103 protein-coding genes (2 of these 103 running past the window's edge) are annotated in these 115,343 nt (G+C 65.0%); 52 read left to right on the top strand and 51 right to left on the bottom strand.

The features are described 5' to 3' along the window. From ACX12D_RS23300 to ACX12D_RS23285, 4 genes are all read left to right on the top strand, one after another. On the top strand, window positions 1–33 hold the 3' portion of the coding sequence (locus ACX12D_RS23300; RefSeq protein WP_459375837.1) for a sugar phosphate isomerase/epimerase family protein. Its footprint begins 1,023 nt before the window's first position; only the last 33 of its 1,056 coding nucleotides appear in the window; its start codon lies beyond the left edge, outside the window; it ends in the stop codon at window positions 31–33. A 68-nt stretch (window positions 34–101) separates the two neighbouring features. Continuing rightward, a complete protein-coding gene (locus ACX12D_RS23295; RefSeq protein WP_441635952.1) occupies window positions 102–983 on the top strand; it encodes an alpha/beta fold hydrolase in 882 nt (293 codons plus the stop codon). Beyond that, on the top strand, window positions 967–1,920 hold the full coding sequence (locus ACX12D_RS23290) for an alpha/beta hydrolase (protein ID WP_459375835.1): 954 nt from the start codon (window positions 967–969) through the stop codon (window positions 1,918–1,920). The genes ACX12D_RS23295 and ACX12D_RS23290 overlap by 17 nt, the downstream gene beginning before the upstream one ends. A gap of 311 nt (window positions 1,921–2,231) precedes the next feature. Then, entirely contained in the window at window positions 2,232–3,533 is a 1,302-nt protein-coding gene (locus ACX12D_RS23285) for an MFS transporter (protein WP_459376498.1), read from the top strand. Window positions 3,534–3,605: 72 nt separating this feature from the next. On the opposite strand, the gene ACX12D_RS23280 is transcribed toward ACX12D_RS23285, so the two are convergent. From ACX12D_RS23280 to ACX12D_RS23260, 5 genes are all read right to left on the bottom strand, one after another. Continuing rightward, a complete protein-coding gene (locus ACX12D_RS23280; protein WP_459375834.1) occupies window positions 3,606–5,186 on the bottom strand; it encodes an isocitrate lyase in 1,581 nt (526 codons plus the stop codon). A 264-nt stretch (window positions 5,187–5,450) separates the two neighbouring features. Then, a complete protein-coding gene (locus tag ACX12D_RS23275; protein ID WP_459375833.1) occupies window positions 5,451–5,597 on the bottom strand; it encodes a TlpA disulfide reductase family protein in 147 nt (48 codons plus the stop codon). Window positions 5,598–5,660: 63 nt separating this feature from the next. Then, window positions 5,661–6,563, bottom strand: coding sequence for a GntR family transcriptional regulator (locus tag ACX12D_RS23270; protein WP_459375832.1), 903 nt, complete (start codon window positions 6,561–6,563; stop codon window positions 5,661–5,663). A 214-nt stretch (window positions 6,564–6,777) separates the two neighbouring features. After that, window positions 6,778–7,074, bottom strand: a complete 297-nt coding sequence (locus ACX12D_RS23265) for a hypothetical protein (RefSeq protein WP_459375831.1) — start codon at window positions 7,072–7,074, stop codon at window positions 6,778–6,780. A gap of 315 nt (window positions 7,075–7,389) precedes the next feature. Next, a complete protein-coding gene (locus tag ACX12D_RS23260; protein WP_035859902.1) occupies window positions 7,390–7,632 on the bottom strand; it encodes a hypothetical protein in 243 nt (80 codons plus the stop codon). Between the two features lie 296 nt (window positions 7,633–7,928). Between ACX12D_RS23260 and ACX12D_RS23255 the strand changes: the two genes are divergently transcribed. Then, window positions 7,929–8,594, top strand: a complete 666-nt coding sequence (locus tag ACX12D_RS23255) for a LysE family translocator (protein ID WP_459375830.1) — start codon at window positions 7,929–7,931, stop codon at window positions 8,592–8,594. 68 nt (window positions 8,595–8,662) lie between these two features. Further along, window positions 8,663–9,466, top strand: a complete 804-nt coding sequence (locus tag ACX12D_RS23250; RefSeq protein WP_459375829.1) for a BPL-N domain-containing protein — start codon at window positions 8,663–8,665, stop codon at window positions 9,464–9,466. A gap of 131 nt (window positions 9,467–9,597) precedes the next feature. Here ACX12D_RS23250 and ACX12D_RS23245 read toward each other — a convergent pair whose 3' ends face one another. The 6 genes from ACX12D_RS23245 to ACX12D_RS23220 all read right to left on the bottom strand — a co-directional run bounded on the left by ACX12D_RS23245 (window position 9,598) and on the right by ACX12D_RS23220 (window position 15,129). Beyond that, window positions 9,598–10,872 carry a type II toxin-antitoxin system HipA family toxin gene (locus ACX12D_RS23245; protein ID WP_459375828.1) on the bottom strand — a complete coding sequence of 425 codons (1,275 nt, stop codon included), beginning with the start codon at window positions 10,870–10,872 and terminating at the stop codon, window positions 9,598–9,600. Next, a complete protein-coding gene (locus ACX12D_RS23240; protein WP_459375827.1) occupies window positions 10,872–11,333 on the bottom strand; it encodes a helix-turn-helix domain-containing protein in 462 nt (153 codons plus the stop codon). The genes ACX12D_RS23245 and ACX12D_RS23240 overlap by 1 nt, the downstream gene beginning before the upstream one ends. A 175-nt stretch (window positions 11,334–11,508) precedes the next feature. Next, window positions 11,509–12,423 (bottom strand): glutaminase, encoded by a 915-nt coding sequence (locus ACX12D_RS23235; protein WP_459375825.1) that lies wholly within the window; start codon window positions 12,421–12,423, stop codon window positions 11,509–11,511. Between the two features lie 84 nt (window positions 12,424–12,507). Further along, window positions 12,508–13,665 (bottom strand): MFS transporter, encoded by a 1,158-nt coding sequence (locus ACX12D_RS23230; protein WP_459375824.1) that lies wholly within the window; start codon window positions 13,663–13,665, stop codon window positions 12,508–12,510. Window positions 13,666–13,946: 281 nt separating this feature from the next. Next, window positions 13,947–14,639, bottom strand: a complete 693-nt coding sequence (locus ACX12D_RS23225; RefSeq protein ID WP_441635970.1) for an LrgB family protein — start codon at window positions 14,637–14,639, stop codon at window positions 13,947–13,949. Next, window positions 14,632–15,129, bottom strand: coding sequence for a CidA/LrgA family protein (locus ACX12D_RS23220; RefSeq protein ID WP_459375823.1), 498 nt, complete (start codon window positions 15,127–15,129; stop codon window positions 14,632–14,634). The genes ACX12D_RS23225 and ACX12D_RS23220 overlap by 8 nt, the downstream gene beginning before the upstream one ends. 156 nt (window positions 15,130–15,285) lie before the next feature. On the opposite strand from ACX12D_RS23220, the gene ACX12D_RS23215 reads away from it, so the two are divergent. Beyond that, on the top strand, window positions 15,286–16,182 hold the full coding sequence (locus tag ACX12D_RS23215; RefSeq protein WP_459375822.1) for a LysR substrate-binding domain-containing protein: 897 nt from the start codon (window positions 15,286–15,288) through the stop codon (window positions 16,180–16,182). A gap of 63 nt (window positions 16,183–16,245) precedes the next feature. Then, window positions 16,246–16,758, top strand: coding sequence for a GrpB family protein (locus tag ACX12D_RS23210; protein ID WP_459375821.1), 513 nt, complete (start codon window positions 16,246–16,248; stop codon window positions 16,756–16,758). A gap of 597 nt (window positions 16,759–17,355) precedes the next feature. On the opposite strand, the gene ACX12D_RS23205 is transcribed toward ACX12D_RS23210, so the two are convergent. From ACX12D_RS23205 to ACX12D_RS23110, 20 genes are all read right to left on the bottom strand, one after another. Next, the gene (locus tag ACX12D_RS23205; RefSeq protein ID WP_459375820.1) at window positions 17,356–18,030 is read right to left on the bottom strand and encodes a P-loop NTPase family protein; all 675 of its coding nucleotides are present in this window, start codon (window positions 18,028–18,030) and stop codon (window positions 17,356–17,358) included. 210 nt (window positions 18,031–18,240) lie between these two features. Continuing rightward, a complete protein-coding gene (locus ACX12D_RS23200) occupies window positions 18,241–18,669 on the bottom strand; it encodes an NUDIX hydrolase (RefSeq protein ID WP_459375819.1) in 429 nt (142 codons plus the stop codon). A 39-nt stretch (window positions 18,670–18,708) separates the two neighbouring features. After that, a complete protein-coding gene (locus ACX12D_RS23195) occupies window positions 18,709–19,494 on the bottom strand; it encodes an AAA family ATPase (protein WP_459375818.1) in 786 nt (261 codons plus the stop codon). Window positions 19,495–19,514: 20 nt separating this feature from the next. Continuing rightward, window positions 19,515–20,069, bottom strand: a complete 555-nt coding sequence (locus ACX12D_RS23190; RefSeq protein ID WP_459375817.1) for a shikimate kinase — start codon at window positions 20,067–20,069, stop codon at window positions 19,515–19,517. 862 nt (window positions 20,070–20,931) lie between these two features. Beyond that, window positions 20,932–21,177: a hypothetical protein gene (locus ACX12D_RS23185; protein ID WP_459375816.1), complete on the bottom strand. Its 246-nt coding sequence runs from the start codon at window positions 21,175–21,177 to the stop codon at window positions 20,932–20,934. Between the two features lie 54 nt (window positions 21,178–21,231). Further along, window positions 21,232–22,605, bottom strand: coding sequence for a HEAT repeat domain-containing protein (locus ACX12D_RS23180; protein WP_459375815.1), 1,374 nt, complete (start codon window positions 22,603–22,605; stop codon window positions 21,232–21,234). Then, on the bottom strand, window positions 22,595–23,080 hold the full coding sequence (locus ACX12D_RS23175) for a hypothetical protein (RefSeq protein WP_459375814.1): 486 nt from the start codon (window positions 23,078–23,080) through the stop codon (window positions 22,595–22,597). Before ACX12D_RS23175 ends, ACX12D_RS23180 begins: the two co-directional genes overlap by 11 nt. 108 nt (window positions 23,081–23,188) lie before the next feature. Next, window positions 23,189–24,961 carry a ShlB/FhaC/HecB family hemolysin secretion/activation protein gene (locus ACX12D_RS23170; RefSeq protein WP_459375813.1) on the bottom strand — a complete coding sequence of 591 codons (1,773 nt, stop codon included), beginning with the start codon at window positions 24,959–24,961 and terminating at the stop codon, window positions 23,189–23,191. Between the two features lie 71 nt (window positions 24,962–25,032). Next, window positions 25,033–25,545: a hypothetical protein gene (locus ACX12D_RS23165; RefSeq protein ID WP_441635982.1), complete on the bottom strand. Its 513-nt coding sequence runs from the start codon at window positions 25,543–25,545 to the stop codon at window positions 25,033–25,035. 147 nt (window positions 25,546–25,692) lie between these two features. Next, entirely contained in the window at window positions 25,693–26,262 is a 570-nt protein-coding gene (locus tag ACX12D_RS23160; protein ID WP_459375812.1) for a hypothetical protein, read from the bottom strand. A 152-nt stretch (window positions 26,263–26,414) separates the two neighbouring features. Beyond that, entirely contained in the window at window positions 26,415–26,798 is a 384-nt protein-coding gene (locus ACX12D_RS23155) for a hypothetical protein (protein WP_459375811.1), read from the bottom strand. Between the two features lie 119 nt (window positions 26,799–26,917). After that, complete coding sequence (locus ACX12D_RS23150) at window positions 26,918–27,373, bottom strand: hypothetical protein (RefSeq protein WP_459375810.1); 456 nt, start codon at window positions 27,371–27,373, stop codon at window positions 26,918–26,920. A gap of 200 nt (window positions 27,374–27,573) precedes the next feature. After that, window positions 27,574–27,987, bottom strand: coding sequence for a hypothetical protein (locus tag ACX12D_RS23145; RefSeq protein ID WP_459375809.1), 414 nt, complete (start codon window positions 27,985–27,987; stop codon window positions 27,574–27,576). A gap of 55 nt (window positions 27,988–28,042) precedes the next feature. Beyond that, on the bottom strand, window positions 28,043–28,219 hold the full coding sequence (locus ACX12D_RS23140) for a hypothetical protein (RefSeq protein ID WP_459375808.1): 177 nt from the start codon (window positions 28,217–28,219) through the stop codon (window positions 28,043–28,045). Next, a complete protein-coding gene (locus ACX12D_RS23135) occupies window positions 28,216–28,527 on the bottom strand; it encodes a hypothetical protein (RefSeq protein WP_459375807.1) in 312 nt (103 codons plus the stop codon). Before ACX12D_RS23135 ends, ACX12D_RS23140 begins: the two co-directional genes overlap by 4 nt. A gap of 298 nt (window positions 28,528–28,825) precedes the next feature. Next, entirely contained in the window at window positions 28,826–29,287 is a 462-nt protein-coding gene (locus tag ACX12D_RS23130; protein WP_459375806.1) for a hypothetical protein, read from the bottom strand. 283 nt (window positions 29,288–29,570) lie between these two features. Beyond that, window positions 29,571–29,933: a hypothetical protein gene (locus ACX12D_RS23125; protein ID WP_459375804.1), complete on the bottom strand. Its 363-nt coding sequence runs from the start codon at window positions 29,931–29,933 to the stop codon at window positions 29,571–29,573. Window positions 29,934–29,938: 5 nt separating this feature from the next. After that, window positions 29,939–41,014 (bottom strand): hemagglutinin repeat-containing protein, encoded by an 11,076-nt coding sequence (locus ACX12D_RS23120; protein ID WP_459375803.1) that lies wholly within the window; start codon window positions 41,012–41,014, stop codon window positions 29,939–29,941. Between the two features lie 505 nt (window positions 41,015–41,519). Beyond that, entirely contained in the window at window positions 41,520–42,782 is a 1,263-nt protein-coding gene (locus ACX12D_RS23115) for a M20/M25/M40 family metallo-hydrolase (protein ID WP_459375802.1), read from the bottom strand. Window positions 42,783–42,894: 112 nt separating this feature from the next. Beyond that, a complete protein-coding gene (locus ACX12D_RS23110) occupies window positions 42,895–44,154 on the bottom strand; it encodes a M20/M25/M40 family metallo-hydrolase (RefSeq protein WP_459375801.1) in 1,260 nt (419 codons plus the stop codon). Between the two features lie 122 nt (window positions 44,155–44,276). Between ACX12D_RS23110 and ACX12D_RS23105 the strand changes: the two genes are divergently transcribed. Beyond that, window positions 44,277–45,389 (top strand): GlxA family transcriptional regulator, encoded by a 1,113-nt coding sequence (locus tag ACX12D_RS23105; protein ID WP_459375800.1) that lies wholly within the window; start codon window positions 44,277–44,279, stop codon window positions 45,387–45,389. Between the two features lie 69 nt (window positions 45,390–45,458). On the opposite strand, the gene ACX12D_RS23100 is transcribed toward ACX12D_RS23105, so the two are convergent. Continuing rightward, complete coding sequence (locus ACX12D_RS23100; protein WP_459376497.1) at window positions 45,459–46,190, bottom strand: BON domain-containing protein; 732 nt, start codon at window positions 46,188–46,190, stop codon at window positions 45,459–45,461. 197 nt (window positions 46,191–46,387) lie between these two features. Next, complete coding sequence (locus ACX12D_RS23095; RefSeq protein ID WP_441636005.1) at window positions 46,388–46,813, bottom strand: OsmC family protein; 426 nt, start codon at window positions 46,811–46,813, stop codon at window positions 46,388–46,390. 443 nt (window positions 46,814–47,256) lie between these two features. On the opposite strand from ACX12D_RS23095, the gene ACX12D_RS23090 reads away from it, so the two are divergent. From ACX12D_RS23090 to ACX12D_RS23065, 6 genes are all read left to right on the top strand, one after another. Continuing rightward, window positions 47,257–48,342, top strand: a complete 1,086-nt coding sequence (locus ACX12D_RS23090; protein WP_459375799.1) for a calcium:cation antiporter — start codon at window positions 47,257–47,259, stop codon at window positions 48,340–48,342. 134 nt (window positions 48,343–48,476) lie between these two features. After that, window positions 48,477–49,772: an FAD-dependent monooxygenase gene (locus ACX12D_RS23085; protein WP_459375798.1), complete on the top strand. Its 1,296-nt coding sequence runs from the start codon at window positions 48,477–48,479 to the stop codon at window positions 49,770–49,772. A 69-nt stretch (window positions 49,773–49,841) separates the two neighbouring features. Further along, the gene (locus ACX12D_RS23080) at window positions 49,842–50,765 is read left to right on the top strand and encodes a LysR family transcriptional regulator (protein WP_459375797.1); all 924 of its coding nucleotides are present in this window, start codon (window positions 49,842–49,844) and stop codon (window positions 50,763–50,765) included. Window positions 50,766–50,950: 185 nt separating this feature from the next. Further along, window positions 50,951–51,316: an oxalurate catabolism protein HpxZ gene (gene hpxZ, locus ACX12D_RS23075; RefSeq protein WP_459375796.1), complete on the top strand. Its 366-nt coding sequence runs from the start codon at window positions 50,951–50,953 to the stop codon at window positions 51,314–51,316. A 158-nt stretch (window positions 51,317–51,474) separates the two neighbouring features. Next, window positions 51,475–52,548, top strand: coding sequence for a porin (locus tag ACX12D_RS23070; protein WP_459375795.1), 1,074 nt, complete (start codon window positions 51,475–51,477; stop codon window positions 52,546–52,548). A gap of 327 nt (window positions 52,549–52,875) precedes the next feature. Further along, window positions 52,876–53,454, top strand: coding sequence for a uracil-DNA glycosylase family protein (locus ACX12D_RS23065; RefSeq protein WP_459376496.1), 579 nt, complete (start codon window positions 52,876–52,878; stop codon window positions 53,452–53,454). Window positions 53,455–53,466: 12 nt separating this feature from the next. Here ACX12D_RS23065 and ACX12D_RS23060 read toward each other — a convergent pair whose 3' ends face one another. Beyond that, the gene (locus ACX12D_RS23060) at window positions 53,467–53,610 is read right to left on the bottom strand and encodes a hypothetical protein (RefSeq protein ID WP_459375794.1); all 144 of its coding nucleotides are present in this window, start codon (window positions 53,608–53,610) and stop codon (window positions 53,467–53,469) included. Window positions 53,611–53,790: 180 nt separating this feature from the next. On the opposite strand from ACX12D_RS23060, the gene ACX12D_RS23055 reads away from it, so the two are divergent. Together ACX12D_RS23055 and ACX12D_RS23050 are read left to right on the top strand one after the other, a co-directional pair. Beyond that, window positions 53,791–54,348, top strand: a complete 558-nt coding sequence (locus ACX12D_RS23055; RefSeq protein WP_459375793.1) for a nucleotidyltransferase domain-containing protein — start codon at window positions 53,791–53,793, stop codon at window positions 54,346–54,348. Between the two features lie 158 nt (window positions 54,349–54,506). Then, a complete protein-coding gene (locus tag ACX12D_RS23050; RefSeq protein WP_459375792.1) occupies window positions 54,507–54,785 on the top strand; it encodes a hypothetical protein in 279 nt (92 codons plus the stop codon). Between the two features lie 202 nt (window positions 54,786–54,987). On the opposite strand, the gene phaP is transcribed toward ACX12D_RS23050, so the two are convergent. From phaP to ACX12D_RS23035, 3 genes are all read right to left on the bottom strand, one after another. Further along, a complete protein-coding gene (gene phaP / locus ACX12D_RS23045; RefSeq protein ID WP_459375791.1) occupies window positions 54,988–55,491 on the bottom strand; it encodes a TIGR01841 family phasin in 504 nt (167 codons plus the stop codon). 194 nt (window positions 55,492–55,685) lie between these two features. Further along, window positions 55,686–64,229: a GH36-type glycosyl hydrolase domain-containing protein gene (locus tag ACX12D_RS23040; RefSeq protein WP_459375790.1), complete on the bottom strand. Its 8,544-nt coding sequence runs from the start codon at window positions 64,227–64,229 to the stop codon at window positions 55,686–55,688. A gap of 271 nt (window positions 64,230–64,500) precedes the next feature. Then, window positions 64,501–64,656, bottom strand: a complete 156-nt coding sequence (locus ACX12D_RS23035; RefSeq protein WP_459375789.1) for a DUF3309 family protein — start codon at window positions 64,654–64,656, stop codon at window positions 64,501–64,503. An 876-nt stretch (window positions 64,657–65,532) separates the two neighbouring features. Here ACX12D_RS23035 and ACX12D_RS23030 point away from each other — a divergent pair. The 12 genes from ACX12D_RS23030 to ACX12D_RS22975 all read left to right on the top strand — a co-directional run bounded on the left by ACX12D_RS23030 (window position 65,533) and on the right by ACX12D_RS22975 (window position 79,350). Beyond that, window positions 65,533–66,327: a class II aldolase/adducin family protein gene (locus ACX12D_RS23030; protein ID WP_459375788.1), complete on the top strand. Its 795-nt coding sequence runs from the start codon at window positions 65,533–65,535 to the stop codon at window positions 66,325–66,327. A gap of 77 nt (window positions 66,328–66,404) precedes the next feature. Beyond that, window positions 66,405–67,970, top strand: a complete 1,566-nt coding sequence (locus ACX12D_RS23025; RefSeq protein ID WP_459375787.1) for an ABC transporter substrate-binding protein — start codon at window positions 66,405–66,407, stop codon at window positions 67,968–67,970. A gap of 31 nt (window positions 67,971–68,001) precedes the next feature. Further along, on the top strand, window positions 68,002–68,976 hold the full coding sequence (locus tag ACX12D_RS23020) for an ABC transporter permease (RefSeq protein WP_043354633.1): 975 nt from the start codon (window positions 68,002–68,004) through the stop codon (window positions 68,974–68,976). Further along, window positions 68,973–69,815, top strand: a complete 843-nt coding sequence (locus tag ACX12D_RS23015; RefSeq protein ID WP_459375786.1) for an ABC transporter permease — start codon at window positions 68,973–68,975, stop codon at window positions 69,813–69,815. The genes ACX12D_RS23020 and ACX12D_RS23015 overlap by 4 nt, the downstream gene beginning before the upstream one ends. Continuing rightward, window positions 69,812–71,500: a dipeptide ABC transporter ATP-binding protein gene (locus tag ACX12D_RS23010; protein WP_459375785.1), complete on the top strand. Its 1,689-nt coding sequence runs from the start codon at window positions 69,812–69,814 to the stop codon at window positions 71,498–71,500. The genes ACX12D_RS23015 and ACX12D_RS23010 overlap by 4 nt, the downstream gene beginning before the upstream one ends. Beyond that, complete coding sequence (locus ACX12D_RS23005) at window positions 71,497–72,501, top strand: 2-hydroxyacid dehydrogenase (RefSeq protein WP_459375784.1); 1,005 nt, start codon at window positions 71,497–71,499, stop codon at window positions 72,499–72,501. Before ACX12D_RS23010 ends, ACX12D_RS23005 begins: the two co-directional genes overlap by 4 nt. 348 nt (window positions 72,502–72,849) lie before the next feature. Further along, on the top strand, window positions 72,850–74,259 hold the full coding sequence (locus tag ACX12D_RS23000; protein ID WP_459375783.1) for an aspartate aminotransferase family protein: 1,410 nt from the start codon (window positions 72,850–72,852) through the stop codon (window positions 74,257–74,259). Continuing rightward, window positions 74,259–75,209: a DMT family transporter gene (locus tag ACX12D_RS22995; protein WP_459375782.1), complete on the top strand. Its 951-nt coding sequence runs from the start codon at window positions 74,259–74,261 to the stop codon at window positions 75,207–75,209. The genes ACX12D_RS23000 and ACX12D_RS22995 overlap by 1 nt, the downstream gene beginning before the upstream one ends. A gap of 4 nt (window positions 75,210–75,213) precedes the next feature. Continuing rightward, on the top strand, window positions 75,214–75,939 hold the full coding sequence (locus tag ACX12D_RS22990) for a GntR family transcriptional regulator (RefSeq protein WP_459375781.1): 726 nt from the start codon (window positions 75,214–75,216) through the stop codon (window positions 75,937–75,939). After that, window positions 75,936–76,964 (top strand): histone deacetylase family protein, encoded by a 1,029-nt coding sequence (locus ACX12D_RS22985; RefSeq protein ID WP_459375780.1) that lies wholly within the window; start codon window positions 75,936–75,938, stop codon window positions 76,962–76,964. The genes ACX12D_RS22990 and ACX12D_RS22985 overlap by 4 nt, the downstream gene beginning before the upstream one ends. Next, window positions 76,961–78,022 carry a phosphotransferase gene (locus ACX12D_RS22980; RefSeq protein WP_459375779.1) on the top strand — a complete coding sequence of 354 codons (1,062 nt, stop codon included), beginning with the start codon at window positions 76,961–76,963 and terminating at the stop codon, window positions 78,020–78,022. The genes ACX12D_RS22985 and ACX12D_RS22980 overlap by 4 nt, the downstream gene beginning before the upstream one ends. Window positions 78,023–78,042: 20 nt before the next feature. Continuing rightward, complete coding sequence (locus ACX12D_RS22975; RefSeq protein ID WP_459375778.1) at window positions 78,043–79,350, top strand: aspartate aminotransferase family protein; 1,308 nt, start codon at window positions 78,043–78,045, stop codon at window positions 79,348–79,350. A 31-nt stretch (window positions 79,351–79,381) separates the two neighbouring features. Here the strand turns inward: ACX12D_RS22975 and wrbA are convergent, their stop codons facing one another. Continuing rightward, window positions 79,382–80,002: an NAD(P)H:quinone oxidoreductase gene (wrbA, locus tag ACX12D_RS22970; protein ID WP_459375777.1), complete on the bottom strand. Its 621-nt coding sequence runs from the start codon at window positions 80,000–80,002 to the stop codon at window positions 79,382–79,384. A gap of 233 nt (window positions 80,003–80,235) precedes the next feature. On the opposite strand from wrbA, the gene ACX12D_RS22965 reads away from it, so the two are divergent. Further along, complete coding sequence (locus ACX12D_RS22965; RefSeq protein ID WP_459375776.1) at window positions 80,236–80,496, top strand: UBP-type zinc finger domain-containing protein; 261 nt, start codon at window positions 80,236–80,238, stop codon at window positions 80,494–80,496. A 65-nt stretch (window positions 80,497–80,561) separates the two neighbouring features. Further along, entirely contained in the window at window positions 80,562–81,098 is a 537-nt protein-coding gene (locus tag ACX12D_RS22960) for a DsbA family protein (RefSeq protein ID WP_459375775.1), read from the top strand. A gap of 12 nt (window positions 81,099–81,110) precedes the next feature. On the opposite strand, the gene ACX12D_RS22955 is transcribed toward ACX12D_RS22960, so the two are convergent. From ACX12D_RS22955 to ACX12D_RS22930, 6 genes are all read right to left on the bottom strand, one after another. Next, a complete protein-coding gene (locus ACX12D_RS22955; protein ID WP_459375774.1) occupies window positions 81,111–81,815 on the bottom strand; it encodes a GntR family transcriptional regulator in 705 nt (234 codons plus the stop codon). 51 nt (window positions 81,816–81,866) lie between these two features. Next, window positions 81,867–82,865 carry a 2Fe-2S iron-sulfur cluster-binding protein gene (locus ACX12D_RS22950; protein ID WP_459375772.1) on the bottom strand — a complete coding sequence of 333 codons (999 nt, stop codon included), beginning with the start codon at window positions 82,863–82,865 and terminating at the stop codon, window positions 81,867–81,869. Window positions 82,866–83,151: 286 nt separating this feature from the next. After that, on the bottom strand, window positions 83,152–83,631 hold the full coding sequence (locus ACX12D_RS22945) for a GlcG/HbpS family heme-binding protein (RefSeq protein ID WP_459375771.1): 480 nt from the start codon (window positions 83,629–83,631) through the stop codon (window positions 83,152–83,154). An 86-nt stretch (window positions 83,632–83,717) separates the two neighbouring features. Next, complete coding sequence (locus tag ACX12D_RS22940; protein WP_459375770.1) at window positions 83,718–85,178, bottom strand: aldehyde dehydrogenase family protein; 1,461 nt, start codon at window positions 85,176–85,178, stop codon at window positions 83,718–83,720. Window positions 85,179–85,262: 84 nt separating this feature from the next. Further along, a complete protein-coding gene (locus ACX12D_RS22935) occupies window positions 85,263–85,994 on the bottom strand; it encodes a TenA family transcriptional regulator (RefSeq protein ID WP_183032674.1) in 732 nt (243 codons plus the stop codon). Window positions 85,995–86,190: 196 nt separating this feature from the next. Then, window positions 86,191–87,732: a hypothetical protein gene (locus ACX12D_RS22930; protein ID WP_459375769.1), complete on the bottom strand. Its 1,542-nt coding sequence runs from the start codon at window positions 87,730–87,732 to the stop codon at window positions 86,191–86,193. A gap of 330 nt (window positions 87,733–88,062) precedes the next feature. Here ACX12D_RS22930 and ACX12D_RS22925 point away from each other — a divergent pair, with 330 nt between their 5' ends. The 8 genes from ACX12D_RS22925 (at window position 88,063) to ACX12D_RS22890 (ending at window position 94,290) form a co-directional block, all read left to right on the top strand. Further along, window positions 88,063–88,815, top strand: coding sequence for a sulfite exporter TauE/SafE family protein (locus ACX12D_RS22925; RefSeq protein WP_459375768.1), 753 nt, complete (start codon window positions 88,063–88,065; stop codon window positions 88,813–88,815). Window positions 88,816–88,884: 69 nt separating this feature from the next. Continuing rightward, window positions 88,885–89,817 (top strand): ornithine cyclodeaminase family protein, encoded by a 933-nt coding sequence (locus tag ACX12D_RS22920; protein WP_459375767.1) that lies wholly within the window; start codon window positions 88,885–88,887, stop codon window positions 89,815–89,817. 189 nt (window positions 89,818–90,006) lie between these two features. Continuing rightward, entirely contained in the window at window positions 90,007–90,738 is a 732-nt protein-coding gene (locus ACX12D_RS22915) for a TenA family transcriptional regulator (RefSeq protein WP_183032674.1), read from the top strand. Between the two features lie 83 nt (window positions 90,739–90,821). Further along, the gene (locus ACX12D_RS22910; RefSeq protein WP_459375766.1) at window positions 90,822–91,190 is read left to right on the top strand and encodes a 2Fe-2S iron-sulfur cluster-binding protein; all 369 of its coding nucleotides are present in this window, start codon (window positions 90,822–90,824) and stop codon (window positions 91,188–91,190) included. A 29-nt stretch (window positions 91,191–91,219) separates the two neighbouring features. Continuing rightward, window positions 91,220–91,573 carry a ferredoxin gene (locus ACX12D_RS22905; RefSeq protein ID WP_459375765.1) on the top strand — a complete coding sequence of 118 codons (354 nt, stop codon included), beginning with the start codon at window positions 91,220–91,222 and terminating at the stop codon, window positions 91,571–91,573. A 60-nt stretch (window positions 91,574–91,633) separates the two neighbouring features. Continuing rightward, window positions 91,634–91,969, top strand: coding sequence for a 2Fe-2S iron-sulfur cluster-binding protein (locus ACX12D_RS22900; RefSeq protein ID WP_459375764.1), 336 nt, complete (start codon window positions 91,634–91,636; stop codon window positions 91,967–91,969). 156 nt (window positions 91,970–92,125) lie between these two features. Beyond that, window positions 92,126–93,619: a gamma-glutamyltransferase family protein gene (locus tag ACX12D_RS22895; protein WP_459375763.1), complete on the top strand. Its 1,494-nt coding sequence runs from the start codon at window positions 92,126–92,128 to the stop codon at window positions 93,617–93,619. A 50-nt stretch (window positions 93,620–93,669) separates the two neighbouring features. Further along, on the top strand, window positions 93,670–94,290 hold the full coding sequence (locus ACX12D_RS22890; RefSeq protein WP_459375762.1) for a glutathione S-transferase family protein: 621 nt from the start codon (window positions 93,670–93,672) through the stop codon (window positions 94,288–94,290). Window positions 94,291–94,383: 93 nt separating this feature from the next. On the opposite strand, the gene ACX12D_RS22885 is transcribed toward ACX12D_RS22890, so the two are convergent. Beyond that, complete coding sequence (locus tag ACX12D_RS22885; protein WP_459375761.1) at window positions 94,384–95,316, bottom strand: LysR substrate-binding domain-containing protein; 933 nt, start codon at window positions 95,314–95,316, stop codon at window positions 94,384–94,386. A 229-nt stretch (window positions 95,317–95,545) separates the two neighbouring features. Between ACX12D_RS22885 and ACX12D_RS22880 the strand changes: the two genes are divergently transcribed. Further along, on the top strand, window positions 95,546–96,706 hold the full coding sequence (locus tag ACX12D_RS22880; RefSeq protein ID WP_459375760.1) for an MFS transporter: 1,161 nt from the start codon (window positions 95,546–95,548) through the stop codon (window positions 96,704–96,706). Between the two features lie 41 nt (window positions 96,707–96,747). Here ACX12D_RS22880 and ACX12D_RS22875 read toward each other — a convergent pair whose 3' ends face one another. Further along, window positions 96,748–97,434 carry a GntR family transcriptional regulator gene (locus tag ACX12D_RS22875; RefSeq protein ID WP_441638375.1) on the bottom strand — a complete coding sequence of 229 codons (687 nt, stop codon included), beginning with the start codon at window positions 97,432–97,434 and terminating at the stop codon, window positions 96,748–96,750. An 81-nt stretch (window positions 97,435–97,515) separates the two neighbouring features. Further along, window positions 97,516–97,806 (bottom strand): hypothetical protein, encoded by a 291-nt coding sequence (locus tag ACX12D_RS22870; protein WP_459375759.1) that lies wholly within the window; start codon window positions 97,804–97,806, stop codon window positions 97,516–97,518. Between ACX12D_RS22870 and pdxA the strand changes: the two genes are divergently transcribed. The 5 genes from pdxA to ACX12D_RS22845 all read left to right on the top strand — a co-directional run bounded on the left by pdxA (window position 97,799) and on the right by ACX12D_RS22845 (window position 104,238). Further along, window positions 97,799–100,204, top strand: a complete 2,406-nt coding sequence (pdxA, locus tag ACX12D_RS22865) for a 4-hydroxythreonine-4-phosphate dehydrogenase PdxA (protein WP_459375758.1) — start codon at window positions 97,799–97,801, stop codon at window positions 100,202–100,204. The two genes, ACX12D_RS22870 and pdxA, sit on opposite strands and share 8 nt — an antisense overlap. A gap of 27 nt (window positions 100,205–100,231) precedes the next feature. Next, a complete protein-coding gene (locus tag ACX12D_RS22860; protein WP_459375757.1) occupies window positions 100,232–101,212 on the top strand; it encodes a Bug family tripartite tricarboxylate transporter substrate binding protein in 981 nt (326 codons plus the stop codon). Between the two features lie 75 nt (window positions 101,213–101,287). After that, complete coding sequence (locus tag ACX12D_RS22855) at window positions 101,288–102,055, top strand: HpcH/HpaI aldolase family protein (protein WP_174428449.1); 768 nt, start codon at window positions 101,288–101,290, stop codon at window positions 102,053–102,055. Between the two features lie 78 nt (window positions 102,056–102,133). Next, on the top strand, window positions 102,134–103,165 hold the full coding sequence (locus ACX12D_RS22850) for an aldo/keto reductase (RefSeq protein WP_459375756.1): 1,032 nt from the start codon (window positions 102,134–102,136) through the stop codon (window positions 103,163–103,165). 83 nt (window positions 103,166–103,248) lie between these two features. Continuing rightward, complete coding sequence (locus tag ACX12D_RS22845) at window positions 103,249–104,238, top strand: Bug family tripartite tricarboxylate transporter substrate binding protein (protein ID WP_459375755.1); 990 nt, start codon at window positions 103,249–103,251, stop codon at window positions 104,236–104,238. A 63-nt stretch (window positions 104,239–104,301) separates the two neighbouring features. Here ACX12D_RS22845 and ACX12D_RS22840 read toward each other — a convergent pair whose 3' ends face one another. Beyond that, entirely contained in the window at window positions 104,302–105,471 is a 1,170-nt protein-coding gene (locus ACX12D_RS22840) for an OpgC domain-containing protein (protein ID WP_459375754.1), read from the bottom strand. 453 nt (window positions 105,472–105,924) lie between these two features. Continuing rightward, the gene (locus ACX12D_RS22835) at window positions 105,925–106,848 is read right to left on the bottom strand and encodes a LysR substrate-binding domain-containing protein (RefSeq protein WP_459375753.1); all 924 of its coding nucleotides are present in this window, start codon (window positions 106,846–106,848) and stop codon (window positions 105,925–105,927) included. 107 nt (window positions 106,849–106,955) lie between these two features. On the opposite strand from ACX12D_RS22835, the gene ACX12D_RS22830 reads away from it, so the two are divergent. The 7 genes from ACX12D_RS22830 to ACX12D_RS22800 all read left to right on the top strand — a co-directional run bounded on the left by ACX12D_RS22830 (window position 106,956) and on the right by ACX12D_RS22800 (window position 113,765). After that, entirely contained in the window at window positions 106,956–107,204 is a 249-nt protein-coding gene (locus ACX12D_RS22830; RefSeq protein WP_459375752.1) for a DUF2917 domain-containing protein, read from the top strand. An 82-nt stretch (window positions 107,205–107,286) separates the two neighbouring features. Then, on the top strand, window positions 107,287–108,105 hold the full coding sequence (locus ACX12D_RS22825) for a crotonase/enoyl-CoA hydratase family protein (protein WP_441638395.1): 819 nt from the start codon (window positions 107,287–107,289) through the stop codon (window positions 108,103–108,105). Window positions 108,106–108,282: 177 nt separating this feature from the next. Continuing rightward, window positions 108,283–109,581, top strand: a complete 1,299-nt coding sequence (tcuC, locus tag ACX12D_RS22820; protein ID WP_459375751.1) for a tricarballylate/proton symporter TcuC — start codon at window positions 108,283–108,285, stop codon at window positions 109,579–109,581. A gap of 163 nt (window positions 109,582–109,744) precedes the next feature. Next, complete coding sequence (locus ACX12D_RS22815; RefSeq protein WP_459375750.1) at window positions 109,745–110,236, top strand: hypothetical protein; 492 nt, start codon at window positions 109,745–109,747, stop codon at window positions 110,234–110,236. 282 nt (window positions 110,237–110,518) lie between these two features. Next, the gene (locus ACX12D_RS22810; protein ID WP_459375749.1) at window positions 110,519–112,072 is read left to right on the top strand and encodes a class I adenylate-forming enzyme family protein; all 1,554 of its coding nucleotides are present in this window, start codon (window positions 110,519–110,521) and stop codon (window positions 112,070–112,072) included. A 114-nt stretch (window positions 112,073–112,186) separates the two neighbouring features. Continuing rightward, complete coding sequence (locus tag ACX12D_RS22805; protein ID WP_150988223.1) at window positions 112,187–113,353, top strand: thiolase domain-containing protein; 1,167 nt, start codon at window positions 112,187–112,189, stop codon at window positions 113,351–113,353. Window positions 113,354–113,357: 4 nt separating this feature from the next. Continuing rightward, window positions 113,358–113,765: a Zn-ribbon domain-containing OB-fold protein gene (locus ACX12D_RS22800; protein ID WP_150988226.1), complete on the top strand. Its 408-nt coding sequence runs from the start codon at window positions 113,358–113,360 to the stop codon at window positions 113,763–113,765. Between the two features lie 466 nt (window positions 113,766–114,231). On the opposite strand, the gene ACX12D_RS22795 is transcribed toward ACX12D_RS22800, so the two are convergent. Together ACX12D_RS22795 and ACX12D_RS22790 are read right to left on the bottom strand one after the other, a co-directional pair. Continuing rightward, complete coding sequence (locus ACX12D_RS22795; protein WP_459375748.1) at window positions 114,232–115,260, bottom strand: D-2-hydroxyacid dehydrogenase; 1,029 nt, start codon at window positions 115,258–115,260, stop codon at window positions 114,232–114,234. 2 nt (window positions 115,261–115,262) lie between these two features. Continuing rightward, on the bottom strand, window positions 115,263–115,343 hold the final stretch of the coding sequence (locus tag ACX12D_RS22790; RefSeq protein WP_459375747.1) for a Bug family tripartite tricarboxylate transporter substrate binding protein. It continues 918 nt past the right edge of the window; only the last 81 of its 999 coding nucleotides appear in the window; the start codon falls outside the window, past its right edge; it ends in the stop codon at window positions 115,263–115,265.

Raw genomic sequence — 115,343 nt, 5'->3', positions numbered from 1 at the left:
GCGCAGATCGCCAGCATGCTCGGCATCGCCTGAGACCAACAGCGCATCCGACGCATACAACGCATACAACGAACCTAATGCATCATCCATCGAAGACATCCATGCAAGACAACGCCCAACACACGCACACCTATGTACGCATCGACGGCCACCGTGTGCACTGCGTCACCGCAGGCAGCGGCCAGCCGGTGCTGCTGATTCCCGGTTGGCCGCAGACGTGGTTCGCCTGGCGCCATGTGATGGCGGCGCTCGCGCAACGCGGCTTCCTCGCCGTCGCGGTCGACCCGCCGGGCACGGGGCATTCCGACCGGCCGCCCACGGGCTACGACACCGGCGCCACTGCCCACACATTGCACCGCGTGATGGCCGCGCTAGGCCATGACCGCTATCAGGTGGTCGGCCACGATGTGGGCATGTGGGTGGCCTACGCGCTGGCCAGCGACCATCCCGACGCAGTCACGCGGCTGGCGCTTACCGAGGCCGTGATTCCCGGACTCGCGCCTGCGCCGAGCATCTTCGCGCCGCCTGCTGAAAACAAGTTCCTGTGGCACTTCATGTTCAACCAGGTAGCCGATCTGCCCGAGACGCTGATCGCCGGGCGCGAGGCCGCCTACCTGAATTTCATGTTCGACCAGTGGTCCCATCGCCGCGACCGCGTGGCCGTGGACACCTACATCGCGGCCTATTCGGCGCCGGGCGGCCTGCGCGGCGGTTTCGCCTACTACCGCGCGATTCCGGAAACGGTGCGCCAGAACCGCGAACGCGCAAAGCGCAAGCTGGCGATGCCGGTGCTGGCCATCGGCGCGGAGCACGCGACCAACGACGCGCCGCTGGTGACGCTGCGCGACAACGCCATCGACCTGCGCGGCGCGGTGGTGCCGGACTGCGGCCACTTCATCATGGAGGAGGCACCAGAGGCATTCATGGCTGAGCTGCTGCCGTTCCTGGAAGCGCAGCAGGGAGGGCATGCGCATGCCCGTTGATGCGGATATCGCTCGCTTCCTGGCTGCGTTACCAGCAAGCGGCGGTGAGACGTCGCTAGCGGACATGCGCCACGCCACCGAACGCGACTTGCCAGCGCTGCACGGCCCCTTGCAGGAAGTGGCCGCGATCAAGATGTTCAGCATCAGAGCCGATGACGGCCACGAGATCGGGATTCGTGCTTACTGGCCGGCGGCGTCGGGGCAAGCTGACACGCCGCTGCCCGCCATCGTGTTCGCGCACGGCGGAGGCTGGTTTCTTTGCTCGCTGGCGCTTTACGACAACCCCTGCCGTGCCCTGGCCAACGCCACCGGCTGCGTGGTGCTGTCGGTGGACTACAGGCTCGCGCCCGAGCACAAGTTTCCCGTGCCGCTGGAGGACGTGTATCGCGCGGTAGTGTGGGCATTCGACGAGGCCGCGGAACTCGGCATCGATCCAAAGCGGATCGCGGTGGGCGGCGACAGCGCCGGCGGCAACCTCGCAGCCGCTGCAGCCCTGTTGGCACGCGACCGCCATGGCCCTGCCATCGCGCATCAGCTGTTGCTCTATCCCGCTTTGGACAGTGCGATGGACTCGGACTCCTACACCGAGTTTGCCGAGGGTTACTACCTGACGCGGGATGTGATGGCGTTCTGCTGGTCGGCCTACCTGCGCGGACCGGCGGACAAAGACTCGCCAGCTGCGTCGCCGCTGCGCGCAGAGCGGCTCGATGGCCTGCCGCCCGCCACCATCCTGGTCTGCGAGTACGACCCACTGCGCGACGAAGGCGAGGCTTATGCCCGCCGCCTTGCCGACGCGGGCGTTATCGTGCACCAAAGTCGCTTGCCGGGCATGGTGCATGCCTGCATCCACTTGCTCGGCGTGGCGCCCGCTGCGCAATGCCTGTTCGATCGCGCCGGCGCGATGATGAAGGCGGCGCTACCGGCGCTACCGGCGTAACCGTCGGATACCACGCAAGCGCGCAACGCGCAGAACGCCTCCGGGGAGCCTGGCGGACGGTGCCAGGCCATCGCACCGCCCGCTAGCAGCGCGCCAACTCGCTCGCGGGCGGCATTCTCCGCGCGAATGCGGTAGGCCTCCAGGCAGCGAGTCCCATTTTTTTACCTACACTGTTTCTGCACTGGCGCTGTATTCTGTTAACGATGCTTGGTGGCGCAGCCCGCACATGCACGGGAGCACCTGTGATTGGTTTTCCGAGGCCGTGTACGTGGTCCCCCATGTCCAAGAACTTCAAACGCGCCGCGACAAACGTGCTGGCCGCTTCTGGTCGCAAGGGTGCCGAGGACAGCGACCGAACCCTGCTGTATTTCGGCTGGCTCACCCTGTTCATCTATCTGGCAACGCCAGCCGGTTTCCTGGTTGATATACAGACGTCGTACATACTCAAGAACCAGTTGCATGCAACGGCGACGCAGATCTCGACATTCCGGCTGGTTACAGGCATACCCGTGTACATTGCGTTCGCTTTTGGCCTCGCGCGCGACCAATGGAACCCGCTGGGCTTGCGCGATCGCGGCTTCTTCCTGATTTTCGCTCCAGTGACCGCGGTGGCATTCATCTGGATAGCGTTTTCAGGTTTCTCATACGCGGGACTGGTCATCGGGATGCTGCTGGCAATGCTGTCGTCCCGATTTGTCGCCGCGGCCTATCAGGGGTTGATTGCTCTGGTGGGCCAGGAGAAGCGCATGTCCGGGCGCCTGAGCGCGCTGTGCAACTTGGTCAGCTCCGTCCCGGTCGTTGCGGGAGCATTCGCTTCCGGGTACATCTCCGATCATCTTGCCGCGAAAGATACCTTCATCCTGATGGCAACGCTCACGTTATTGATTGCGGTGCTTGGGCTCTGGAAGCCCGTTTCCGTCTTCGCGCATATCTACGAGCAGCCACAAGCCAGGGGCACGGATCTCGTTGGGAATGTCAGACGGCTGGCGAAGCATAAGGCCGTCTATCCAGCGGTCCTCATCTGCTTTCTGTGGAACTTTGCGCCAGGATCGGCGACTCCGCTGCAGTTCTATCTGACCAATGCCCTGCATGCATCGGATTCCGTTTACTCGTACTACAACGGGATCTTTGCCGCCGCGTTCATCCCGACATTTTTACTGTATGGCTTTCTGTGCAAGAGAGTCTCGCTGAACAAGCTGCTGTGGTGGGGAACGATCGTCGCAGTGCCGCAGATGACTCCGCTGGCGTTCATTCACTCAGCCAATCTCGCGCTTGTATTGGCGGCGCCGATCGGACTGATGGGCGGCGTAGCCACGGCAGCATACCTCGATCTCGCGATGCGATCCTGTCCGCCAGGCTTGCAAGGCACCTTGATGATGCTGGTGGATGGCGTTCTCGCCCTCTCGGCGCGTGCCGGCGATCTGTTGGGTTCGTGGATCTATAACAGCAGCCCAGCGTACGGATTCACCTATTGCGTGATCGCGACGACCGTGGTGTACGCGCTGATCCTGCCCTTGATCCCGCTGACGCCGAAAGCATTGATTGCCACCAAGGATGGCGAACCCAACCCCGAGGTCGAGGCCAAGGTGCTGAGCGAGATCCGGGAAACGTGAGCTATGTCGCCGGATAAAAAAAACGCCAACCCGTTTTTGGGTTGGCGCTATGTTTGCGGCGTACTACTGGTATCAGAACTGGTTCATGGTGTTGTCTTTACCTGCCGCTTTCAGGGCTGCTTCGCCGCTGAAATACTCCTTGTGGTCATCGCCGATGTCCGAGCCGGACATGTTCTGGTGCTTGACGCAGGCGATACCCTGACGGATTTCCTTGCGCTGCACGCCAGCCACATAACCCAGCATGCCCTGGTCACCGAAGTATTCCTTGGCCAGGTTGTCGGTCGACAGTGCGGCGGTGTGGTAGGTCGGCAGCGTGATCAGATGGTGGAAGATACCTGCTTCGCGCGACGAGTCGGCCTGGAAGGTCCGGATCTTTTCGTCGGCGAGCTTCGCCAGTTCGGTCTGATCGTATTCCACGCTCATCAGCTGGGTGCGCTCGTATGCCGACACATCCTTGCCCTCGGCCTTCATCGCGTCATACACCTGCTGGCGGAAATTCAGCGTCCAGTTGAACGACGGGCTGTTGTTGTACACCAGCTTGGCGTTCGGGATGACCTTGCGGATCTCGCTGACCATGCCGCCGATCTGGGCGATATGCGGCTTTTCGGTTTCGATCCACAGCAGGTCAGCGCCGTTTTGCAGTGCGGTGACGCAATCCAGTACGCAGCGCGCTTCGCCCGAGCCGGCGCGGAACTGGAACAGGTTGCTGGGCAGGCGCTTGGGACGCAGCAGCTTGCCGTCGCGCTTGATGATGACGTCACCATTGCCCAGTGCGTCGGCCGAGATTTCGTCGCAATCCAGGAAGGAATTGTATTGGTCGCCCAGGTCGCCCGGCGTGTTGGTCACGGCGATCTGCTTGGTCAGGCCAGCGCCCAGCGAGTCGGTACGGGCCACGATGATGCCGTCGTCCACGCCCAGTTCCAGGAAGGCGTAGCGGATGGCGCGGATCTTGGCCAGGAAGTCCTCGTGCGGCACGGTGACCTTGCCATCCTGGTGGCCGCACTGCTTCTCGTCGGACACCTGGTTTTCGATCTGGATGCAGCATGCACCGGCTTCGATGAACTGCTTGGCCAGCAGGTACGTTGCTTCGGCGTTGCCGAAACCTGCGTCGATGTCCGCGATGATGGGCACAACGTGGGTGACGTGGTTGTCGATCTTTTCCTGGATGGCGGCCTTGGCAGGTCCTTGGGCAGCATCCAGTTCGCGGAACAGGCCGCCCAATTCACGGGCGTCGGCCTGGCGCAGGAAGGTGTACAGCTCGCGGATCAGCGCGCTGACGGAGGTCTTTTCGTGCATCGACTGGTCCGGCAGCGGGCCGAACTCGGAGCGCAGCGCGGCCACCATCCAGCCGGACAGGTAAAGGTAGCGGCGTTCGGTGCTGTTGAAGTGCTTCTTGATCGAGATCATCTTCTGCTGACCGATGAAGCCGTGCCAGCAACCCAGCGACTGGGTGTACTTGGACGGATCGGCATCGTAGGCGGCCATGTCGGCGCGCATGATCTTGGCGGTGTACTTGGCGATGTCCAGACCCGTCTTGAACTTGTTCTGGGCACGCATGCGGGCCGCATACTCGGGGTTGATGGCATTCCATGCGCTGCCGTGGTTCTCTTTCAAACCGGCAACTGCCTTGATGTCGTCTTGATACTGGGTCATGTGAATTTCCTAAGCGCGTTTGAAGTTTGAAGAAAGGGTTGCGTGTGCCACTACGGATGTCGAAGCAAGCAGCGTGGAATCATTGTATGGCGCTTCTGGCCCGTCACGGCGAAGTCTTATATAAGACATAAGAGTTGGTTTATCCTTATTATTCAATGAGATAGGCATTGAATTTCGCGATGTGGAACGCGTTTTCGAGGAACGAAAACAAAACACCGGGGAAACTCGGCGTGAATTTCGCAATGTGAAAAGCGCTTTCAGTGGTTAGAAGTAACGGTCGCTGAGCTGGTCAAGGCTGACGGCAACGACGTCCACGCCTTGCGCGTGATGCTCTTGATAGAATGCATCAAGCGCCGACATTGCTTTGCGGCATGGCGCGCGCCAGGTCGCCCAGAAGCTGATGATCGTCACTCGGCCAGCCGCAGCGCTCGGCGTGACATGGCGCCTTGGCCAGCCGTGCCACAACAAGGTGTGTTAACTCGACCTCAGCGTGAACGCCAGAAGCAGCACATTCACGATGAGCAAGCCGTACAGGATCGCCATGCCTGCGGAGATGGCCCGACGCCGTTCCTGTTTAGGCGAGGCGCGCCGATCTCGCTTGCGCTTCCAAAGCCAGGCCGCTCCAATGCCGAAGGCGGCGAAGCCCGTCAGCAAGCCCGTCCGCAGGCCTGACGACAAGCTTGGCGACGCCCCGGCACCGGAGGCTGGCTCGGGCGGGACTTGCCCGGTTCCGATCGGGTTCGGCGGGGCCTGAACGTCGGCGGCCGCCGGCGCTGTCGGCTCGCTCGGTTGCGCGCTCTCTGGCGCGGCAGCCAGCGGAGTCGGCGTCGCCATGTCTTGCGCGGGAGGTGCCGGCTCCTGCTCTGGCAGGACAGGCGCCGCAACGGTCGTATTCGGCATGACGGTCGTGCTCGGCACAACGGTCGTATTCGGCATGACGGCCGTGTTCGGCGCAATGGTCTTGCTCGGCGCCACGGCGGGCCGTGCCGGCTTCATGCGGGCAGCGTCCCGCCACCGCCACCATTCATGAAACAGGCTATCAAGACAGCGCACGGAGCCGCAGGCATCGCGCTTGCTCCGCCAGGCGCGGACGTCCGCATCGTTGGTGACACCGCTGTGCAGCAGCCTCTGCTGTTCGGCATAGATGCGCTCGTAGCGCGTCGAAAGCTCCGCGTTATCGCAGACCAGGTGCTTGTTGCGCGGGCGGCCATTGGTCGCCAGCGCACATCGCATCCCGTTGCCTTGTGGATCTTCGCAGCGGACCGATCCCGTGCCGGGCGCTGACTTACAGTCGATGTCGGATGCCTGCGCCCCACGGAAGACAGACAGGCCCAAGACAACGAGCACGGCCAGGTGTCCTATGACCCTGTTCATCATGGCTCCCCATCGAAGCGGCCACGTCGGCCTTGAGATTCAACATAGTCGATGGCCGCATGGGGCTGCAAGCGCGCGATTGGCAACGCGATTTGCAGCGCGTGTTGTAGTGCACTTTGTTCTGCGCCGCCAAGCCGGGATACGCGCGAAGTACCGTATCGATGTCACGCGCCGCGCAGCTGTCATCGCCCCCCGTGGCTAAACGGGCTGCCAGTCATCATCCATCGCCGCCCTCCTCCTCGTCCTCATCGTCCAGCGCGGCCAACTCGCTCAGCACCAGCGTTTCGTGCGCGAGCACGGCCGCCAGCGAAAGCAGATGGCTCTGCGTTTCTTCGGTGATGTTGCAGAAGGAGCCCCCGGCAGCGTTCTCGACAGCCACCGAAAGCAGCGCGTTGAGTTGCGCGGTTTTCTCGGCAGCGAGGCTTAGCGGGCTTTCGGAAGGGGCATGGGCCGTGAGGAAGGTGTCACGCCCGGCGCGTTGGGCGGTGATGTTGTAGTGCGGGTACCTAGGCATCGGGCGCCCTCCGTTGGGAGGCGCGCAGGCGCTGGTTGAGGATAGCGGGCTTGGGAGGTGCGATTTGGCCGGGACGAGCAAGCGAAGACTGGGGCATGGGTGTGCCTCCTTTTTTCACGCGGATTGATGGCGGATTGGTCACCTTTTTCCGCAGGCTGCTAAACCCGGTCGCTGTGGTTGCAACGACCTGCGCAGTATATCGGCACAAAGTACGCTCCAAACCACCCGCTACAAAAAGTCACACTGCTACGCCATCAGCCGGCAAAAAGCGCCAAGTCGATGCCTTCCAACCCTTTCCGTGCTTCAGCCGCGCCCCTAGGCCAGCCGTTTCGCCAGTTCGGCGCCGTGGGCAAAGCCCGCCTTCTCCGCCGCGTCCGCCGTGGGGAACAGGTCCGTCACCTTCGACGATTCCAGCAACGTCCCGGCGGCCCGGATGTTCGTGCCCGGGCGGCAAACCCGCACCGTGTACTCCCAGACCGTGGGCGTTCTCGGCCGCACCTGCACTTGTACTTCATGGGTCTCGAAAACCCGCTTCTTCCACGCGTATTCTTTGATCATGGCTGTCTCTGCCTTTTATTGGAGAACCGCAACCTAACCGGGCGAACGCTAGTCGTTCAAGCGCGCATCGTGAGCGCCATAGCGGTTGCGGGCTACCGTTGCGTTCTAATCATCATCGTATCAAAACACGCAATGTCTGCTCATCTCGTGCAATCCCGGCTTGCTTTTTGTCAATTGCGCAGCACATGGCGCGTCGATGCTGGGCATGCCGGGCATGGCAGGCACTGGACAATCTGCCAGCGGGCAATCATCCTATGTCTCCCGCCCGCTCGCGCGTGGGCCAGCCAGATTGCACCATGACGCTCCCTACCCTGCTGCTCTTCATCTTTGCCTCGGCCGTGACCATTGCCACCCCCGGCCCGACAGTGCTGCTGGCCCTGAACAACGGCTCCAGGCATGGCGTACGCAAGGCGTGCTGGGGCATGGCCGGTGCGCTCGCGGCCGACGTCATCCTGGTCGTCACCGTGGCCGCAGGGCTTGGCGCCGTGATCGCCGCGTCCGAGGTTGCCTTCGAGGCGATCAAGTGGTTTGGCGCCGCCTACCTGGCGTATGTGGGGTGGAAGATGCTGCGCTCAGGCAAGGCGGCGCAGACGGTACCGGAGACGACACCGGATACGCCTTCGGATTCCGCTGCCGCCCGGACGCCGGCGGCGGCGCGGGGCCGTGCCCTGTTCTCACGCAGTTTCCTGGTGGCGCTGACCAATCCCAAGGCGCTGCTGTTTATCTCGGCCTTCCTGCCCCAGTTCATCGATACGAGCGCGGCGCTGCTGCCACAGTACGCCATCCTGACGCTGGCCCAATGCCTGTTGAACCTGGCCGTCATGCTGGTGTACGCGGCGCTGGGCGCGCGCATCGTGCACGCCTTTCGTGGCGACGGCATGCGCTGGCTGAACCGGCTGTCGGGCGGCACGCTGATTGCGCTGGCAGGCGGGCTGGCGTTTTACCGCCGCGCGCAAGCCTGAGGCACGCAGCACCGCTGCTGCACTATCGCGCCCAACCGCGCCAACCAGGCTAACCGGGCCAAACCATCATGCCGAAGCCCCAGATCCTGACCTATATCGACGCCGGCACCTCCGACGGAACCTCACGCCTGATGCGGATGATCGGGCAGCAGTTGCTTCCCGGCGCGTACGAGATCCGCGCGGTGATGGCCGACGACATCCGGCAAGACGCGACGCTCTTCGATGATGCCGTGATGTTTGTCATGCCGGGCGGTGCGGACCTGCCTTATTGCGCAGCCCTGAACGGCGCGCCCAACGCGCGCATCCGGCGCTTTGTCGAAGAAGGCGGCGCCTATCTGGGCATCTGCGCAGGCGCGTACTACGCCTGCAGGGAACTCGCGTTCCATGCCGGCACCCAAGGCGCTATCTGCGGCCCGCGCGAACTGAGCTTCGTGGATGCTGTCGCGGTTGGCTGCTTGCCCGAACTCACCCGGGGCGTCGCTTATGATGCAACGCCGCGGAGCACGGCGGCAGCGGAAATACGCACGACCCATAGCCTGACCCATGCCCCGATCACGCTGTATGCGCACTACCACGGCGGCTGCCGCTTCGACTTCGACGATGCAGCAAACCACGCGGCGCAGATCCTGGCCGTGTACACGGGCATAGAAGGCACCCCGCCCGCCATCGTGAGCGCCCCCGTGGGCAAGGGCTGCGCCATCCTCACAGGTATCCACCTGGAAATCTCGGACCGCGAGTGCAAGGACGCCCTGCGCGGACACAGCGACATGACGGCGCACCTGCACGTCTGCCGCAAGCTGGCGCAAACGGGAGAAGCCCGGCTGGCGGTGTTCCGCCATTTGCTGGCGCATGCCGGGTTGATGCTGGGCTGATGCTGGGCTGATGCCGGATTAACTGGCTGATCGCGAAACCCACATCGCACCTGGAGAATCTCAGGCCAGTAACAAACATAAACGGCTTTCCGGCTCCGGGCCTCTTCGATCCGAGCGGTATGGCACCCTGCCTACCGCAGCGCCAGGCGAAAGGCAGAAGCCATATTGTCCTGTTCCCGCTGCGACAATTGTAATCCGTTCGCAGCAAGCCGCCACTGACCGACAACCCGCTTGAAGTCTTCGATGATGTCATCGGCATCGGACATGGAAACTCGGAAGTACCCAGCCACCTCTCGTGCAAGCTCCAGATCCAGCGCGTTGTCGGCGTGAGTAATGTTCAGCGTCAAGCCATCCGCGATGGGAACAGGGTTCATGTCATAGGCTTCGGATAGCCGCCACCCCTTTCCTGGCATCAGGATGAATCCATGATTGCGCAGATGGTCATCGGTATTGGAGACAAGGATGTTGAAGACGATGCGTGACCAAAGCTCGCGCAGATCCTTGCTGGGCTGCGCGCCATGCCGGACGATCACTTCGGCCAATTCCAAATAGCTCGCGCCGGCGGCCGCATCGTCGCCATCGACCCGACCGGTCATGGTCATGGCGGAAGCGAAATGAAGTCTCCGGCCAGCACTGGTGCGATCGAAGCGCTTGACCATGAAGCTGTGGTGGTCGCTTGCGAAGCGCTGCGCCATCCCTTTCGCTACCCGCAACTCGCAGGCAGTAGCCAGGGCGTTCACGACCATCTCCCATGCGCCGACATCATGCTCATCACGGGTGCTCGGGAATTTTGCGATCCAGAGGCGGCCATCGCTGTCAGCCACGCTGGCCTTTGGGCGCGCACCGCCAAGAGAGCCTCCCGGGGCAATGAGCATCCGTAGCCATGCGCGACCATCCGCCGACGTGTTGTCCGGATCCGCCTCGATAGCACGGCTTGCACGCTCCAGATCGCGAAGCTCGGTGAATGGCGGGGCCGCGATACCATCGCGATTATCGAGAAAGCTACCTTCGTCGTTCAGCCGGTATCGAATCGCACCGACTCGATACCGGTCGTGCACACCGAGCAGGTAATCGGACTCAAAGAGCCTTGTGCCCTTGGGGAAGATGCCGTCGCGAACATCGCGTTCGAGCCGCCGCCTCATCAACACGCGCCCCCACCTATCAGGACACGAGTCGGCAAATACCCCGAACTTATCGTGACGATCTCCTGGAAACTGTGGGCCAGCATAGAGCCCGATGCGGGGATCAATCTGAAGGTACCCCAACGCGGGATCAGCCAAGGCCGCCGGATCGTACTCGAACTCGAACAGCTCTGTTGCCCTTGCCTTCCGGGCATGCAACCAGCCAAGGCGCTTGGCGGATGCCAGGCCATCCCAGTCAGCGTAGACCCCTATCATCTTGCTCATCACTCGTGCTCCTCAATCGCCGACTTCTTTCTCCTTGGGGAGATCAAGGCAGCCAAGGACTCACTATTGACGGGAAGAGGGGTCGCCGTCTCAACTGGCAACCTGTCCTCTGGACGGGCGACTGATTCGTCGAGCGGCAAGCGCGGCGCAGCAGCGCGCCGGCTGGACGTACGTCCCAGCAAACGGGAATCTTGCAGGCCTCTGCCGATCTCGTCCGTATCGGCGATCTTGGCCAGGTCGTTCTCGACGCCCAACACCTGCATCACCGAAAGATAAGCGCCGATCGTTACGCCCGAGCCACCGGCCTCGAGCGATCGCAAGGTCATCTGGGACATCCCGGCACGCTCTGCCACCTGCTTGGCCGTGAGCTTTCTTCGCAGGCGAGCGAGCTTGAGACGTTCGCCGAATTCGACAAGCAAACGCTGGGTTGAGGGAAGGAGTGGCGCGGTTTTTTTCGCCATGATGGCAATATTTCTACATATCCTGGACGATTATGCAAAAATAATAGCACTTCTCAGGAAGGATGCAATAAGGCAAATACTTTGACCATCTTGCTCCCATAGTGCAGGAATAATTGCACTTATAGCGTATGGATCACATTTCGCCTACCCGATTGAGGTCCGTACCTGTCCCTGCTCAGAAAATCGAATGCCCGCTCAACGTGGTCAGCCACTCCAGCGCCTGCACCCCGGCCAGCGAATTGCCGCTGTGGTCCAGCCCCGGTGACCAGACGCACACGGCCCACCTGCCGGGCAGCACCGCCACAATGCCACCGCCCACGCCGCTCTTGGCCGGCAAACCCACCCGATAGACAAAATCCCCCGCAGCGTCATAAGTGCCGCAGGTCAGCATCAGCGCCGACAGGCGCTTGGCGGGGCTGGCGTCCAGCACGCGCTCGCCGCTCCACGGCACCACCCCGCCATGCGCCAGGAACAGCGCCGCGCGCGCCAGGTCCTCACAGCTCATGGTGATGGCGCATTGGCGGCAATAGGCGTCGATGACCTTGTCCACCGGCATCTCAAGGCGGCCGAAGTCCTTCATGAAATACGCCATGGCGCGATTGCGGTCCGCATGCTCGCGCTCGGACTGCGCCACGCGCGGGTCGTAGTCGATCGCCGGGTTGCCGCTGAGCCGGCGCAGGAACTGCACCATCGCGGTCTCCGCCTGGACAAACCGGCTGCACAGCACGTCGGTCACCACCAGCGCGCCAGCGTTGATAAATGGATTGCGCGGCTTGCCTTGCTCGTACTCCAGTTGCACCAGCGAGTTGAAGGCATTGCCGGAAGGCTCGCGCCCGACCCGCTGCCACAGGTCCTCGCCCAGCAACTGGAACGCCAGCGTGCAGGCAAACAGCTTGGAAATGCTCTGGATGGAGAACGGCACCGCGGCGTCGCCCACGCAATGGCTGCGGCCATCGGCAAACACCAGCGCCATGCCGAAATGCGTGGCAGGTACCTTGCCCAGTTCGGGGATGTAGTCCGCCACGCGGCCCTGGGTGAGCAAGGGCGCGATGTCGCGGTGGATGCGTTGGAGGATGTGTGCGTAGTCCATGCCGGGCCCGAAGAAACGTTGCTGGCAACATCCTACAGCCCGACGGGCCCCGCAGGGGCTCCGCGCGCCATGGCGCGGCTTGTACTAAGCCGCCACCGGCCCGCCTCGATCCAGCGACGCCGACACCCCCACCGCCAGCAGTGCCAGCCCGGCCACCGCCGCACCCAGCCACGGCAACTGGGTCAGCGGCAGGCCGGCGCTGATCATCAATCCGCCCAGCCAGGCGCCGGTGGCGTTGCCCAGGTTGAACGCGCCCTGGTTCAGCGTGGACGCCAGGTTGGGCGCGCCCTTGGCCTTGTCCAGCACGCGCACCTGCGTGGCCGGCACCACGGCAAAGCTCACCATGCCCCACACAAACAGCGTGAACAGCGTCGGCACCGGGAAATGGCTGGTCCACGAGAACACCAGCTGCACCACCGCCACCGCGGCCAGCAGGCTGGCAAGCGCGGGCATCAGCTTCCAGTCGGCCAGCCTGCCGCCGGCCAGGCCGCCCACCGTGATGCCAGCCCCGAACAGCAGCAGCACCATGCTCTCCTGCTGCGCGGTGAAACCCGTGACGTCACGCAGGATGTAAGCGATGTAGGTGAACACGGTGAACATGCTGACCGATGCCAGCGTGCTGATCAGCAGCGCCAGTTGCACCTGCGCCGCGCCGATGGAGCGGAACTCGCGCAGGATGCTGCCGGCCTGCATCGGGATGGCCTTGGGCAACCAGGCCACCAACGCAGCCGCAGCGGCCACGCCGATCACGGTGACAGCCCAAAACGTGGAGCGCCAGCCCAACACATGCCCAAAGGCGGTGCCAAACGGCACGCCCAGCACGTTGGCCACCGTCAGCCCGGTAAACATCAATGCCACCGCCTGCGCGCGTTTCTCGCGCGGGACCAGCTCCGCAGCCACCACCGCGCCAATGCCGAAGAACGCCGCGTGGCAGAACGCCGTGACCACGCGTGCGGCCATCAGCAACGCATAGTTGGGCGCCAGCGCGCACAGCGCATTGCCGAGGATGAACAAGCCCATCAGCCCAACCAGCGCGGTCTTGCGCGGCCACTTGTTGGTCAGGATGGCCAGGATGGGCGCGCCCACGGCCACGCCGATGGCATAGCCCGAGACCAGCATGCCGGCAGCCGGCGCGGAAACGCCAAGATCGGCGGCGACGTCGGGCAACAGCCCCATGATGACAAATTCGGTGGTGCCAATGCCAAAGGCCGCGGCAGCCAGCGCGAGAAGCGGTAATCGCATGATGTTGTTATTGAAAAACGAGAGAGAGATCGGTGAAGCTTGCGCGTGCGGTGCGCACGCCGTGGCGGGAAGAACGGCTAGCCACGTGCGGATGAATGACGCATGACAGCGCGCCGGCACGATCGCGCAAGTGCCGCATTTTGCGCCAATTTCGCGCGGCGCGTTGCGGGCGCGCAAAAGACCCTGCGCCCGGAGCGGTCGCAAGGCCATGGGCTACGCAGTACTACTCAGCGCCTGCGCCCAATCGCGCGCAGCCATTGCGCAGTACTACGCAAGCCCGCTCAAAAAAACACGCTGCGAATCAGCGGCGCGGCCAGCACGCTGACCAGCCCCGCGATCATCATCACCAGCGACGCCACCACGCCCTGCACTTCACCCAGCTGCCTCGCCTTGGCCGTGCCGGCACCATGCGCAGCGGCGCCGAAGATAGCACCTTGCGCCAGCCGGCTGCGCACCGAGGGCAAGCAGGCCAGCACGGTCTCGCCAATCGCCATGCCCGTCAGCCCGGTGATGACGACAAAGATCGCGGCAAGATCGGGGGGCCCGCCTAGCGCACGCACCGCATCCACGGCAAACGGCGTGGTCACCGAGCGCACCGCCAGCCCCTTCTGCAACATCACCGGCAAACCAAAGCCGCGCGCCAGCCAGACCGAGCTCAGCACCGACGTCGCCACCGCAGCCAGCACGCCAACCGAAATCGACAACCAGTGCTGGCGCACCAGCGCACGGTGATCGTAGATCGGCAGCGCAAAGGCGATGGTGGCCGGGCCAAGCAGCCACATCAGCCAGCGCGTGTCGGCGATATAGTCGCGATACGGAACATGCGCCGCCAGCACCAGCGCGATCAGCACCACCGGCGTGGCCAGCAGCGGCATCAGCCACAGCCGCGCGCGGCGCGCATAGAGGCGCTTGTTGAAGTAATAGAGCGCAACGGTAGCCACCAGGCTCAGCGCCGCCAGCACGGAGTCATGCATGATGCTGCTGCCGGTTGTGCGTGGCACGGCCCGCGCGGCGCGCCAGCCGGAGTTCAAGGCGGACCACCTGCTCCACCACCAGCGCCGTCACCACCATCACCGTGAGTGTGCTCAAGGCAATCACCGCGCAGATCCGCCAGCCCTGATGCCGAACCAGCTCCGGGTACTGCACCACGGCCAACACCGCCGGGATGAAGAACAGCAACATCTCGCCCAGCAGCCAGTCCGCCCCGCGACGCACCCAGCCACCGCGCACCGCACCGCTGAACAGCAGCGCGGCCAGCGCCAGGAGCCCAAGCAAGCCAGCCGGCAATGGCAACCCCAGCCGCCCGCGCAGCCAGTCCGCCAGCAGCCACAGGGCAGACAGCGCCGCCACCTGGGCCAGCGCGATGGCGCCAGTGCGCAGGCGAGCACCGGGCGGCTGTGGCAAGGTCGCGGAGGTGGGGGACGTAACGGATGCGGGGGAAGCGGCAGGAACAGCGCGTTGCATGGAGAGCATTCAAGCTATGGCGCCACAGGGAACGTGGCAGTGACGCTAGTGTACGAAGCGCACTTCGATATATAAAATGAATATAAATTATTGATTCGATGCCATATTGGAATGGCAAGCCGTGATCCCCCACGCACGCCACATCCGAGGAGCCCCATGGATATCCGCGCCCTGCGCTATTTCGTGGAAGTCGTCCGCCAGAACGGCTTCACCCGCGCCGCCGAAACCCTGCATGTGACCCAGCCGACCATCAGCAAGATGGTCAAGAGCCTGGAAGACGAACTCGGCGGCCCGCTGCTGCTGCGCGAAGGCCGCACGGTACAGCTCACCGACGCCGGCGAGGTCGTCTTCGCCCGCAGCCAGGCCGTGCTGGCCGAAGTGGCACGCCTGCGCCAGGAAGTCGCCGAGGTAGACGGCATGGCGCGCGGCGAGCTCAAGGTAGGCATCCCGCCCATGGCCGGCCGCTACCTCGCCCCGGTGATCGGCGCCTATCGCCGCCAGTACCCCGGCGTAAAGCTGCGGCTAAGCGAGCAAGGCGGCCGCGCGCTGGAAGAAGGCGTAGCCACAGGCCAGCTCGACCTCGGCGTCACGGTGCTGCCCGCCGCCGTGGCCGGCCTGGCCAGCCTCACCGTCACCCGCCAGGCACTGGTCGCGGTATTTCCCGCCGAGCGCGCACCACGCCGCGCCGGCAAAGTCCGGCTAGCCGACCTCGCCACCCTGCCCTTCGTCATGTATGAAGACGACTTCGTGCTGTATCGCGTCATCCTGGACGCCTGCGAAGCCGCCGGCTTTGCGCCGCAGATTGCCGGGCAGAGCCGGCACTGGGACTTTATCGGCGAACTGGTCGGGGCCGATGTGGGCGTGGCGATCCTGCCTGCGCCAATTGCCGGGCAACTGGATCCCGAGCGGGTAGCGATCCGGCCACTGATTGCACCCGAGCTGGTGTGGGAACTGGGGCTGGTCTGGCGGGAGGGGTATTTGTCGCGGGCGGCACGCGCTTGGCTGGTTTGTTGTGAGGAGGCGTTTGGGGCGGGGCGGAAGAATGCTATATGAGCTGTTGAGTTGGGACTAGCAGCTCTTGGCCGATGGCGCACCAAGGAAACAAAGGGAAACACAATGAAGCTCACCAGCAAAATCTCCCACTATGACAGCAGATGGCCTGTTCTTTTTGTCGCCGAGAAAGAGCGCATAGCCAAGGGCCTTGGCGCCGAACTTGTCGGTATTTATCACGTCGGAAGCACCGCTGTTCCAGGACTCGCGGCCAAGCCAGAGATCGACATCATGGTTGAGGTCTCAGAACATTGCAACGAGCCAGCCCGAGACAGTTTCATGAGCGCACTGGGTTACGTTCGGGGAAGCGATCTTTCAACCGGGCACCATTTCTATCGTCGCGATGTTGATGGGGTGCGAACGCACAAGGTGCATGTATGTGTCAGCGGCCACTGGCAGATTGAGAGAATGCTCCGATTTCTCGATCTTCTCAGGAGCGAGCCCGCTATTCGGCAGCAGTATCAGGATCTGAAATTTGAGCTGCAAGCAAGCAACCGCAATGGCATCGGCGAGTACCTTGCGAAGAAGGCTCCCTTTATTGATGCCTTGATGGGATCGCGTCCGAGTTCAGCAAAGTGATAAAAACGCAGGCGCTATTCTGCCGATTCGGACATCGACCGCTCATGCGTCGGCTGATCGAAATTGGCAGCACTTGGAAGCTCAAAGTGGAGGGGCCAAGACCGGATCTCTACCAGCTTCTTTCCAAAGGCCGGCCGCCGACTGTTGAGTGGAACAAATATGCCAGTCTTGGGCGAAGCGATGAAGCCTGCCGCCATCGGAGCTGCCTCATCCGGAATTGCTAAGATGCGGTCTACCCGTGATGTTCGACAAGCGACCGGAATTTCGGCGTCCGGTAGTGCGCCCCTATCGGGCCACCAGTTGGAGAGGAATTGCTGACACAGTTGGCAGCGTGTTTGTCAAAGGATTGAAGGTTGTCGGCATTCTCATATTCCTAGTCGTTACTCTCGCTTCTGGCGGGAACGATCTTCCAAGTGCACGCACGGTATGGCGCGGCGCCGTCCTTGCGATCGTAGTGGCCCTGCTCTTGTGGGTGGCCTACTACATAGGCCTGCTGCACTAGCTGTCTGGACGCGATCACTCGCCTCCTCGCCGAACAGCTGCTCCTGAATTGGGTAGAGCCATGCAGTTCGGCTACCGTCGTCGAGCAACGGCGGTCTATGAGAGCTTCGTCGCGGCCCGTATATGACCTGTGGACTTCAGAAAATCAACGGATCTACCAAACGGACGCTCCATGTCCGGCGGCTCAACCAACATGGTTAACTTTGGCATGGACATTTGGTCGAGCAGCGAATCGCAAAGCTCGGCGTAGTCTGTCCACAGCCTGTGCATTCCTTCAGCGCCATTCAGGTTCCTTCGGCGCGCGTACTGGGTTGTTTCGAGGTACGCGGAGACCCGGGTTGTCCATGCCGCCCCTCGGTAGAGAGCGGTGCTGCGGGAATGGTCGGTCGCGTCGACACTGCGGAGGTAGATGGTGACCGGAGAAAGGGATTGGACGATGCTCTCAAATTCCGCAAGGTAGCCACGAATTCCACCCTGCTCCTGTTCCATCATGAAGCGGACAGTGCTCTGAAAAAGGCTGCCTTCAAGAATACATAGGCCGTTCGTGGAACGATATCGCTCCGCGAAACGTTGCCAGCCCTGCAGGCAACGCGCGGAATAGCCAGGCAGTCGCCTTGACTTCGTAAGCCCCGCAGGATGCACCGGGTGCTCCTGATCTTCCTCCCGATACCACCTGGCTTCGCACCCGAGCGAGCCCGCAAATCCGCAGAGCCGCTCCGCAAGTGTGCTCTTGCCAATTCCTGGCAGCCCGTCAATCAGTACCAGTTTCAAAATTCAGCCCCTGCTTCCAATGCAGTCTCCATGTTTTGCCTACTAGATACCGCATCGACCGAACGTCGGCTTCCGGCCGGGATCGCCGTGTGCAGGCGGACGGCGGTAGCCCAAAGGAACATCCGTCTTCTCCCCAGCGGACATTAACAGAGGCCATCTACAACTGCGGAATCGAGGACAGCGTCCTTGTCCTACGGGCATGCGGACCACTCATGCTGACCTAGTTAGCGCGCCGATTCGCACACGAACCTCGCGTAAAGCCGATTGAAAGAGAGGGTGGCATGGTTCGGGCAAGTCTTGCTGCAGCGGGTGCCAATAAAATGCAAACGTGTGGCCGCCATCGTCGCTAGTCTCGAAGGCCCACTCGTCAGGCAGTTCCGCTCCTGTCGCGCACAGTTGAAAAGACCAGATCTGTTCCTGATAGGACGCGTTCCAAAGACCGAGATCTGAAACCACGTGAGCATCGCAAATCCCGGACTCTTCACAGAGCTCGCGAATTGCCGCCTCCGGCAAAGACTCGCCCTGCTCAATGGTGCCCTTTACCAACTGGTAGCCTGCGGCAGGATGCTTGAATGCGAGGATATGTACGATACCGTGACGACTGCGCAAAACAACCGGGCACGCTTTTGTTGCGATCATGTGGCTCCTTTAACAGATTCCTCAGGAAAACTTATCGTGTCAACGTCGATCGCTAAACACGGCAGACCTTGAACCGATTCTGGACACGATATTTTCGTAGGTACTCACCGTGAGAGTCTTCTCTAACAGCTCGGGGTGGGATTGAAGAAATCCGGAGAGCTTGGCCGGATAGCTGCTCGTAAACCGAATCAGCTCCATGGTATTTGCGAATTTCTCGACTGGGCCCGCTGCTCGAAACTTTCCCTGCACGTAGCGCTTGAGAAGCCTCAAAACGCGGACGTGCAGAGACGTCTGGATCATCAGGATCCAATTCGCATCCCGGAAAAACGGAAGCAAACGCTTGTCATATGATCCCTCGACAATCCAGCATCTCCCCAATCTCACCCGTTCCGTGGCCTCATCGATCAATTCGTTTGAGCGCTTCAAATAATCGCCACTAGCGGTGTCCCAGTAGATTTCATCGAACGGGATATGTGGGATACCGGTCTCCTGCGACAGACGACGCGCGAGCGTGGTTTTTCCCGCACCAGAGGGGCCGATGAAACATATCTTTAGATCCCTATTTGTCGCTGACATATCGATGCTCTCTAAATGTGCGCCTGCCTCGAATCGAGTTCTCATCATGAGCAAGGCAGATGGAACAGGCCCACGATTGTCGCCAATCCGGATCGCGATGTCGACTGGCGGCGCTGGCGCCCGGCCTTTCGTGTTCGCGCACACCATGACATTGTGGTGGATGATCGAAAGTAGCCAGAATCGATCGCCTGGCCTCAAAGTCTCAGCGTAGCCGGGATCGGCGGTGCGGGCGGACGACGGTAGCCGCATTCTGCCTTTGCCAACCGCGCCTACTTAAGGAGGACAATACGTCCGCGCACAAACCGCTCAATCTGCCACGCGGTTTTGTCTGGCGCAGCATCGCTTCGAAACCGGGCGCATGACAACCCCATGAACTTTGGAAATCGATCTCGTATCCGTCGCTCCTCGCTTTCCCTGTCACCAGGGAGATACGGTCTCGAGAGTTGCCGTTGCACGATGATCTCGACACACGGCTCTAGCTCGAATGCTGGCAGCAGCAAGGAGGTCAATGGATCAGACTCGATGGAGCAACGGATAGCCTGATACTCATGGTCAATGTCCTCGGGGTAAGTCAGAAAACCCGAGGACAGGGCCAAAACCGTGGGGGCTGCTAGCGAGCACCTGACCCTCCGGTAAACAGCGATGTTCTGCTTCGCATAGACCACGTAGCCCAACGTCGCTATGAACGCGCCGATGTCCCCTTCGAATGACATGAAGCGCTCGTCCAGGTCGATGAACTGCCACCCGAGCCGCTGAGCCAGGACGGGACCGACAGAGGTCTTCCCGGCGCCGCCGGGCCCGACGAGATGAAGAACGCTTGTCATTTTTTCACCAAGGCACGAATCTGCGTGAGTTCGTAGGCAATACCGGTGGTGCCGGTAAGAATTGGGCCCACGTCACACCGCCAGATCCATATCTGCGCAGATCATCGATCGAGCGAATCAACAGACGCTTCGCGCGGCGCGCTAGCATCAATGAACCCGATTCTAGCGCAGGTCGGAATGCCCGGTCTTAGCCGTAGTCAGCCAGGCAATGGCAACTACCATGGTCGCCCCAGAACGAATATCTGCCGGATGCGAATCCGGCCATTCTGGCGCACATCACGCTCGCTTCCGATAGCACCATTCAAATGGGCCCCGAGCTATTCCCTTTAGCGCAAGTTGAGGCTTAGGCCAGGAAAATCATTCCGACAGCCCTCCATTGTATCTATTTGAGTCCGGAGAATACGCGACGAATACGTTGGCTTCCCTCGTTTCGATGTGTAGTCTGCCGCATACGGAACACTCATACGCGGTGCGTCGGAGCCCAAGAAATTCCGAATGAAGGTGATCGTGGAGTACGTCTCCGTGATTGAGCTGGAGTGATATGTAATCCTCAGGGTAGCCACGACTCAACAGCCAAGCGCGAACACTTCCCTGCTCAGCGGCGGTTACATAGCTATGAAGCTCACTAACAAGCCAGTCTGAGAATGACTCGCAAAGCGTATCTTTGAGTAGAGATGCCTTGTACGGCAAGGAATCTGTATTGTCGCTAATCGTGTTACCGCACGGACAAGCGAGTTTGCTCATAGCACTCTCTCCTCATCGGACGACAGTATTGCCATCCTGTGGTGTTGAATACACGATCGAGTGTCAATGATACGCATACCACTGTTGAACAACCGTCTCTGGCCGAACTCACCCACACCTAGCCAACAAACGACACCTCCTTGATCACGGCATCGGGGTCGATGAACGCTGAAACCTGAGTTGAGGCTGACGGCATCAGCCTCCGATACTCGTCACTTAGAAATTCCGTGACCTCGGCTTCCGACCACGGACCGAGCGACGCGCTATAGTCGCAAAAATCCTCCTGGATGTCACGCCATGACGAGTAGGGCTTTCTCGACAGAAGTACTCTCGCGCCCGCGTAGATGATGTGGATATACGTCATGGATAGTTGGTACTCGATGTGCACTATATCTGCTCTTGGCAGCAAACAACCTTCTCAAGCCGCGACACCCACTTCAAGCAAGCGCTGCGCAAGCAATGCCTGCGAGCGGTTACTGGGATCGCACAGCAACTTCATCATGCCCGGCTGCGCCAACACTTCCATATGCACAGGACTCGGCCGCGTCCAGCTACTCCCTTCCGTAGCGAGCCACATGTCAATCGCCCAAGCCAGATCCTCGCGAGTTCGTTCATCCGCCTCGCATAGCTGCCCCACAAAGGCGATGCAAACCAGATAGTCCCATTTCTCTCGCCTGGCAATCCTCAGCGCCGTGACGTGATCCCCGTATTGCTCGAGCATGCCGCGTAGCTGGGCAAGCGAGACAAAGGCACCGTGCCTTACGCACAGAAGAGCCGCAGTTCTGCGAACCCGGGGAGATGGGTCTTGCATGGCGCGAGCAGCGATATCGTCTTTGGTGGACGGCGCGAGCTTCGCCATGAGGATCAGAGCCTGCGCGCGCACCTCGACGTGCGGCGATTGTGTGTGCTGCCCAATGACTGGCAACGCCTCTTTGCCTTGCAATTCCCCGAGTAGAGACAACACCGCTCTGATCTGTCCGGGTCTCAGGCGTCCGGAATCCAGGGTGTCGACGCAGTGACGCAAGACATCAAAGCCGCGCTGCATCAGCCACCGCGCCGTGCTATAGCGCAGGCTGCCCTGGGGATCAAGGAGCGCACACTTAGCGAAGTCCGTGGCAGCGGGGTCGTCTCGCTCAAGGATGGACCGCAGGGCGGCACGACGCACAGGCCCGAAGGTAGATGTCATTGCCAGTTCAATGCAACGCCGCCGCTCCGTGTGCGGGACCTTGTCGATCAGATTTGCTGCCTGACGGGCAAGAACAATATCGCTGGATGCCAAGCCAAGCCTGACCAGGTCGACGATAGGCAGGAGCCCATGATCGAGGCAAACGGCAAAAGCGGCGCGGCGTAGTCGCGTATCCGAGCTCGACAGTGCGCCGGAGATAGCTGCGCTGCCACCTGCCTGGACAAGCTGCTGTTCGAACTTGGCAAGCCAGGGGCCATGGTCGGTACGCATTGCCTGGGTCAGGCTCCGGAGCTTCGGTAGCAGTGGCGCGAAATGTTCGGCCGGCGTCGTTGCAAGCAGTGTAAGCAGCCCATCGCCGGCGACCTTGCGAACTTGAGGCACCCAGTCGTTCAGGCGGTCGGCGATGGGCGCAAGGAATCGCGGGTCGCCGATTTCCACGCACCGGGCAATGCCTGCCTCCCTTACGTAGCCGGAATAGTGACAAATCGCCTCCGCCAGCAGATCGCAATCATCCGTGGCCGCGATCCGCGCGAGCGCGGCCCGAAGAGGAATCGGATTGCTCTTGGGGAAGTAGATTGTCTCGGTCGAAACTGGATCAAAAATCACTCTTCCCCCGGCATGGTTTCACGGCGCACCTCTCGAAGTTACCTATTGTCACAAATACTTCTTCCAATTCCAGATCGACCACAACTCTAGCTAGTCGGGATGCCTTGCCGAATTCGACCTCCAGCTTTCTATTCCATATATCTACAATCAGATCAGAAATCTGCCGCGCAGCATCAACTGCTATTCCATCAAATATCGATGTAATCTCAATTTTATTGATCCACGGCTGAGCTTTCTCTACTGAGCACCCGATATTAATATACTCATCATATTCTGACTTTCTGAAAGTCTCTAATATGAATATCACATCCTCCATCTTGAAAAACGACGGACAAAACAGTCGAGCCATACAAAGGTAGAAATCATCTGGCAATTTCACAAACTTGCTTATAGCGTGAACGTAGTCAATAGAAGTGAAGGCATTTTCTTTGTTTACCGCCGAAAACTGCTCAAAGGTCCATTTACTCTTCGTCATTTCCGATTTTCTCCGGGAATTCCGTCCTGCCTTGCCGGGCGCCCCCCCTCTCTCGATGAAAATGGTTCTGTCAACGATTGACTTGGCAGCGCGCTCACTTTTCAGGCATTAATACTGATAAACAAGCTGCAACCCCGCCGTCACCCCCGCCGTATGAAACGCCGCCGGCTTATAAACCGGCATACCCAAAAACAAGTCATACGACACCGCCCCCAGCTTCGACCCCAGCCCGCCTCTCAGCCCAATCACCGCACCCGCCAGCTGCGTACCCACCAGCCCCTCGGTCGACGGCCCAAACACGCGCCCATAGTCCAGCCCCGCATACAGCGCCTGCCCGCTCCCGCCCAGCGGCGCCTGTAGCTCATTGCGCCAGTAGAAACCGCGCTCCCCCGCCAGCAGGCTTTCGCCATCAAAGCCGCGCACCGTGTACCGGCTGCCAATGGTCAGTGCATCGATATAGAACAGCCGGTCATTGGTGAACTGCCCGCGCACGGTAGTGACATAGCGCAGCGATTGCTCCGCCAGCTTGAACGGCACCGACAGGTTCACATCCAGCACGGCCATGCGGTATCGCCAGGTGGGGCCGCCCAGCTGGGCCAGCGTATCGGGTTGCGCGCCAAGGCCGGCCACGCCCTGGCGGTAGGCCAGGCTGCCGTCGAACTGGGCCGCGCCGAAGTAGTGGCGATCGGTGATGCCCACCTCCACCACCGTGTTGTTGCGCCGCTGCTGCTCGATCTCCGTATCCTCGATAAAGCTCTTGCCAAAGCGCTTGGACAGCCGGAACTGCAGGCCGAGCACATCGTTCTGGCTGCGGCTAAGCACCCGCTGCAGCTTGAAATCCACCGTCTGCGAATTGCCGCTGGAGACAAAGGTCTGGTTGACGCCGGCAATCTGCTGGTAATAGGTGCTGGAATACGCCGACACCGTGCCCGTCCAGTATCCCCACGGTACCGAATAGAAACCGTTCCAGCCATGCGTGCCGTGGCGCCGGTCGCCAAAGGCCAGATCCTGGCTGTAGCCCACGTTGAACAGGTCGCTCAGGCCCAGCGGGTTGTCAATGCCCACGCTCAGGTTGCCCTGCAACTTGCCGGTGGAGCGCGTGCCCGAGTTGTCCATCGACGCCACCACCGTCCACGGCTTGGTCCGCTTGACCGCGATCACCACGTCGCTCTGGCCCGGCACGCTGGTGGGCACAACCTGCATGTCCACATCCTGGCTGGTCACGCGCTTCATCTGCTCCAGGCCTTGCTCCAGGTCCCGCAGGTTCAGCAGATCGCCGGGACGCGCGGGAAACGCGCTCTTCCACGTGCCCCGGAGATCCGGCTCGGCAAAGCGCAATTGCCCGATCACGCCGGGGATCAACGCCATGCGCAGCGTACCGGTGCTCAGGTCCTGCTCGGGCAGCAACACGCGCGTGGTCACATAGCCCTGGCCAAGGATGACGTGCGACACGCCCTTGGCCAGCATGTCCACGCCCTGCTTGCCGATGCAAGCCCCCTGGTAGTGATCCAGCCACGCACGGGCAAAGGCAAACGGATCCTGCGGCAAGGCAGACGCGCCGCGCGCATGCAGCGCGGGCGGCAGCTCCGCCGGTACCTCAAGCACAAAGCGCTCGATGCGAAAGCACGGCTGCTCGACCGGCAACGCGGGAAACCCCTCCGCCGACGGCTGCGCTGCCCGTACGCCCGGCGCCTGGACCGCCTGGGCGCGTTCGCGGGATTCCTGCTGCTGGCGCACGCGCTGTTCCTGTTCGGCGCCGGAGAGGATGGCGGCCTGACCCGGATTGGCGGGAGGGACCTGGGCACGCAATGACGTACTGGTGTAACCCGCACCACCTGCCACCGAAAGCATGGCGGCAATCATTCTTCTTCTGATCTGCATGAAAGCTTGTATTTGCGTGACCCAGCGTCACGGCATGTTTGGCATCCGCGCGCGGCTAACCGCTCACGCCATTAGTCGAAACCGATGCAGGTAAAACCCCGCTGGCGCGGCTCGACCCGCTTGATCTGCACCGGCTTGACATCCGTCTCGTCCGTCTCATCGAACACCGCGATATGGCAGTAAGGCTTGTTCGCGCTCACCGCCTGCTTCCAGATGGAAACCTTAGCCGACTCCTCATCCGGCCCCGGCCTGCCATGCGCGACGTACTTGTGACCCGCCTCCGGCTTGAACCGGACCATATCGCGGCAGCGATGAATGCCAGATGCACCGTCAATCGCAATCACCAGGGGACGCGCGGCACGCACGCGGATGCTCGGCGCTGCGGACCGCGTGTTCAGGATGGCATCACCCTGGTAGCAGCCCTTCTGGTTCACTTGCGGAATGGTCATGCTGAAGCCGCCGGTTCCGTAAAGCTCGGCAGACGGATCGTCGGGGCCGAGCGGCGGCGCGAGCGTGGAAACCGATGTGCAGCCGACCATCAGGGCTGGCAGTGCGAGCATGGCGAGACGAGAGAATTGACCCATATGGTGACTTCTTTATTTCTTTATATTTGCTTGCTGACAACCCCGGGAAATGCACGCCCGGATACGACGTCCGGCCAAGGGGTCGCGCGCTCTGCGTTACGCACAACGCCCGCGCCCCCAGCCCGACAAGAAAACAATGGCAGAGCGCTACTCCACGCTAGCCGGAGCAACCGCAGAAGCCGGCGCGGCTTCCGCCGCCGCCTCGGCAGCCTCCTTGGGCGGCGCCTCCTCCTTGATCACATAGGACGGATCGGCAACCCAACGCCCCAGATCCTTCCCTATGGCAACGGCGGTACGGTCAAGGATGGAGCACGTCCCCTTGAAGCCACCCCACATCCCACCCACCGACCACCGGTTGATCTTGGTATTGCGGATCACCTTGCCGCCTTCAAGTAGATCGGCAGTCACAGTGATAGCTTTAGGGCCAGTCCAGGCACCGCCGCCAACACCAAGAATGTGGGTGATTTGCAGCCGGAGCACCTGTGCACCGTTGGCATCGCCCGTGGACGCGACCGTGCCGTCGCCGGTCTTGTTCCGCTTGCGCAGTACATCGCCGACGCGGGTGGTCAACATGTTCTCGATCTGGCATTCGGACTTGACCTGGTCGACTACGCTGGCGCCCGGAGCGTAGGTGACTGGGGTTTCCAGGAGGACCGGGCTGGCCGCGAAAGCGGTGGTGGCGGAAAGGCAAAGACCGATTAAGAACAGATTTTTCATGATTTTATTTTTAGAGAAAGTTAAATTGCGTGTAGCTCTATGCGCCAACGTCTGATTACGATCGGCATACTCAATGACCCACGCGCCGCCATATCGAAATTACGCGCGAAGAACGCTACTCCCTCTCGGGGAAATATATTTTGCCGCTACATCTATAACCTACCGATCGTATCCTCCACCTCATCATCCCAAAAATTTCCAGGTGGCGCATAAACCCCGCTGGTCAATATAGGACACCACCCGTAATCGAAATAGAAAAATGAAAGATCAATGATCTTGTAGAGCCCCATCTGAATTTCACTCAGTGTCACCATTCCGTGCTTGTAGTGGGTAAAATTCCCACCAGCACCCGCTACAGCCCGCTCTTCAAGCAACATACGATCCCATCCATCAACGACGCCGACCACGTCTTGAAGAGGCGATTGAAAGACGACTTCAAACAGCGACCCGGATACACGGCACAGGCATGGAATGTTCTTCTGCCTGATCAGGCTCAGCGAAACTAGGTTTTCTGCGAACTCAATTTTCAAATTCATAATCATGCTTCCCAAGGAGCACCGATGGAGAGGCATTACTCAAATACTGCGCGTCGTTCTTGCATCCGCTCCTGACCTTGAAACCATTGTAAAATCAATAACTTATGATCCACGAGCGGCTATTTTTTTGAAAACACCGCTTTCAAATGCTGTGCCAAGCCACATAGATCCGCATAAGCCAACGGCCCCAAGTCCGGATATTCGTCCCCCACATACTGCTCAGCAGGAACCCCGACCTCTCGCGCCACTTCGGATAAATCAATAACTAGTTTTGGGCAAATCATCCAATTGGTGGTTCCTGGGAACGAATCCCGAGAATGCCCCACCATTACCCACTTGACATTTCCCTCAAATTCATCCACAGCCGACTTAATTTTTGATATTATTTCAGGATTTTCATCCAAAAATCTAAAACTGGTGAAAGGCGGAACTTTAGATCGATCCTCACTTATTGGATCTTGATCTTTGAATTTGAAAATCGGATATCTTGACTCAAATCTTTTCCAAGCCAGCGGACCGAGCTCTTCAATAAAATCAAGCAGCTCCCGTCCTTGCTTTGCATCGTCAGATCCCATTACTGCAGCCCCGTTAACTTGCTAGAAGTGGTTATCCCGCCGGAATCAATACTCCGCTCCCAATGGAATGGATTTTGCCGAAATACGAGAATCACAGCATGTAATTTACCCGACCACTCTCGAAAGTAACACACGGTTCTTCGGCGTATCACCGAAACACCCTTCACTCGCCTCAATCCAGGCTTTGGAAAATTTCCGACTTAATCACTGGATAAAATGGACTTTAGCTCCTTAGCTGAGTATTCATCCTGACCGGGTAATGCACCTGAATCATTGTAGACAATAGAATCGGCGTAACTACATAGTGCGTATGCAACAACGCCTGCAAAAGCCCATTCTCCTCTTGTTGTTACGCCAGCCAACCACATCCATTTATCATCCCCCGTGACATCGGGAGTTGTCTCACAAAACGAAACCCAGCACTTCTCACCAGTACCAACGTCCTCTACGAAAACGAAGCAATCTTTCCAGCCCTTATCAATATCTGATGATTTACTGCTGTATATATTTGGCACTGATCTACCAATATCTGAGAACCCGGAGGCAATCAAATTAATAATCTCGCTGAGCCCCGACGGAACCGCATGAAGGGGAACAAAGATACTACTTGCCATACCAGCCACCTTTCACAACTGATATTCTTGACCACCTCACGTGCAGTTACTCAAACTAGTTCAATTTCGATTCGATCATGAGCAATGCGATAAAATCATCAAATTCTGGTTCCGACGTTCCATCACTGCAACGAAATTTAATTTTTTCTGCATTACCCTCGACAATCATGCCGGCGTTGCCGATCCAAGCCTGAATCACCCCGTCAACTCGCCACACATTCCAGGCCTTCAAGACTGTGTCCGAGGCACTTTCTCCAGATCAACAACATCTGGACTGGTATCTGCCCATAGAACGATATCTTTCTGCCTCTGACCTGCGACGGTGATATAACCACGATCAACCTTTAGTCTAAGTCCTTGAACTGGACTATTCTTGGCTGATACTCGCTCCAGACCGACGTGCCATTTCCCCGCTGCCAGAGGGAGCCGATGTATCGGCACCACGGACACATCATCGAGAATTACCGGCTGACCTTGGGACTCTTGAAACAACAGGGCAAGTGTTTTTGAAGGCATAGATCCCAGGATACTGTAGGTCATATACATCCATCTCCGCTCCGCTTTCATCTCACCTTTTCGGGTCCATCCGCTATAACCAACTGTAGATGGACGCGGGCGCGCATTGCCAATGCATAGATAATTGTATGCACTGCCAATATCACCGACTTTCTCAAAAAACTAACCCCCTCACTTTATCGTTCGCGCCACAAATCCAATAATCAGGAGATGGGGGCTTGTTCGGGCAGCGCTCGCGGTGCTTTGCGCGGACGTCCAAAATGGACAGACTGAACGGGCACTCGCCTCCGAATCCGTCAATCGATATAACGAGGGAATTACCTTACAGTTGCTCACCTGAAAATACTGAGCGAACGTGTGAAACCAACCCCAAAAGATCAGCGTAGGCTATCGGCCCAAACTCCGGATAGTTCAGTGCCATATATTGGCCGACCGTCATGCCAGCATCGATAGCAATTTTCCGATATTCAGATGTTCTCTTTGGATAGATAATCCAGTTTGTTGTTCCCGGAAACATATCTCGCGAGTGTCCTTCCATGACCCACTCAATCTCTCCGCTGTATGTTTCTACCGCGAATCTAAGTCTATGAATCACTTCTGGATCTTCACTCTCAAATCGAAAGCTAGTATAAGGCGGCATCGCCGACCTATCTTCCATTTTCGGTTGCTGACCTCTAAATTGAATTTCTTGATATCTAGATTCAGTTTTTTGCCAAGCGAGCTGACCGAATTTTTCAATAACATCAAGCAACTCTCGCCCTTGCTTTGTATCTTCGGATCCCATCACTTCTGCCCCTGCTCGTCCTTCGCCTTCTGCGCTCGAATATCTTGCCAATAGCCTGGTTGGCGTTGGCCTTGATTCACCTCTGATTATCTGGGTGCAACTGCCGGGATAGCTATCAGAAAAATATATGGCAAGACCGGCTCCATTTTCTAGATCCTATTCGCTCGATACAAACGAGCTCCCAGAAAAATCGACAACACCACTTTATTCACCATTAGCGATGCTATAAGCCTTATTCAACTATACCAATATCATAGGTTCAATATCCGGCACCGTCCTCGTTTTACAAAAAACTACCCCGAACCAAAAGTAGATCGGCTTGAAAGTCGGCATCCGTAAATCTAGAATCCCTGTACTCTGGATTAATTCCAGCATCAAATCCATCCACTTCTGATTTCAGCTCCCCCAACACATCTTGAGTGAATAAATCATCGATATTCATATCGATCATACCTTCCTTTGCGCAACAAAATAAAGAAACCAGAAGACATAGCTTTTGGAACTTTCCCTCGCTAAATATCAGCTCAACATAATCATAGGTATACGCAAATGCCTGTCCGGGACTAAACCCCATTTTTTTAATTGCGGAAGAATACGTTTCGCGCACCAACTCACATAGGTTATAATAGTTATTTGTTGATTTCATAGAATTTAATGTGTAAAAACATTTAACTGAATATTTGGAAACATATTTCTAAACTGCACAATCACACTGGTGCAGCTTGGGCAGACCGCCTTTTCAGAAAAAAGATTAATTGATCCGACGACATTTCTATCCCCACCCAATCGCTGCGCAATCGTTTCTAGTATCTTAAACTCAGTATCAACATCTCGCAAATATGCCATTTCACCACCAATATATTTTGATGTTGCTTCCGCTGGCTTCAACAACCATGAGTCCATATCTCCCATCGGCTTAGGAATGAAGTCCCCGACAGCATCATGATACCCGCTGAATGCTTTCATTGTAGATGGTTCGCTAGAGAAAGCAGGAATCCTAATTTCTGCGATTCCAACGTTTCCGCCTAGGGGTAACTCGGTTCGTACTGCAGCCACTGTATCGGATAGACGTTTTTGAATCTCGGGCGCCGACTTGTTACTGAGGTATGGCAGAACATTGTCTTTGACCACTGCAGTGGCAATAATTTCTGCGGCATCCACCTCTCCTTTCTTGGCAATATTAAGTGCGCCTAACTTGAGCAGTGCTTCTTTGGCGGCTTTAATTCCAAAAGATGCGAGTGAGACAAACCCTTTTCCTGGAATCAAATCCTCGGGCGATAGCAACGGGGTCTCGAGCCCCTGAGCCTTAGCTTGCGATACAAGCCAAGTGCTGCTCAGCTTGGCGCAATCTACGCTCGAAGAATTCGCATCGCAGCCAGCGGATTTCATTTGCTTCAGAATGAAATCCGATACCTCCCGGCATCCGGTACCCGGCTCACAGCGATTCACCGCAGTGGCAAGATTTTGATCATTCTCTCGATCTTTTTCCGCGTAGATCTTGGCCTCTTCGCACGCCTTCGGGTTTGTCGAACCGCACGCTGCTTTTGCCTTTTCGAAAGCCTCTCGGTCAACGTGGTTCAGGTAGTTATTCTCCGTCGCCACCTTCCCAATATTCGCACCCGCAGCAACATCAGCAACCGACCCGCCTGCCGCGCCACCCGCCACCCCACCAACAACCAGCCCAGCCAACTGCACCAACGCCTTACGATCGTTCTCACTCAGGCCCGGCTGATCGAGGAGCGCCTTACCAAAAGCCTCCATTGCCAGCGAGGCCGCCGCTCCACCTGCTGCGCCCGCAGCGAAGCTGCCACCGGCCGCCTGGGCAAGCAGACCGCCCACCAGAGCGTGAACAGCGGCCTTGGTGCCGGGCGAGGAGCCCACCAGCATGTCACCGATCTTGTCATAAACCATCGGCGCCAACTGCTGCACCAGTTCGGCCCGGACCTTGTTCTCCTCCTGCTGCTCCTTCACCTTCTTCGCATCAAAGATCTTATCGATAGCCTGGTTAGCGCCATCCGTATCCCGATTCAAGCTGGCAAGCACTTCTTCCACGGTCTTGCCAGTCTTCTCCTTCTGCGCCTCAGCATTGGTAATGGTCACCGTGCCATTGGCAATAGCGCTCCGGGTAGTGCCGGCGGCATTGCCTTCGATCGGTTTTTGCGCATTGCCTGCTGCCGTGGCTGCCAGGGAGTTGACGCCGTTCTGCAGCAGGTTCCCGTTGCCCCACTCGATGTGTGCCTTGGTCAGGGTGTCGCCGTCTTTGACGGCCGGCATGCTCTTGCCAGCGGTGAAGCTGCCGGCAATGGTGGACGAACTGCTGCTGTACTCCGCCTTGTTCTCAATATCGCTAGTGGTCAGCGTGCCAGTGGTGAGGCTGTTCTTGCCAGCGTCAGCCGTGCTGGCCAGCACCGCGCCCTTCAGGTCCGTGTTCTCCTTGACGTTGACCTGGAACCCGCCATTGCCCGCGTAGATGCCGCTTTGCTCCCTGACCGAGTTGTAGGTGCTGTCGGTGTTGCCGCTCGATACACTTACGCTGCCGCTGACCGTGGTGCCGTAGCAGATCGGGGGCACGCACAGGCTGGCCTGGAAGCCGGATGACGATTCGCGGCTGTGGTAGTTGTCGGTGTCTTGCCGGCTTTCCACATTGAGGTTGCGCCCCACGTCTGCCCGCACGGTGTCGCCAGTGACTTGTGCGCCCTTGAGGTTGGTGTCGCGCCCGCTGGTGATGGTGAGCTGGTCGCTGGCGCTAACATGGCTGTTGTGGTTGGTGACGGAGTCGCCGTCGCCCTTGGCTTTGTTCTGGCTGGCGGCGAGTTCGAGCGTGAAGCCGTTTTGCTGTCCGCCAAGTGCCAGCCCCACGCCGATGCTGGCGTTGCTGCCGCCGCTCTTGCTGCTTTGGCTGGCGGTGTCTTGCGCGCTTTCCAGGTTGACGTCGCGGGCGGCGCTGAGGGTGACGGTCTTGCCGTCGATCTGTACGCCGTGCCCGGTGATGTCGCCGTCGGTGGCGTAGCCGTTGGCGTCCTTGCCGCCGGAGCCGGCGGCGACGATGGTGACGGCGTTGCCGGCCTTGACGGTGGTGCCTTGGTTGGCGCTGGCCTGGCTGCGGGATTCGGACTCGGAGCTGCCGCCGCCGATGCTGACGGTGGCTTTGATCAGCGCGGTGCCGCCGGTGCCGCCGCTGGCGAGGTCCCGGACGGTGCTGACGCCGTTGGCGACCGCAAGCGCGGCCTGTGCCGCGTAGAGCCCGCGCAGGCGGTCGTTCTTGCTGTCTTCCATGCCGCGGGCGGCGTTCTCGATGGTTTGCGCGGCGGTCACCGCGTAGCCGGACAGGGCGAGCGTGACGCCGTACTGGCTGGTTTTGTCGACCTGGTGGCTGTTTGCGGTGTCCTTGCCGGGGTCAAGCACCACGTTCTTGCCGATCAGCGTGACGTCTTTCCCGGCGGCGATGTCGGCGCCGCGTGCGGTGAGGTCGTCCTTGGCGCTGATGGTGACGTTGCCGCTCTGGCTGACCACCTGGCTGCGAATGGTGTTTTCGGTGGTCTGCGCCGTGTCCAGGTGGTGGGATTCGGTGCGGATGCCGACGGTGCCGGTGTAGCCGGTGCCGCCCAGGTCGCCAATCTGGCGGCCGCTGCTGTCGGTGCGCTTGGTCTTGCTGTCCTGGCCGGAGAGGATGTCGACCTTGCCTTGCAGCGCGGCTAGCGTGAGGTCGCCTTCGGCGGACAGGCCGCTGCCGGCGATGGTGATGTCGCCGCTGCGGGCCTTGACGGCGACGGTGTTGCCTGTGACCACCGTGGCGTTTTGCCGGGTGGCGCTGGCATCGCCGCTGGCGCTGGCTTTCTGGTTGCCATACGGCAGCATGGTGACGCCGCCGTTGTTGGGGCCGCCGCCGACAAAGCGGCCGATGTCGCCAAGCGAGGGCGCGGCGGTGCTCAAGCTCCAGCCGCTGCTGCTGGAGCTGGTGGCTTCGCGGTAGCTGTCGGTGGAGGCTTGCAGCAGGACGTCGCGCTGGGCGTCGAGGATGGCGGCGGCGCCGGCGCTGACGGTGCTGCCGGCGATCAGGATATTGCCGTCGGTGGCTTTGCCGTTGGCGTCCTTGTCGCCGTTGCCGGTGGCGCGCAGGCGGATATCGCCGGCGGCGGTGAGCTGGCTGCCCTTTTGGGAGATCGATTCGGTCTCCACCTGGCTGCTGCTGCGGTTGCTGCCAAAGGTGATGCCGACCTGCGGCGCGGTGAAGGCGGCGGCGCCGAGTTCATTGAGCGTTTGCTTGGCGCGGGTGACGGCGCTGGGGTTGCGCTGGATGTCCTGGAGGTTGCGCGCCGTGTCGAGCGGCGTGCCGGTGAGCGCCATGGACAGGCCGCTGGAGCGGCTGCTCTGGCTGCTTTCCTGGGTGATGTGATCCACGCCGGCCAGCACGGCGATGTTCTGCGCCTGGATGTCGATATGGCCGGCGGTGGTGTTGCCTTCCTTGCGCCCGGCGATCAGGTCGCTGCCGAGGATGGTGGCGTCGCGCCCGGCGCTGATGGTGACATTGCCGTTGGTGGCGCCCACGGTGCTGCGCGCATCGCTCTGGGTGACGGCAAGTGCGTGCCCAGCGCTGTTGGCCTGGTTGCTGCCTACCGAGACGCCGATGCCGCCCTTGCCGGCAAAGGCAGAGAGGCCGGAGGATTTTTGCTCGTGCGCGTAGCTTTCTTCCCGGGTGTTCTGGCCGGCGGTGATCAGCACGTTGCCTTTGGTGGCGGCCAGGGACACGCCGTCAGTGGCGGCGATGCCGCTCTGGCGCACGGTGAGGTCGTTGCCAGCGGTGACGCGCACGGTGTCGCCGCTGACCACGCTGCCGACGCCAAGGTCGGCATGGCTGCTGGTCTGGTCGTGGCTGGAGCTGCGCGAGAGCAGGCCGCTGCTTCTGCTGCGGCCATCGTAACTGGCGTCGTGCACTTCCCGGGCTTCGCCGATGGTGATGTCCTGGGTGGCGACGATGCTGACGCCGGAGCCGCTCACGCCGCTCACGCCGGGCTTGCCGGCGCTGACTTCCGAGCCGGTCAGCGTGACGCTGCCAGTGCCCGTGCCTGTGACCGGCGCGGCGGTGATGCCGCTGGCTCCCAGCAGGCCGGCTGCCAGCGTGGTTTGCCCGGCTGCCAGGGTGGCGCTGGTGCCGCCTTGCACGGTGCTGCCGCGTACGGTTTCGTCATAGGCGGACTGCGCGTAGGACGCGCCCTTGCCGCCCAGCGAGCCTTCGCTGTGGGCGGTGCTGTCCTTCGCGGCCGTGACGGTGAGATCCCGCCCGGCGATGAGGGAGACATCGCCGCCCGCCCCTACCTTGGACCCCGCCAGCGCGGCGTCGCGCCCGGCCACCGCCACCACATTGCCGCCAGCCTGCACCGTGCTGCCGGCCACCGTGCTGGTCTTGTCGTGGGAATAGCTTTGCCCGCCGCGCGAGACGGCGTCCTGCGTGGTGCCGAGGGTGAGCGCGCCAATGGTGAGGTCGCGGCCGGCGCCGATCAGTGCGCCCTTGCCGGCTTCGAGCACGGCGCCGCTGAGCGTGACGTCGCGCCCGGCCAGCACTACGGCGTTGCCGGTTGCCGAAATCGCCGCCACCGCGGCCACGCCCGTGGCGCCCGCGCTGTAGCCGTTGGGGCCAATCGTGCGGACTTCCGTGACGGTCTGCGTTTCGTTGACCACGTCGCGCCCGGCTTGCACCAGGACGTCCTGGCCGCCGATGCGCCCGCCCAGGTTGCGTACGTCCTGCAGCGCCTGGACCACGGTGGTGCCGGTGGTGTCGCCAATGGCGCCGCGGTTGACGATGTTGTTGCCAAGCACCTGTGTGGCGACGTCGCCGACGATGCGGCCGCTGTTGTTGACGTTGCCGGTGGCATTGAGCGCGACGCTGTTGCCGGTGACGAGCGCGCCGGTGCTGTTGAGGTCGACGGCGCTGGATTGCGCCAGGTAGACCTTGGGCACCAGCACCGATTGATGCGTGCCGTCGGGCAGCGTCACGTCTTGCGCTACCAGCCAGACCATGTCGGTGGTGAGCTGGCGCATCTGGTCGTCGGACAGGCCTACGCCGGGGGACAGGCCGAAGGATTTGGCGTAGGTCACGCCGCTGTTCATCAGGGCCTGGTATTCCTTCATCTGGTCGGTGTAGCCGGCCAGGAAGGTACGGCCGGTTAGTGCCGTGACCTGGTCGCGGACGAGCTTTTCTTCATAGAAGCCGTCGCCGAGGCGCTTTTGCACCTGCTGCGGGTCCAGGCCGAGCGCGCCCAGCATGTAGTCGCTGGAGAGGAAGGTCTTGTACTGGGTGAAGCGTGAGTCGGTCTCGATCAGGTAGGGCGTGGCCGGGGCCGGGCGCAGCGTGAACAGGCCGTTGACGGGCAGCGTCAGGTTGGGAATGCCGCCGGCGGCGGTGCCGAGCGTCTGCGGGCGGTTGGTGGTGCCGGTGGCGGCCGCGACGGGGCCGGCGCCGAGGGTTGGCGCGGCGCCGGCCGTGCCCGCCAGGCTGTCAAGCTGCGTGCCGGAGGCGCTGCCGCCCGCCACGCCGCTGCCAGTGACGGTCTGGCCGATGCGGTTGACGGAGCCGACGGTGATGTCCTGCGCGGTGGTCTGCACCGCCTGGTTGGCGGTGGCAAGGGCCGGCAGCGCGGCCACCGTGGTGGGTGCCTGGGGCGTGGTCGGATACGGCACCGTTTGCTGATCGCTGTTGCCGCCGGATTTCTGGTGCCAGTAGAAGGTGGAGGTGTCGGTGGTGCTGACCGTCTGCTGGAGTACCGTGCCGACGTCCTGTACCCCGCCGCCGGCGGCGCGCCGGGACAGGTTGCCGCCGGCGGCCATGATGGACGACTGGTTCAGGATGCTGCCACCGTCGCTGTTGATGCGGATCGAGCCCCGGGCCTGGACCCGGGCTGCCGCGGTGGCGCTGACCAGGCGGTCGGTGGCGACGGTGGTGACGGTGGTGCGGGCGATCTCGTTGTAGTCGTGAACGTCCTCGCCGAGGTCGTAGCGCACGCGCACCTGGTCCGGTCGGAGGTGCTTGGCGGGATCCCAGTCAGGCCAGAAGGTGATCTTGTAGGTGGTGCCGGTGTCCTGGATGTCCTGGAAGTGTTGGGTGGCGTTGGTCGTGAGGGCGCGAAACACGCTATAGACACAGTTCCCCATACCGTCGCAGAGGGGGAATGGGGGTGCATACTCCTCCTGCGGTGCCTGCGTGAGCGTCAGCGTTTTGGCTGCGGCGTTCACGTTGGTAACGGTCGACTTGGGCACCTCCACTGTGATCGGGTTGCGCAGGGCATTCATCATGTCCGCGCTGATGGACGCGCGTCCGCCGCTCCAGTTCCAGCTGGGGAAGGTCACGCTTCGGTGATTGCTCCGTTCGGCATCCGGGATGTTGCCAAACCAGGCCTCCAGCGTTTGCGTCGTGGTCTGCGGCGTGCCCGCCTCCGTGACGATGCTGGTACGCGTGTTGTTGACCGTGCGCGCGGCGATGTCGATATCGCCGTCTGCCTCGATCGTTGCCGAGCGGTTGTTGAGCACGCCGACCTGGTTGGCCAGCATGCCGGTGCCCGGGTCGCGCGTGCCGTCGCGGGCGATCTGCAGGTTGCCGGCGCTGTAGATCAGCGCGCCGTCCAGGTTGGAGACGGAGTTTGAGGCATGGATCTTGAGGTCCTGCGCGGCGGCGATGACGGCGGCCGGGCCGGTGTTGCTCACGTCCGCTGCCTGCACCTGCACGGTGTTGCCGATTACGGCGCCGGTGTTGGCCAGTGCGCCGCTGATGGTATTGACGGCATTGCCTTCGATGCGTCCGGCGTTGGTGATGGTGCCGTCGGCCTGGACGGTGGTGGCCTGCGAATTGATGCCGGCGCCGGCGGCGTTGTTCACATTGGCGCCGCGCACGGCCAGGCTGCCGCCGGCCGCCAGCGTGCCGGTGTTGGTTACCGCGCCGCTGGCACGGAGTTGCAGCTCGCCGTCGGCGCGCAGCTTGTTGGCGGCGTCGTTGAGATAGTCGCCCGCTACGTTGAGCGAGAGGTTGCGCCCCGCCGTCATCTCGCCGCTGCCGCTGACGGTGCCGCCGAGGCTGGACACGCCCACGTCCTGGTTGGCGCGTACCGCGCCGCCCTGGTTGGTCATGGATGCCAGGGTGAGCTGCACGTTGGTGCCGCCAAGCACGTTGCCGCCGTCATTGGCGAGCGTGGTGCTGGCCTGGTTGAGGGTCAGGCCCTTGGCGCCGTAGATCCTGCCGCTGCGATTGTCCACACTGCGGGTCACGCCCAGCGTGAGCGCGCCGGCCGCGGCAATCTGCGCGCCCGTTGCGTTGGCGAGATCGGTGGCGGCGAGGGTCACGTCGCCGTTGCCGCCGAGTGTGCCGCTGGTGTTGTCCAGCACGCCGGCGGCGGTGATGGTGGTGGCGCCGTCGCCCGCGTTGGCAAGCCGCCCGCCGTGGTTGTCGATGCCGGATGCGGCGACGGTGGCCTTGCCGTGCGCGCCGTTGGCGGTGAGCGTGCCGCCGGCGTTGCTCAGCGTGCCAGCGGCAGCGACCGACAAATCACCGCTGGTCTGCGCCGTGCCGCCGGTGTTGTCCACTTGGCCCTGGCTGGTGAGCGACAGGCCGGACTGGCCGTAAAGCGTGCCCTGGCGGTTAATCAGATCTGCGCCCGTGGTAACACTGGCGGCGCCTTGCGCGGACAGGTTGCCCCGGGTGTTGTCCAGCGAGGCCGCCTGCACGGCGAGTGTGCCGTTGCTCTGGATGGCGCCGGCTGTATTGCCCAGCGCGCCCCGGCTCGTCAGCGCCAGGGCGCCGTCTCCGGCGTGCGCGATGCGCCCGCCGTCATTGGCCAGCGACTGCGCGTCCACCGTCAGGTTCTTGCCGTTGGTGGCCAGCGTGCCCGCGGTGTTGTCGAAGGCGCCACCCGCGTTGATGACCGTATTGGCCTTGCCGAACTGGTTGATGGCGCCGCCGTTGTTGGACAAATTGCCCGTGGTGCGGATGCCGACCTGGTCGCCGTCGATGCGGCCGGCGGCGTTGTCCAGCGACGCCGCCGACAGGTCGACGATGCCACCGGACAGGGTGCCCTGGCGATTGCTGGCCGCGCCCGCCACGGTGGCCGTCAGCGCTTCGCCCGCCGTGATGCTGCCCTGGCCGTTGTCCAGCGACTGTGCCTCCAGGCTGGCATCGCCCTTGGCGGTGATCTGTGCATGATTGGCCAGCGTGCCGGCAGCCAGCTCTACCTTGCCGTTGCCGCCGATCCGGCCCGCATTGGCGTTGACCAAGGCTTGCTGCGCCTGGACCCGGGTCAAGCCGTCGCCCGCATTGACGATGCGCCCGGCGGTGTTGTCTACGCTCGCGGCGGCAAGCGACAATGCCCCGTGCGTGCCGGCGGCTTCGATCCGGCCGGCCATGTTGGTCACCGCGCCGGCGGCGCGCAGGTCCAGCGCGCCGTTGGTCTGGATGGTGCCCGCAGCATTGCCCAGCGCGCCACGGCTGGTCACGGCCAGCGTGCCGTCGCCCGCGTGCGCGACGCGGCCACTGTCGTTGGATAGCGACTGCGCGTCCACCGTCAGGTTCTTGCCGTTGGTAGCCAGCGTGCCCGAGGTGTTGTCCAGGACGCCACCCGCGCTGATGCTGGTGTCGGCCTTGCCGAACTGGTTGATGGCCCCACCGTGGTTGGCCAGGCCGCCCGCCGTGCGGATGCCAACCAGGTCGCCTTCGATACGGCCCGTGGCATTGTCGAGCGAGCCCGCCGTCAGATTGAGCGTGGCGCCCGACATCGTGCCTTGGCGATTGCTGGCCGCGCCCGCCACGGTGGCCGTGAGCGCATCGCCCGCCGACACACTGCCCCGGTTGTTGTCCAGCGACCCGGCATCCAAGCTGGCATTGGCCTGCGCGTTGATCTCGCCGGCATTGGCCAGCGCGCCGGCCTTCAGCCGCACAGTGCCATTGCCGCCGATCACGCCGCCCTTGGCGCCGCTGGCCGTGGTGCCGGCGGCATTGGCTAGCGTGCCCGTGGTGGTGACAGACAGGCCGTCTGCATTGAGCGAGGCCAGGCGGCCCGCGCTGTTGTCCAGCGAGCCGGCGTTGACGGCGAGCGCGCCGCCCGCCTGCAACTCACCTTGCTGATTGTTGACGGCGCCGGCCGACTGCAGCGTGGCTGCGCCTTGCGCCAGCATCCGTCCGCCCTGGTTGGAGACGCTGCTGGCCGTGATGGTGGTGGTGCCCTGGCTGGTCAACTGCCCCCGGTCGTTGACGAGCGCCCCGCTGGCATTGGCACTGAGCGCCCCGCCCGCCTGGCTGCTGGCGCCGCTCAGGTTGATGTCGCCCGCGCTGGCGGCGAGGCTGAGGTTGCCCAGCGCCGCGTTCTGGCTGCCGGCGAGCTGCAGCGCCGTGCCCTGCAGGCTGGCATTGCCGCCCGCAAGGTGCTTGCCGCTGGCCGACAGCGTGCCGGCCGCCACCACGCTCAGGTCCGCCTGCTGGCCGATCGCGCCATCGCGATTGACGCCTGCGCCCAACGTGCCGCTGGAGACGACGCTGCCCGCATTGACGCGCAAGCCCTGCTGCGCCGCCAGCGTGCCGCTGTTGCCCAGCGCGCCCGCGGTATCGAGCGAAACCGCCTGTGCGCCGTAAGTGGTGCCGCTGTTCTCCACGCCACCGCGCGAGGCGATGGCGAGGTTGCCGGTGGCACTGGTCTTGCCGGCGAGTTCCAGCCGGCCCTGCGCGCTGAGCGTCAGGTCGCCTGCCTGCGCAGCCAGCACGCCGCGGTTGCTGACGCCCACGCCAGCCTCGGTGCCGACCAGCAGGATCTTGTTGGCGTACATGCCGCCTAGCTGGCTCACATCAATGCCGATGCCGGGCGTGGGACCAGTCCCGGCAATGGGCGTGGCGGCCAGCGTGGCGCGGTCTACCTGGCTGGCGCCGGCGATGACGTTGAGGTTGTTGGCATAGATGGCCGCGTTGGCCGTGACGCTGCGGGCGATCAGGTCTACCTGGTCGACGTTGCCGGCGTTCAGCCCAGCGCCCTGCACCGAGATCTGGCCGCCGGTGACGCGGAAGGCGTCGAGGCTGCCGGTGCCGCCATACACGGGCACGCCGGTGGTCAGCGTGGCGCGGCTGGTATTGATGAAGCCACCGCCGTCCACCATGATGCCGTTGGGGTTGGCTACCACCACTTCGGCCCGGGCGCCGGCTACTTCCAGGTAGCCGCGCAACTGGCTGGGCAGCGCGCTGGTGACCTGGTTGACGATGATGCGCGCGTTCTGGCCCGGCAGCAGGTTGGGGTTGCCGTTGACGAAACCGGCTTGCTGGGTCGAGACGATGGTGGGCGAGTTGTTGAGGATCGCGCCGCCCTTGGGCACGTCGAACTGGGTGTAGGCGTTGGTGGATACGCCCGCACCCGAGGGCCGCGTGATGTTGACTTGCGCAAGGCCGTTGCTGGTCTGGATCACGCCGGGACGGTTGGCGCCGGCATTGGGGTCCGCCACGATCTGGGCAGTGGCCGGGGCAGCCAGCCCGAGCAGGGCAAGCGAGGCAGTGGAGGCAAACGAGGCAAAGCGCGCGTGCGGCATGGCTGGCAGCGCGGCCGCCATCGATGCGATAGCCGCCGGTCCTTGCCCTGCCCGGCGGCTGCGCCGTTGCGCGCGTGCGCCGCCTTGCTGTCCTTTTCCGATGCTGGCGGCCGATTCTTCAACGGCGACCAGCATCCCGCGATGCCTGCTGTAGACCAGGCGGAAACTGCCCTTGTTCATAATTGGATTGACCCTGGATTAGCGGTGCTTGCCTGATGACTGGCACCCTTGCCGGAATGACTGGCGACAACCGTCACTCTCTTTGAATGTATTGACAATATTTAATGATGACGGCGATGCGGTCAATCGGACACGTACGAATAGAGGGGTATTGCGAGCGCGCAAGAGCAGGCATTGCACACTGCCGCACGCCGCCAATCGACGGCTGCAAGCGGCATTGCGGGCAATGGCGCAGCGCAGGGGGGGGGCTTTGACCTACTGAAGGGGGATTGAAAAACAGACGCGCGGCGTGTTATTTACGCCGGGATAAAAGGCAACGCCTAGGATTAGGACTAGGATTAAGAATAGGATTAAGACAATCCCAATCCTAGTCCTAGGCACCTGAATCAATAGGAATAATCAGAATAGATACATATCGCTAAGAACGGAATTCAGACTATCTCCCACACTACCTCCATTAACGGCAGATGTCCGCGAGCCTTTAGCGCGCAAGACAGGCGCGGCGTCAGCTACGCCCGATTTCCTGCAGGATGCGCGTGAGCAGGTAGAGGCGCGGCACGATGGAATCGATCTCGATGTACTCATCGCGCGCGTGGTATCCGAAGCCCGCCAGGCCGAAGCTCTCCACCACCACCGCTTTGCCGGAGCGCCCGGCGAAGCCCGCATCGGTGGCGCCGCCGGTGCCTTCCGCCAGTGCCAGCTGGCGGCCATCGAGCTCGGCGTAGATGGCTTGCGCGCGCTGCGCCAGTTCGCGGCCGCGCGCGTTGGCGACAAACGCCGGCCGGCCGGTTTCCATGGTCACCGTGGTTTGCGTGTCGGGGACGAGCTTGCCTTCGTCTACCTTCTTTTGCAGCGCGGCCTGCAGCTTGCCGGCGGCGTCCTTTACCGTGGTGCGCACGTCGCCGATGGCGGTGGCGTGCTCGGGTATCTGGTTGCGGACCTCGCCGGCCTGCGCGGTGGTCCAGTTGAGCTGGGTGCCCGGCACGGATTTGGCCACGTCGCGCGTTTGCTGCAGCTGGTAGGCCAGCTCGATCAGCGCATTGCGGCCCAGCTCCGGTGCGGCGCCGGCGTGCGAGGCGCGCCCCTTCACGGCCATGACGGCGGTGGCCGTGCCGCTGGCGCCCATCAGCAGGGCCTCGGTCTTGACCACGGCCTTGGCAGCGGTGGGCTCGAACGACAGCACGACGTCGTGCTGGTCGGCCAGTTTGGCGATGGTCTCGCCGGAGCCGATGGAGCCGACTTCCTCGTCGGGGTTAAACAGTACCGTCAGTTGGGCATAGTCGTTCCAGCCGGCCGCCTTGAGGATGGCCAGTGAATGCAGGATCACCGCGATGCCGCCTTTGTCGTCGGCGATGCCGGGGCCGTAGAGCCGGTTGCCGTCCTGCTTGATGGGCTGCGTTGCCAGTATGTTGGCCGGATAGACCGTATCCATATGCGCGATCAGCATGATGCGGCGCTTGCCCGTGCCGGTCAGCGTGCCTTTGACCATGATGCCCGGGCCCTTGGTGACCGCGATGCGCTCGGTGTGGGCGCCCAGCGCCGCCAGCCGGCCTTCGGTGTAGCTGGCCATCTGCGCCAGGCCCGCTGCATTGGCGCTGCCGGACTCGATCGATACCATCTCCTTGAGCGACTGGATCACCGAGGGCTCCGCAGTGCGTGCGGCGGCCAGCAACTGGGCATCGGCGGCGTGGGCGGCGTGGACACCGCCAGTGGCGAGGATCAGGGTGGCGATGGCAGCCTGGGTGAGCCGGCGCAGGGAGGGATGCATGGTGTCTCCTGTGGAGGATTTGGTCGTTGCGAAGGCAAGCCGGGATGCCTGCCGGGCGATGCTAGCGCGGGCGCGCGGCAGCGCAAGGGCGCTGCCGACGGGCCCAAGCGCCTTAGTTGCGCCCGATTTCCTGCAGGATGCGCGACATCAGGTAGAGCCGCGGCACGATCGAGTCGATCTCGATGTATTCGTCGCGGGCGTGGTAGCCGAAGCCCGCCAGGCCGAAGCTCTCCAGCACCGTGGCCTTGCCCGAGCGCACGGCGAAGCCGGCGTCGGTGCCGCCCCCGGTCTGCGGCACCAGGGTCAGCTCGCGGTCGATCTCCTTGTAGATCGCCTGGGCTTTTGCCGCCAGCGCGCGGCTGCGCGCATCGCTCACGTAGGGCGGACGCCCGGAGATGACTTTGACCGTGGTTTCGGTATCGGGAACCAGCTTGCTTGCGCTGACCTTGGCTTGCAGCGCGGCCTGCAGCTTGTCCTGCGCGTCGGGCTGGGTCAGGCGCACGTCGCCCACGGCGCTGGCCTTTTCGGTGATCTGGTTCAGCGGGCCATTGGTGTTGGCCTGGGTCCAGATCAGCGCGGCGCCCGGCACGTCCTTGGCCACTTCACGCGTTTGCAGCATCTGGTACGAGAGTTCATAGAGCGCGTTGCGGCCCAGCTCCGGTGCGGCACCCGCATGCGCGGCACGGCCCTTCACATCCAGCGTGGCCGTGGCAACGCCGGCCGCGGCCAGCAGCAGCGGCTGGCCCTTCATGACCACCGAGCCCGCGGACGGCTCGCAGGACAGCACCACGTCGTGCTGCTCCGCGAGCTTGGCGATGGTGTCGCCGGAACCCAGCGAGCCCACTTCCTCATCCGGGTTGAACAGCACGGTGATCTGCGCATAGTCCTTCCACCCGGTTGCCTGGAGGATGGCCAGCGCATGCAGGATGACCGCGATGCCGCCCTTGTCGTCGGCTATGCCGGGGCCGTACAGGCGGTTGCCGTCCAGCTTGATCGGCTGGGTGGCCAGCGTGTTGGGGCCGTAGACCGTATCCATATGCGCGATCAGCATGATGCGGCGCTTGCCCGTACCGGTGAGCGTGCCCTTGACCATGGTGCCGGGGCCTTGCGTCACGGCGATGCGCTCGGTGGTCGCGCCCAGCGCCTTGAGGCGTGCTTCCGTGAAACTGGCCATTTGCGCCAGGCCGGCCGCATTGGTGCTGCCGGACTCGATCGACACCATGTCCTTGAGCGACTGGATCAACGCGGGCTCGGCCGCGCGGGCCGCATTCAGCAGTTGCGTGTCCGCGGCGCGTGCGCTGCCGGCTGCCCCGAAGGCCAGCGCGAGCGCTGCCACAGCGGTATGGGTAAGTCGGCGCAGGGATGGCTGCATGAAGTCTCCTGTTGCTTGGATCGTTATTGTGGTTAGGGCGGTGGTTCGCCGAGCGACGATGCTAGCCCTTGCGGGCGCGGCAAGGTAGGATCAATCCCGCCAATTGGAATGCCGATCCCGCCATGCCTCCCTCTTCTGCCTCTCCTGCCACTACCGCCCTGCCCGAGCCGCCCTCCGCCAGCCGCCCCGTGCCGCTGCACGTGCGCTTGCTGTGGTTGCCCGAGGCCATGCCCGGCATGCTGTTCGGCGCGCTGGATGTGCTGCGCGCAGCAGCCGGGGTGGCCCGGCTGCAACGCCCGGATGCGGACCGCGACCTGAGCTGGACCGTGATCGGCCCATCAGGCCGCGCGCTGGCCCTGCCCGCCCTGGGGCTGGAGCCCGCGCGGCGGCGGCGCGCCACCGAAGACGGCAATGCGCTGGTGGTGGTGCCGGGCGTGCTTGCGCGCAATGCCCCGCACCTGGGCGAGATCCTGGGCGGCGCGGGCCAGGCGCTGCGCTTGCTGGAGCGGCACGCGCAGGCGGGCGGATGGATCGCGGCGGGCGCGAGCGGCATCGTTTTTCCCGCGGAGCTGGGCCTGCTGGATGGCGCGCGCATGGGCGCACCGTGGACCTTCCAGAGCTGGATGGCCAAGCGCTATCCGCGCTGCGATTTTTCCGCGAGCGAGCCGATGGGCTTGCACCAGCGCGTGTTTGGCTGCGTAGCGCCGGCGCTGCAGACGGAGTTCATGCTGCGCGTGCTGGGGCACCTGCATGACCCGGACCTGGCGCAGACCTGCTCGCGCATGCTGCTGTACCAGGCCGAGCGCCAGCAGCTCACGCCTGAGCTGGTGTCGCAACGCTGGCTCAGCAAGACCGCCGACAGCCCCGTCTACCGCGCCATGCGATGGCTGCAGGCCAACGTGGATACGCCGTACCGGCTGGCGCTGGTGGCGCAGGCGGCGGCCGTGAGCGAGCGGACCTTGCTGCGGCACTTCCGGCAGGTCAGCGGCATGACGCCGCTGGAATACCTGCACGGGCTGCGCGTGGAGCGTGCCAAGACCCTGCTGGAGGTGACGCTGCATGGCTCGCAGGCGGTGGCCGAAGCCTGCGGCTACAGTGACGCGGCGGCGTTCAGGCGGCTGTTCCAGCGGGCAACGGGGATGTCGATGTCGAGCTATCGGGCGCGCTTTGCGCTGCGCTCGCAGCGGCGCTACTGGCGCGTGGAGGACATGCCGCGCCCGGCGGGCACGGCATGATCCGATCCGGCTATTGAATCTGTGAACTTGCGAACCTGCGAACCTGGGAAGTAACGTAGGCAGTGGCGCTTAGTTGCTCAGCACGATGCGGTTGACCACGTCCTCGACACCAAACACGTACCAGGCATCGCGCTCCGCCTGGCGTTTGCCGGCTTCGGTAGCGGCGTAGCCTTCGAGCGTGACAACGCGGTCCTTGGTCTGCACGCGGATGCGGTCGGCATCGACGAACTGGTCGGTCTCCAGCACCAGCTTCAGCGCTTCCGTGACTTCGTCGTCGCGGTCGGCCTCGGCCGGGGCCACCACCAGCTCGTTGACCACGCAGCGGCAACCTCGCGACCACCACGCCAGCACACCGGCCAGGCGCATGTGCGACAGGCTGATCACGTGGCCGCGCAGGGTCACCACGCCGTCGACAACTTCGACGGCGATCTCTCCGCTGGACTCGCCAACGGCTTCGCGCACGGGTTCGATCCTCCCCTTGGCGTGCGCGCAGATGCGGCAATTGCGAAAGTCGATCGCCTGCAGCAGCCGCACGCAGATGGCATTGCGTAGTTCGCCGTCGCCAACCGCCGCGCCGCCATCGGCAACGCGCAGGTGATCGATCACGGCAGACACACCGTCGACACGGCGTACCGACGCGGCAACGCGGCTCTTGTCGACAATATCGGGGACTTCGCCTTCGAGAATCAGCGCGCCGTCGCTCAGGCGCAGGTGGATGGTGGGATGGATGGGATGGCTGTGGAAAGGCACGTGGGCGATGGCCGCCCTAGCCTGAGTCAGGACTGCTTCACTGCTATGCATGATGTCTGCCTTATCGTGGAAGGTCTGGATATAGGAGACGCGTTCAGTCCATTGAACGCCCGCGCGGTCCCGCGCCAGGTGCGGCGCGGGACGGCGAATCTTCATTATAGGAAGCCAGGATGGCCACGCCCGACCTATTGGCCTATTGGCCTATTGACCGGGCGCCGGCCCCCGGGCCTGCGCCCGCCGTGGCCCGATCAGGTTTCCACCTTGGCGTCCATGGTGATTTCCGCCTTTAGCAGCTTGGACACCGGGCAGCCGGCTTTGGCCCCTTGCAGGCATTGCTCTACCGCCGCCTTGTCGGCCCCGGGCACGCGCACCGTCACGTCCAGGTGCACGGCAGTGATGGTGAAGCCGCCGCCGTCCTTGTCGAGCGTGACCGTGGCCTTGGTGGCAATGCTCTCGGCAACCATCTTGGCCTCGCCCAGGATCAGGGATAGCGCCATGGAGAAGCATCCCGCATGGGCCGCCCCGATGAGTTCCTCGGGATTGGTGCCGGGGCCGCCTTCGAAGCGGGCCTTGAAACCGTAGGGCGCATCCTTGAGCACGCCGCTCTCTGCCGAGATGCTGCCCTGGCCGTCCTTGATGCCGCCTTGCCATTTAGCCGATCCGTACTTTTTCATGAGCATTCTCCATCGTCGAAAGGGGAAGGCGCGGCATTCGCCACGCCGGTAAAGGGACGCTTGCGGCGCGTCCGGAGCTGCTTGTGCTGCCGTGGTGCGACGCTGGAATGGCCGGCCGGGTGCAGGACTTGTGGCGCCCAAGGGCTCCGGCACACAGGGAAAAACCGCGAAATCCCCGCCAACTCCAGCAAATAAACCTCCAATTCCTTTCAATTTAAGCGAATTCCAGGGAACTGAATCCCTGTTGCAACTGCCTTACATGCGCGCTGCCGCCCGAGAGCATTGCTGCCGCCCCAAGCTGAACCACAATAGGACGCCAAGGCGAAAACGGCCAGCAAGCCCGCTGAGGGCGGTACTCTCTTGTCAGTCCTGAGGTGCCGCACCCATCACAACCAAGCTGAATCCACACATTTCATTAACTAGAAAGTAGAAAGGGAGAACGGATGCCATTGACGTCGAATAAATTGCCTGCCTGGACCTTATGGCTGCCGCTGGCAGCCTGGGCCATCCTCGGGGCAGGCATGGCGGTGCCCGGTCAGGCGCTGCTGCTGGTGCTGGCCGGCCTGGCCCTGGCGGGCTCGGTGTTTGCAGCGGTGCACCATGCCGAGGTGGTCGCGCATAGAGTGGGCGAGCCCTTTGGCACGCTGGTGCTCGCCATTGCCGTGACCGTGATCGAGGTGGCGCTGATCGTCTCGGTGATGCTGTCCGCTGGCCCCGAGAAGGCCGGGCTGGCGCGCGATACCGTGTTTGCCGCGGCCATGCTGGTCTGCAACGGCATCGTGGGGATCTGCCTGTTGGTGGGTGGCCTGCGCCATCGCGAGCAGGCTTTCCAGGCGCCGGGCGCCACCGCCGCGCTGGCCGTGCTGGCCGCGCTTGCCGTGCTTACCATGGTGTTGCCCAACTACACCAGCGCGATCCCCGGGCCGGTGCTGTCGCAGTCGCAGCTGGCCTTTGCAGGCGTTGCCTCGCTGGTGCTCTATGGCAGCTTTGTGTTTGTGCAGACCGTGCGCCATCGGGACTACTTCCTGGTGGAAGGCACCTCCGACGAAAGCGTCCATGCCCCGCCCCCGCCCGCGAAGATCGCGCTCGCCAGCGGCGGCATGCTGCTGGCATGCCTGGTGGCGGTGGTCGGCCTGGCCAAGCTGCTGTCGCCCACGGTGGAAGCGGCGGTAGCAAGTGCCGGCGCCCCGCCGGCCGTGGTTGGCATCGTGATTGCCGCGCTGGTGCTGCTGCCCGAGGGGCTGGCCGCGTTGCGCGCCGCGCGCGCCGACCGCCTGCAGACCAGCATGAACCTGGCGCTGGGCTCCGCACTGGCCAGCATCGGGCTGACCATTCCCACGGTGGCCGCGGTCTTTATCGCGGTTGGCAAGCCGCTGACGCTGGGCCTGGGCCCGACGGAAACCGTGCTGCTTGCGCTGACCTTGCTGGTCAGCACACTGACGCTGCACTCCGGGCGCACCACCATGCTGCAAGGCGTCGTGCACCTGGTCATCCTGGCGGCGTACTTGTTCTTGTCGGTCGTGCCTTAAGCCAGGAACAGTCTCGGCGGATCGGGCGGGCTTCCGGCTGATCGCCGCTCCCCGCCGAGCGCACACAATGCGCGCTCGCCATGAGACCAAATCGGTGCTGGTTGCGTGCAGTCCTTTTGCGCAAACTGGCGCCCATGACGCTCATGACGCCCAGGATCCCCACCAAACGCATTGTCATCGTCGGCGCTGGCGTGGCCGGCAGCATCATGGCCCGCGCGCTGGCCATGCAAGCCGGGCTGGAAGTCACCTGCCTGGAGCAGGTTGCACCGGATGACCACGCAGGCGCCGGGCTGGTGATCGGCCCCAACGCCATCAAGGCCTTGCACATGCGCGACCCGCTGCTGGCCAGCGCCATTGGCGAGGCCGGCCTGCCCTGGGATCACTGGCGCGTGTCGTTGTGCAGCGGCGAGGTGCTGCTGGACCTGCCCCTCACGCGCGTGGCGGACCATGGCGGCGTGCGCATCCTGCGCGCCACGCTGTACCGCGTGCTGCGCCAGGCCGCCGGCAACACCGTGCGTTACCGTTGCAAGCTGCTGGCGTGCGGCGCCAGCCCGCAGGATCCGGCACGCAGCTACGTCGTCTGGGAACAGCATGGCCAACAACACCGGCTTGACGACATCGACCTGCTGATCGCGGCCGATGGCCGCGACTCGCCCACCCGAAGCGCGTTTGCCGGCCAGCCTCGAACGCACCAGCTTGGTGCCTTGCTGTTCCGCCTCCTGGTGCCGGACGCCGGCGCCGGCCGGATCGACGATTACGAACAATGGTGCAACGGCCCTAACCGCCTGCTGGCTTTTCGCTTGCCGGACGGGCGGATCAATATCGCCGGCAGCCTGCCGCTCGCCCCCGGCGAAAAGACGCAAAAGACGCCTCACGCGGGCATCGGCTCGCAGGCGCTGCGCGCTGCCTACACGCCCGCACACGCCAGGCCGGGGCCACAGGCTGGCTGGCTGATCGATACGCTCTGCGCCAATGTGGATGCCATCTGCTGGTACCGCATGCGGGCGTGCGGCATTCGCTTTGCCGAGCCGCATGCGCAGGTGATGTACCTGGGCGACAGCGCCCACGCCATGGCGCCACCGCTTGGCCAGGGCGTGGCGCAGGCCATCGAGGATGCCTGCGCCGCCGCCGAGCTGATCGCCACTTCGCTGGCCGCGGGCGAGACCAGCCCGCGCGCCTGGCTGACCACGTTCGAAGCGGCCCGGCTTGAACGCCTGCGCTTTGTGATGTCGGTGGCCCCGCACGCCGCTGGCCTCATGCTGGGGGATGTCACGGAGCAAGACCGGGCGTCGGCGCTGGGCGCGCTGCGCCAGCTCTACTGCCAGGTCGCGTTGCCCCGCCATCGCAGCGGCCATGGCGTTGGCCCCGGCGTTGGTCCTGGCGTTGGTCCTGGCGTTGGTCCTGTCACCGGGACCGGGCTGCCCGCGTAGCGTCGGCGCGCGCACGATCCTTGCTAGTGAGAGCGGATCGTTCTCACCAGCGCCCGAGCGCACGCCGCCATGCTCCACCCGCCTCGTCTTTATCTCTATCTTGACGCCGTGGCCCGCGTTGGGTCGATCCGCAAGGCCGCCGAGCAACTCCACGTCGCCTCCACCGCGCTCAACCGGAAGATCCTGGAGGTCGAGCAGGATATCGGCACGGCGCTGTTCGAGCGCCTGCCCCGCGGCGTGCGGCTGACCGCCGCCGGCGAGGTGTTGATCGCCACCGTGCGCCGCAGCCTCGCGGATCTGGATTCGGCCGCCGCGCAGATGGAGCAGCTGCGCGGGCTGGTGCGGGGCACCGTGCGCGTGGCGACGGTCGAGTCCGTCGCCACCGATTTCCTGCCTGAAGTCATCGGCCGCTACCAGTCCACCCACCGCGGCGTGCAGTTTCGCGTGGCGGTGGGCAACTCCGGCGACCTGCTCGCCGCGCTCAAGGAGGATGAGGCCGACCTGCTGCTGGCGCACGACCCGCCCCCGACCCCCTTCCTGCACGAACTGGCGGTGTCCGCGCAGCCCTTCTGCGCCATGATGCGCCCGGACCATCCGCTGGCAAGCCGGCGCACGTTGCGCCTATCCGACTGCCAGCCCTATCCCGTGGCCCTCGGGCCAGAGAGCTTTGGCAGCCGGCGGCTGATCGAGGCGATCTGCGCGCGCAACCGCTTGTCGCTGCGGGTGATGCTGGAAGCCACCACGGTGGAGATGCTGAAGAGCTTTGCGCGCCAGACCGGCGCGATCTGCTTCCAGTTCCAGGCCGGCACGCTGCGCGAGACGCGCCAGGGCACGCTGATTGCCGTGCCCCTGTCCGACCCCGAGCTGTGCGGCGGCCGGCTGGTGCTGGGCGCCCGCAAGGGCCGCAGCCTGCCGCCAGCGGCGGCGGCGTTTGCAGAGCACCTGAAGGCCGCGCTGAGCGGGCTGCACCAGCCGTTGGCCGAGGCTGCCTGATGCGTGGCCGGGCCTTGCATGGCGAGCCTGCACATGCAACCGCGAGTGCACACAATTTGCGTGCGCCATGAGAAGAAATAAGTGCTGGTTGTATGCAATCGAATTGCCGCAAACTGCATCCATCGCAGTCACGCAGCGTGACATCACCGGGCTGCCACGCTGCCACGAATACCCACGAAAGCAAGATGAGAATCAACGATCCCGCCATCCTCGCCGAGGTGGAAGCCGCCTTCGAGGCCTATGAACGCGCGCTGGTCGGCAACGACGTCGCGGAGCTCGACCGGCTGTTCTGGGAAAGCCCGCACACGCTGCGCTACGGCGCGGGCGAAAACCTCTACGGCATCGAGGCCATCCGTGCGTTCCGCGCGGCGCGCCCGGCAAAGGGCCTCGCCCGCGAGATCACCGAGCGCAGCGTCACCACCTTCGGCAACGATTTCGCCGTAGCCAATATTGCCGGCGAGCCGCGCCTGGGCCGCCAGAGCCAGAGCTGGGTGCGGCTGCCCGAAGGCTGGCAGGTGGTGGCCGCGCATGTGAGCTGGCAGCAAGCATGAGCCAGCGGCGCTAGCGTACCGGCGCCATCCCGCGCCAGCCATTTCAAGAGCACGCGTTTTTAGATAGCCGGGGCTTGCCCCCCGGAGGGGTGTTGTCGTGCCCAGTGAATGCGACAGAGCCAGCAACGATAGAAAACGGGTCAACCATGGAGGTCTTTATGCAATACAAATTCAAGCCGGTCGTGAAACTGGCAGTCATGGCAGCAGCCTTGATCTGCGGCAACGCCATGGCGCAATCCAGCGTCACGCTTTACGGGATGGTTGATGCCTATGTCGGCGCCACCAAGGCCGGCGGTGCGGACCGCGCCTACGGCGTCAACAGCGGCGGCATGCAAACCTCGTACTTCGGCATCAAGGGCACCGAGGATCTTGGCACCGGCCTGAAGGCGATCTTCGACCTGAACGGCTTCCTGCGCCCGGACACCGGCAAGCAAGGCCGCTTCGACGGCGATGCGCTGTTCACCCGCAACGCCTTTGTCGGCCTGCAGAGCGCAACGCTTGGCACGGTGAAGCTCGGGCGCAACACCACGCCCTACTTCATCTCGACCATCCTGTTCAACCCGCTGGTGGACTCCTATGTGTTCTCGCCGGCGATCTTCCACACCTACTTCTCGGCCAGCAATGGCCGCGTCTATGACCCTGGCATCATCGGCGACTCGGGCTGGAGCAACTCGCTGGTGTACTCCACGCCGAATTTTGGCGGCCTGACCGCCAACGCGATCTACTCGTTCGGCGAGCAGGCAGGCAGCGTCGGCAAGAACAAGTGGGGCGGCAACGTGCTCTACTTCAACGGCAACTTCGGCGCCACCGTAGCCTTCCAGCAAGTCAAGTTCAACAGCACCCCGGGGGATGTGACCGCGCCCACGGCGCTGGCTGGCTTTGACAAGCAGAACGCCGTGCAGGTCGGCGTGAGCTACGACTTCAAGGTGGTCAAGCTGTTCGCGCAGGGCCAGTACATCAAGAGCGACGTCAACAACGCCACGGGCGATCTCAAGCACACCAACGGCCAGGTTGGCGCTTCGATCCCGGTGGGCAACGGCAACGTGCTGGTCTCCTATGCGTACGACAAGACCAAGAACAGTGTCGCGGACTTCAAGCGCAACACGGCCGGCCTCGCTTACGACTACAACCTGTCCAAGCGCACCGACGTGTATGCCGCGTACTTCTACGACAAGCTGAGCGACCAGTCGCACGGCGACAGCTTTGGCGTGGGCATGCGTCACCGCTTCTGATTGGAAGCGGCGACGCAGGTGGGCCGTGCTTCGGCGCGGCCCACCTGCGCAATCTGGAGAGGCTTCATAGCCGCCCTCAACCTTTTGCAGTCATTGCGCCCCCTTGCGCACCCGCTTCGTTTGGCAAACCTCGCCGAACTGCATACACTGGGCGCCATGGGCATGACCACGATCCACATATCCCTTCCGGACGCGCTGAAACGCAATGTCGACGATCAGGCCGACGCAACCGGCTGCGGCTCCCCTGCCGATTCTCTGCGCGACCTTCCCGTAACTCCCGTAGCTGTTTCCGCCGCAAGCGATGAGGGCAAGACCGACCTCGACACCCTGCTGACCCAGGTCCGCGCCTGCCGCCTGTGCGAAGCGCACCTCCCGCTTGGTCCCCGCCCGGTAGTGCAAGCTGCCGCCAGCGCCCGCATCCTGATTGTCGGCCAGGCGCCGGGCACACGCGTGCATGCCAGCAGCATTCCCTGGGACGATCCCAGCGGTGACCGGCTGCGTGAATGGATGGGCGTGGATAAGACCGTGTTCTACGATGCCGCGCGCATTGCCATCATCCCGATGGGACTGTGCTATCCGGGCCGTGGCGCCAGCGGCGACCTGCCGCCGCGCAAGGAGTGCGCGCCGTTGTGGATGGATGCGCTGCTGGCACACCTACCGGACATTGAACTGACCTTGCTGGTCGGGCAATATGCGCAGCGGCGTTTCCTGGGAGCGGCGGCGCGCGGTGGCGTGACACCCACCGTGGCCGGCTTTGGCGCGCATGGGCCGCGCTTCATTCCGCTGCCGCACCCATCGCCGCGCAACCAGGGCTGGTTCAAGCACAACGACTGGTTTGCGCGGGACTTGCTGCCGGTGCTGCGCCAGCGCGTGGAGGCCGTTCTCCTGGCACCACCCGCTGGCTGACGCGGGCTTGGCTCAGGCCTCACCCAGATGCGCCTCGGCCATCCAGAGCCATTGGTCGATGCCGCGCGAGACTTCGGTGAACACATCGGCGGTGTCGGCGTCGCCAAGCTCGTCGGCTGACTGGCAAGCGTGTGCGCCGCAAAAAGACTGCGCCACATGGGGCTAGCCGTTCGGTTGAAGAATTGACAAGGAGGCAGGCGGCTCTAGATCGCTTCCCGGCAACTTTCCGCTGACTACTTTATTTAATCCCCAAAACGAGGACATACGTCCCTCTATTGAGGATTCACCAAGTAATCCCTATAATAAGGATACTTGTCCCTATGTAGAGGATTCACCGTGAGCCTTGCCGACTTTCTCTTCACACCGGGCTTGCAACGAGTGCTTGGAGCCACACTGCTGCAACCTGACCGCAGTTTTACGCTACAGGAACTGCTACGTCTGGCGGACAGTGGGCGCGGAAGCGCTCAAAAGCAGGTGGACCGCCTAGTCGCGGCCGGCGTACTTCGGGAAGACACCCGACGAGGCCGGCAACGAAGCATCCGGGCGAATACCGAATTCACCCTCTATCCAGAATTGCTTAGTATCGCGCGCAAATCATTTGCCGTTGTGGAGCCGCTGAAAGAAGCCCTCGCGCCTTTTGCCGACCACATCACCTCAGCGTTCGTGTTTGGCTCCGTGGCCAAGCGCACCGACAGTGGCCAGAGCGACATCGACCTGATTGTTGTCGGCAGCATCCCGCTCCTCGAACTATCCGAGGCCTTGCACAAGGCCGAACAAGGTCTGCTGCGCCCCGTCAACTTCTCTTTGTACGAGCCTGCTGAATGGGCTGCTCTGGTAGAGTCTGACCCTGTCATGGCCCAGATTGCACAAGGCCCTACGCTGAGGGTACTGTGATGCCGCGCGCAGCTGAATACGAAAACCTTATCAAGACGAAAGCCTTTGAGGCGGTCGCCCCAACGCCTGGAGCTATCGCAGGCTTCCTGCGCAATGCGGCGGACTAGAAGGCCACCGCCGAGGAGCTAGGCCCTGGCCGACATCTGCAGGTGTTTACTTTGGCCTACGAAGGCTATTTCCAGGTGGTCCAGGCCGTACTGGAGTTCTATGAGGTACGCACCAAAGATGCCGGCCGTAACCTTGCCATCCAGCGTGTGTCCACCTCGCTGGGCGTGGACTCCCAAGAATTTGCCTTCATCACGAAGGCCCACGAGCGTCGCAACGGTACCTCGTACGTTTCACCGTTTCCCCCGGTGTCGAAGGCTGAGGCCGCCACCATGCTGAGCATCTTGGCTAAGTACCTACCCGTTGCGCATACACTGACCGGCACGCCGTGAGGCCCTATTTTGCGCAACAGTTTTTCGCTGAGAGACAAAGACGTGAAAAAGCCCCCCCTTGCTTGTGCAAAAGAGGGGCTTCGAATAATGCCGGCGACCCCGTCCTTATCAGCTCCTTAACCGAACGGCTAGCCACATGGGGCGCAGTTTTTTTCTACTGGCGTTTGCTTCACAGCAGCCAGCGGTGCAGCCTGGCTTGGCCTTACTTGGCAGCCGTGGCGGGCATGACCTTTTCGAAGGCGTCGCGCATCGGCTTCATGGCCGTTTCGTAGGCCGCGACCCAGCTCGGTGCGCTCGCGTCGGCAGCCGGGAACGCGCCGCCAGCGCTCGACATGAGGTTCTGGCCGAACGACGCCATGGCTTCCTGGGTCTGCGCGGCGTAGGTGCTCATCTGGCGCTGGGCTTCCTGCGCGAACTCCGCGCCGGTGCTGGCGAAGATCTCGTTCATGTGGCCGGCATAGGCGCTCATCTTTTGGGCAAACCCATTCGCCAGTTCCGGCTTGAGGCCGGACATGCCGGCGCCAACCGGCTGCTGGCTGGATTCGCGGACGTAGTTCGTGGTATCCGCCAGGCTGGTCTTGACGGCCTGCATGTTCAGCTCGCTGAGCTTTTCCGCGCCACGGGCCAGAGGACCGACCAAGGCAAGGAACAGGTCCAGGTTAGCTTGCTGGACGCCGAAGAATTGAGCTTGGGTGGGATGTGCCATGAAATAGTCTCCTGGGGATGATCTGGATGATCCAACGCTGCCGAAGAGGGTTCCGTGAGCGGCATCATCGTTTTGCTGCACCGCAGCAATTGGGCACATCATAAGCTTATTACCCGAGGAGTCAAGCGATTCCCGGAAAGACTTTTTCGGGCTCGCCAGATGCATCCCATGCGCCCCATTCCGCCCTATACCCCCTATTCCGCCGCCGGGATGCATACCAGCAGCCTGTGCCTGCCATCGTCCAGCGGCACGCGCACGGCACCGTCGCCGCAAGCCAGCGCCAGCCCATCGAGAACGGCATGCGCGCCGCCCGCGCCTGGCGCCAGCGTCTGCACCCGGATGTCATAGTGGCACGCCCCCAGGCATATCGTCGCCTCAAACCCGGGCCACGCCGCCGGAATGCTCGGCGCCACGATCAGCCAGCCCGCTTCGCGGCGGATCCCCAGGATGCCTTCCACCCCGGCGCGATACATCCAGCCGGCCGCGCCGGTGTACCAGGTCCACCCGCCACGCCCGATGTGGGGCGCCACCGAATACACATCGGCCGCGACTACGTACGGCTCGACCTTGTAGCGCCGCACGCCCGCGGGCGTGCTGGCATGGTGGATCGGGTTGAGCATCGAGAACAGGTCCACGGCCTTTGCGCCCGCGCCGAGCCGGGCAAAGGCAAGGACCGACCACATCGCGGCGTGGCTGTATTGCCCGCCGTTCTCGCGCACGCCGGGGGGATAGCCTTCGATGTAGCCGGGATCCGGCGAGGCGCCATCGAAGGGCGGCGCGAACAGCAGCGCCAGGCCGTCGTTGCGCCGCACCAGGTGCTCGGCCATGGACACCATGGCGGTGGCCGCGCGCACGGGGTCCCCGGCGCCCGACAGCACCGCCCACGACTGGGCTATGGCGTCGATCCGGCAGGCCGGGCTGGTCTTTGAGCCCAGCCAGCTGCCGTCATCGAAGGTGGCACGGCGATACCACTCGCCGTCCCAGCCATCGCGCTCCAATGCCGCGCCCAGCATTGCCGCATGGGCGCGCCAGTGCGCTGCACGGCCGGCATCACGCACCTCGGCAAGCGGCGCGAAGAGCGCGATCGTGCGCATCAGCAACCAGCCAAGCCACACGCTCTCGCCCTTGCCGCCGGCCCCGACCCGGTTCATGCCGTCGTTCCAGTCGCCGCCGCCGATCAGCGGCAGGCCGTGCTCGCCGGTCAAGGCAAGGCATCGCTCGATGCCGCGCGCGCAATGCTCGAACAGCGATGCCGATGCCTCCCCGGTCATCGGCTGGAAGAAGGCATCATGCTCATCCGCGCCGAGCACCGGCCCGTCGAGGAAGGACACGTTCTCATCCAGCACCGCCGCATCGCCCGTGCCCGCCACGTAGGTCGCCGTGGCGAAGGCCAGCCAGACGCAATCGTCGGAGATGCGCGTGCGCACGCCCTGCCCGGTGTGCGGCAGCCACCAATGCTGGACGTCGCCTTCGGCAAATTGCCTGGCTGCGGCACGCAGCAGGTGCTGGCGCGTGGCCGCAGGCTTGGCGAAGGTAAGCGCCATGGTGTCTTGCAACTGATCGCGAAAGCCATAGGCACCGCTCGCCTGGTAGAAGGCCGAGCGGGCCCAGATGCGGCAGGCCACGGTCTGGTACAGCAGCCAGCCGTTGAGCATGATGTCCATTGCCCGGTCCGGCGTCCTGACCTGCACGGCGCCAAGCAGGCTATCCCAGTGCCCTGTCACGGCATCGAGCACGGCGTCGAGATCGGCGGCGCGATAGCGGGCAATCAGCGCCCTCGCCGCCTCGGCCGAGCCGCACTCGCCGAGAAACGCGACGATGTCGAGCGTCTCGCCCGCGGCAAGCTCCACGATGCACTGCACCGCGGCACACGGGTCCAGCCCCGCGCCCACGGCGCCGGACAACGGTGTGGTGCCAAGCAGGGCCGCCGGCGCCTCGGCGCCGCCGTTGTAGCCGAGGAATTCCGTGCGGTCGGCGGTCCAGGCTGTTTGCTTGCCGCCGAGATCGGCAAAGGCAACCCGGCCGGGGAAGGCGGAGCTCCAGGGATTGCGCGCCAGCATTGCGCCGGTGGCCTCGTCGCGCTCGGTCACGATGAACGGCGCCGATGCGCCACGCGACGTGCCGAGTACCCACTCCACGTAGGCGGTGACGGAAAGCCGGCGGCGCCCGGCGGACAGGTTGCTCAGCGTCAGCCGTGAAATCTTGACCGGGTCTTCCAGCGGGACGAACTGCAGCAGCTCCGCTGCGATGCCGTTCGCGTGGTGCGCAAAGCGGCTGTAGCCATGGCCGTGGCGGGCCATGTAGGTGCCTGCGTCGCGGATGGGCTGTGCGGTCGGGCTCCAGACTTCGAGGCTGTCTTCGTCGCGGATATAGAACGCCTCGCCGGCCGGATCCAGCACCGGGTCGTTGGACCAGGGCGTGAGCTGGTTCTCGCGGCTGCTCTCGGCCCAGGTGTAGCCGCTGCCCTGCGCCGAGGCATGGAAACCAAAGCTGGGGTTGGCGATCACGTTGATCCAAGGCGCGGGTGTGGTGGCGGCGCCGTCGAGCACGATCACATACTCCCGCCCGTCCTTGTCGAAGCCACCGAGGCCGTTGAAGAACTCGAGTGCCGGCGTGGCCGGTGCTGGCATTGGCGCCGGCCGTGGTGGCGCGCGGCGCCGTACGGGTGCGGCGCGCTGCGGTGCCTGGGGCAGCCGGCCGAGCTGTTCGGCGATGGGCCCCCTGCGCGCGGACAGCACGACGCGGGCCACCGACAAGAGCAGCGCGCGGGCATCGACGTGCAGCAGGTCGGCGCGCAGCGTATAGACCGAGCCCTGGGCGAGCTCATCGCCAAAGCGCGGCTGCGACTGGCTGCTGCGCACCGCGGTCTCGATGGCGTTCTGCAGGTCCTGCGTATAAGACGACGCGCGCTCGTTGACGATGATCAGGTCCACGCCGAGCCGCTTCATGCGCCAGTACTCGTGCGCACGCAGCAACTGGCGCACCTGCGCCATATCCTCGATCTCGTCGATGCGCAGCAGCACGATCGGCAGGTCGCCGGAGATGGCGTACGGCCAAAGCCCGGACTGCGGGCCCGCGCCGCGGGCAATGGCCTCGGAGGAACCCCGGAAGCGAGGATCGGCGTACAGGATCGGCGCGGCCAGGCGCTGGAAATCCGCCGCTTCGCCGGCCTTGACGTCGAGATGGCGCAACTGGACCTGGGCCTGCGTCCAGGCCAGGGTCTTGGCGCGCTCAAAGGCGCTGCGGTCATGATGCTTGTCGATCAGATCCAGCAGCGCGGCGCGCGAGGGCGCCACCAGCGTCCAGAATGCGATGCGCGCCACGCCGCCCGGTGCGACCCGCACGCGCTGCCTGAGCGAGAAGATGGCGTCGAGCACCGTGCCCGTGGTGTTGGACAGCGCACGGCCATGCCGCACGCCGTCCGCTATCCTGCCCGTCTGCCCCTCCTCCAGAAAGCGCGCCCGGTCGGTCTCGTATTGCGGATCCGCCACCACTTCGCCTTCGACGATGGCGAAGTGGGCAGCCCATATCGTTGGCTCCGTGGGCGAGCGCGGGCGGCGCGTGGCAACCAGCGCGCCGAACTCGGGCAGGTATTCGGTCTCGATAAACAGCTTGGAGAACGCCGGGTGCGCGGCGTCGGCCGCCGGCACGGTCAGCACCAGTTCCGCATACGAGGTCAGCTCGATCTCGCGCGCGCGCCGCCCGCTGTTGGCCAGCGAGACTCGCCGCACTTCCCCGTCATCCTCGCCGGAGACCAGGATGGAGAGCGTGGTGACCAGGCTGCCATCGCGGCGGATGAACTCCGCGTGGTCTTCGGCGAAGACCACTTCGCTGCCCTGCTCGCCATCGTCCGTATCGCCGCCGGCAAATTGCGCGCCGGCCGGCCAGACGGCGCGGCTTTGCGTATCGCGCAGGAAGATGAAGCTGCCAGCGTCGTCGCGGGTGGCATCCTCGCGCCACCGCGTCACGGCCAGGTCGCGCCAGCGGCTGTAGCCCGCGCCGGCCGCGGTCAGCATCACCGCGTAGCGCCCGTTCGACAGCAGATGCGTGACGGGCGCTCCGGGCGCATAGCCGGCAAGCCTGCGCACCGTGGAATCCTCGCTGCCGGACTCCATCGTGGAGGCTTTCACCTCTTCGGCGCGCGGATGCGCAATGGCGACGTTGCGCGGCATGCGCTCCTGCAGCAGCAGCTCGGTGGCCTGGATCATCGGCTCGCGGTGAAAGCGCTCCCGCATCTGGCCGCCGTGCAGCGTATTGGCAATCGCCACGATGGTCATGCCCTGGTGGTGGGCCATGTAGCTGCGCACGATGGCGAACGCCTCATCCTCGGGCAGCCGGGACCGGGTGAAATCAATGGCCTCGTAGAAGCCGAAGCGCCCCTTTGCCCCCATCCGCGCGAGACGCGCGAAGTTCTGCTGCGCGCCTTGCGGATCCACCATGGTGGCCAGGCCGCTCGCATAAGGTGCGATCACCACATTGTCGGAAAGCCCGCGTTTCAGGCCCAGGCCTGGCACGCCGAAGTTGGAGTACTGATAGGTGAACTCCAGATCGCGCGCGTTGTAGGCGGATTCGGACACGCCCCATGGCACGCCCAGCGCGCGGCCGTAGCCTTGCTGGCGCTCCACCACCAGCCGGTTGGTCTGCTCGAGCAGGCTGCCCGCCGGCGCGCGCATGACCAGCGACGGCATCAGGTACTCGAACATCGACCCGGACCACGAGATCAGCGCCGACCCATTGCCCAGCGGCGTGGCCGTGCGCCCAAGGCGAAACCAGTGCCGCGTGGACACATCGCCCTTGGCGATGGCAAACAGGCTGGCAAGACGGGCCTCCGACGCAAGCAGGTCATAGCAGCTGACATCGAGCCGGTTGTCGTCCTGCGAGTAGCCGATCGAAAGCAGCTTGCGCTCTTCATCGAACAGGAACGCGAAGTCCATCGACAGCGCCATTTCGCGCGCAACGGCGGCCAGCGCTTGCAGGCGCGCGCCGAGCAGCTCCGGCGCTTCGATCCGCTCGCCCCGGTCTTGCTCGTGCTCGGCCACGGCCTTGCGCAGCGCCTGCACCCAGAAGGCCAGGTCGCCAAGGCTGTCGTCGCCGGTGGCGGGCAGGATGTCGCTGGCGATCGCGGCAGCTTTTTCCGTCAGCCGCTTGAGCGCAGGCATCAGCATGGCCATTGCCTGCGTGCCATTGAGCTGGGTTTCGATCTGTTCCAGCAGTTCGCCGAGCTTGCCGGCGCGCTCGCCGCCCGCCAGCGCCAGCCCGGCAATGACCTCGCGCGCCAGCGTAACGGTATCCATCATGCCAAGCCGGAAATCCAGCGTCACCTCGGCATGGGTCCATTCTTCACAGGCATTGGCCAGCGCAATCAGGTGGCCGGCCAGGTTGCCGCTGTCGACCGATGAGACGTAGGCAGGCGTCAGGGCCCGCAGATCCTGCGTGCCATACCAGTTGTAGAAGTGGCCATGGCAGCGCTGCAGCTTTTGCATGGCGGCGAAGGCCGCTTCCAGCCGCGCGGCCGTGGCCGCGGTGCCGCTCCAGCCGAAGTCGCGCGCGGCAATGGCCGATAGCAGGTACAGGCCGATATTGGTGGGCGAGGTCCGGTGCGCCAGGACCGGCTTCGGGCGCTCCTGGAAATTGTCGGGCGGCAGCATGTTGTCCGCTGGCGTGACCATGGTCTCGAAAAAGCGCCAGGTGCGGCGCGCGGTCAGGCGCAGCTCGCGCGTGTCAGCGTCCGACACCACCAGCCGCCTTGCCACCTTCGGCGCCCGGCTTGCCCACAGGGCCAGCATGGGCGCGGCCAGCCAGAGCCATCCGAGCGGCAGCGCGAGCGGCCAGGACGCGGGCGCAAAGGCCAGCGTGCCCGCCAGCAGCGCCAGCGTCAGCAATACGCCGCCCGCCATCTGCCGGTAGGAGCCGGCCAGGTCAAGCCGGGGGCTGGTCATGGACTGGGCGGCGGTGGTCCACTCCAGCAGATGGCGGCGGGTCAAGCGCAGCCGCACCAGCGTGCGCACGATCGCGTCGCTCATGCGCCAGGCCACGTCGGGCAGGAACGCCAGCGTCAGCAGCACCTGCGCCACGGCGGCGCGCAGGTCGTCCCACAGCATTCCCACATGGGTGCGCAGCCGGATGCCGGCACGATGGGGAATGACGGAAAACACACCGGGCAACAAGGCGGGAATCGCCATGGCCGCCAGCAACAGCAACGTGCCGCGCAAAGCCGCGCCCGGCGGCAGCAGCCAGCACGCGCCAAAGCACAGCAGCAGCGACGGCGCGAGCACCGAGCGCCGCAGGTTGTCCAGCATCTTCCAGCGGCCGAGCATCGGCACCGCCTGGCTGCCCTTGCGGCCGCGCACGATCCAGCCAAGGAGCTGCCAGTCGCCGCGCGTCCAGCGATGCTGGCGCTTGGCGGCCACGTCATAGCGTGCGGGAAAGTCCTCGACGACCTCGATGTCCGAGGCCAGCCCGGCACGGGCGAACATGCCCTCGAACAGGTCGTGGCTGAGCACCGCATTCGCCGGCACGCGGCCGCGCAGCGCGGCCTCGAAGGCATCCACGTCATAGATGCCCTTGCCGGTGTAGGAGCCCTCACCGAAGATGTCCTGATACACGTCCGACGCCGCCGCCGCATAGGGATCGATGCCGCCGGGCGCGGAGAATATGCGCTGATAGAACGAACCCTCGCTGCCCACCGGCAGGGATGGCGTGACGCGCGGCTGCAAGATGGCGTAGCCGCCAATGACACGCTGCAGCGTGTCGTCGAACCTTGGCCGGTTCAGCGGGTGGGCCATCTTGCCGATCAGCCGGAGCGCCGCGTCGCGCGGCAAGCGCGTGTCGGCATCGAGCGTGATCACGTAGCGCACATCGGGTGGAACCTGGGGCGGCGCACCATCGACAGCAACAAAGCTGGTGTCCGTGGCGCCGCGCAGCAGGCGGTTGAGTTCATGGAGCTTGCCGCGCTTGCGCTCCCAGCCCATCCACTTGCCCTCTCCGGCGTTGAACACGCGGTGCCGGTGCAGCAGCAGGAAGCGGTTGCCGGCTGGGCCTGGCCCGTAGCGGAGATTCAGCGCGCCGATGGCTTCGGCCGCCACCGCCAGCAGGGCCGCGTCGCCCGGCATGACGGCCTGGTCGGCGTCGGTGCCGTCGGTGAGCAGCGCAAAGGTCAGGTCACCACCGGCGCCGGCAAGATGGTGCACCTCCAGGCGCTCGATCTGCTCGCGCAGGCTGGCTTCGCCCGATAGCAGCGTGGGCACGGCCACCAGCGTGCGCAGCGCGGGCGGCACGCCCGCCGTGAGCTCAAGCCCCGGCAGGATGGATGCGCCAAAGAGCCAGGCGATGCCGCGGTTGACCACCGCCGTTGCCACCTCGCTGGCGGGGACGAAGCCCAGCCAGCCGATCAGCGCAAGCCAGCCGCCGGAGAGCGCCGGCATGGCCGCCGCCGCAAGCAGCCAGAGCGATCCACCGAGCAGCGCAAGGGTGACCAGCAGGATGGCGCCCGCATAGCCACCAATGCCCAGCGCGACATTGAGGCGGGAAAACCGCAGCCGCGCCGGGGGACTAAAGCCGATTGCGCGTTCAAAGGCGCGCCGGCCCTCCGCGATCAGGTGATATCCCGGGTCCCCGATGCGCTCCGCCTGCGCCGCATCGGCGGTGGCTGCCGCCGCGGCACGGGCCGTGGCCAGCGCAAGATCGGCAATTTCCAGCTCCGAGGCGGGCGAGCCGCGCGCAAGCTGCTCGATGGCGCTGCGGTAAAGATTGCGCGTGGGGAAGTCCATGTCGGCGTAGCCGCTGCCATCGCGCAAACGCGCGTCGACCAGGCTCACGCTCTCGAACAGTTCGGCCCAGTCGATATCCGATATCAGCCGCATGCTGGTGATGACATTGCGCACGGTCACGTTGGATGCGCCCTGGCGCTGCTGGGCGTGCCGCACCACGTCCTCGATGGATGCGCCCTGCCGCCCGAGCCGCTCTTCCAGCCAGCCCAGGGTTGGCGTGGTGCGTGGGTCCTGGTCCCGCAGGCGCTTGGCCAGTTGCGCGGCGAACAGTTCCGACAACGGCGCGGCGGCGCGCGAGGCGATATCCGTGTCGAGCGCCGAGCGGGCGCAGCCCGACTTGAGCAGTTGCCTGGACAGATCGTCCGCGTCAGCGCGGGCGATGCGCCCGGCGGTCATCTGCTCGGCCAGGCGGCGCAGGTTCTCGATCAGGACGATGCGCAGCGTGATGGCCACGGCCCACAGCTCGCCGATGGTCAGCGGCTGCACCCGCTGGTAGGCGGCAATGAAGCGCCGCAGGGTGTCCGGGTCGATATGGCTGTCGGTGTGCGCGACAAAGGCCCAGGCAAGGCCAAATACGCGGGGGTATCCGGCGAAGGGACCCTCGCTGAGCTTGGGCAGCTGGCGATAGTAGCCAGGCGGCAGGTCATCGCGGATCTCGCGGATCTGCGCCTCCACCAGGTGGTAGTTGTCCAGCAGCCATTCGGCTGCGGGCACCACGGCCCTGCCGCTCTCCAGCTCCGCCGCGCTGGCCCGGTAGGCCGCGAGCAGTACTTCGGCATTGTCGTTGAGGCGGCTGCGCAGCGTGCGCACGCGCGGGGGCTGCGCGGTAACGGGCTGGGCGGCGGCAAGGCTTTGCGCATGCTGCTCCAGCCGCTCGATGCCGAACAGTTCCTCCCGCACTGGCGCCTTGTTGTCCCACGGCGAAGGGGTGGATGTGTACTCGAACGTACGGCCTAGCACTGAATACATGGGCGCCTTGGTTGCCAACGGGAATCGGGAAAAGGGGTTCGCCTCCTTAGAGGCAGTTTCAAAATGAAGCGAAGCGGTTCTGGCTAGGCGCGCGGCCGCAGACAGTACAAGTGGATCGGCCAAGGCCACGCAACGACGCCAGCATCTTTTTGAAACGGCCTCTTAAAAACGGCTGGCCGGCAAGCCCGAGGCTTGCCGGCCATCACGCGATCGCTGCGCGGACTGTTGCGCCAAGGCGAGCTTTCTCGCCTCTCTCTCGCCTCTCTCTCGCCTACAAGCGGCCCATCAGCACCAGCACAAGCACCACGATCAGCAGCAGGCCCAGCGCGCCGCTGGGCATATAGCCCCAGGAACGGCTATGCGGCCAGGTCGGCATTGCACCGAGCAAGACAAGCACCAGCACGACCAGTAATACGGTTCCTAACATGGAACGCTCCTTTCCCGACTCCGCTTGATGGGCCAGGCCCCCGCCGATACCTCGCCAGGGGACCGGAATCGTCGAGCCCGATGCGAATGTAGCCGCGCCGTTTGGCATGGACCTGACCGCTACCCGCACGTTGCCATGGACGGCGTGCGGTGTCGGTACGATGACGGACAATTGGCAATTGGCGCCCGCCACCGGGGCTGGGGGTTGGGGCTTGGCGGTTGAACCGCGTAGGGGTCAGAGGCAGCGGAAAACGCGACGGGCATGACAGCCACGGTGGCCTTGAGGCCAGCGGGAAGGCAGCATGCTTCGGGAAAGAACTGAACCAGGGGCAAGGCCGCAGGCGGAAAGTCGTGGGGTGCGACTGGGGTCAGGTCCAGACAGCCGGCCGCGCGTATTCGCAGCGCCGCTGTGCGCGCATCTTCGCATACTCCAGCCCGGAACCCTTCTTATATTTCCGTCGGCGGCGTTTCTGCGCCCCGCGAGCATGCCAGGCCGCGCTTGCTCGCGCGTCATGTGACAAAAGAGACACACGGACACTGTGGCCGCCTATCCCGACGCTGGATTTTCTGCACGCCACCAAACCGTGCGCCGCGCCCTATTCCCGCTCGCCAATCCCGAAACCCAGCTGCCGGTGCCCATTTTTTGCGCACGGCACCATGACCAGGCAAGCCGCCGAAGCCGCCCAGCAACCTGCCATCCACGCCGGGGCAAGCCCGCATCTCCTTGAAAATCAACGCCTTGCACATCGCACCGCAACATATCCGGCTGCAAATTGAACACGTGGCCTGAACTTTGCGTAATCGGTATAAATGCCAACTGTCGACAGCTGACCATCGACCTACAGTGACCTAATCGCCAATCCAAGGAAACACAAACATGGGCAACAACGTCTCTTCCCGCCTGGTTCCCGCCATCTCCGAGGCCGAGCAGCAGGTGCGTGAGGATCTCGCCGCCGCATACCGCCTGGTCGCCCTGTACGGCATGGACGACAGCATCTACACCCATATCTCGGCCCGGGTGCCGGGCACCGAGGACCGCTTCCTGATCAACCCGTTCGGGATGCTGTTCCGCGATATCACCGCGTCCTCGCTGGTGTGCATCGACCTGGACGGGAACATCATCAGCGGACCGCCGGGGCAAGACGTGAACCCGGCCGGCTTCACCATCCACAGCGCGGTGCATGCCGCCCGGCATGACGCGGTCTGCGTGCTGCATACGCATACCGTGGCCGGCGTAGCGGTCTCGTCGCTGGCGTGCGGCCTGCAGCCCTCCAACCAGTGGGCGCTGCAATTCCATGACCGCGTGTCGTACCACGACTTCGAAGGCATTGCGCTGGACCATGAGGAGCGCGTGCGCCTGGTGGCCGATCTCGGCCCGGACAAGCGCGCCCTGATCCTGCGCAATCACGGCCTGGTCACGCTAGGCCGCAGCGTGGCGGAGGCCTTCATCCTGATGCATAACCTGGAGCGCGCCTGCCGCGTGCAGGTGGCGATCCAGTCCAGCGGCCAGCGGGTCAATCCGGTGCCGCCAGCCATTTGCGAGAAGACCGCGCGCCAGTACGAGAGCGGCGACACCAACCGCTTGCCCGGCGCGGCCGATCCGTACGCGCGGGAATGGCGCGCCTTGCGCGAGCGGCTGGAACCGGCCGCTGCCACGTCGTTCCGCGACTAACGCCCTGCCTGCCCTGCACGTTTTCGCCAGTTCCGTCTTGCCAGTTACCCATCCCTAGCCCCCAGGAGAGTTCCGCAATGAATCGTCGCCAACTGATCAAAATGGGTGTTGCCACCACCGGGCTGTCGCTCGCCGGCGTGCCTTTCCACGTCCTCGCGGCCGGCAAGAAGGGCGGCGTGATCAACGCGCTCGTCCAGCCTGAGCCTTCCGGCCTGATGATCGGCATTACCCAGAACGGCCCCACCCAGCTGATCTCCGGCAACATCTACGAGGGCTTGCTGCGCTACGACGAAAAACTGGAACCGCAGCCAGCGCTGGCGACCTCCTGGACGGTGAACCCGGCCGGCACCGTGTACACGTTCAAGCTCAAGCCCAAGGTCACCTGGCATGACGGCAAGCCGTTTACCGCGGCCGACGTGGTGTTCTCCGCCGATGTGTTCCTGCGCAAGACCCACGCCCGGCTGCGCGCCAACCTGGCGGCGGTGGAGAGCATCCGCGCGGTGGACCCGCTCACGGTGGAGTTCAAGCTGAAGTACCCGTTCAGCCCGTTCCTCGGCATCTTCGAAGTGGGCACCATGCCCATGGTGCCCAAGCACATCTACGAGGGCACGGATTTCCTGACCAACCCCGCCAATGCCAAGCCCATTGGCACCGGCCCGCTGAAGTTCAAGGAATGGGTGCGCGGCTCGTACATCCAGCTGGTGCGCAACGATGCGTATCACCAGCCCGACGTGCCGCTGGTCGACAGCGTGTACTTCCACGTGATCCCCGATGCCTCGGCGCGCGCCGCGGCGTTCGAGTCCGGCAAGGTCGACCTGGTGCCCGGCGGTGCGGTGGAGTACTTCGACGTGGCGCGCCTGAGCAAGCTGCCCGGCGTGCAGGTCACCACCAAGGGCTGGGAGTTCTTCGCGCCGCACTCGTGGCTGTGGGTCAACAACCGCAAGGCGCCGATGGACAACATCAAGTTCCGCCAGGCGCTGGCCTTTGCCATCGACCGCGACGCGATCGCCAAGGTGGCATGGCAAGGCTATGCCAAGAGCGCCACCGGCCCCTTCAACAGCCATATCAAATACGCCAGCACCGACGTGGCCAAGTATCCGCGCGACCTGGCCCGCGCCAAGCAGCTGCTGAGCGAATCCGGCTACAAGGGCGAAACCCTGCGCCTGCTGCCCCTGCCCTACGGCGAAACCTGGACCCGCTCCGCCGAGATCGTGCGGCAGAACCTGCAGCAGGCCGGCGTGAAGATCGAGATGACCCCCACCGACGTGGCGGGCTGGGGCGAGCGGCTGAACAAGTGGGACTACGACCTGGCCTTCACCTACGTCTACCAGTACGGTGACCCGGCGCTGGGCGTGGCGCGCAACTACACCTCGGACAACATCGCGCAGGGTTCGCCCTTCAACAATGTGGAGGGCTATCGCAACGCCAAGGTCGACGAATTGTTCCAGGCTGGCGCGCGCGAGATGGACCCCGTCAAGCGCGCGGCGATCTACCACGAAGTGCAGAAGATCCTGGTGGACGAGATGCCGGTGGTGTGGCTTCACGAGCTCAACTTCCCCACGCTGTACCGCAGCCGCATCAACAATCCCATCAGTTCCGGCATTGGCCTGAACGACGGCATCGGCCGCGCCTGGCTGGCGTGATGGCAGTCATCTTTATCTCTGGGGCAAAGCCATGAGTCGTACGCAGCGCATGCTAGGCCGGGTGGTACAGGGCGTGATCGCGATCCTGGTCATCGCGACCGTCAACTTCCTGCTGATCCGGGCCGCGCCGGGAGACCCTGTCTCGGTGATGGCTGGCGAGGCCGGGGCCTCCGACCCGCAGTTCGTGGCGCAGTTGCGCACGCAGTTCGGGCTGGACAAGCCGGTGCCGGAGCAGCTTGCCACTTACCTTGGCCACGTGGTGCACCTGGACCTGGGCTACTCCTACCGCCAGCAGCAGCCGGTGCTGGACCTGATCCTGCAGCGCCTGCCGGCCACGCTGATCCTGACCGGCAGCGCCTTCCTGCTCTCCGTGCTGTTCGGCGTGGTGCTGGGGGCGTGGGCTAGCCGGCGCGCGGGGAGCTGGGTGGACAACGCCATCACCCTGTTCGCCCTGGTGTTCTACGCAACGCCCTTGTATTGGCTGGCGATGATGGCGGTGCTGCTGTTCTCGGTCAAGCTCGACTGGCTGCCCGGCTTTGGCTACTTCACCGTGGGGGCGGACCTGCACGGCCTGGCGCTGGTGTTCGACATTGCCACGCACCTGGTGCTGCCTGCGCTCACGCTGGCGCTGTTCTACATGGCGGTGTATGCGCGCATGACACGGGCCTCGATGCTGGAGGTGGCGCAGATGGATTTCGTCAAGACCGCGCGCGCCAAGGGTGTGCGGCCCGGGCGCATCCAGCGCGCCCACATCCTGCGCAACGCCCTGCTGCCGGTGGTGACGCTGGCCGGCATCCAGGCCGGCGGCATGATCGGCGGCGCGGTGCTGACCGAGACGGTGTTCGCCTGGCCCGGCATTGGCCGCCTGATGTTCGACGCCCTGCTGCAGCGTGACTACAACCTGCTGCTGGGCTGCTTCCTGGTCACCGCGGCCATGGCCGTGTTGTTCAACTTGTTGACCGACTTTGTCTACACGCTGGTCGACCCGCGGATCGAGATGCAATGAAAAACACTTTCTGGCGGCGGTTCTGCCGCAACAAGGCAGCCGTGCTCGGCATGGTGGTACTGGTGGGCATTGCCGTGCTTGCGCTGTTCGGGCCGTGGATGGCCGGGCATGATCCCTGGGACATGGTGCAGCAGCCGTTCCTGCAGCCGATGCAGGAGCCCGGCTTTGCCATGGGCACCGACACCATGGGGCGCGACATCCTGGCGGGGGTGATCCACGGCGCGCGCATCTCGCTGCTGATCGGCGTGGTGTCCACGGTGGTCTCGCTCTTGATCGGCGTGACGCTGGGCGCCATTTCCGGCTACTTCGGCGGGTGGATCGATGCGGCGCTGATGCGCTTCACCGAGCTGTTCCAGGCGGTGCCGAGCTTTGCGCTGGCGCTGGTGCTGGTCGCGATCTTCGAGCCGTCCATCGGCTCCATCGTGGCGGCGATCGCCATCGTGTCCTGGCCGCCGGTGGCGCGCCTGGTGCGCAGCGAGTTCCTCACGCTGCGCCAGCGCGACTTTGTGCAGGCCGCGAAGCTGGCCGGGCAATCGACACCACGCATCATCCTGTCGCAGATCCTGCCCAATGCCAGCTCGCCCATCGTCGTGATGGCCTCGCTGATGGTGGCGACCGCCATCTTGCTCGAATCCAGCCTGAGCTTCCTGGGTCTGGGCGACCCGAACCACATGAGCTGGGGCTACATGGTGGGCTCGGCGCGCACCGTGCTGCGCCAGGCCTGGTGGATGGCGGTGTTTCCCGGCACGGCCATCCTGCTGACGGTGCTGGCGCTCAATATGGTGGGCGAAGGCCTGAACGACGCGCTCAATGCGCGCCTTGGCGGGAGCGGACGATGAGCACACCAGTACTAGATATCCAGGACCTGAGCATCCGCCTGCCTGCCGGCGGCGACCGCGCGCTGGCGGTGCAAGGCGCCTCGCTGACGCTGGAAGCGGGCCAGACCCTGTGCGTGGTGGGCGAGTCCGGCTCCGGCAAGTCCATGATCGCCAATGCGGTGATGGGCCTGCTGCCGCGCCCCCATGTGGAGCCGGTGGCCGGGCGCATCCTGTTTGAGGGCCAGGACCTGCTGCAGCTGGATGACGACGCCATGCGCGAGCTGCGCGGGCAGAAGATCGGCATGGTGTTCCAGGAACCCATGACGGCGCTCAACCCGGTGATGCGCATCGGCGACCAGATCGCCGAGGTGTTCGATGCGCACCAGCGGCTGGGCGCGGCCGACAAGCGCAAGCGCATCGTGGCGGCGCTGGCCGATGTCGGCCTGCCCGATCCGGCGCTGCTGTACGACAGCTACCCCTTCCGCCTGTCGGGCGGGCAACGCCAGCGCGTGATGATCGCCTGCGCCATGGCGCTGGAGCCGCGCCTGCTGATTGCCGACGAGCCCACCACGGCGCTCGACGTGACCACGCAGGCGCAGATTCTGCAGCTGATTCGCGATCTGCAGAAGCGGCGCGGCATGGCCGTGCTGTTCATCACGCACGATTTCGGCGTGGTGTCTGAGATCGCCGACCAGGTGGTGGTCATGCAGACCGGCACCATCGTCGAGGCCGGGCCGGCCGCGCGCGTGCTGACCGATCCGCAGCACCCCTATACCCGCAAGCTGATCAGCGCCATTCCCGGCGGGCACCTGCGCCAGCCGCCCGTGCAGGTAGAGGTCAACCGCGTGCTGCAGGTGCAGGACCTGTGCAAGACCTACCGCACCGGCGGCGGCCTGCTGCGGCGCGGGCGCGAGGTGCAAGCCGCGCGCAACGTGAACTTCGAGCTGCTGCGCGGGCAGACGCTCGGGCTGGTGGGTGAATCGGGCTCCGGCAAATCCACGGTGGGCCGCTGCATCGTCGGCCTGGCGCCGTTCGACAGCGGGCGCATCGTGATCAACGGGCGCAACCTGTCGCAAGGCGGCGGGCTGCTGCAACGCGCGGGCGGCAAGCTGCAGATGGTGTTCCAGGATCCATACGCGTCGCTCAATCCCCGGCACCGGATCGGTGCGGCCATCGCTGCCGGCCCCATCGCGCAGGGCGTACCGCGCCAGGAGGCACAGGCGCGCACGCTGGAGCTGCTCGGGCTGGTCGGGCTGGGGCCGGAGGCGGCCGAGCGCTACCCGCATGAGTTCTCCGGCGGGCAGCGCCAGCGCATCGGCATTGCCCGGGCGCTAGCGATGCAGCCGGAATTGCTGGTGGCGGACGAGCCCGTCTCCGCGCTGGATGTGTCGGTGCAGGCGCAGGTGCTGGAGTTGTTCGCCAAGGTGCGCGAGCAGTTCAAGCTGGCCATGGTCTTTATCACCCACGACCTGCGCGTGGCCGCGCAGATGTGCGACAAGATCGCCGTCATGCAGCGCGGCGAGGTGGTCGAGTACGGCGAGACGGCCCGCGTGCTGAGCGCGCCCGAGCATGCCTACACGCGCAGGCTGATCGAAGCCATCCCGCGCTTGACCCGGGTGCAGGAGGCAGCGCAGGCACCAGAGCCACCAGCGGCACCAGAGGCACCAGCGCCAGCCCGCCTGCAAGCGGTCGGGGGCTACGCATGACCCGCACCGACCTCGACAATCTGGCCGGGACACGGAACAAGATGGACACGACGACAAACAAGCCACCCTGCGTGGCGCTGCTCAGCAGCGTGCTCGACATGCGCTACCTGGTACCCGCCTTCCGCGCGGCGGCGCCCGGGCTGGACCTGCGCGTGGGCCCCGACCTGGGCGCGCTTGACGACATCGATGCCGCGGTCTGCTGGGCGCCCCCGCCCGGCCTGCTGGCGGCCATGCCCAAGCTGCGCCTGGTGCAATCGCTGGGCGCGGGCATCGACCACCTGCACAGCGACCCGGACCTGCCGCCAGGGCCAACCGTCTGCCGCATCGTGGATACCGCCATGGCGGGCACCATGACGGCCTACGTGACGTGGGCCGTGATCCAGCACCAGCGCAGCATGGGCGCCTATCTGGCCAGCGCGGCGGCCGGGCAGTGGCAGGAACAGCCCATCGTGGCGCCGTCACGGCACCGCGTGGGCATTGCGGGGCTGGGCACGCTGGGCATTGCCAGCGCCCGCGCGCTGCAGGCGGTGGGCTATGCGGTGCGCGGCTGGAGCCGCAGCCCCAAGGCGGGCCTGCCCGAAGGCGTGGAAGCCTTCCACGGCCAGGACGGCCTGGATGCCTTCCTGGCGGGCTGCGACGCGCTGGTTTGCCTGCTGCCGCTGACCGCGCAGACGCAGGGTTTCCTGTGCGCCGGCCTGTTCGCCCGCCTGCCGCGCGGCGCGCACCTGATCAACGTAGGCCGGGGCAGCCACCTGGTCGAGCCTGACCTGCTGCGCGCGCTGGACGACGGCACGCTGGGCGCGGCCACGCTGGATGCCTTCCAGCACGAGCCGCTGCCATCCGGGCATCCGTTCTGGCGGCATCCGCGCATTGTGGTCACGCCGCACGTGGCGGCGCGCACCGATCCGGCGACGATCGCGCGCCAGACGCTGGATAATCTGGCCCAGCTGCGCCGCGGGCAGCGGCCTGCGGTGGCAGTCGACCCGGCACAGGGATATTGATTTCTATGACTGATCGGCCTTCCATGTTCGCCTGCCGTCCGGCAACGTGCCGCTTGGCCCCAACCGCCGGGTTGCTCCCCTCTCCCGCTTGCGGGAGAGGGGCGGGGGAGAGGGCGGGCGTTCGTCAAGAACCCAATGCCACGCCTGTCATCCACCGGTTGCAATCGGGATCGGCAACGGCGCAGCACCGTGGCTTAGCCAGCGCCCGCCCTCTCCCCCAACCCCTCTCCCACTTTGTGGGAGAGGGGAGCAAACCGGCGGGGCGACCAAGTGATATGGAAGTCCGATGAAGCACTGCTTCTTTTTGCCTGCCCCACCACCCGATACCAACAACAGGACGTCACTGACATGACCGTCGCCTTGCCCTCCCACGCCGCGCTTGCCGCAGACGATATCGCGGCCCACCTGCACCCCTTTACCAACCTGGCCGCCCACCCCGGCGTCGGGCCGCTCGTCATCACCAAAGGCGACGGCATCTATGTGGAGGACGACCAGGGCAAGCGCTACCTGGAGGGGATGTCCGGCCTGTGGTGCAGCTCGCTCGGGTTCAGCCATGCGCGTGTGATCGAGGCCGGCGTGGAGGCCATGCGCACGCTGCCCTACTATCACACGTTCAACCATCGCTCCAACCCGGCCGCGATCATGCTGGCCGAGAAGCTGGTCGCGATGGCGCCGGTGCCGATGTCCAAGGTGTTCTTCGCCAACTCCGGCTCGGAGGCCAACGACACCGCCGTGAAGCTGGTCTGGTACTACCACAACGCCATCGGCAAGCCGGACAAGAAGAAGATCATCGCGCGCACCAACGCCTATCACGGCGTCACCGTGGCGGCGGCGAGCCTGAGCGGCCTGCAGGCCAACCACCGCGATTTCGACCTGCCCATCGACCGCATCCTGCGCGCCGGCTGCCCGCACCACTACCTCTACGGCGCGCCGGGCGAGAGCGAGGCGGCGTTCGCCAGCCGCCTGGCGCAGGAGCTCGAAGCGCTGATCCAGGCGGAGGACCCGGACACCATCGGCGCCTTCATCGCCGAGCCGGTGATGGGCGCGGGCGGCGTGATCGTGCCGCCAGCCACCTACTTTGCCGAGATCCAGGCCGTGCTGCGCCGCCATGACATCCTGCTGATCGCCGACGAGGTGATCTGCGGCTTTGGCCGGACTGGCGCGATGTTCGGCTCCACCACCTACGGCATGCAGCCCGACATCCTCACCTGCGCCAAGGCGCTGTCCTCCGGCTACATGCCGATCTCGGCGGTGATGGTGTCGGAGAAGGTGCATGCGGCCATTGCCGCCAACAGCGGCAAGATCGGCACCTTCGGCCATGGCTTCACCTACTCGGGCCATCCGGTCACCACGGCGGTGGCACTGGAGACGCTGCGCGTCTACGAGGATGACCACATCCTCGATCATGTGAACGCTATCACGCCCCGCTTCCAGCAAGCGCTGCGGGCCTATGCCGGGCGAGCGCTGGTGGGCGAGGTGCGCGGGGTTGGCCTGCTGGGCGCGGTCGAGCTGGCGGCGGATCCGGCGGCGCGGCGCGCCTTCGACCCGGCCCTGAAGGCTGGCCCGCGCCTGGCCCAGCTGGCCCAGGAGCACGGCCTGATCGTGCGCGCCATGGGCGACACCATTGCGTTCTGCCCGCCGCTGATCATCACCGAGGCGCAGATCGACGAGCTGTTCACGCGGTTCGAGCGCGCCATGGTGGCGCTGGAGCGTGAGTTCCCGCCCAGCAGCCATGGCGGCAACAAGGCTGCCGCCTGATGACCGGCCCGGCCAATCCTTCGCTACGGCTCACCACGGCGAGTGCGCGCCGCGACGGCATCCTGCTGTTTTTCTGCGCGCTGGTGGCCTTTGCCAGCTACGACGCCTTCTGCAAATGGATGCTGCGCGACCACTCGGCACCCATGATGAACCTCACCCGCTATGTGTCGGTGAGCGTCATCGCGCTGGTGTGGCTGCTGCGCGAAGGCGGCCTGACGCTGTGGCGCACGTCCTGCAAGTGGCTGCTGCTGGCGCGCGGGCTGGCGCTTGGCATCGTGGCAAGCTGCTTCATGGCTGCGCTGGTGCACATGCCGCTGGCCGAGGCAACGGCGATCTACTTCACCGCGCCGCTGATCATGGTGGCGCTGTCGCCGGCGGTGCTGGGCGAGCGGGTGGGGCGCGCGCAGTGGGCGGCGGTGCTGGCCGGCTTTGGCGGCATGCTGCTGATCGTGCGGCCCGGCGGCGACCTGCCCTTGGCCGGCACGGTGCTGATGATCGTCTCGGCCGTGTGCTACGCGGCCTTCCAGCTGCTGACGCGGAGGCTGGCCGGCGTGGTCGCCGGGCCGGTGCTCTATGCCTGGACCGCGCTGATCTGCCTGGTGGTGACCGGCGTGCCGGCGCTGGCAACGCTGCCTGAGGTCATGCCGTCCGCACCCGACATCTTGCTGATGATGGCCGGTGGCGCCTGCAGCGGCCTGGCCCAGTTGCTGCTGCTGGCCGCCTTCCGGCGCGTTGCCGCCTCCACGCTCGCGCCGCTCAATTACTTTCAACTGCTGCTCGCCGTGCTGATCAGTACCTTTGTCTTCCAGCGCCCGCCCGATGGCATCGCGCTGGCGGGCATCGTGCTGATCATGCTGTCGGGCGGCTACCTCGCATTGCGTGGGCGGCAGGCGCCGCCGGTGCCGCCCGCGCCGCTGGTAAAGCCGGTCGTAGCCCGACCCAAGGACTAAGCCCATGTCTGATTCCACATTCGACGAATCCTCGCCCTTTGCCTCCATCGAAGTCTCAGACCTGGTGGCGGCGGTGGAGGCGCAACTCACCCAGGCCATCGTCGAAGGCCGGCTCCGGCCCGGCAGCCGCATCGTCGAGGCCGACATCGCCCGCCGCATGAATGTCAGCCGCGCGCCGGTGCGCGAGGCGGCGCGGCGGCTGGAGCGCCAAGGCGTGCTGGTCTCGCGCCCGCGCCATGGCTTTGCGGTGCGCACGGTGACGGTGCGCGAGATCGACGACCTGTTCCAGGTACGGCTGAACCTGGAGCTGATGGCCGCATCGCTCGCCTGCAAGCAGGCGCCGGAGGCCGGGCTGAAGCAGCTCGTGGCCATGGTCGACCGCATGGTGCAGGAGGCCGAATCGCTGCCGCAGATCGAGCGGGTGGCGCGCGACCTGGCGTTCCACACGGCCATCTGCGAGCTGTCCGGCAATGCCTACCTGCATCGCATGTTCTCCATGATGCAAACGGAAATCCGCATGATCGTGGCGCTGATCGACAGCGTGTACCACGACCCCAAGGCCGTGGCCGAGACCCATCGCCCCATCGCCGAGGCGATTGCGCGGCGCGACGAAGCCGCCGCGCAAGCCGCGGTGCGCTTCCATATCGATGACGCCTGGGTCCATGTCCGGGCGGTGTTCATGCAAAAACAAGGCGCCGCCGAGGCGCCCCCGATGGAGTCCGTCCTATGAAAGTCGTCTACAGCGATCTGCATCTCGACCACGACCCGCACGCGTTCATGGTGCGCGGCAAGATGAAGCGCAGCAACGAGCAGCCCGAGCGCGCCCTGCGCCTCTTGGCGGCGGTGCGCGCCGATGGCCACGACGTGATCGCCCCCGCCGATCACGGCCCCGGCCCGCGTGCCGCGATCCACACGCCGGAATACCTGCGCTTCCTGGAAACCGCGTACGACCGCTGGCAACTGCTGCCCGACGCCTCCGAAGAGGTCTTGCCCAACATCCACCCCTTCCCCGGGCAGCCCTGCACCTATCCCGACAGCGTGGTCGGCCAGGCGGGCTTCCACATGGGCGACGCCGCCTGCTCCATCGGGCCCAGCACCTGGCGCGCGGCAGTCGGCTCTGCCGACGTGGCCACCCACGCCGCGCAGCTGGTCGCAGACGGCGAACGCGCCGCCTATGCGCTGTGCCGCCCGCCGGGCCACCATGCTTATGCGGACCGCGCCAACGGCTTTTGCTACCTGAACAACACCGCCATTGCCGCGCAGCACCTGCGCCGCCACCATGAGCGCGTCGCCATCCTCGACATCGACATGCACCACGGCAACGGCACCCAGGGCATCTTCTACCGGCGCAACGATGTGCTGACTGTGTCGCTGCATGGCGACCCGATGCTGTTCACGCCCTTTTTCACCGGACACGCGCATGAGCGCGGCGAGGCGGAAGGCCTCGGCTACAACATCAACCGACCGCTGGCGCGCGGCACCGGCGACGAGGCCTACCTGGCGGCGCTGCGCGACGTGTGCCAGAGCATCCGCGCCTTCGCGCCCGGGGCGCTGGTGGTGGCGCTAGGGCTGGACGCGCACGAGCGCGACCCGTACCAGGCACTGGCCGTCACCACGCCCGGTTTCGCGCTGATCACCGCGGAAATCGCACGGCTGGGCTTGCCGACGGTGCTGGTGCAGGAAGGCGGGTATCTCTCCGACGACCTCGGGCCCAACCTGTCCAGCGCGCTGCGCGGCTTCGCGAGCGCGGCATGAACGGGCCGGCAAGCGCGGCGCTGGCTGCCGCCGATGTGCTCAGCGAAGGCTCGGCCGAAGTCCCTGTGACGTGGGCGATGGCGCTGCTCACGCAGCACTACGGGCTGGCGGGCCGGCTCTCCCCGCTGACCGGCGAGCGCGACCGGAACTTCCTGCTGGAAACGCCCGCGGCAAGCTACATGCTCAAGGTCTCGCATCCCGCCGAGCTGCCGCTGGTGGCGGACTTCCAGACCCAGGCGCTGCTGCACATCGCCGCAGCCGACCCCGCCCTGCCCGTGCAGCGCATCGTGCCAACCCTGGCGGGCCAGCCATCGCTGATCATCCAGCCACCCGGTGGCCAAGCGCGCGTGGTGCGCCTGTTCAGCTACCTGCCTGGCGAGCCGCTGCCCAAGGCGCAGCGCTCGCAAGCGCAGGCACGTGAGCTGGCGCGCACGCTGGCCCGGCTCGACCTGGCGCTGCGCGACTTCCGCCATCCCGCTGGCGAACTGGAGCTGCCGTGGGACATCCAGCGCGCCGACCGCGTGCGCGGGCTGCTCGACAGTGTCCCGGACGCGGCGCGCCGCGCTCTGGCAAACCGCGCGCTGGATCGCTTTGCCGCCAACGTGCAGCCCCGGCTGGCGCACCTGCGGGCCCAGCCGATCCACAACGACTTCAATATCTATAACGTGCTGGTCGACCCGCAAGACCACGAGCGCATTGCGGGCGTGCTGGATTTTGGCGACATGGTCCATGCGCCGCTGATCGACGACCTGGCCGTTGCCGCCGCCTATCAGGTTGACCCCGCCGGCGACACGATGGCCACGCTGGCGGACTTTGCCGCCGCGTATCACGCGGTGCTGCCGCTGCAAGCGGATGAGGTCGACGTGCTCTTCGACCTGGTGCAGGCCCGGCTGGTGATGGTGGTCGCCATCAGCGGCTGGCGCGCCGCGCGGCATCCGGAAAACGCCCCCTACCTGCTGCGCAACAACGCAGTCTCCTGGGACCGGCTGGCGGCCTGCGACGCGATCCCCACTGAACAAGCACGCTCCGTCCTGCGCCGCGCCTGCGGGCTGGCGTGACCACGACACCAAGGAATCCGATGACCACGGCAGCAGCCACCCCTAGCGTTGCAGCATTGACCGAGCGGCGCGCCCGCGTGCTTGGGCCGGCGTACCGCCTGTTCTACGAGGAGCCGCTGCACATCGTGCGCGGCGATGGTGTCTGGCTTTACGACGCCAACGGCGAGCGCTACCTCGATGCGTATAACAATGTGGCATCGGTCGGCCATTGCCATCCACAGGTGGTGCAAGCCATTGCCCGCCAGGCGGCGCAGCTGAACACGCACACACGCTACCTGCACGAGGGCATCCTGGATTACGCGCAGCGCCTGCTGGCCACCATGCCGGACGCGCTGGGCCATGCCATGCTCACCTGCACCGGCAGCGAGGCCAACGACCTGGCGATGCGCATCGCGCGCGCCCACACCGGCGCGCAAGGGCTGATCATCACGCGCTTTGCCTATCACGGCGTGACCGCGTCCATTGCCGAGGCATCGCCCTCGCTCGGGCGCTACGTGAAGCTTGGCGACAATGTGCGTACCGTGCCGGCGCCGGACAGCTACCGCGTTGCGCCGGCGCAACTCGGTGCCGCCTTTGCCGACGGCGTGCGCCACGCCATCGAGGACCTGCGCGCGCATGGTATCCGCCCCGCCGCGCTGCTGGTCGACACCGTGTTCTCCAGCGACGGCATCTTCACCGATCCGCCCGGCTTCCTGAAAGACGCGGCCGCCGCCATCCGCGCGGCCGGCGGCGTGTTCATCGCCGACGAGGTGCAGCCCGGCCTGGGGCGCACCGGCGAGGCCTTCTGGGGATTCCAGCGGCATGGCGTGGTGCCGGACATCGTCACCATGGGCAAGCCGATGGGCAACGGCCATCCGCTGGCCGGGCTGGCCGTGCGCCCCGAAGTGCTGGAGGCGTTTGGGCGCGAGTGCCGTTACTTCAATACCTTCGGCGGCAACCCGGTCTCGGTTGCCGCCGGCATGGCGGTGCTTGACGTCATCGAGCAGACGCAGCTCATGGCGCAGGTGCGGCGCGTGGGCACGTACCTGCGCGAGCGGCTGGCTGGCGTGGCGGCGCGCCATGCACTGATCGGCGATATCCGCGGGGCCGGGCTGTTCGTCGCGGTGGAGTTTGTCGAAGACGGCGATGCCGCGCGGCCCGCAACCGCGCAGACGGCGCGCATCGTCAACGGCCTGCGGCGGCGCCACGTGCTGGTTGGCGCCACCGGCGAAGCGGCCAACATCCTGAAGATCCGCCCGCCGATGGTGTTCACCGAAGCGCACGCCGACCTGCTGGCCGACACCCTGGACGCGGTGCTGGCCGAGGTGGAGAACGAGCGAGCGGCCTGAACCTGACCCCGCCAGCCATCCAGCCTCCCGGCTAACGCGCCGCGAGCCTGGCGGCAATGCCGGCCACGTGCCGGCCCTGATACTTTGCGATCGCCAGTTCGTTCTCGCTGGGCTGGCGCGAGCCGTCGGCGGCCGTCAGGGTGGAGGCGCCATAAGGTGTGCCCCCCGTGATCTGGCTCATGTCCAGCAGCCGCGCTTCAGCGTAGGGCACACCGACAATCACCATGCCCTGGTGCAGCAGCGTGGTGTGGAAGCTGGTAATCGTGGTCTCCTGGCCACCGTGCTGGGTGGCGGTGCTGGTAAAGACACTGCCGACCTTGCCCACCAGCCCGCCGCTCATCCATAGCCCGCCGGTCTGGTCGAGAAAATTGCGCATCTGCGCGCACATATTGCCGAACCGCGTGGGGGTGCCGAACAGGATGGCATCGGCGTCGGCCAGTTTCTCCGGCTCCGCCACCGGCACATGGGCGAAAGCTGCCCGAGCGGCCTTGGCGCCACTCTTTTCCAGCACGGCGTCGGGCACCAGTTCCGGCACCTGGAGCAGCGTCACCTCGGCGCCATCGACTTCGCGCGCGCCCGCCGCCACGGCCTCGGCCATTTTGTAGACGTGCCCGTACATGCTGTAGAAGACCACCTGGATCTTGCAGGTCATGACATCCTCCTGAGTGCAATGCCAAATACGAAACAACGAAATGACGAAATGCGAAGTACGAAATCGGGACTTCAGGCCGGAACAGGCCATCCGTTGAGTCTAGGCGACGCAAGCGCGCCGCGCGGTGACTGCCCGCGCTTTCCTTCGCATCTTCGCCGCCTACAATAAAAGACCCTGGCTCATCCGCGCGCGGCACGGGCCCGCCCTGCCGGAGCCAACGATGGAGTACCGCAATGACAACGGCGTGTGCGCACCTTGCATTGAGCCATCCCGTCACACCCAGCGCAGAAGGCTGCGAGGAATGCCTGCGCAGCGGCGACGAATGGGTGCACCTGCGCTTGTGCCTGTGCTGCGGCCATGTCGGCTGCTGCGACGACTCGCCCAACCAGCACGCCAGGCGGCATTTCCTGGCCACGGAACATCCGGTGATCCAGTCGTTCGAGCCGGGCGAAACCTGGCGCTGGTGCTATATCGACAAGCTGTTCATTCCTTGAAGGGCGCCCGGCGCCCAGCGCGCGTGCAAGCCCCCCCCATGCGCCAATCCTGCAAGGAGAATGTCATGCTGTCGACACCCATTGAAAAGACCGACCATGCACTGGGGCCTGCCTCGGCCCACGTCACCGTGGTCGAATATGGCGACTTCGAATGCCAGTATTGCCGCCTGGCCTACGGCGGCGTGAAGATCCTGCTTGCCCGCTACCACGACCGCGTGCGCTTTGTGTACCGCCATTTCCCGCTGACGGCCTGGCACCCGCTGGCCCAAGCCGCCGCAGAGGCTGCCGAGGCCGCGGCGGCCCAGCACAAGTTCTGGCCGATGCACCAGCAGATCTTCGAGCAACATCACGGCATCAAGCCGGCGATGCTGCGGGAATACGCTGCTACGCTGGAACTGGACCTGGAGCGTTATGACTACGACATGAAGGCCCACACCTACCTGCAGCGCGTGCGCGAGCACCAGCAGGGCGGCGTCGCCAGCCATGTGCGCAGCACGCCGGCATTCTTCGTCAATGGGACGATACAGGACGTGACCTTCGGCATCGAACACCTGGACCATGCCATTGCCGTGGCGCTGCGCCACCAAGGACCTGGGGGCTAAGGGGCTAGGAGCCTAGGCTTCCGGACCAACAGGCGTGGCCGCCTCTGCCGCGCTGTACACATGGCGCGTGGCAAGCAGTGACGCGAGGTCGGCGTCGCCGGCAATCACCGCCCGCAGGATCTGCGCGTGCTCGTCCCAGTTCTGCTGCGCCCGCTGCCGGTGCGCGGGCGCAAACACCAGCCCGGTACGCTCGCGCAGGGAGCGCATCATCTCCTGCAGCACGCTGTTGGCGGCGATGTTGCCCAGCACTTCATGAAAACGGAAATTGAGCGTGAGCAGGCGCGCATCCTCGCCGCCGCATGCAGCCGCGCTGCCCTGGCGCAGGACCTCCTGCAGTTCGGCGACCAGCCGGGGATCACGCCGTTGCGCGGCCAGCTTGGCGTTCAGGCCTTCCAGCGTGGCACGCACCTCCACCATCTCCCGGGCCACATGCTCCGACAGGCACGCGACCGATGCGCCCCGGCGCGGCTCGATGCGAACCAGCCCCTCGGCCGCCAGGGCGCGCAGCGCCTCGCGCACCGGCACGCGCGACACGCCCAGTTCGGCCGACAGCGTGTGCTCCACCAGGCGGTCGCCCTGGCGGTACACGCCGCCGACGATGCGCTGGCGCAAGGTATCGGTCACCTGCGAAAACAGCGGCGAATGGCGCGAGCCGAGGCTGTCGCCGGGATGGCCCGCCGGGTGGGCGGGTAGAACACTGCCGTGGTCGTCGGACATGTTCGTCTTGTGGGCGCGCGGGCCAGCCTGGGCCGGCCCGCGCGCGCTGGTTCAGCTGCGCTGGAATGTGAAGCTGTCGGCGTAGATATGCGCGCCGCTGGCGCCCAGCCCGAGAAAGGTCTCGCGGGCGTCGCGGATCATGTCGGGCGAGCCGCACAGGTAAATGGCGTGCTCCGACAGGTCCGGCAGGTCGGCGGCAACGGCGTGCTGCACGTGGCCGCGCCGGCCGCTCCATGCGCCGTCGGCACGCGATAGCACCGGCACGTACTGGAAATCGTAGAGCCGCGCGCCCCACGCCTGGATCTGTTCGTGCAGGTACAGGTCCGCCTGGGTGCGCATGCCCCAGTACAGCGAGACCGGCGGGCAATCCGGATCGTCCATCAGCGATTCGAGAATGCTCTTGATCGGCGCCAGCCCGGTGCCCGTGGCCACCATCACCAGCGGGCGATAGTCGTCCTTGCGGAAATAGAAGCCGCCCAGCGGCAGTTCCACGTCGAGCCGGTCGTCGGAACGCAATCCCGCCAGCAAGCGCTCGGTGAAGTAGCCGCCGGGAATGCGGCGCACGTGCAGGTCCACCGTGCGGTCCTTGGGAACCGACGCCATCGAGAAACTGCGCGCGATGCCGTCGCCGGTAAAGATCTTGAGGTACTGGCCGGGACGGTAGTCAAGCGCCTGCGCCTGCGGCAGCTCCAGCGTCAGGTGCACCACGTCGGCGCTGAGCGGCGCGATCTTGCGGATCACCGCGGTGTGCCGCGCGGGCTCGGCGCATGGCTCGCCCGCGCGCGCGGTGCTGATCACCAGGTCGCTGGTGGGCCGCGCCTGGCACGCCAGCGCAAAACCCTCGGCCTCGTCTTCCGGGGTCAGGCCCATGGGGTACTCCTCATAGGCCACCGCGCCTTCGACGAGCCTGACGCGGCACGTGGCGCAGCCGCCGAAGCGGCAGTCGTGTGCCATCTGCACGTTGGCGCGCAGGGCGCCATCCAGCACCGACTCGTCGGCATCGACGTCAAACGACTGCTGGGATTCGATGAGGTGAATGCGGTAGGACATGGTTGACTCGGAATGCGTGGGGAATCGACGGTAGGACAAAAGGCCTAAAAACCTAAAACCTAAAACCTAAAACCTAAAACCTAAAGTCAAAGGCAGTTTCACCTCCCCTGCGGGGCGGCGACCTACTTTCTTGTCTTGCCAAGAAAGTAGGCAAAGAAGGCGCGCCGGATGGGGCGACTTCCCCAGAGCGCCCCATACGGCCTGGTACACCTTGACGGCTCGCTTCGCATCGCGTGACTTATGCGGTTTGCGGGTTGTCGTGGGGTCTGGATTTACTTCTTGATCTTTACTTCTTGATATCGGCTTCGACCAGCACCTTCAGGTCGTCGCCGGCCAGCAGTTCCTGCAGGGCTTGCAGCGCTGCCACGCCAGCGGCGGTGTCCTGCTCGCCGTTGCCGCCGCTCAGGCCGATGCCGCCGATGACTTCGCCATTGACCACGATCGGGAAACCGCCTACGAAGACGGCAAACTTGCCCTCGAAGCTCCACTGGATGCCGAAGGCTTCATTGCCCGGCAGCGCGGGGCCGTTGGGGGCCTGGTTGAACAGGTGGGTGGAGCGCTTGTGGCCGGCGGCGGTGAAGGCCTTGTTCCAGGCGATCTGCGGGCCGGTGATGCGCGCGCCGTCCATGCGCTCCAGCGCCAGCGGGTAGCCGCCGTCGTCGACCACGCAGATCGATTCCAGCACGCCGATTTCCTCGGACTTGCGGATGGCTGCCGCCACCATGTGACGGGCTTCCTTCAGTTCCAGCTTGATGGCCTTTCTCATGTCCTGCTCCTGCTCGATGCGTTGACGCGTTGATGCCGATTAACGATTAGCGATTGACGACTGACGATTGACGCGTGCGCGCCGGCTCAGCAGCCGCGATAAACGGTCTTGATCTGGGTGTAGAACTCCAACCCTGCCCGCCCCGACTCGCGGAAGGTGGAGGTGCTGGATTGCTTGAGGCCGCCGAACGGTGCGTTGATCAGGTTGCCCGTGGTGGTGCGGTTGATCTTGACCGTGCCCGACTGGATGTCATGCGCGAAGTCGTGCGCATAGCGCGGGTTGCTGGTCACGATGGCAGCCGACAAGCCGTACTCGGTGTCGTTGGCCTTGGCGATGGCGTCGGCGTAGCTGCTCACCTCGATGATGGCGATCACCGGCCCGAAGATTTCCTCGCGGGCAATGCGCATCTGCTGGGTGACGCCGGTGAAGACGGCCGGCGAGACGTAGAAGCCCTTGTCGTATGGCTCGCCACCCAGGCGGTCGCCGCCGCACAGGTGCGTGGCTTCGGCCTTGCCGGCTTCCACGTAGCCGAGCACCGTTTCGAGCTGCTTGCGGGTAGCGAGCGGGCCTACGTCCATGCCGGGCGTCATGCCGCTGCCGATCTTCAGGGTCTTGACCTTGGCCAGCAATTTCTCCGTATAGGCGGCCTTGACCGAAGCCATCACCAGCACGCGGCTGGTGCCGGTGCAGGCCTGGCCGCTGAGCGACAAGCCGCCCTTGATGGTGAGGTCCACCGCGCGGTCCAGGTCGGCGTCTTCCATCACGATCAGCGGGTTCTTGCCGCCGAGTTCCATCTGCGTGCGCGTGCTCAGCGACACCGAGCGATGGATATGCTGGCCGGCGGCGGTCGAGCCGGTAAAGGAAATCGCACGCACCGCCGGTGCTTCGGTAATGGCCGCGCCCACGTCGCCGGCACGGCCGGTGATGAAGTTGAGCACGCCCTTGGGGATGCCGGCTTCGACAAACGCCTGCGCCAGCCGGTAGCCGCTCAGCGGTGCGTCCGACGAGGGCTTGAACACCACGGTGTTGCCCGCGATCAGCGCCGGGGCAATCTTGCGCGCCGGGATCGACACCGGGAAGTTCCACGGCGAGATCACGGTCACCACGCCCAGCGGCTCGCGCTGGCTGTAGACGATCATGTCGGGATCGTCCTGGGGATAGGTCTCGCCGGAGAAGGACTGCCCTTCCACGGCATAGAAGCGAATGGTCTGCGCCGAGCGCAGCACTTCATCCTTGCTCAGGTTGAGCGCCTTGCCTTCTTCGCGGGTCAGTTCCTCGGCGATCTGGCCTGCGTTGGCTTCCAGGTAGTCAGCGGCGCCGTTGAGGATCTTGGCGCGCTTGGAGATGGGGGTTTTCTTCCAGGCGTCGAACGCGGCCGCGGCGGCGGCCACGGCGGCCTGCGCGTCAGCCGCGGTCGAGGCCTGGAAACGGCCGACGATATCGCCAGTATCGGCCGGGTTGACGTTGTCGAAGGTGCGCCCGCTGGCGCTCTTCGACCATTCGCCGTTGATGTAGTTGTTGAATTCGTCTGTCTTTGCCACTGCCATGATGTCCAAGCCTTTCATCCGGTCAGGCCCCGGGCGGGGCCGTCAATGCCAATGCGATGCCGCGTTTGCGCCCTGGGCGCAGGCTCAGGCGGCCATGTCCAGTTCCGGCAGGGGGATTTCCTGTGCGACGTAGTCGTGATAGAGGGCGGTGGTGTAGAGCAGGCGCATCTGTGCGCCGATCTCGCAGATCTTGAGGCAACGCTGCTGCAGTTCGGGGGTGTTGGCGTGTTCCAGCACGATCTGGTAGCCGCGTTCGCCGTGGATTTCATCGGAGACGATATGCAGGTCGAAGAACTCGACTTCTTCGTCGGTGAAGTTGTACTTGTCGCGCAGGGTGGGGGTCTGCTTGCGGTAGATCGAAGGCACTTGCGACTCCAGTCCGACGACCAGGCCGGCGACGGCCACGATGGGGTCTTCGCGCATGGCGACCGCGTAGCACCAGCTTTGCAGGCCACGGGTGGTGGGCGACATGTTGTCGGGGTCGAGCACGCGCTCGCGGGTGGTGCCGCAGGCTTGGGCAAAGCGGATCAGCAGGTCGGTGTGGCGGTCGCCGCCGATTTCTTCTTCATACATATTGGCCAGCAGGAAGTCCTTGGCTTCGGTGAAGCGGTCGGGGGTGCGGGCGTAGATGTAGGCGAGGTAGTCGGCGAAGGGGCCGACGTAGTGATAGTGGTTCTCGGCCCAGCGGGCGAGGTGGTCGCGGGAGAGCTTGCCGCTGGCCCAGGCGACGCTGAAGGGGGCTTTGTTGGCGCTTTTGCCCTTGATGGCGTTTTCAAGGGCGGCACGGAAATCATCGCGGTTCATCAGTTCGGCCATCGGGGGCTCCTGGGGGAACGAGAGTTCAAGGTTGTGAGGGACTGCTTAGCGTGGTCCGGGCGGCGTCATCCGCGCCATCCGATACCTTGATGTAGATTGTATACTATCTACTGTTTTTGTGAAGATGGTATTCGTGCTTCGGAAATAAAAAAGCGAGGCACGGATGGCCTCGCCCTAGCGGCTCAATACGACGAGCTCAGCGCCAGAGGAACATGGCGCAAACGGTGGATACGCACAGCCCGATCAGCACCGGCAACAGCAAGGCGCGTACCGCATCGAGCACCGGCACCCGGGCAAATCCGGCCACCGCAATCAGGGAGGACCACGCGATCAGCGTGCCGCCGCCCGTCCACACCGCGCCCATCTGCCCGATTGCCGCCAGCGTGGCGGAATCGAAGCCCACCACCGGGCCCAGCGCGCCGGCCAGCGTGCCGGTCAACGGCAGGCCAGCAAAGCCCGAGCCGTCGATGCCAGTGATCATGCCCACCAGCAGCACGCCAAACGCCACCAGCACATGGTTATCCGGAATCATGTGCTGGTAAGCCTGGATCAGTTCGAACAGCAGGCTGGGCGCCTTGTCGACGCCGACACCCAGGATCTGCGCCGCGGTCTCGCCGGCGCCGACAAAGAAGAAGCCGGCGATTGGCAGCACCGAGCCCATGGCCTTGAAGGCGAAGACAAAGCCATCGGTAATGTGCTCGGGGCACACATCGAGCATCTTGCGCGGGCCTTCCGCCGCCAGCGTGGCCAGCATCATCAGCAGCGCCGCAACGCCGCCGACCAGCGCGGCCGCATCGCCGCCCTTCAACTCAGGCAGGCCCGAACCCATCTTCGGCAGCACCATCACGGCCACCACCGCCAGGAAGGCCAGCGGCGTCACCACCGCGAAGCACTTGGACCACTTGACGCGGCGCAGCGCCACCATGGCCAGGCTGCGCTCGATATTGGCATCGGTTGCGAGCGGCTCGTCGTGCTCGGTGCCGCGCGCGATCTCGGCCTTGTCGAAGGTGCCGGCGTGCTCGGCCGCCTTTTCCACGGCGCCGCCCGCGCGCGCTTGCCAATGGGTCAGCAAGGCGCCGCTGGCAGGCACGATGTGCTTGCGCATCGACAGATAGGCCAGGGTCAGCGCGATGGCGCCGGTAATGATCGACAGCACCAGCGCGCGGTCAGCGACCACCACCGCGCTGACCGCGGCGCCGGCTGCCTTGGCGCTGATCCCGGGCGCCACGCCAATCACATAGTCGGACGAAAGCGCCATGCCCTGCCCCGCAATCGCGATGGCCATGGCGCCCGCCAGCGGCGGCAGGCCGGCCGCGATCGCCGCCGGCAGCAAGATGGCCGAGACCAGCGGCACCGCCGGCGTGGGCCAGAAGAAGAGCGAAATCACGTAGGTAATGCCGGCCAGGATGAAGAACGCGGAATGGCCGTTCTTCATCACCACCCGGAACGGCTCCACCATGCGGATATCCGAGCGCAGCGTCTTCAGCGAATTGAGCAGCGCCGTCATGAAAGCGATGACCAGGAAGATGTTGAACAACTCCTTGGCCGCCACCAGGCTTGCCGAAAAAATGCCTCCCAGCGCCGAGACCGGGCTACCGGTCAGCGCGAACAGCACCAGAAACGTACCCAGAATCGACGGCACGACCACATTGGCTCGCAGGATCATGGTCAGGACGATCACCGCCACGCCCAATAGGTAGATCCAGTGTGCTGCGCCAATCACCACTTCGTGTTGCATGTATTCCCCTTGGATCTTTATCTGTAGAGACCATCGTTTTCGTCTTGCGGGGCTATGGCTGCCCCATGAACGTATACTATATTCTTGATCTGCATCAAAACAAGCGAAATCTAGCGGGACTAGGGAATCCACCCAATCTGGTGCAAACCCTTATATTTTCGCGCTGAAACAGGGAAGGCAGGCACCTTTTGCGAGCCAGCGGCATCCATTCTGCCAATTCCAGATGTCTTTCATTTGAAATTTATGTAGACTGTATACCAATTTATCGCACTGCCAAGGTGCCATCACCGATGGCGCAGAGCGCGATCCCTGACACCAATCCAATCCGCCATGACACTTTCCACCTTTCTTCCCGCCGGCATCACCGCCTGGCAATTCGGCCTCATGGGTGCGCTGATCCTGTGCGGCGCCTGCCTGCAAGGCGTGGGCGGGATCGGCTTCTCGATGGTGTCGGCGCCGGTGGCCGTGCTGTTTTTCCCGCAACTGGCTCCGGGCCCCTTGCTGGCCATGGGCGGGCTGGTCTCGTTGCTGGGTGCGATACGCGAGTTCCGCGCCATTGCCTGGCGCACGGCGGGCAACGCCCTGGTTGGCCGTGCGGCGGGCACGGTGGTGGCGGTGGCGGCGATGACGCAACTGCCGGCCGGATTGCTGGCGCTGGTGTTCGCGCTGTCGATCCTGGCCGCGGTGGCGCTGAGCCTGCTGGGCTGGCGGGTGCAGGCATCCGGCCTGAACATGGCGGTGGCGGGTGCCGCCTCCGGCTTCATGGGCACGGTCACCTCGGCGGGCGCGCCGCCCTTTGCCATCGTCATGCAGCACCTGCCGCCGCCGCAGCTGCGCGCCACCATCGGCTGCATCCTGTGTGCCGGCGCGGCGTTTTCGCTGGCCATGCTGGCAGCCGCCGGCCGTTTCGGGCTGGTGGACCTGTGGCTCAGCCTGAGCCTGTCGCCCATGCTGCTGGTTGGCTTTGCCGTGTCCAATCGCCTCAAGAACCGCTTTTCGGCCAAGGCCGTGCGCAAGCTGCTGCTGGGGCTGTGCACGGCGGGCGCCATTGGCGTGCTGGTCAAGCTCGCCCTGCCCGCCTGACACGCCTTTCCTCGCCTTACCTTGGACCTTACGCGTCCCCTCCCTTCCCGCTACGCCAGGAAACAAACCATGCTGCATATCACCGACGAGATGATCGACCGCCACGTCAGCCCCGCTGACGCCCAGCAAGTGATGCTGGACGCTTTCCGCAGCTTCGGCCAAGGCAAGGCCGCCATGCAAGAGCGTATCCGTACCGAGGCCGGCGGCGTCAAGCTGTCCACGCTGGGCGCGGTGATTCCCGAGCAGCAGGTGGCCGGCGCCAAGGTCTACACCACCATCAAGGGACAGTTTTCCTTTGTCATCCTGATCTTCTCCACCGAGGACGGCCGGCCGCTGGCATCGTTCGATGCGGACGCGATCACCCGGCTGCGCACGGCTGCCTGCTCGGTGGTGGCCACCCGGCACCTGGCGCGGCCGGGGGCCGAAGTGCTGGCGCTGTTTGGCGCCGGCACGCAAGGCGTGCAGCATGCCCGCCAGCTCGCCGCTGCCCTGCCGCTCAAGCGCATTTTGCTGTCCGACCCGTATGCCGATGCCGCCATGCCCGAGCGCCTGGCGCAGCAGTGCGGCATCCCGGTCGACTTTGCCGAGCCGGACCAAGCCGTGGCCCAGGCCGACATCGTGGTCACCGCCTCGCGCTCCACCACGCCGTTGTTCTCCGGCCATTCGCTCAAGCCCGGCGCCTTCGTCGCGGCCATCGGGTCGAGCCTGCCGCACACCCGCGAGCTGGACGACGTGGCGCTCTCCCGCGCGGCCCGGCTGGTGGTGGAATGGCGCCCCCAATCGATGCGCGAGGCCGGGGACATCGTGCTGGCGGATCCCGCCGTGCTGCCGGCCGACAAGATCGTCGAGCTGGCCGATGTGGTGACCGGCGGCGTGAAGCCGCGCGGCAATGACACGGACATCCTGATCTACAAGTCCGTGGGCGTGGGGCTGGAGGATGTGGCGCTGGCGGGCTTCGCCTACCGGCAGATCGAGGCAGCGGGTGAAGCCAGGGCCGCTTGAACGCGGTGCAGCCGGCATGCGGGCTGCCTATCGGCCCTATTTGCCCTATTTGCTCGACCGGCCACTACCTCTTTCTTAAAATTGTAGATAGTATACAATTACCAAAACGATAGCCGGTCAAGCAGATTGCTTCCGGAAGATGCCAAGCAGTCCCCCACAACCTTGAACTCGTTCCCCCAGGAGCCCCCGATGGCCGAACTGATGAACCGCGATGATTTCCGTGCCGCCCTTGAAAACGCCATCAAGGGCAAGAGCGCCAACAAAGCCCCCTTCAGCGTCGCCTGGGCCAGCGGCAAACTCTCCCGCGACCACCTCGCCCGCTGGGCCGAGAACCACTATCACTACGTCGGCCCCTTCGCCGACTACCTCGCCTACATCTACGCCCGCACCCCCGACCGCTTCACCGAAGCCAAGGACTTCCTGCTGGCCAATATGTATGAAGAAGAAATCGGCGGCGACCGCCACACCGACCTGCTGATCCGCTTTGCCCAAGCCTGCGGCACCACCCGCGAGCGCGTGCTCGACCCCGACAACATGTCGCCCACCACCCGTGGCCTGCAAAGCTGGTGCTACGCGGTCGCCATGCGCGAAGACCCCATCGTGGCCGTCGCCGGCCTGGTCGTCGGACTGGAGTCGCAAGTGCCTTCGATCTACCGCAAGCAGACCCCCACCCTGCGCGACAAGTACAACTTCACCGACGAAGAAGTCGAGTTCTTCGACCTGCATATCGTCTCCGATGAAATCCACGGCGAACGCGGCTACCAGATCGTGCTGGAACACGCCAACACCCCCGAACTGCAGCAGCGTTGCCTCAAGATCTGCGAGATCGGCGCACAGATGCGCCTGCTCTACACCACCGCCCTCTATCACGACTACGTCGCACAGGAAATCCCCCTGCCTGAACTGGACATGGCCGCCTGAAGCAGCCGCCAGGTCCAGCAATCACGCGCGGCCGGTGCGCATCCGCCCGGCCGCCCCTGACAGACCGCTTACGGAAACGTTGTATGCCTAAAGTCGTATTTCACAAGAACGGTCAGACCTTCGAGGATGAGGTCAAGCCCAGCACCAACCTGGTGGTGCGCGCCGGGATCAAGCAGTTTCCGTATCCAAACCTGCGCTACGAGTGCGGCATGGGCAAGTGCTCCAAATGCGCGTGCCGCGTGATCGTCGGCGCCGAGCACCTGCCGCCGCCGAACTGGAAGGAAAAGAAGCAGCTCGGAGAGCGGCTGGCGCAAGGCTATCGCCTGACCTGCCAGATCTGGCTGGAGCATGACATCGAGCTGATCCAGGACGAACTGCCAGTGCAAAGCGCAGCCACCGCCAGCGGCGGGGCCAATGTCGCGCAAGCCAGCGTCCCGGGCAACGCGCAGTAATCCATCAGCATCCATCAAGCGGCGCACTCATGTACGTAATACTCAGCAGCAAGCCGGGGCAGTTTCGCACCGAACTGGTCGAGGGGCTGGTGGCCGTCGAGGCTTACGACTATCTCTTCTACGGCCGCAGGACGGCGCACTTCGTCATCGCCGAAATAGCGCACCCGGTGAAGGTGAAGGTCGTGGAGGAGTTCAGCGACGACGTCGATGCCGCTAGCCGCCCCGCCCCCACCGTCAACTACGTGCCCTCCAAGTTCCTCGAGCAGTTCGACACGCTGCAGGGCGCACGCGACGAGCTCACGCGCCTGGCCACTTTCGGCAGCATGGACATCACGCTGGTCAAGCGTGATGTCCATGCGCGCGACTGGCGAGCGACCGACTGAATCCACCGAGTATGACCGGCACAGCGCCGGGCAGCCCCCTCATGCCATCGGACCGTTTCCATGATTGAAATCACCTTTGTCAGCAACGACGGCAAGGTCGTCAGCGCCCCCGAGAACAGCAACCTGCTGCGCGTTTCCCTGCGCGAGAAAGGCGGCATCCCCTTCAAGTGCGGCGGCGGCCTGTGCGGCACCTGCAAGTGCAAGATCGAGCGCGGGCTCGAGTTCACCGACGCCATCAAGCCAAAGGAGCGCAAGCACCTGTCGGAGGCGCAATTTGGCGAGGGCTACCGCATGGCCTGCCAGACCTTCGTCACCGGCGACATCGCCGTGTCCTGGGAGGCCCAGGCGAGCCCGGCCAAGGCTGCCGTTCCGGTGGCCGGGACGGTTGCCGACTAGGTCCGCGGCGCCAGGCCAGCTACGACGCCGCTTCGGCGCAGACCGGCAGGCCTGGCGGCATCGACGGCGTGCGCGGTGGTCTTGAGGCGCTGGGTTGCCGCTCACGCACGCCATTGTGTCAAACCCGATTGATCTGATTCTCCTGGAGCGCCACGCATGACAACCACAGCTTGCGCCAGCCTTGCCAACCCCGCCGAGGGCGTGCGCGCGCCGCACTGCATGGTCGCCACCGGCCACCCGCTCGCTGCCGAGGCCGCGCTGCAGGTGCTGCGTGAAGGTGGCAGCGCCATTGACGCGGCGCTCGCGGCCGATGCCATCCTGGGCGTGGTGGAGCCGATGGCAACAGGCATCGGCGGCGACATGCTGGCGATGATCGTCGAGCCCGACGGCCACGCGGTCAGCTACAACGGCACCGGGCGCGCGCCGGCAGCGTTCCCCATGCACGCGCTGGCGGCGCTGCCCGGGCAGCGCATCCCCGAGCGCCACGCCCTCTCGCTGACCACGCCTGGCGCAGTGCGCGGCTGGGAGGACCTGCACCGCCGCTACGGCCGCCTGGCATGGAAACGGCTGTTCACGCCCGCCATTGCGCTAGCGCGCGACGGCTACGCGGTAGCGCCGGTAGCCGCACGGGAATGGGCGCTGTTCGACCGCGTGCTGCACCACGACCCGGTCTGCGCCGCGCTCTATCGCGCCGGGCGGCCGCCGGCGGCCGGCGCGACCTTGCGCAACCCTGAGCTGGCCGCCACGCTGTCCGCCATCGCCGCCGAGGGGGCCGATGCCTACTACCTCGGCCAGCCCGCCCAAGCCGCCGAAACAGCCAGCCGCAACGCAGGTGGCGCGCTGGCTGCCGCCGACTTCGCCGCCCACCGGGGCGATTTCTGCACGCCCGTCTCCACGGATTTCCGCGGACTGACCGTGCTGGAATGCCCGCCCAATACGCACGGCGTGGCCATCCTGCACGCGCTGGATGAACTCGGCGGACTCGATCCTGCCATGCTGTCCGAGGACGATCCCGCGGCCGTGCTGCGCACGGTGCGGGCCATGGGCCGCGCCATGCAATATGCCAAGGAAACCGTGGCAGACCCGGCCGGCAACACGGTATGCACCGTGGTGGTGGACCGCGACGGCCTGGCGGTCACGCTGATGACCAGCATCTTCAAGCGCTTCGGCTCGGGCATCGCCGTGCCCGGCTGCGGCTTTGTGCTGCAGAACCGCGGCTTCGGCTTTGCCGGGCCGGGCCATATCAACAGCCCCGCGCCGGCCAAGCGCCCGTATCACACCGTGGTGCCTGGCGCGGCCCTGCGCGCCGGGCGCTTCCACGCGGGCTTCGGCGTGGTGGGCGGGCTGATGCAGCCGCAAAGCCAGTTGCAGCTGCTGGTAAGGCTGGCGGCCTGGCAGCAACCTCTGCAAGCCGCGCTGGATGCCCCGCGCTGGCGGCTGGAATCCGACACCGCCCTGGCCATCGAAGCCGGCATGCCGCCGGCCATCGTGCAAGCCCTGCGCGATGCTGGCTACAGCGATCCCGCCGGCCTTGGCGAACTAGGCGGGCGCAGCGATTTCGGCGGCGCCCAGATCGTCATGCGCGGTGCGTGCGGCGACCTGTTCGGCGCATCGGACAAACGCAAGGACGGCATCGCGCTGGGCGAGTAAGCCCTGCAAGACCTCCCCACAATCCACCCCAACCCGCTGGAGCCCCACCTGTGGCCCTGAAGATCTACGGCATCCCCGCCTCACGCGCCATCCGCCCCATCTGGGCGGCGGAAGAACTCGGCCTGCCTTACGAGAACATTCCCCTGCACTACGCCTCGGCAGCGGTCAAGGCGCCCGCCTACCTGGCAATCAATCCAAATGGCACGGTGCCTGCCATCGACGACGACGGCTTGGTCATCTACGAATCACTCGCCATCACGCTGCACCTGGCGCGCAAGCACGCGGGACAAGGGCTGTGGAACGGCACCGCGGAGCAAGACGCCCACATCCTGCAATGGACGCTATGGGCTGCCACCATGGTGGAACCACTCACCACCCAATGGGCGCAGCACACCCGCCTGCTGCCGGCCGAGCAGCGCAACCCGGCGCTGGCCGAGGGCGCACTCGCGGCCCTCGGCAAGCCGCTGGCGGTGCTGGATGCGCACTGCGCACGGCACCCCTACCTGCTGGGCGCGGTCTTCACGGTGGCGGACCTGAACGTGGCGTCGGTGCTGCACCGGCTGGCGGATCTGGACGCGGCGGGCTTCACCAGCCTGGGCGAATGGCACCAGCGCTGCGTGACACGGCCCGCGGCGCTGCGGGCCTTTGCGATGCGGCAGAAGGCGGCTTAAGGCGGCTTAGGGCGGCTTAGGGCGGTCGGGGCGTGCCGGAACTGGAACTTGCCGCGCTTGCGGCAAGGGCTCGCTCTGCGGGCAGCACAAGCGTTATAGCCTCCCGGCAACCAGCGCCTGCCGCCGCAGGCCGGAGGAAGCTCGCGCGCCCTCTCTGGCCAGCCAACCCGTAAACACGCTCAACGCGCTTGCCGCTTCGCGGGCCGTACGAAGCAACATGTGGAACCCCTGGTCGCGCACCACGACGTCCGGGAACAGCTGGCACAAGCGGCCCGTGGCGAGGTCTTCGTCCACAAGTGCCAGCGAGCCAATTGCGATCCCAAGATCGGCGGTGGCGGCCTGCAGGCTGAGAAAGAAGTGCTCGTAGAAGTGCCCGCCCAGCGGCGGTGGCGGTACTACGCCTGCCGCCGCCAGCCAGCGTGCCCATGCGTCGCGCCGGCTGCTTAGATGCAATAGGGATGCACGCAGGCAATCCTCGGGCGCCAATACCGGATGCAACGACAGGTAGCGGGGCGAGGCAAGCGGAGCCGAGACATCATCGAGAAAGCGGATGCATTCATGCCCGGCCCGTGACATCGGCGCCCGGCGAACGATCACGTCGAACGGCTCCCTCAGGTCATCTATGCCATCGCTGGCGGAAGTGGTCACGCGGATTTCGATGCGCGGGTTCTCGATCTGGAACGAGGACAGGCGCGGGATCAGCCAGCGCATGGCGATGGACGGTGTGGTGTTGACGCGCACGATGCGCTGCTCGCCGGTACGCGTGAACTGCTCGGCCGCGAGCGCGATGCGGTCCAGGCTTGCCTTGACCTCCGCGTAGAACAGCAGCGCGGCCTCGGTCGGCTCGACACCGCGCGCACTGCGCACGAACAAGGGACGGCCGAAATGGGCTTCCAGCAGACGAATCTGCTGGCTGACCGCGCTATGCGTGATGTGCAGTTCTGCCGCCGCCAGAGTCAGGCTCCTGGCGCGGGCCGCGGCTTCAAAGACCTTCAGCGCCTTCAAGGGCGGGAGTTGTGCTGGCATGCTGTCACTTTTTCTAATATCAATGCCAGAAAATATTGCTTTTCCCGGCTAGGGTTGCTCCGTATTCTGCCCGGATTCCTCTGTTTCTCACAGTGGCGCCCGCCGATATTCAAATGCCCACCCTCAACGTATTTTCTAACAGCAAAGCCGCTACGGGCTTAAGCCGCTGGTGAGCGCGCCTCTCCAGGCGGAGCCGGCCGGTACCAGAGCCGAGAACAATGCGGCGCGCGTGCTGGCATTGGGCACCGCGCAAATCGTCGGCTGGGGCTCGTCGACCTATCTCCCCGCGGTGATCGCCGCGCCGGCCTGCAAAGACCTTGGCATCTCGCCGGGGATGTTCTTCGGGGCCTTCTCGCTCGCACTGGTTGCGATGGCGTGCGCGGGGCCAGCCACCGGCCGGTACATCGACCGGAACGGCGGCAGGCGCGTCTTGCTATTGTCGAATTTCGTGCTAGCCGCCGGACTGCTGATGCTGTCGCAGGCGGGCAGCATCATCGGGCTGTATGCAGCCTGGTGCGTCATGGGCCTGGGCATGGCGATGGGGCTTTACGATGCCATCTTCGCGGCGCTCGTTGCGCAGCACGCGAAGGCAGCCAGCCGCCTGATCGTAGGCGTGAGCCTTGTCGGCGGCTTCGCCAGCACCGTCGGCTGGCCGGCCTCGACCTGGGTGATCGAGCATTGGGGCTGGCGGACCTGCTGCCAGGCATGGGCCGTGACCCACGGGCTGATTGCGTTGCCCGTGTATTGGCGTCTCGTCCCGCCTGGGCGCGCCGCGCCTCAAGTCACGCCAGCCGCGCGCCCGCAGCCGAGCACGACGCCGCCGCCGGGCAGCCGCGCCCGTGAGCTCGGGCTGCTCTGCATATTCTCCGGCGCTACCGCATTCGTGACATCGGCGATGGCTGTGCACCTTCCCGCACTGCTGCTGGCCAAGGGGGCGACATTCGGGCAGGCGGTGTTTGCCGGCGTCCTGCTCGGCCCGGCACAGGTCGTCGCCCGGCTGGTGGAGTTCGGGCTGACCCAACGCCTGAAGGTTCACCCTCTCACGACCGCCCGCTTTGCCACGGCACTGCATCCCGTAGCTTGCATTTCTCTCGGCTTGTTTGGTATGGCGTCTGGCCTGGGGCCGCTCTTTTCCGTCTTGCACGGCGCTGGAAACGGCATGATCTCGGTCGCGCGCGGCGTGCTGCCATTGGCGCTGTTCGGGGCAAGCGGGTATGGCGCTGTGACGGGAAGGCTTGCGGTATTCGGCAGGACGGCGCAGGCGTTCGCGCCCATCGCCTTCGCCCTCGTCCTTGCGCAATACGGGCCGGGCGCCGCCCTCTCCCTGTCCGGCGCGCTGTCGATGGTGGCGCTGCTGGCGCTGCTCCGGCTACGTTCGGGCAGCGATTGACAAGGATCGGCTATGCAAGCCTTGCCGGCGTTGCCCAAGCCCTACAGCGGAAACCGCTGCATGTAGTACGCCTGCCACTCGTGCAGGTGCTCCTGCATGGCGCGGCTGGCGGCGTCGCCATCGCGTGCGGCCAGTGCGTCGAGGATCTTGCGGTGCTCGGCCAGCGCCTGCGGAATCAGCTCGGCACGCATGCGCAGCTGGTTGAGACCGTGGTGCAGCAGGCGATAGCGCAGGATGTCCTCGCGCAGGCGCTTGCTGCCACAGGCGTCTGCGATGGCCAGGTGGAAGTTGTCGTCGAAATCGGCCCAGCGCACCAGTGCTTCGGCATCGTCGCCGCTGGCGGCGGCGCCGGCATCCATGGCGTCGGCCGCGTCGGACAGCGCCTTGAGCGTGACGCGGTCCAGCTGCGCGGCGGCAATGCGAGCCGCCTCGCTCTCCAGCAGCTTGCGCATATCGAACACCTCGCGGATATCTTCGCGCGAGAAGCGCGCCACCACCGGGCGCCGGTTTGCCTCCTGGGTGATGAGCCCATCCTTGACCAGTTCGCGAATCGCCGTGTGTACCGGCGTGCGGCTGACGCCGAGCTCCTGCGCGAGCCGGATTTCGTTGACCACCGCCCCCGGCTTTAGCTGCCCGCTGATGATGGCCGACAACATGGCCTGGTAGACCCGTTGCGATAGCGGCTGGTCGTCCTGATCCAGCGGGAGCGCGGGCAATTCCTGTGACATCTCTGCGATCGACATTTCTGGTGGGAAGAAGGCCCGGCATCGCCGCCCTTTGCGGGCGGTTGGACCGGGCTGGCGAAAGCATTATGCAGCAAAGGCTCGTGGCTGCGCATTTTTCGCCAGTTGAATGCCAAACCAAATAATTGCATGCATTTTTTTGATTCGGCGTGTAATATCGACCGCATGCCGAGATTCGTCGCGCTGAGACAGCAAATAAAGTGGATTAAACACCATATTTCGGTGTGATACGGCAAACCAGCAGGCGAGGCAGGCAGGGACGCAGGAGACACCATCCCCCATGCCTTCCCCTTGATTCAACAAGCGCAAACCCATGCCAACAGCCGTGCCCCCACCAAGGTTCGCCGCCGTGCGCATCGTTGCCGACGATCTTTCCGGCGCGTGCGACAGCGTGGCGGCATTCGCCGGCGATGGCAGTGGCGAGGTGCGGATGCGCCCGCAAGGTGCGGCTGCCGGTGCAGCTTGCGCGGCACGGGCGGGGCGGATCCAGGCGCTCGATGCCCACTCGCGGGCACGCCCCGCCGCCGAGGCCGCGCAGGTGTTCGCCCAGGCCTTTGCCAATGGCTTCGGCCCGCGTGCGCTGGATAACGCAGCGGCAATGGACTGCCTGCATTTCCACAAGCTCGACTCCACGCTGCGCGGCCATATCGGCGCCGAGCTGGTAGCGGCGCGCAACGCCGTCGGGGCCGCTGGCCCGATCTGGGTGTGCCCGGCGTTTCCGGCGCAGGGCCGCACGCTGCGCGAAGGCCAGGCTTACCTGGATGGCAAGCCGCTGTCGGGCACCAGGCTGTGGTCCACGCTGGGCCTCGCCAGCGATCACCTGCCGACGCTCCTCCGCGCGGCTGGCCTGCGGGTCAGCGTGCTGACGCTGTCGGCCTTGCGGGCACTGGGCACCACCGGTGCGGCACCACTTGGCCTGGATCACGCATGCGACGCACTCGTGTGCGATGCGCAAACCGACGACGATCTCGCGCTGCTGGCCACGCTGATCGCGTCCCGGCCCGGACCCGTGCTGGCCGCTGGCTCCGCCGGGCTCGCGCGGCAACTGGCTGCGCATGTGGCGATGGCACCCGCGGAAACAAACCCCGGCACCACCCGCGCGGCCGGCGCGAGGGCGCCGGCAACCACTGGCCGGCTCGCTGTCATCGGCAGCATGTCGGCGCTTGCCGCCGAACAGGTCCAGGCGCTGTCCGCCACCTGCCTGCCGGTGCCCTGCTCACCACGCCTGCTGGTTGACGGCCCGGCATCCACCGCGTGGCGCGCGCAGCGCCAGCGCGCCACTAACGCGCTGGCGCTGGGTCGCGATGTGGTGATCCACGTCGAAGGCCCGGCCGACCCGGCATTGGACGGCAGCACCTTGTGCGCCGCGCTGGCCCGCTTTGCCGCCCCGATGGCGCAGGTGGCGGCGGGGCTGGTGCTGTCTGGCGGGGAAAGCGCGCGCGCCGTGCTGGAGATGCTGGGCGTAAGCCAGCTCACCAACGTGCGCGCACTGGTGCCCGGCGTGACCAGCGCCCGCGCGCAGCTGCGCAGCGCAACGGGTGCGGCAGGCGCGGCTAGCTTCGATCACGACAACAACACCGTGCCGGTCTGCATCAAGGCCGGCGCCTTTGGCCAGCGCGACACGCTGCTGGCCTGCATGGCGCACCTGCGCCAGACCACCGCGCCGGCGTCTCCTGCCGATGCCATGCGCGCCAGCCCCACGCATCCGGAGCAGGCCAGCCCTGCCAACCCCCGCCTCAGCGAGCCCTCCATGTATCGACCGAGAATTGCCATCACCATGGGCGACGCCGCCGGCGTTGGCCCCGAGATCATCGTCAAGTGCCTGGCCGACGGCACGCTCTATGCGCAATGCCGGCCTTTCGTGGTGGGCGACGCCGCGCGCCTGGAAGACGCCTGCCGCCGTACCGGCACCGCGCTGCGCATCGCGCGGGTGACCGACCCCGGCGAAGCCACGTTCGAGCCCGGCACCCTCGCCTGCATCGACCTGGCGCTGATCCCCGCCGACACGCCTTACGGCAAGGTCTCGGCCACCTGCGGCGATGCCGCCTACCGCTATATCGCGCGTGCCGTCGAGCTCGTGCAGGCCGGCAAGGTCGATGCGATCTGCACCGCGCCGCTCAACAAGGAGGCCCTGCACCTGGGCGGCCACCGCTACCCCGGCCACACCGAAATGCTGGCCGCGCTCACCGGCACCGAGGAAGTCTCGATGATGCTGCTGGCGCCGAACCTGCGGGTGATCCATGTCACCACGCACATCGGCATCCTGGATGCGGTGGAGAAGATCAATGCTGGCCTGGTCGAGCGCACCATCGCGCGCGGCGTGCAAGCCTTGCAAAAGAGCGGTATCGCCCAGCCGCGCGTGGCGGTGTGCGGCATCAACCCGCACGCCGGCGAAAACGGCCTGTTCGGGCGCGGCGAGGAAGCCGAGAAGATCGCCCCCGCCGTGGCTGCCTGCCGTGCACGCGGCTGGCTGGTGGATGGCCCGCTGCCGGCCGACACCCTCTTCTACCGCGCCACCCGCGGCGACTTCGACCTGGTCGTGGCGATGTATCACGACCAGGGCCACGGGCCGGTCAAGGTGCTGGGGCTGGAAGCCGGCGTCAACGTCACCATCGGCCTGCCGGCGGTGCGTACCTCGGTGGACCACGGCACCGCCTTCGACATTGCCGGCAAGGGCGTGGCCGATCCGCGCAGCATGACCGAAGCCATGCTGCAGGCGATTGCGATGGCGCCAAAGCCGCCGCAAGCCGCCTGAAAAAACCAAAACAAAAAGGAGACAACCATGCTGCGCAAATGGATCACCCTGCTGGCGGCCGCATCGCTCACCGCGCTGGCGCTGCCGGCCAGCGCCGATGGCCCCGCGCCCTGGCCGCAGCGCCCGGTGCGCGTGGTGGTGCCCTATGCGCCGGGCGGTGCCTCCGACGTGCTGGCCCGCCTGCTTGGCAGCAAGCTGCAGGAGACCTGGAAACAGCCCGTGGTGGTGGAGAACCGCACCGGCGCCGGCGGCAATATCGGCACCGACAACGTCGCCAAGAGCGCGCCCGACGGCTACACCCTGCTGCTGGGCGACCTGTCCAACTTCGTGATCGCGCCGGTGGCCTACAAGAACCTGCCGTACGACGTGATCAAGGATTTCAGCGCGGTGGTCACGCTGACCTACTCGCCCTACATGTTGCTGGTCTCGCCGCAGACCAAGGCGAACTCGCTCAAGGAGCTGGTGGACTACGCCCGCGCGCATCCGGGCAAGCTCAACTGGGCCACCACCGGCATCGGCAGCGGCCCGCACCTGGCCGGCCTGCAGTTCGCCCGCAAGCTCGGCATCGACTGGCTCTACCTGCCCAACAAGGGCGGCGCGCAGGCCAATGTGGACGTGATGGTCGGCCAGGCCGACCTGATGTTCAACAGCATGGTGGCCAGCGCCTCCTATGTGCGCGGCGGCAAGCTGCGCGTGCTGGCCTTCACCAGCCGCGAGCGCAATCCCGAGTGGCCTAACGTGCCGACCGTAGCGGAGGCCGTGCCGGGCTTTACCGCCGGCGGCTGGCAGGGCATGCTCGCGCCCGCCGGCACCCCGCCCGAGGTGATCCGCAAGATCAACGCTGATGTGGTGCGCATCCTGCAGCAGCCCGAGATCCGCCAGCGCCTGGCGCAGCTCGGCGCGGAGCCGGTCGGCAATACGCCCGAAGCCACGCAGGCGTTTGTCCGCGACGAGAAAACACGCTGGGCCGACCTGATCCGCGAGAGCGGCCTGAAGCTGGACATGTGAGCGCCCCCGCGCCCCCGCACACCAGCACGCCAGTACATGGCCGCACCTTCAACAACCGACCCCCGGAGACATTCCATGCAACTTCCCGTCAACGCCTTCAAGCAAGCCATCCTCGCCGACCAGCCGCAGATTGGCCTGTGGTGCTCGCTGTCTTCCTACCAGGTGGTGGAACTGGTGGCGCGCTCGCAGTTCGACTGGCTGCTGCTCGATATGGAGCATGCCCCCAATGACATCTCCACCCTGCACACGCAATTGATGGCCACCGAAGGCACCAAGAGCCATCCCGTGGTGCGCCCGCCCTGGAACGACATGCTGTGGATCAAGCGTTGCCTGGACATCGGCGCGCAATCGCTGCTGCTGCCCTATGTGCAAAACGCGGAGGAAGCCGCCAACGCCGTGGCATGGAGCCGTTTTCCCAAGGGCGGCATGCGCGGCGTGGCCAGCGGCACGCGCGCCGGCGGCTTTGGCCGCATCAAGGATTTCCTGCATAACGTGCAGGAGCAGACCTGCGTGCTGGTGCAACTCGAATCGATGGAAGCCATCCGCAACGTCGACGCGATCTGCGCGCTGGACGGCGTGGACGGTGTGTTTATCGGCCCGAGCGATCTCTCCGCCGACATGAACCACCTCGGCGACATCCAGCATCCCGAGGTGCAGGAAACCATCGCCGCCGCGATCCGCCGCATCCGCGCCAACGGCAAGGCCGCTGGCATCCTCACCACCGAAGCGCAGGGCCAGCAGTACATCGACATGGGCGCGCGCTTTGTCGCCGTGGGCACCGACATGACCCTGCTGCGCCTGGCCACCGACGCGCTGGCGGCGCGCTTCAAGCAGGCGCAATAGGCCGCACTAAGCCGCAGTAAGCCGCAACCGGCCACAACTGGCCCGCATCGCATTTATTTCTCTCCTGGAAGATTCGAGATGTCTGACTTCAAGATGCAATACCGGCGCCTGGGCGCCAGCAACCTGCAGGTGTCCGCCCTGTGCCTGGGCACCATGATGTTTGGCGACCAGACCGACGAGGCCGAGGCCGGCCGCATCGTCGACAGCGCCCGCGCGCATGGCGTCAATTTCATCGATACCGCCGACATGTACAGCCTGGGCGGATCGGAAACGATGGTGGGCAAGCTGCTGGCGGGCGATCGCCAGGACTGGGTCCTGGCCAGCAAGCTGGGCAACCCGATGCAGGCTGCCCCCAACCACTCGCACTACTCGCGCGTCTGGATCATGCGCGCCGTGGAAGACAGCCTGCGCCGCCTGGCCACGGACTATCTCGACATCCTCTACCTGCACCGCGACTACGCCGGCGAGAACCTCGAAGAAGCCGTGCGCGCCATGGGCGACCTGATCCGCGCCGGCAAGATCCGCTACTGGGCCGTGTCGAACTTCCGCGGCTGGCGCATCGCTGAGATCGCGCGCCTGTGCGACACGCTCAACGTGCCCCGCCCGGCGGTCTGCCAGCCTTACTACAACCTGCTCAACCGCATGCCCGAAGTGGAGATCCTGCCGGCCTGCGAGCATTTCGGGCTGGGCGTGGTGTCCTACAGCCCGATCGCGCGTGGCGTGCTGACGGGCAAGTACCTGCCCGGCCAGCAACCGCCGCAGGACTCGCGCGCCGGCCGCGCGGACCGCCGCATGATGGAGACCGAGTTCCGCGAGGAGTCGCTGGTGATCGCGCAGACGCTGAAGCAGCATGCGCAGGCGCGCGAGCTCAAGCTGGGCCAGTTCGCCACCGCCTGGGTGCTCGCCAACCCCATCATCAGCTCGGTGATTGCCGGGCCGCGCACGCTGGCCCAGTTCGAGGACTACTTCGGCGCCGTGGGCGTGGAGATCTCGCCGCAAGAGGAAGCCACGATCGACGCCCTGGTGCGCCCCGGCCACGCGTCCACGCCGGGCTACAGCGACCCCAGCTATCCGCTCACGGGGCGGCCGGTGGCGGTCTCGGAAGCCTGACTCCATCTGGCACTGGCTAAAAAAAGAGCAAAAAGCGCGAAAAGACAGACCTAACCCACCCTGGCAACGGGGGAGGAGACAAGATGACTGCAAGACGATTTCCCGCGTTGGCGGCAGCCGCGCTGGCCATGGCCGCCACCGCCCTCGCTGTGGTGCCGGCCGCCGCCCGCGCCGATGACTACCCCAACCGTCCGATCAAGCTGATCGTGCCCTTCCCGCCCGGGGGCGGCAACGACAATGTGGCGCGTCCGATCGCCCAGAAACTGTCCGACGCGCTCGGCCAGCAGGTGATCATCGACAACCGCCCCGGCGCCGGCACCATGATCGGCGCGGAAGCCGCGGCCCATGCCGCGCCGGACGGCTACACGCTGTTCCTCGGCTCGATTGCCTCGCACGCCATCAGCCCCAACCTGTATGCGCGGGTGCCCTACGATCCGATCAAGGATTTCGAGCCGGTGTCGCTGCTGGCGTCGGCGCCAACGCTGCTGGTGGTCAACACGCATACGCCCTACAAGACCTTGAAGGATGTGCTGGCGGCCGCCAAGGCCAGCCCCGGCAAGCTGACTTACGGCTCCGCCGGCAGCGGCACGCCGCCGCACCTGTCCGGCGAGATCTTCCGCGGCCAGGCCGGGATCGACTTGCTGCATGTGCCCTACAAGGGAGGATCGGGGCTGCTGCCTGATGTGATCGCGGGCCGGGTCGACATGATCTTCGATACCGCGGCATCCGCCATGCCTCACGTGCGCAGCGGCAACCTGCGCGCCATCGCCATTGCCCGCGCAACGCGCCAGCCGGACCTGCCGGATGTGCCCACCTTTGCCGAACAGGGGTTTCCCAAGTTCCAGACCTCAGGCTGGTACGGCATCCTGGCACCAGCCAGGACGCCTAAGCCGGTGATCGACAAACTCTACGCCGCGTTGCAGAAGGCCATGGTGCAGCCGGAGGTGACAAGCCGGCTGAAGACGCTCGGGGTGGATCCCATCGTCAGCAACCCGCAGGAGTTCGGCACCTTTATCCGCGCGGAGCTGGACAAGTACAAGCAGGTGATCCGCCAGGCGGATATCAAGGAATGACGGCGTAATCGCACGCAGGCATAGACACAAGCACAGACACAAGCACAAACCCGCAAAGGCTGCCTAGGCGGCAGCCTTTTGCACGTCCTTTCTTTCTTCCCTCCGCGCTTCCCTTCTCTCTTCCTTGCGCCCTTCCTTGCGCCGCCCATACCAGCCGCCAATCACCAGCAACAGCGCCACGGCCACGATATCGCCGCCCAGCGCGATCGGCCGCGACGGCCGGCCGCCGGCAATGCCATAGGTAAAGCCCTCGATCACCACCGACACCACGGCGCCAAAGACAAAGCAGAACAAGCTATGGCGGCCAATCTGCACCACCGGCCCCATCACCGACGCCAGCCGCGCTACCCAGCCCGCGCGGACAGCCAGATAGCACAGCCAGGCCAGCCCGAGGAAGCTCACGATGCGCAGCGCCGCCAGGCTCTTCTTGGGCAGCGGGAAGACCATCGTCGGCAGCCAGGCGGGCAGCCATGGCTCGTACACATGCGGACGCATCCACAGGTAAGCCAGCAGCACGCCGGCCAGCGTCACCGCCACGGCGAGCACCGTCACCACCCAGCGCACCAGCGCCTGGCGCGGCAGGATCACATCGGGGCGCAGGCGCGCCATCAGGCCCAGCCCAAACAGCAGTTGCCACGCGAAGGGGTTGAAGCTCCAGCCGTTGCCATCGCTGCTAGGCAGCAGCGGCGTGAGCATCGGCGCCATCAGCCACAGCAGCCCGCTGGCGCCGACAAACGTCAGTGGCGCCGCGCGCGCCATGCGGATCGCCAGCGGCGCAAAGAGGATGAAGACCGCGTACATCGGCAGCACGTCCGACACAAAAGGCTGCCGCGCCACGCTGAACACCTCGATCAGCGTGCTCAACGGATGCGCCATGAAGATCGGCGCCTCGGTGGACCGGATCGCGGGCGCCGGCACCTTGGCCAGCGCCAGCAACAGGCCGAACACCAGCATCAGCACGCCGGTCAGCACGAACGCCTTGTAGATCTCCCAGCTACGGCGGATCAGGCGGTTCTGCGCGGCGGAGGCACCGTGCCGCGCCTCCATGGCGACGTAGGCCGCCCCCGCCGAATAACCGGCCAGGAAGACGAAGATCTCCGCCGCATCGAAGAACGCGAAATTGCGGATGGTGTAATCGGCCAGCACGCTGCCGTTCACATGGTCAACCACGATGAAGATCAGCGCGATGCCGCGAATCAGGTCAACCTCAGTTCTGCGCTGGGTTTCGTTCATGGACAAAAGCAAAAGCAACTCCTGCAATACCTGGCAATCCGGGCGCCCCGACAAAGCGTCCGGATGTCTCCGAAGCCACTTATCAATGGCCCCTGCTTATTCAATGTGAGTAAATCCGCACCCCGGGGTGGCAATCTGGCGCCCGGCAAGCCGCCGGCGCACCTTGGCTTTGTCCCGGATTTCCTGAAAAAGTGCGATGGGATACGCTCGTGGCCCGAAGACGGCAAAACGCCCGGCAGCGCGACGCCCGGGCGTGATGATACGGCATATTGGGGATTACCCTAGGATGGAGTCGCCAGGGATTGGAAAGGAAAAAGCAAACGGGCCTTGTTGCGGCCCCGGTCAGCGAATTCCTGGCACCCGTTCGATGATGGGCGCCAGCGCGCAAGCAGCCAAACGCGCCCCTCTCGTCGTATTAGAGTGTCGCTGCGTAACGTTCCCCTGCGACCGCCCTCACCCAATCACCTCCCCCGCCAATTCCGCCTCCAGCCAGGCCCGGAACCGCTCCACCCCGGGCCGCACCACGCTGGACGTCACGATCTGATAGGTCGGCCCGTCAGCTACATGCTCTGGCAGCACCACCTGCAACTGCCCGCTCTTGAGCATCGGCAACACCATCGGCGTACGCCCAATCGCAATGCCCGCCTCCTGCGCGGCGGCATTCAGCACGTGCGCGTACTGCGAGAAGTACAGGCATGCCTGCTTGGACGAGCGCATCAGCCCCAGGCGCTGATACCACTGCGTCCATGACATCCAGTCAAAGCGGGCGCCGGGGTCATGGAACACCAGCAGCGGCGTATCGAGTATCTGCCGGGCGTCGGCAATGCGCGCGGCCACGGCGGGCGCGGCGACCAGCATCAGGCGCTCCTGCAGCAGCGGGCGCGGACCATCGGGGCCGGCGGGCTGCGTGTTGAGGCGGATGGCGAGGTCGATGCCGTCGCGCTCCAGGTTGAGCATGGGCTCGGAAGCATCGATGCGCACGTCGATGCCGGGCTCGGCGGCCTGGAAGCGGGCAAGCTTGGGCACCAGCCAGAGCGACGCGAAGGACGGCGTGGTGGTGACGGCGATGGAGATGCGGTCAACGGCAAGCAGGCGGTCGATGGCCGCGCCGAGCTGGCCGATGGACAGGCGCGCCGCTTCGTAGAGCTGGCGGCCTTCCGGCGTCAGGCTCAGGCCTTTGCCGCCGCGCAGGAAGAGCGCGGTGCCGAGCACGTCTTCGAGGCTCTTGACCTGTTTGCTGACGGCGGACTGGGTGATGAAGAGTTCTTCGGCGGCGGCGGTGAAGCTGAGGTGGCGCGCGGCGGATTCGAAGCCGCGCAGGGCTTCAAGCGACATGGCGCGCAGCGCATTGGCGGAGGCTCGGCTCAGGATTGTCATGACAGCCAGGCATACCCCTCATGAAAAGGCTTCCGGGCAGGGTTGGCTGTTCCCCGCAAGAATACAAGCACCGTTGCAGAAATTGGCGGGCTAGCCAGGAGGCGATCGTGAGCACAAGACAAGGCAATTGGATCCTCGGCCCGGATGCGCTGCGGATCCCGCTCGGGTTGGGATCTTACCTGATCTGCGTAGAGGGCAGCGTGTGGCTCACGCAGCAGTCAGCCATGCTGGATGCGGCTTGCCGCGACACGGTACTGGAGAGCGGCGAGCGCTTTCGCGCCAGGCAGGAGGCCGTGGTCTTTGTCTCCGGTTTTCGCGGCCGCCCGGCGCGCATCGCCGTTCGGACAATCGACTAGCCACACCGGCCAGCCTTGCAACCAATCAGGGCAACAACACAACAACATAACAAGACAACAAGACAACCAGGACCCGCTGAAGATGAACAACCTATCCGACATGACCAACGCAAACGATCTGGTGTGCTACGAACGATCCGGCCAGCATGCATTGCTGGTGCTGAACCGCCCCGACAAGCTCAATGCCCTGAGCTACGCGCTGATCGACGCGCTGATGGCCCGGCTCGATGCGATCGAGGCAGATCCCGCCGTGCGCTGCGTGATCCTGACTGGCCGCGGCTCGCGGGCCTTCAGCGCGGGGGCCGACATTGCCGGCTTCGCGCCGGACATCGCGGCCTCCCCCGAGCAAGCGCAGCGCCGCTTCCTGCTGCAGGGACAAGCCATGACGCGGCGCATCGAAACGTTCCCGAAGCCGGTCATCGCCGCGGTCAATGGCCTGGCCTTCGGCGGTGGCTGCGAGATCGTGGAGGCTTGCAGCCTGGCCATCGCGGCCGGGCATGCCACCTTTGCCAAGCCTGAAATCAAGCTGGGCTTCCCGCCCACGTTTGGCGGCACACAGCGCCTGCCGCGTCACGTGGGCCGCAAGCGGGCAAACGAAATGATCCTTGCCGGCGAGGCCATCGATGCCGACAGCGCATTGCGGTTCGGCCTGCTCAACGAGGTGGTGAGCGCCGCCGACCTGCTGCCCGCCTGCCTGCGGCTGGCCGAGCGGATCGCGCGGCATTCCGCGATTGCGGTCACCGCATCGCTGCGCGCGGTCACCCGCGGCATCAACCTGCCCATCGACGAGGGGCTGGCGGTGGAGGCGATGCAGTTCATGATCGCCGCGGCCTCGCAAGACGCGCGGGAAGGCACCAGCGCTTTCGTGGAGAAACGCCCCGCCGTGTTTCGCGGCGCCTGAGTATCGGGCGAGGCGCGCCGGGGGCGTGTGCCTCGCCGCTCGCGCCTCACACATGCGGGACTGGCGCTGGCGGCTTGCAAGACATATATTGACCAGCACAAGCGCGCCAGCGCAGGCTAGCCGACCTTTCGCGAAAGGCGGCGGATAGCCGGGACGGCGTGGCGAAGGAGACTGGCGATGCAAGCGGAAATGGCAGGCGCGGCAGTGCCTGGATCCTCAAAGCTAGCCGCGGTCCTGCGGGTTACCAGCGGCAACTTCCTCGAACAGTTCGACTTCTTCCTGTTCGGTTTCTACGCCACCTACATTGCCCACACCTTCTTTCCGGCAAACAGCGAGTTCGCCTCGCTGATGCTGACCTTCGCCGTGTTTGGCGCAGGCTTCCTGATGCGCCCGCTCGGCGCCATCCTGCTGGGTGCCTACATCGACGAGGTGGGACGCCGCAAGGGCCTGATCGTGACGCTGTCGCTCATGGCCTGCGGGACCATCCTGATCGCGCTCGTGCCTGGCTACGCCAGCATCGGCGTGCTGGCGCCGGTGCTGGTGCTGATCGGGCGGCTGCTGCAGGGCTTCTCGGCGGGCGCGGAGCTCGGCGGCGTATCGGTCTACCTGGCCGAAATGGCCACGCCGGGCCATAAGGGCTTTTATACCGCCTGGCAGTCGGCCAGCCAGCAGATTGCCATCGTGGTGGCAGCCGGACTCGGCTTCGGGCTCAACCGTTGGCTGACGGCCGATGCGCTGGGGGCATGGGGCTGGCGCGTTCCGTTCTTTATCGGCTGCCTGATCGTGCCGTTCCTCTTCGTGTTGCGCCGCTCGCTGCAGGAGACCGAGGAGTTCCGTACCCGCCGGCACCATCCGAGCACGCGCGAGGTATTCGACTCCATGCTGCGCAACTGGCGCACGGTGCTGGCCGGCATGCTGCTGGTGGCAATGACCACCACCACCTTCTATCTGATCACCGTCTATACGCCCACGTTCGGCAAGACGGTGCTCAAGCTCAGCACGGCCGACAGCCTTGCCGTCACGCTCTGCGTAGGCATTTCCAACTTTATCTGGCTGCCCATCGGCGGTGCCCTGTCCGACCGCATTGGCCGCCGCCCTATCCTGCTGGCCATTTCGGCCATCGCGCTGGTCACCGCCTATCCCGCGTTGTCGTGGCTGGCGGGCGCGCCGAGCTTTGAGCGCATGCTGGTCGTGCTGCTGTGGCTATCCTTCCTCTTTGGCATGTACAACGGCGCCATGGTGGTGGCCCTGACCGAGGTGATGCCGGTGGAGGTGCGCGTGGCCGGCTTCTCGCTGGCTTACAGCCTTGCCACGGCGGTGTTTGGCGGTTTTACGCCGGCGGTCTCGACCTACCTGATCGAGGTGACCGGCGACAAGGCCGCGCCGGGCTACTGGATGAGCTTTGCCGCGGCATGCGGGCTGCTGGCCACCCTCATCCTTTATCGCAAGGCGCGTCCCGTGGCATCGGCATTTTGAGGCGCTCAATTAACTTATTGCCGCATCCGGCGCCGCTGGCATCACAAAATTACCTGCATTGCCCTACAGATCTGCTTCACGTGTTCGTTAAACCCGGGTACCCAGGTGCGCCGCGCGCGGCCGCCTTCCGTGCGTTCGCGCACTACCCGAAGGAACAAATCCGATGAGCACGATCGATCCGGCGTCCTCCACCGGCGGCCAGTTTGCGGCCGCCACGGCCCTGGCCGGCGCAGCCAGCCTTGCCACCACCAGCCAGGCAACGCCCGCCAGCCAGTCGGGCGGCGGCAAGTCATCCGACGGCATCCATGTCGATCTCTCATCGGCTGGCCGCACGCTGGCGGCAGGCAAGCCGGCCGGCTCCAGCGGCCGCAACAGCGATATCGACAACAGCAACCTGCCGGATACGGCCAAGGAGCTGCTCAAGCGAATCCGTGAATTGCGCGATGAGCTGGCGCGCAAGCAGCAGGAACTGCAAGCCGTGGCCTCGGCCCAGAACCTCTCCGCCGACCAGAAGCAGGTTCGCCTGGCAGCGCTGAACCAGGCCATGGGTTCGATTTCCGGTGCGATATCCAGCGCCAGTGGCGCGCTGGTCAAGGCCATGGAAAAGGCCTCGCCCGAGCAGCAGATGAGCGCGGCGGCCCTGGCCATGGGCTGATTCCCTCACAGGTTGATTCGGCCATAGGGTGGCGCCATCACGGGCCACCCCGCAAGCTGGTTTTCTCTTCGTCTCCCTGCGCAGCGCCCCTCCCCTCGCTTGCCCGCTCGCTTGCCGCCGCGCCAGTTTGTGCGCCGCAACAACCATTCCCGGCAAGCCCCTCTTCCAAAAAGCCAAATTGTCGAACCGGGCACAAGGCGCGACACTCTTTCACAGCGGCGGCAGGCCAGCCAGCCATGAATGAGACATCCAAGCGCACCCCAAGAGCCCAACGGCAGCCCTATGTCACCGACAAGCACTGACTTCACCCCTCTCGCCGCCCTCGTCGACGCCCAAGCCGCGCTGCGGCCGCGGCATCCGGCCGTGGTGCTGGACGAACGCAGCGTGGATTTCGCCGGCCTCAACCGGCTTGCCGACCGCGTTGCCGCCGCGCTGCAGCGGGACGGTGTGCCGGCACAAGGCGCCGTCGCCATCTGCGCGGCCACGTCGATCGAATACGTCGCCGCCTTCCTCGGCAGCCTGCGGGCGGGCGTGGCGGTGGCGCCGCTGTCGCCCTCGCTCAACCCGCAGACGCTGCGCGGCATGGTGCAGGACTCGGGGGCGCGCCGGCTGTTGATCGATGCCAGCACGCGCGAGGCCCTGCACGGGCTGGAGGCCGAGCTAGGCATTCCCTGCATCGCGCTGGACGACAGCCGCGCGGGTCTTGCCTTCAGCCAGTGGCTGGCCCCCGAAAATGCCCGTCCGGCTCCGGTCGACGTGCAGCCCGACTGGGCTTTCAACCTGATCTATTCATCCGGCACCACCGGCGTGCCCAAGGGCATCATCCAGCCGTTCGGCATGCGCTCGTCGCACGTGCAGCGCGCCACCCAGGGCGGCTATGGCCCGGACACCGTGGCGCTGCTATCCACGCCGCTGTACTCCAACACCACACTGGTCAGCCTGTTCCCCACCTTGTCGCTGGGTGGCACCGTGGTGCTGATGCGCAAGTTCGATGCCGGCCAGTACCTGGCGCTGGCCGCACGGCACCGCGTCACCCATACCATGCTGGTGCCGGTGCAATACCAGCGCATCCTGGCCCATCCCGACTTTGCCGGCACCGATCTGTCATCGTTCCGCTATAAGTTCTGCACCAGCGCGCCCTTTGCCGCCGCGCTCAAGGCGCAGGTGCTGGCACGCTGGCCCGGCGCGCTGATCGAGTACTACGGCATGACCGAGGGCGGCGGGCGCTGCGAGCTGCGCGCGCATGAGCACCCGGACAAGCTGCATACGGTCGGGCGCCCCTCGCCGGACACCGATATGCGGCTGCTGGACGATCAAGGGTGCGAGCTCCCCGCCGATGCGCCGCGCGACACCCCAGGCGAGATCGTCGGGCATTCCCCCGCGATGATGTCCGGCTACCACAATCACCCCGGGAAGACCGCCGAGGCCGAGTGGTTCGACGCCACCGGCAAGCGCTTTATCCGCACCGGCGACGTTGGCTACTTCGATGCCGACGGCTTCCTCATCCTGATGGACCGCAAGAAGGACATGGTCATCTCGGGCGGCTTCAACATCTACCCGAGCGACATCGAAGCGGTGCTGCTCGGGCATCCCGACATCGCGGACGCGGCGGTGGTCGGCGTGCCCTCGGAGCGCTGGGGCGAAACGCCCGTCGCCTTCGTGGTGCTGCGGCCCGGCGCCACGGCCCAAGCCGCTGCGCTGCTGGACTGGGTGAATAGCCGGCTAGAAAAAATGCAGCGCCTGGCCGCGCTGGAGCTGTCGCAGGAACTGCCGCGCAACGCCATCGGCAAGGTGCTCAAGCGCGACCTGCGCGAGCAGTACGGGCGCGCACCTTGACGCTCGCGCCAACAAACAAGAACGCAAGACTTGGGTTATAGGCATAGTCCTTAATTCATAGTCCATAGTCATCACCGCACACCAACGTATCCGGGACAACAACCAGGGAGACCCATGAGCATCAATGGCAAGGCTTATATCGTCGGGGCCTACGAGCACCCGACCCGCAAGGCACCGGACAAATCCGTCGCGCAACTGCACGCCGAGTCCGCCAAGGGCGCGCTGGAAGACGCCGGCCTCACCCTGCAGGACGTGGACGGCTATTTCTGCGCGGGCGACGCGCCTGGCCTTGGCGCGCTCAATATGGTCGATTACCTCGGCCTGAAGGTGCGCCACGTCGACTCCACCGATACCGGCGGCTCGGCGTATATCGTCCACGTCTCGCACGCCGCGCAGGCTATCGCCGCCGGCAAGTGCAATGTGGCGCTGATCACGCTGGCAGGCCGCCCGCGCTCGGAAGGCTCGAGCGGCACGCAGGCGCGCAACTGGGGCGCGAACCTGCCCGACCAGCCGTTCGAGGCGCCGTTCAGCCCGGTGACCGTGAACCTGTACGCGATGGTGGCAATGCGCCATATGTTCCAGTACGGCACCACCGCCGAACAGCTTGCCTGGATCAAGGTAGCGGCCTCGCACCATGCGCAACACAATCCCCACGCCATGCTGCGCGATGTGGTGACGGTGGAGGACGTATTGAATTCGCCGATGATCTCGGATCCGCTGCGCAAGCTCGACTGCTGCGTGGTGTCCGACGGCGGCGGCGCGCTGATCGTCGCCCGCCCGGAAATCGCGGCCAAGCTCAAGCGCCCCATGGTGAAAATCCGCGGCGCCGGCGAAGCCGTCAAAGGCCAGCTCGGCGGCATGGTCGACCTGAGCTGGTCGGGCGCCGCCATCTCCGGCCCGATCGCGTTTGAAGAGGCCGGCATCCGCCCGTCCGACATCAAGTACGCCTCGATCTACGACAGCTTCACCATCACCGTGCTGATGCAGCTGGAAGACCTGGGCTTTTGCAAGAAGGGCGAAGGCGGCAAGTTCGTGGCCGACGGCAACCTGATCTCCGGCGTGGGCAAGCTGCCCTTCAACACCGACGGCGGTGGCCTGTGCAACAACCACCCGGCCAACCGCGGCGGCATCACCAAGGTGATCGAAGCGGTGCGCCAGCTGCGCGGCGAAGCCCATCCCGCCGTGCAGGTCAAGAACTGCGACCTGGCCCTGGCCCAGGGCACCGGCGGCTACCTCGGCTCGCGCCACGGCAGCGCCACCGTCATCCTGGAACGGGAGTAATAAGATGAGCACACCTTACACCGCGACTCCCCTCAAAGCCCCGCAAGTTGCCCCGGACAACACCGAGTTCTGGGAAGCCGCCCGCGCAGGCCGCCTGCTGGTCAAGCACTGCAAATCCTGCGGCAAGCCCCACTGGTACCCGCGCACGCTGTGCCCGTTCTGCATGGGCGAGACCGAATGGAAGCAGGCCTCGGGACGGGGCACCATCTACTCGTTCAGCGTCACCCGCCGTGCCGGCCCCACGCCTTTCTGCATTGCCTACGTGACACTGGAAGAAGGCGTGACCATGATGACCAACATCGTGGATTGCGACCTGGATACCGTGCGCATCGGGCAGGAAGTGAAGCTGACGTTCACACCGACGGACGACGGGCCGCCGGTGCCGACGTTCACGCCGGTTAGCGCTGGCTGAAACAAACAGGAACGCGAGGGGCATCGCAATGGCAAGCCCCCGCCCTCTCCCCCGGCCCCTCTCCCACAAGTGGGAGAGGGGAGCAGACCTGCGGCATCGGTAAGCTAGCGATTCGTTGTAGCCGTGATTCCCGCCCGTCAGGCGGAAATCACCCAAGCGCGATGCGAAGCGAGCCGTCAAGGTTCACCTAGGCCGTATGGGGCGCCTCGGGATTTCACGAAAAGAGCGGAAAAGAGGGACCCATGTCTGAGTATCGCCTTAAGGCGATGCGAGTTTGGGTCCCGGCCGCTCTTTTCGTGAAATCCCGAGGGGTAGTCGCCCCATCCGGCGCGCCTTTTTTGCCTACTTTTTTGGCAAGACAAAAAAGTAGGTCGCCGCGCCGCAGGCGTGGTGAAACTGCAGTTGCCCTTGACGTCAAGCAGTTGAAGTTGAAGTTGAAGTTACAGTCGAAATTGCAGCACTCCCCTCACCCCACCAAATTCCTCAATCCCTCCCCACCACGCCAACGCCCCAGATTGTCCAAAAAAATCCCAACCACCCGCCCCGCATTCCCATCCGAAAATCCCGCACTATGCGGCGTAGCAATGACATTAGGCAACGTCCACAGCGGCGAATCCGCCGGCAGCGGCTCGTGCGCGAACACATCCAGATAAGCACCCGCAAGGCGCCCGGCCCGCAACGCCTCGATCAGCGCAAGCTCATCCACCACCTCGCCCCGCGACACATTCACCAATCTGGCACCCGCCGGCAGCAAAGCCAACGCATCGGCGTCCACCAGCCCACGCGTTTGCGCCGTCAGCGGACAAGCCAGCAATAGCCAATCCGTGCGCGGCAGCACGCCACGCACCGCATCGAATACCACGGTTTCATAGCCGGGCCCAGCCGGCACGGCGCTCTGGCGCACCACGATCACGTGCAGGCCCAGCACCTGCAATAGCTTGCCCAGCCATTGCCCGATCGGGCCCCAACCAACGATGGTGGCAGTCTGCCCCGCCAGATCGCGCGGCAGCCCGGAGCCAATCAGCGGCGCCCAGCGGCGCTCATGCTGGGCCGCCAGCATCTGCGGAAAATGCCGCGCTAGCGCCAGCACACCCGCCAACGCGGTCTGTGCCACCACGCCCGCGTTGGCGCCGGAGGAAGTCGTCACCGCCACGCCGCGTGCGCGCAGCTCGCCAAACACGGCGCGGTCCGCGCCGGCCGAATGCGTATGCGCCCAGCGCAGCCCGGGGCTTGCCAGCATGGCATCGTAAAAGCGCCGGGTGGCGGGCAGGATTTCGTGCTTGGTGGACAGCCCGGTGACATCGCGCGAGACAAAGGCGATATCGGCGTCCAGCCCGGGGGCATCGTTTTGCCCCTGCCCCGACGGCACCACCACTGGCACGAAAGCCCCGCCAAGCGCCTCGCCAATCGGCGTGCCGTATTGCTGCAAGGCTTGCTCCGACAGCAGGATGCGCAAAGGCTGCGCGGCTGCCGGCTGGTTCGTATTCACGCGCATGTTCATTCCAGGGAAGCACCCGAGTCACGCACCACGACTTTCCATTTGGCGTACTCCTTTTGCGTGAACTTGCCGAACTGCTC

This window comes from Cupriavidus sp. PET2-C1 (genome assembly GCF_054515855.1).
Note: the sequence above shows the minus strand (reverse complement) of the source record. Positions and strands in the feature narration are given on the sequence as shown.

Bases quoted from the DNA above. Each gene is read 5' to 3' on its own strand.
- ACX12D_RS23295 (WP_441635952.1), top strand. From the start codon at position 102: ATGCAAGACAACGCCCAACACACGCACACCTATGTACGCATCGACGGC.
- ACX12D_RS23290 (WP_459375835.1), top strand. From the start codon at position 967: ATGCGCATGCCCGTTGATGCGGATATCGCTCGCTTCCTGGCTGCGTTA.
- ACX12D_RS23280 (WP_459375834.1), bottom strand. From the start codon at position 5,186: ATGACCCAGTATCAAGACGACATCAAGGCAGTTGCCGGTTTGAAAGAG.
- ACX12D_RS23270 (WP_459375832.1), bottom strand. From the start codon at position 6,563: ATGATGAACAGGGTCATAGGACACCTGGCCGTGCTCGTTGTCTTGGGC.
- ACX12D_RS23265 (WP_459375831.1), bottom strand. From the start codon at position 7,074: ATGCCTAGGTACCCGCACTACAACATCACCGCCCAACGCGCCGGGCGT.
- ACX12D_RS23260 (WP_035859902.1), bottom strand. From the start codon at position 7,632: ATGATCAAAGAATACGCGTGGAAGAAGCGGGTTTTCGAGACCCATGAA.
- ACX12D_RS23255 (WP_459375830.1), top strand. From the start codon at position 7,929: ATGACGCTCCCTACCCTGCTGCTCTTCATCTTTGCCTCGGCCGTGACC.
- ACX12D_RS23250 (WP_459375829.1), top strand. From the start codon at position 8,663: ATGCCGAAGCCCCAGATCCTGACCTATATCGACGCCGGCACCTCCGAC.
- ACX12D_RS23245 (WP_459375828.1), bottom strand. From the start codon at position 10,872: ATGAGCAAGATGATAGGGGTCTACGCTGACTGGGATGGCCTGGCATCC.
- ACX12D_RS23240 (WP_459375827.1), bottom strand. From the start codon at position 11,333: ATGGCGAAAAAAACCGCGCCACTCCTTCCCTCAACCCAGCGTTTGCTT.
- ACX12D_RS23235 (WP_459375825.1), bottom strand. From the start codon at position 12,423: ATGGACTACGCACACATCCTCCAACGCATCCACCGCGACATCGCGCCC.
- ACX12D_RS23230 (WP_459375824.1), bottom strand. From the start codon at position 13,665: ATGCGATTACCGCTTCTCGCGCTGGCTGCCGCGGCCTTTGGCATTGGC.
- ACX12D_RS23225 (WP_441635970.1), bottom strand. From the start codon at position 14,639: ATGCATGACTCCGTGCTGGCGGCGCTGAGCCTGGTGGCTACCGTTGCG.
- ACX12D_RS23220 (WP_459375823.1), bottom strand. From the start codon at position 15,129: ATGCAACGCGCTGTTCCTGCCGCTTCCCCCGCATCCGTTACGTCCCCC.
- ACX12D_RS23215 (WP_459375822.1), top strand. From the start codon at position 15,286: ATGGATATCCGCGCCCTGCGCTATTTCGTGGAAGTCGTCCGCCAGAAC.
- ACX12D_RS23210 (WP_459375821.1), top strand. From the start codon at position 16,246: ATGAAGCTCACCAGCAAAATCTCCCACTATGACAGCAGATGGCCTGTT.
- ACX12D_RS23200 (WP_459375819.1), bottom strand. From the start codon at position 18,669: ATGATCGCAACAAAAGCGTGCCCGGTTGTTTTGCGCAGTCGTCACGGT.
- ACX12D_RS23195 (WP_459375818.1), bottom strand. From the start codon at position 19,494: ATGCGGCTACCGTCGTCCGCCCGCACCGCCGATCCCGGCTACGCTGAG.
- ACX12D_RS23190 (WP_459375817.1), bottom strand. From the start codon at position 20,069: ATGACAAGCGTTCTTCATCTCGTCGGGCCCGGCGGCGCCGGGAAGACC.
- ACX12D_RS23185 (WP_459375816.1), bottom strand. From the start codon at position 21,177: ATGACGTATATCCACATCATCTACGCGGGCGCGAGAGTACTTCTGTCG.
- ACX12D_RS23175 (WP_459375814.1), bottom strand. From the start codon at position 23,080: ATGACGAAGAGTAAATGGACCTTTGAGCAGTTTTCGGCGGTAAACAAA.
- ACX12D_RS23170 (WP_459375813.1), bottom strand. From the start codon at position 24,961: ATGCAGATCAGAAGAAGAATGATTGCCGCCATGCTTTCGGTGGCAGGT.
- ACX12D_RS23165 (WP_441635982.1), bottom strand. From the start codon at position 25,545: ATGGGTCAATTCTCTCGTCTCGCCATGCTCGCACTGCCAGCCCTGATG.
- ACX12D_RS23160 (WP_459375812.1), bottom strand. From the start codon at position 26,262: ATGAAAAATCTGTTCTTAATCGGTCTTTGCCTTTCCGCCACCACCGCT.
- ACX12D_RS23155 (WP_459375811.1), bottom strand. From the start codon at position 26,798: ATGAATTTGAAAATTGAGTTCGCAGAAAACCTAGTTTCGCTGAGCCTG.
- ACX12D_RS23150 (WP_459375810.1), bottom strand. From the start codon at position 27,373: ATGGGATCTGACGATGCAAAGCAAGGACGGGAGCTGCTTGATTTTATT.
- ACX12D_RS23145 (WP_459375809.1), bottom strand. From the start codon at position 27,987: ATGGCAAGTAGTATCTTTGTTCCCCTTCATGCGGTTCCGTCGGGGCTC.
- ACX12D_RS23135 (WP_459375807.1), bottom strand. From the start codon at position 28,527: ATGACCTACAGTATCCTGGGATCTATGCCTTCAAAAACACTTGCCCTG.
- ACX12D_RS23130 (WP_459375806.1), bottom strand. From the start codon at position 29,287: ATGGGATCCGAAGATACAAAGCAAGGGCGAGAGTTGCTTGATGTTATT.
- ACX12D_RS23125 (WP_459375804.1), bottom strand. From the start codon at position 29,933: ATGAAATCAACAAATAACTATTATAACCTATGTGAGTTGGTGCGCGAA.
- ACX12D_RS23120 (WP_459375803.1), bottom strand. From the start codon at position 41,014: ATGAACAAGGGCAGTTTCCGCCTGGTCTACAGCAGGCATCGCGGGATG.
- ACX12D_RS23115 (WP_459375802.1), bottom strand. From the start codon at position 42,782: ATGCATCCCTCCCTGCGCCGGCTCACCCAGGCTGCCATCGCCACCCTG.
- ACX12D_RS23110 (WP_459375801.1), bottom strand. From the start codon at position 44,154: ATGCAGCCATCCCTGCGCCGACTTACCCATACCGCTGTGGCAGCGCTC.
- ACX12D_RS23105 (WP_459375800.1), top strand. From the start codon at position 44,277: ATGCCTCCCTCTTCTGCCTCTCCTGCCACTACCGCCCTGCCCGAGCCG.
- ACX12D_RS23100 (WP_459376497.1), bottom strand. From the start codon at position 46,190: ATGCATAGCAGTGAAGCAGTCCTGACTCAGGCTAGGGCGGCCATCGCC.
- ACX12D_RS23095 (WP_441636005.1), bottom strand. From the start codon at position 46,813: ATGAAAAAGTACGGATCGGCTAAATGGCAAGGCGGCATCAAGGACGGC.
- ACX12D_RS23090 (WP_459375799.1), top strand. From the start codon at position 47,257: ATGCCATTGACGTCGAATAAATTGCCTGCCTGGACCTTATGGCTGCCG.
- ACX12D_RS23085 (WP_459375798.1), top strand. From the start codon at position 48,477: ATGACGCTCATGACGCCCAGGATCCCCACCAAACGCATTGTCATCGTC.
- ACX12D_RS23080 (WP_459375797.1), top strand. From the start codon at position 49,842: ATGCTCCACCCGCCTCGTCTTTATCTCTATCTTGACGCCGTGGCCCGC.
- hpxZ (WP_459375796.1), top strand. From the start codon at position 50,951: ATGAGAATCAACGATCCCGCCATCCTCGCCGAGGTGGAAGCCGCCTTC.
- ACX12D_RS23070 (WP_459375795.1), top strand. From the start codon at position 51,475: ATGCAATACAAATTCAAGCCGGTCGTGAAACTGGCAGTCATGGCAGCA.
- phaP (WP_459375791.1), bottom strand. From the start codon at position 55,491: ATGGCACATCCCACCCAAGCTCAATTCTTCGGCGTCCAGCAAGCTAAC.
- ACX12D_RS23040 (WP_459375790.1), bottom strand. From the start codon at position 64,229: ATGTATTCAGTGCTAGGCCGTACGTTCGAGTACACATCCACCCCTTCG.
- ACX12D_RS23035 (WP_459375789.1), bottom strand. From the start codon at position 64,656: ATGTTAGGAACCGTATTACTGGTCGTGCTGGTGCTTGTCTTGCTCGGT.
- ACX12D_RS23030 (WP_459375788.1), top strand. From the start codon at position 65,533: ATGGGCAACAACGTCTCTTCCCGCCTGGTTCCCGCCATCTCCGAGGCC.
- ACX12D_RS23025 (WP_459375787.1), top strand. From the start codon at position 66,405: ATGAATCGTCGCCAACTGATCAAAATGGGTGTTGCCACCACCGGGCTG.
- ACX12D_RS23020 (WP_043354633.1), top strand. From the start codon at position 68,002: ATGAGTCGTACGCAGCGCATGCTAGGCCGGGTGGTACAGGGCGTGATC.
- ACX12D_RS23015 (WP_459375786.1), top strand. From the start codon at position 68,973: ATGAAAAACACTTTCTGGCGGCGGTTCTGCCGCAACAAGGCAGCCGTG.
- ACX12D_RS23010 (WP_459375785.1), top strand. From the start codon at position 69,812: ATGAGCACACCAGTACTAGATATCCAGGACCTGAGCATCCGCCTGCCT.
- ACX12D_RS23005 (WP_459375784.1), top strand. From the start codon at position 71,497: ATGACCCGCACCGACCTCGACAATCTGGCCGGGACACGGAACAAGATG.
- ACX12D_RS23000 (WP_459375783.1), top strand. From the start codon at position 72,850: ATGACCGTCGCCTTGCCCTCCCACGCCGCGCTTGCCGCAGACGATATC.
- ACX12D_RS22995 (WP_459375782.1), top strand. From the start codon at position 74,259: ATGACCGGCCCGGCCAATCCTTCGCTACGGCTCACCACGGCGAGTGCG.
- ACX12D_RS22990 (WP_459375781.1), top strand. From the start codon at position 75,214: ATGTCTGATTCCACATTCGACGAATCCTCGCCCTTTGCCTCCATCGAA.
- ACX12D_RS22985 (WP_459375780.1), top strand. From the start codon at position 75,936: ATGAAAGTCGTCTACAGCGATCTGCATCTCGACCACGACCCGCACGCG.
- ACX12D_RS22980 (WP_459375779.1), top strand. From the start codon at position 76,961: ATGAACGGGCCGGCAAGCGCGGCGCTGGCTGCCGCCGATGTGCTCAGC.
- ACX12D_RS22975 (WP_459375778.1), top strand. From the start codon at position 78,043: ATGACCACGGCAGCAGCCACCCCTAGCGTTGCAGCATTGACCGAGCGG.
- wrbA (WP_459375777.1), bottom strand. From the start codon at position 80,002: ATGACCTGCAAGATCCAGGTGGTCTTCTACAGCATGTACGGGCACGTC.
- ACX12D_RS22965 (WP_459375776.1), top strand. From the start codon at position 80,236: ATGACAACGGCGTGTGCGCACCTTGCATTGAGCCATCCCGTCACACCC.
- ACX12D_RS22960 (WP_459375775.1), top strand. From the start codon at position 80,562: ATGCTGTCGACACCCATTGAAAAGACCGACCATGCACTGGGGCCTGCC.
- ACX12D_RS22955 (WP_459375774.1), bottom strand. From the start codon at position 81,815: ATGTCCGACGACCACGGCAGTGTTCTACCCGCCCACCCGGCGGGCCAT.
- ACX12D_RS22950 (WP_459375772.1), bottom strand. From the start codon at position 82,865: ATGTCCTACCGCATTCACCTCATCGAATCCCAGCAGTCGTTTGACGTC.
- ACX12D_RS22945 (WP_459375771.1), bottom strand. From the start codon at position 83,631: ATGAGAAAGGCCATCAAGCTGGAACTGAAGGAAGCCCGTCACATGGTG.
- ACX12D_RS22940 (WP_459375770.1), bottom strand. From the start codon at position 85,178: ATGGCAGTGGCAAAGACAGACGAATTCAACAACTACATCAACGGCGAA.
- ACX12D_RS22935 (WP_183032674.1), bottom strand. From the start codon at position 85,994: ATGGCCGAACTGATGAACCGCGATGATTTCCGTGCCGCCCTTGAAAAC.
- ACX12D_RS22930 (WP_459375769.1), bottom strand. From the start codon at position 87,732: ATGCAACACGAAGTGGTGATTGGCGCAGCACACTGGATCTACCTATTG.
- ACX12D_RS22925 (WP_459375768.1), top strand. From the start codon at position 88,063: ATGACACTTTCCACCTTTCTTCCCGCCGGCATCACCGCCTGGCAATTC.
- ACX12D_RS22920 (WP_459375767.1), top strand. From the start codon at position 88,885: ATGCTGCATATCACCGACGAGATGATCGACCGCCACGTCAGCCCCGCT.
- ACX12D_RS22915 (WP_183032674.1), top strand. From the start codon at position 90,007: ATGGCCGAACTGATGAACCGCGATGATTTCCGTGCCGCCCTTGAAAAC.
- ACX12D_RS22910 (WP_459375766.1), top strand. From the start codon at position 90,822: ATGCCTAAAGTCGTATTTCACAAGAACGGTCAGACCTTCGAGGATGAG.
- ACX12D_RS22905 (WP_459375765.1), top strand. From the start codon at position 91,220: ATGTACGTAATACTCAGCAGCAAGCCGGGGCAGTTTCGCACCGAACTG.
- ACX12D_RS22900 (WP_459375764.1), top strand. From the start codon at position 91,634: ATGATTGAAATCACCTTTGTCAGCAACGACGGCAAGGTCGTCAGCGCC.
- ACX12D_RS22895 (WP_459375763.1), top strand. From the start codon at position 92,126: ATGACAACCACAGCTTGCGCCAGCCTTGCCAACCCCGCCGAGGGCGTG.
- ACX12D_RS22885 (WP_459375761.1), bottom strand. From the start codon at position 95,316: ATGCCAGCACAACTCCCGCCCTTGAAGGCGCTGAAGGTCTTTGAAGCC.
- ACX12D_RS22875 (WP_441638375.1), bottom strand. From the start codon at position 97,434: ATGTCACAGGAATTGCCCGCGCTCCCGCTGGATCAGGACGACCAGCCG.
- ACX12D_RS22870 (WP_459375759.1), bottom strand. From the start codon at position 97,806: ATGCGCACGGCGGCGAACCTTGGTGGGGGCACGGCTGTTGGCATGGGT.
- ACX12D_RS22860 (WP_459375757.1), top strand. From the start codon at position 100,232: ATGCTGCGCAAATGGATCACCCTGCTGGCGGCCGCATCGCTCACCGCG.
- ACX12D_RS22855 (WP_174428449.1), top strand. From the start codon at position 101,288: ATGCAACTTCCCGTCAACGCCTTCAAGCAAGCCATCCTCGCCGACCAG.
- ACX12D_RS22850 (WP_459375756.1), top strand. From the start codon at position 102,134: ATGTCTGACTTCAAGATGCAATACCGGCGCCTGGGCGCCAGCAACCTG.
- ACX12D_RS22845 (WP_459375755.1), top strand. From the start codon at position 103,249: ATGACTGCAAGACGATTTCCCGCGTTGGCGGCAGCCGCGCTGGCCATG.
- ACX12D_RS22840 (WP_459375754.1), bottom strand. From the start codon at position 105,471: ATGAACGAAACCCAGCGCAGAACTGAGGTTGACCTGATTCGCGGCATC.
- ACX12D_RS22835 (WP_459375753.1), bottom strand. From the start codon at position 106,848: ATGACAATCCTGAGCCGAGCCTCCGCCAATGCGCTGCGCGCCATGTCG.
- ACX12D_RS22825 (WP_441638395.1), top strand. From the start codon at position 107,287: ATGAACAACCTATCCGACATGACCAACGCAAACGATCTGGTGTGCTAC.
- tcuC (WP_459375751.1), top strand. From the start codon at position 108,283: ATGCAAGCGGAAATGGCAGGCGCGGCAGTGCCTGGATCCTCAAAGCTA.
- ACX12D_RS22815 (WP_459375750.1), top strand. From the start codon at position 109,745: ATGAGCACGATCGATCCGGCGTCCTCCACCGGCGGCCAGTTTGCGGCC.
- ACX12D_RS22810 (WP_459375749.1), top strand. From the start codon at position 110,519: ATGTCACCGACAAGCACTGACTTCACCCCTCTCGCCGCCCTCGTCGAC.
- ACX12D_RS22805 (WP_150988223.1), top strand. From the start codon at position 112,187: ATGAGCATCAATGGCAAGGCTTATATCGTCGGGGCCTACGAGCACCCG.
- ACX12D_RS22800 (WP_150988226.1), top strand. From the start codon at position 113,358: ATGAGCACACCTTACACCGCGACTCCCCTCAAAGCCCCGCAAGTTGCC.
- ACX12D_RS22795 (WP_459375748.1), bottom strand. From the start codon at position 115,260: ATGCGCGTGAATACGAACCAGCCGGCAGCCGCGCAGCCTTTGCGCATC.